Annotated in this window: 90 protein-coding genes, 1 tRNA gene and 1 pseudogene (1 of these 92 only partly in view); 48 read left to right on the plus strand and 44 right to left on the minus strand. The window is 64.0% G+C overall.

Features of this window, described 5'->3' with window-relative positions; translation table 11 throughout:
• The first annotated feature begins 115 nt into the window (after positions 1-115).
• On the plus strand, positions 116-679 hold the full coding sequence (locus ACZ0AJ_RS20130) for a hypothetical protein (RefSeq protein ID WP_343828442.1): 564 nt from the start codon (positions 116-118) through the stop codon (positions 677-679).
• A 192-nt stretch (positions 680-871) separates the two neighbouring features.
• Here ACZ0AJ_RS20130 and minE read toward each other — a convergent pair whose 3' ends face one another.
• The 3 genes from minE to minC are packed head-to-tail and all read right to left on the minus strand — an operon-like array spanning position 872 to position 2,796.
• The gene (gene minE / locus ACZ0AJ_RS20135) at positions 872-1,123 is read right to left on the minus strand and encodes a cell division topological specificity factor MinE (RefSeq protein WP_183554769.1); all 252 of its coding nucleotides are present in this window, start codon (positions 1,121-1,123) and stop codon (positions 872-874) included.
• A 1-nt stretch (position 1,124) separates the two neighbouring features.
• Complete coding sequence (gene minD / locus ACZ0AJ_RS20140) at positions 1,125-1,940, minus strand: septum site-determining protein MinD (RefSeq protein ID WP_183554767.1); 816 nt, start codon at positions 1,938-1,940, stop codon at positions 1,125-1,127.
• Between the two features lie 37 nt (positions 1,941-1,977).
• Positions 1,978-2,796, minus strand: coding sequence for a septum site-determining protein MinC (gene minC / locus ACZ0AJ_RS20145; protein ID WP_499456184.1), 819 nt, complete (start codon positions 2,794-2,796; stop codon positions 1,978-1,980).
• 364 nt (positions 2,797-3,160) lie between these two features.
• Here minC and ACZ0AJ_RS20150 point away from each other — a divergent pair.
• The 7 genes and pseudogenes from ACZ0AJ_RS20150 to ACZ0AJ_RS20180 all read left to right on the plus strand — a co-directional run bounded on the left by ACZ0AJ_RS20150 (position 3,161) and on the right by ACZ0AJ_RS20180 (position 10,347).
• Positions 3,161-4,338, plus strand: a pseudogene (locus ACZ0AJ_RS20150) (acetyl-CoA C-acetyltransferase).
• A gap of 103 nt (positions 4,339-4,441) precedes the next feature.
• Positions 4,442-5,182, plus strand: coding sequence for an acetoacetyl-CoA reductase (gene phbB, locus ACZ0AJ_RS20155; RefSeq protein WP_183554761.1), 741 nt, complete (start codon positions 4,442-4,444; stop codon positions 5,180-5,182).
• 58 nt (positions 5,183-5,240) lie between these two features.
• Positions 5,241-6,203, plus strand: a complete 963-nt coding sequence (locus ACZ0AJ_RS20160; protein WP_499456186.1) for a hypothetical protein — start codon at positions 5,241-5,243, stop codon at positions 6,201-6,203.
• Between the two features lie 77 nt (positions 6,204-6,280).
• Complete coding sequence (pip, locus tag ACZ0AJ_RS20165; protein WP_499456188.1) at positions 6,281-7,237, plus strand: prolyl aminopeptidase; 957 nt, start codon at positions 6,281-6,283, stop codon at positions 7,235-7,237.
• 53 nt (positions 7,238-7,290) lie between these two features.
• Positions 7,291-7,752, plus strand: a complete 462-nt coding sequence (locus ACZ0AJ_RS20170; RefSeq protein ID WP_183554758.1) for a DUF2721 domain-containing protein — start codon at positions 7,291-7,293, stop codon at positions 7,750-7,752.
• Positions 7,753-7,777: 25 nt separating this feature from the next.
• Positions 7,778-8,233: a hypothetical protein gene (locus ACZ0AJ_RS20175; RefSeq protein WP_183554756.1), complete on the plus strand. Its 456-nt coding sequence runs from the start codon at positions 7,778-7,780 to the stop codon at positions 8,231-8,233.
• A gap of 56 nt (positions 8,234-8,289) precedes the next feature.
• Positions 8,290-10,347: a 2,4-dienoyl-CoA reductase FMN-binding domain-containing protein gene (locus ACZ0AJ_RS20180; RefSeq protein WP_499456190.1), complete on the plus strand. Its 2,058-nt coding sequence runs from the start codon at positions 8,290-8,292 to the stop codon at positions 10,345-10,347.
• Positions 10,348-10,511: 164 nt separating this feature from the next.
• Here ACZ0AJ_RS20180 and ACZ0AJ_RS20185 read toward each other — a convergent pair whose 3' ends face one another.
• Both ACZ0AJ_RS20185 and ACZ0AJ_RS20190 read right to left on the minus strand, forming a co-directional pair.
• Complete coding sequence (locus ACZ0AJ_RS20185) at positions 10,512-11,633, minus strand: beta-ketoacyl-ACP synthase III (RefSeq protein ID WP_499456192.1); 1,122 nt, start codon at positions 11,631-11,633, stop codon at positions 10,512-10,514.
• Between the two features lie 136 nt (positions 11,634-11,769).
• On the minus strand, positions 11,770-13,194 hold the full coding sequence (locus ACZ0AJ_RS20190; RefSeq protein ID WP_499456194.1) for a S41 family peptidase: 1,425 nt from the start codon (positions 13,192-13,194) through the stop codon (positions 11,770-11,772).
• 525 nt (positions 13,195-13,719) lie between these two features.
• On the opposite strand from ACZ0AJ_RS20190, the gene ACZ0AJ_RS20195 reads away from it, so the two are divergent.
• Together ACZ0AJ_RS20195 and ACZ0AJ_RS20200 are read left to right on the plus strand one after the other, a co-directional pair.
• Positions 13,720-15,804 carry a M13 family metallopeptidase gene (locus tag ACZ0AJ_RS20195; protein WP_499456196.1) on the plus strand — a complete coding sequence of 695 codons (2,085 nt, stop codon included), beginning with the start codon at positions 13,720-13,722 and terminating at the stop codon, positions 15,802-15,804.
• 76 nt (positions 15,805-15,880) lie between these two features.
• Positions 15,881-17,941, plus strand: a complete 2,061-nt coding sequence (locus ACZ0AJ_RS20200) for a M13 family metallopeptidase (RefSeq protein WP_499456198.1) — start codon at positions 15,881-15,883, stop codon at positions 17,939-17,941.
• Between the two features lie 75 nt (positions 17,942-18,016).
• On the opposite strand, the gene ACZ0AJ_RS20205 is transcribed toward ACZ0AJ_RS20200, so the two are convergent.
• The gene (locus ACZ0AJ_RS20205) at positions 18,017-19,624 is read right to left on the minus strand and encodes a right-handed parallel beta-helix repeat-containing protein (protein WP_499456199.1); all 1,608 of its coding nucleotides are present in this window, start codon (positions 19,622-19,624) and stop codon (positions 18,017-18,019) included.
• Between the two features lie 282 nt (positions 19,625-19,906).
• The gene (locus tag ACZ0AJ_RS20210; RefSeq protein WP_499456200.1) at positions 19,907-20,845 is read right to left on the minus strand and encodes a c-type cytochrome; all 939 of its coding nucleotides are present in this window, start codon (positions 20,843-20,845) and stop codon (positions 19,907-19,909) included.
• Between the two features lie 177 nt (positions 20,846-21,022).
• Between ACZ0AJ_RS20210 and ACZ0AJ_RS20215 the strand changes: the two genes are divergently transcribed.
• The 5 genes from ACZ0AJ_RS20215 to ACZ0AJ_RS20235 all read left to right on the plus strand — a co-directional run bounded on the left by ACZ0AJ_RS20215 (position 21,023) and on the right by ACZ0AJ_RS20235 (position 28,160).
• A tRNA-Arg gene (locus tag ACZ0AJ_RS20215) sits at positions 21,023-21,098 on the plus strand.
• Between the two features lie 695 nt (positions 21,099-21,793).
• Entirely contained in the window at positions 21,794-23,197 is a 1,404-nt protein-coding gene (locus ACZ0AJ_RS20220) for a TIGR03013 family XrtA/PEP-CTERM system glycosyltransferase (RefSeq protein ID WP_499456202.1), read from the plus strand.
• Between the two features lie 97 nt (positions 23,198-23,294).
• Entirely contained in the window at positions 23,295-25,367 is a 2,073-nt protein-coding gene (gene prsK / locus ACZ0AJ_RS20225) for an XrtA/PEP-CTERM system histidine kinase PrsK (RefSeq protein ID WP_499456204.1), read from the plus strand.
• A 13-nt stretch (positions 25,368-25,380) separates the two neighbouring features.
• The gene (prsR, locus tag ACZ0AJ_RS20230; protein ID WP_499456206.1) at positions 25,381-26,745 is read left to right on the plus strand and encodes a PEP-CTERM-box response regulator transcription factor; all 1,365 of its coding nucleotides are present in this window, start codon (positions 25,381-25,383) and stop codon (positions 26,743-26,745) included.
• On the plus strand, positions 26,742-28,160 hold the full coding sequence (locus tag ACZ0AJ_RS20235) for a right-handed parallel beta-helix repeat-containing protein (protein ID WP_499456207.1): 1,419 nt from the start codon (positions 26,742-26,744) through the stop codon (positions 28,158-28,160). The genes prsR and ACZ0AJ_RS20235 overlap by 4 nt, the downstream gene beginning before the upstream one ends.
• Positions 28,161-28,167: 7 nt before the next feature.
• Here ACZ0AJ_RS20235 and ACZ0AJ_RS20240 read toward each other — a convergent pair whose 3' ends face one another.
• The 6 genes from ACZ0AJ_RS20240 to ACZ0AJ_RS20265 all read right to left on the minus strand — a co-directional run bounded on the left by ACZ0AJ_RS20240 (position 28,168) and on the right by ACZ0AJ_RS20265 (position 35,144).
• Positions 28,168-29,007: a hydrolase 1, exosortase A system-associated gene (locus ACZ0AJ_RS20240; RefSeq protein ID WP_499456209.1), complete on the minus strand. Its 840-nt coding sequence runs from the start codon at positions 29,005-29,007 to the stop codon at positions 28,168-28,170.
• Positions 28,997-29,860: a hydrolase 2, exosortase A system-associated gene (locus ACZ0AJ_RS20245; protein ID WP_499456211.1), complete on the minus strand. Its 864-nt coding sequence runs from the start codon at positions 29,858-29,860 to the stop codon at positions 28,997-28,999. Before ACZ0AJ_RS20245 ends, ACZ0AJ_RS20240 begins: the two co-directional genes overlap by 11 nt.
• Positions 29,857-30,105 (minus strand): acyl carrier protein, encoded by a 249-nt coding sequence (locus ACZ0AJ_RS20250; protein ID WP_258837406.1) that lies wholly within the window; start codon positions 30,103-30,105, stop codon positions 29,857-29,859. Before ACZ0AJ_RS20250 ends, ACZ0AJ_RS20245 begins: the two co-directional genes overlap by 4 nt.
• Before the next feature lie 35 nt (positions 30,106-30,140).
• Entirely contained in the window at positions 30,141-31,598 is a 1,458-nt protein-coding gene (locus tag ACZ0AJ_RS20255) for an oligosaccharide flippase family protein (protein WP_499456213.1), read from the minus strand.
• Between the two features lie 27 nt (positions 31,599-31,625).
• A complete protein-coding gene (locus ACZ0AJ_RS20260) occupies positions 31,626-32,540 on the minus strand; it encodes a glycosyltransferase family protein (RefSeq protein WP_499456215.1) in 915 nt (304 codons plus the stop codon).
• Positions 32,541-32,807: 267 nt separating this feature from the next.
• Positions 32,808-35,144, minus strand: a complete 2,337-nt coding sequence (locus ACZ0AJ_RS20265) for a hypothetical protein (protein ID WP_499456216.1) — start codon at positions 35,142-35,144, stop codon at positions 32,808-32,810.
• Between the two features lie 705 nt (positions 35,145-35,849).
• Here ACZ0AJ_RS20265 and ACZ0AJ_RS20270 point away from each other — a divergent pair.
• The 4 genes from ACZ0AJ_RS20270 (at position 35,850) to ACZ0AJ_RS20285 (ending at position 41,332) form a co-directional block, all read left to right on the plus strand.
• The gene (locus ACZ0AJ_RS20270) at positions 35,850-36,896 is read left to right on the plus strand and encodes a glycosyltransferase family 2 protein (protein ID WP_499456217.1); all 1,047 of its coding nucleotides are present in this window, start codon (positions 35,850-35,852) and stop codon (positions 36,894-36,896) included.
• A complete protein-coding gene (locus tag ACZ0AJ_RS20275; protein ID WP_499456218.1) occupies positions 36,893-38,629 on the plus strand; it encodes an arsenate reductase/protein-tyrosine-phosphatase family protein in 1,737 nt (578 codons plus the stop codon). The genes ACZ0AJ_RS20270 and ACZ0AJ_RS20275 overlap by 4 nt, the downstream gene beginning before the upstream one ends.
• Complete coding sequence (locus ACZ0AJ_RS20280) at positions 38,623-39,627, plus strand: polysaccharide deacetylase family protein (protein ID WP_499456220.1); 1,005 nt, start codon at positions 38,623-38,625, stop codon at positions 39,625-39,627. The genes ACZ0AJ_RS20275 and ACZ0AJ_RS20280 overlap by 7 nt, the downstream gene beginning before the upstream one ends.
• A 727-nt stretch (positions 39,628-40,354) precedes the next feature.
• Positions 40,355-41,332: an acyltransferase family protein gene (locus ACZ0AJ_RS20285; RefSeq protein ID WP_499456821.1), complete on the plus strand. Its 978-nt coding sequence runs from the start codon at positions 40,355-40,357 to the stop codon at positions 41,330-41,332.
• Between the two features lie 15 nt (positions 41,333-41,347).
• Here the strand turns inward: ACZ0AJ_RS20285 and ACZ0AJ_RS20290 are convergent, their stop codons facing one another.
• On the minus strand, positions 41,348-42,382 hold the full coding sequence (locus ACZ0AJ_RS20290) for a GNAT family N-acetyltransferase (protein ID WP_499456222.1): 1,035 nt from the start codon (positions 42,380-42,382) through the stop codon (positions 41,348-41,350).
• Positions 42,379-43,632, minus strand: a complete 1,254-nt coding sequence (locus tag ACZ0AJ_RS20295; RefSeq protein WP_499456223.1) for an aminotransferase class I/II-fold pyridoxal phosphate-dependent enzyme — start codon at positions 43,630-43,632, stop codon at positions 42,379-42,381. Before ACZ0AJ_RS20295 ends, ACZ0AJ_RS20290 begins: the two co-directional genes overlap by 4 nt.
• Before the next feature lie 136 nt (positions 43,633-43,768).
• On the opposite strand from ACZ0AJ_RS20295, the gene ACZ0AJ_RS20300 reads away from it, so the two are divergent.
• Together ACZ0AJ_RS20300 and ACZ0AJ_RS20305 are read left to right on the plus strand one after the other, a co-directional pair.
• Positions 43,769-45,340 (plus strand): acyl-CoA ligase (AMP-forming), exosortase A system-associated, encoded by a 1,572-nt coding sequence (locus ACZ0AJ_RS20300; protein ID WP_499456224.1) that lies wholly within the window; start codon positions 43,769-43,771, stop codon positions 45,338-45,340.
• A gap of 36 nt (positions 45,341-45,376) precedes the next feature.
• The gene (locus ACZ0AJ_RS20305) at positions 45,377-46,624 is read left to right on the plus strand and encodes a pyridoxal-dependent decarboxylase, exosortase A system-associated (protein ID WP_499456225.1); all 1,248 of its coding nucleotides are present in this window, start codon (positions 45,377-45,379) and stop codon (positions 46,622-46,624) included.
• Between the two features lie 25 nt (positions 46,625-46,649).
• On the opposite strand, the gene ACZ0AJ_RS20310 is transcribed toward ACZ0AJ_RS20305, so the two are convergent.
• The 3 genes from ACZ0AJ_RS20310 to ACZ0AJ_RS20320 are packed head-to-tail and all read right to left on the minus strand — an operon-like array spanning position 46,650 to position 50,324.
• Positions 46,650-47,993 carry a putative O-glycosylation ligase, exosortase A system-associated gene (locus ACZ0AJ_RS20310; RefSeq protein ID WP_499456226.1) on the minus strand — a complete coding sequence of 448 codons (1,344 nt, stop codon included), beginning with the start codon at positions 47,991-47,993 and terminating at the stop codon, positions 46,650-46,652.
• On the minus strand, positions 47,986-49,143 hold the full coding sequence (locus ACZ0AJ_RS20315) for a glycosyltransferase family 4 protein (protein WP_499456228.1): 1,158 nt from the start codon (positions 49,141-49,143) through the stop codon (positions 47,986-47,988). Before ACZ0AJ_RS20315 ends, ACZ0AJ_RS20310 begins: the two co-directional genes overlap by 8 nt.
• Positions 49,140-50,324, minus strand: a complete 1,185-nt coding sequence (locus ACZ0AJ_RS20320) for a glycosyltransferase family 4 protein (protein ID WP_499456230.1) — start codon at positions 50,322-50,324, stop codon at positions 49,140-49,142. The genes ACZ0AJ_RS20315 and ACZ0AJ_RS20320 overlap by 4 nt, the downstream gene beginning before the upstream one ends.
• Positions 50,325-50,604: 280 nt before the next feature.
• Between ACZ0AJ_RS20320 and ACZ0AJ_RS20325 the strand changes: the two genes are divergently transcribed.
• Both ACZ0AJ_RS20325 and ACZ0AJ_RS20330 read left to right on the plus strand, forming a co-directional pair.
• Positions 50,605-51,969 carry a UDP-glucose dehydrogenase family protein gene (locus tag ACZ0AJ_RS20325; RefSeq protein ID WP_258836993.1) on the plus strand — a complete coding sequence of 455 codons (1,365 nt, stop codon included), beginning with the start codon at positions 50,605-50,607 and terminating at the stop codon, positions 51,967-51,969.
• Positions 51,969-52,958, plus strand: coding sequence for an NAD-dependent epimerase/dehydratase family protein (locus ACZ0AJ_RS20330; protein WP_258836994.1), 990 nt, complete (start codon positions 51,969-51,971; stop codon positions 52,956-52,958). Before ACZ0AJ_RS20325 ends, ACZ0AJ_RS20330 begins: the two co-directional genes overlap by 1 nt.
• 30 nt (positions 52,959-52,988) lie before the next feature.
• Here the strand turns inward: ACZ0AJ_RS20330 and ACZ0AJ_RS20335 are convergent, their stop codons facing one another.
• Positions 52,989-54,116: a glycosyltransferase WbsX family protein gene (locus tag ACZ0AJ_RS20335; protein ID WP_499456231.1), complete on the minus strand. Its 1,128-nt coding sequence runs from the start codon at positions 54,114-54,116 to the stop codon at positions 52,989-52,991.
• A gap of 39 nt (positions 54,117-54,155) precedes the next feature.
• Positions 54,156-55,199 carry a glycosyltransferase family 2 protein gene (locus ACZ0AJ_RS20340; RefSeq protein ID WP_499456233.1) on the minus strand — a complete coding sequence of 348 codons (1,044 nt, stop codon included), beginning with the start codon at positions 55,197-55,199 and terminating at the stop codon, positions 54,156-54,158.
• A 201-nt stretch (positions 55,200-55,400) separates the two neighbouring features.
• Here ACZ0AJ_RS20340 and ACZ0AJ_RS20345 point away from each other — a divergent pair, with 201 nt between their 5' ends.
• Entirely contained in the window at positions 55,401-56,282 is an 882-nt protein-coding gene (locus tag ACZ0AJ_RS20345; protein ID WP_499456234.1) for a glycosyltransferase family 32 protein, read from the plus strand.
• 41 nt (positions 56,283-56,323) lie between these two features.
• Here ACZ0AJ_RS20345 and ACZ0AJ_RS20350 read toward each other — a convergent pair whose 3' ends face one another.
• From ACZ0AJ_RS20350 to ACZ0AJ_RS20395, 10 genes are read right to left on the minus strand one after another with little or no spacing between them, the layout of a single operon-like run.
• Positions 56,324-58,219: an XrtA/PEP-CTERM system amidotransferase gene (locus tag ACZ0AJ_RS20350; protein ID WP_499456236.1), complete on the minus strand. Its 1,896-nt coding sequence runs from the start codon at positions 58,217-58,219 to the stop codon at positions 56,324-56,326.
• A 20-nt stretch (positions 58,220-58,239) separates the two neighbouring features.
• Complete coding sequence (locus ACZ0AJ_RS20355; RefSeq protein WP_499456237.1) at positions 58,240-59,424, minus strand: TIGR03088 family PEP-CTERM/XrtA system glycosyltransferase; 1,185 nt, start codon at positions 59,422-59,424, stop codon at positions 58,240-58,242.
• 17 nt (positions 59,425-59,441) lie between these two features.
• Positions 59,442-61,016 (minus strand): exosortase A, encoded by a 1,575-nt coding sequence (xrtA, locus tag ACZ0AJ_RS20360; RefSeq protein ID WP_499456238.1) that lies wholly within the window; start codon positions 61,014-61,016, stop codon positions 59,442-59,444.
• The gene (locus ACZ0AJ_RS20365) at positions 61,007-62,209 is read right to left on the minus strand and encodes a TIGR03087 family PEP-CTERM/XrtA system glycosyltransferase (RefSeq protein ID WP_499456239.1); all 1,203 of its coding nucleotides are present in this window, start codon (positions 62,207-62,209) and stop codon (positions 61,007-61,009) included. Before ACZ0AJ_RS20365 ends, xrtA begins: the two co-directional genes overlap by 10 nt.
• 4 nt (positions 62,210-62,213) lie before the next feature.
• Entirely contained in the window at positions 62,214-63,314 is a 1,101-nt protein-coding gene (locus ACZ0AJ_RS20370) for a FemAB family XrtA/PEP-CTERM system-associated protein (RefSeq protein WP_499456240.1), read from the minus strand.
• Positions 63,311-64,195 carry an XrtA system polysaccharide deacetylase gene (locus ACZ0AJ_RS20375; protein WP_499456241.1) on the minus strand — a complete coding sequence of 295 codons (885 nt, stop codon included), beginning with the start codon at positions 64,193-64,195 and terminating at the stop codon, positions 63,311-63,313. Before ACZ0AJ_RS20375 ends, ACZ0AJ_RS20370 begins: the two co-directional genes overlap by 4 nt.
• Before the next feature lie 6 nt (positions 64,196-64,201).
• Positions 64,202-65,245: an XrtA/PEP-CTERM system-associated ATPase gene (locus ACZ0AJ_RS20380; RefSeq protein ID WP_499456242.1), complete on the minus strand. Its 1,044-nt coding sequence runs from the start codon at positions 65,243-65,245 to the stop codon at positions 64,202-64,204.
• Between the two features lie 17 nt (positions 65,246-65,262).
• Positions 65,263-66,873 carry a TIGR03016 family PEP-CTERM system-associated outer membrane protein gene (locus ACZ0AJ_RS20385; RefSeq protein WP_499456243.1) on the minus strand — a complete coding sequence of 537 codons (1,611 nt, stop codon included), beginning with the start codon at positions 66,871-66,873 and terminating at the stop codon, positions 65,263-65,265.
• A complete protein-coding gene (locus ACZ0AJ_RS20390) occupies positions 66,866-67,834 on the minus strand; it encodes an XrtA-associated tyrosine autokinase (RefSeq protein ID WP_499456245.1) in 969 nt (322 codons plus the stop codon). Before ACZ0AJ_RS20390 ends, ACZ0AJ_RS20385 begins: the two co-directional genes overlap by 8 nt.
• Before the next feature lie 26 nt (positions 67,835-67,860).
• Entirely contained in the window at positions 67,861-69,396 is a 1,536-nt protein-coding gene (locus ACZ0AJ_RS20395; protein ID WP_499456246.1) for an XrtA system polysaccharide chain length determinant, read from the minus strand.
• Between the two features lie 432 nt (positions 69,397-69,828).
• Between ACZ0AJ_RS20395 and ACZ0AJ_RS20400 the strand changes: the two genes are divergently transcribed.
• The 9 genes from ACZ0AJ_RS20400 to pepA all read left to right on the plus strand — a co-directional run bounded on the left by ACZ0AJ_RS20400 (position 69,829) and on the right by pepA (position 77,082).
• A complete protein-coding gene (locus tag ACZ0AJ_RS20400; RefSeq protein ID WP_499456247.1) occupies positions 69,829-70,584 on the plus strand; it encodes a S1 family peptidase in 756 nt (251 codons plus the stop codon).
• A gap of 193 nt (positions 70,585-70,777) precedes the next feature.
• A complete protein-coding gene (locus ACZ0AJ_RS20405; RefSeq protein WP_499456248.1) occupies positions 70,778-71,398 on the plus strand; it encodes an XrtA/PEP-CTERM system exopolysaccharide export protein in 621 nt (206 codons plus the stop codon).
• Between the two features lie 173 nt (positions 71,399-71,571).
• Positions 71,572-72,165, plus strand: coding sequence for a hypothetical protein (locus ACZ0AJ_RS20410; protein ID WP_499456249.1), 594 nt, complete (start codon positions 71,572-71,574; stop codon positions 72,163-72,165).
• A complete protein-coding gene (locus tag ACZ0AJ_RS20415; protein ID WP_499456250.1) occupies positions 72,143-72,448 on the plus strand; it encodes an HPr-rel-A system PqqD family peptide chaperone in 306 nt (101 codons plus the stop codon). The genes ACZ0AJ_RS20410 and ACZ0AJ_RS20415 overlap by 23 nt, the downstream gene beginning before the upstream one ends.
• Positions 72,436-73,353, plus strand: coding sequence for an HprK-related kinase A (locus tag ACZ0AJ_RS20420; protein WP_499456251.1), 918 nt, complete (start codon positions 72,436-72,438; stop codon positions 73,351-73,353). Before ACZ0AJ_RS20415 ends, ACZ0AJ_RS20420 begins: the two co-directional genes overlap by 13 nt.
• Complete coding sequence (locus ACZ0AJ_RS20425) at positions 73,350-74,450, plus strand: nucleotidyltransferase domain-containing protein (protein WP_499456252.1); 1,101 nt, start codon at positions 73,350-73,352, stop codon at positions 74,448-74,450. The genes ACZ0AJ_RS20420 and ACZ0AJ_RS20425 overlap by 4 nt, the downstream gene beginning before the upstream one ends.
• A 152-nt stretch (positions 74,451-74,602) precedes the next feature.
• Complete coding sequence (locus ACZ0AJ_RS20430; RefSeq protein WP_499456253.1) at positions 74,603-75,334, plus strand: GNAT family N-acetyltransferase; 732 nt, start codon at positions 74,603-74,605, stop codon at positions 75,332-75,334.
• Between the two features lie 113 nt (positions 75,335-75,447).
• A complete protein-coding gene (locus tag ACZ0AJ_RS20435; protein ID WP_499456254.1) occupies positions 75,448-76,113 on the plus strand; it encodes a class I SAM-dependent methyltransferase in 666 nt (221 codons plus the stop codon).
• A 183-nt stretch (positions 76,114-76,296) separates the two neighbouring features.
• Positions 76,297-77,082, plus strand: coding sequence for a flocculation-associated PEP-CTERM protein PepA (pepA, locus tag ACZ0AJ_RS20440; protein ID WP_499456256.1), 786 nt, complete (start codon positions 76,297-76,299; stop codon positions 77,080-77,082).
• A 127-nt stretch (positions 77,083-77,209) separates the two neighbouring features.
• Here pepA and ACZ0AJ_RS20445 read toward each other — a convergent pair whose 3' ends face one another.
• From ACZ0AJ_RS20445 to icmF, 5 genes are all read right to left on the minus strand, one after another.
• Positions 77,210-78,088 (minus strand): ThiF family adenylyltransferase, encoded by an 879-nt coding sequence (locus ACZ0AJ_RS20445; protein ID WP_499456257.1) that lies wholly within the window; start codon positions 78,086-78,088, stop codon positions 77,210-77,212.
• A 78-nt stretch (positions 78,089-78,166) separates the two neighbouring features.
• The gene (locus ACZ0AJ_RS20450; RefSeq protein ID WP_258837016.1) at positions 78,167-78,838 is read right to left on the minus strand and encodes a GNAT family N-acetyltransferase; all 672 of its coding nucleotides are present in this window, start codon (positions 78,836-78,838) and stop codon (positions 78,167-78,169) included.
• A 147-nt stretch (positions 78,839-78,985) separates the two neighbouring features.
• Complete coding sequence (gene prsT / locus ACZ0AJ_RS20455; RefSeq protein WP_499456258.1) at positions 78,986-81,760, minus strand: XrtA/PEP-CTERM system TPR-repeat protein PrsT; 2,775 nt, start codon at positions 81,758-81,760, stop codon at positions 78,986-78,988.
• A gap of 190 nt (positions 81,761-81,950) precedes the next feature.
• Complete coding sequence (locus ACZ0AJ_RS20460) at positions 81,951-82,271, minus strand: hypothetical protein (protein ID WP_499456259.1); 321 nt, start codon at positions 82,269-82,271, stop codon at positions 81,951-81,953.
• Between the two features lie 60 nt (positions 82,272-82,331).
• Entirely contained in the window at positions 82,332-85,637 is a 3,306-nt protein-coding gene (icmF, locus tag ACZ0AJ_RS20465; protein ID WP_499456261.1) for a fused isobutyryl-CoA mutase/GTPase IcmF, read from the minus strand.
• Between the two features lie 200 nt (positions 85,638-85,837).
• On the opposite strand from icmF, the gene ACZ0AJ_RS20470 reads away from it, so the two are divergent.
• On the plus strand, positions 85,838-87,055 hold the full coding sequence (locus ACZ0AJ_RS20470) for a cyclic di-GMP phosphodiesterase (RefSeq protein ID WP_499456263.1): 1,218 nt from the start codon (positions 85,838-85,840) through the stop codon (positions 87,053-87,055).
• A 13-nt stretch (positions 87,056-87,068) separates the two neighbouring features.
• On the opposite strand, the gene ACZ0AJ_RS20475 is transcribed toward ACZ0AJ_RS20470, so the two are convergent.
• Positions 87,069-88,103: a GGDEF domain-containing protein gene (locus ACZ0AJ_RS20475; RefSeq protein WP_499456265.1), complete on the minus strand. Its 1,035-nt coding sequence runs from the start codon at positions 88,101-88,103 to the stop codon at positions 87,069-87,071.
• 360 nt (positions 88,104-88,463) lie between these two features.
• On the opposite strand from ACZ0AJ_RS20475, the gene ACZ0AJ_RS20480 reads away from it, so the two are divergent.
• From ACZ0AJ_RS20480 to ACZ0AJ_RS20530, 11 genes are all read left to right on the plus strand, one after another.
• Positions 88,464-88,658, plus strand: coding sequence for a Flp family type IVb pilin (locus tag ACZ0AJ_RS20480; protein WP_499456267.1), 195 nt, complete (start codon positions 88,464-88,466; stop codon positions 88,656-88,658).
• A 58-nt stretch (positions 88,659-88,716) separates the two neighbouring features.
• Positions 88,717-89,262, plus strand: coding sequence for an A24 family peptidase (locus ACZ0AJ_RS20485; protein WP_499456268.1), 546 nt, complete (start codon positions 88,717-88,719; stop codon positions 89,260-89,262).
• A 100-nt stretch (positions 89,263-89,362) separates the two neighbouring features.
• Positions 89,363-90,727, plus strand: coding sequence for a DUF8689 domain-containing protein (locus ACZ0AJ_RS20490; RefSeq protein WP_499456270.1), 1,365 nt, complete (start codon positions 89,363-89,365; stop codon positions 90,725-90,727).
• Complete coding sequence (gene cpaB / locus ACZ0AJ_RS20495) at positions 90,724-91,575, plus strand: Flp pilus assembly protein CpaB (protein ID WP_499456272.1); 852 nt, start codon at positions 90,724-90,726, stop codon at positions 91,573-91,575. Before ACZ0AJ_RS20490 ends, cpaB begins: the two co-directional genes overlap by 4 nt.
• A gap of 20 nt (positions 91,576-91,595) precedes the next feature.
• The gene (locus tag ACZ0AJ_RS20500) at positions 91,596-93,131 is read left to right on the plus strand and encodes a type II and III secretion system protein family protein (RefSeq protein WP_499456274.1); all 1,536 of its coding nucleotides are present in this window, start codon (positions 91,596-91,598) and stop codon (positions 93,129-93,131) included.
• Between the two features lie 9 nt (positions 93,132-93,140).
• The gene (locus tag ACZ0AJ_RS20505; protein ID WP_499456276.1) at positions 93,141-93,413 is read left to right on the plus strand and encodes a hypothetical protein; all 273 of its coding nucleotides are present in this window, start codon (positions 93,141-93,143) and stop codon (positions 93,411-93,413) included.
• Positions 93,414-93,443: 30 nt separating this feature from the next.
• Positions 93,444-94,619: a CpaE/TadZ family protein gene (locus tag ACZ0AJ_RS20510; RefSeq protein ID WP_499456278.1), complete on the plus strand. Its 1,176-nt coding sequence runs from the start codon at positions 93,444-93,446 to the stop codon at positions 94,617-94,619.
• 38 nt (positions 94,620-94,657) lie between these two features.
• Positions 94,658-96,004 carry a TadA family conjugal transfer-associated ATPase gene (locus tag ACZ0AJ_RS20515; protein ID WP_499456280.1) on the plus strand — a complete coding sequence of 449 codons (1,347 nt, stop codon included), beginning with the start codon at positions 94,658-94,660 and terminating at the stop codon, positions 96,002-96,004.
• 10 nt (positions 96,005-96,014) lie between these two features.
• A complete protein-coding gene (locus ACZ0AJ_RS20520; protein WP_499456282.1) occupies positions 96,015-96,995 on the plus strand; it encodes a type II secretion system F family protein in 981 nt (326 codons plus the stop codon).
• A gap of 7 nt (positions 96,996-97,002) precedes the next feature.
• Positions 97,003-97,947: a type II secretion system F family protein gene (locus ACZ0AJ_RS20525; RefSeq protein WP_499456284.1), complete on the plus strand. Its 945-nt coding sequence runs from the start codon at positions 97,003-97,005 to the stop codon at positions 97,945-97,947.
• Between the two features lie 16 nt (positions 97,948-97,963).
• The gene (locus ACZ0AJ_RS20530; protein ID WP_499456286.1) at positions 97,964-98,863 is read left to right on the plus strand and encodes a LytR C-terminal domain-containing protein; all 900 of its coding nucleotides are present in this window, start codon (positions 97,964-97,966) and stop codon (positions 98,861-98,863) included.
• A 5-nt stretch (positions 98,864-98,868) separates the two neighbouring features.
• Here the strand turns inward: ACZ0AJ_RS20530 and ACZ0AJ_RS20535 are convergent, their stop codons facing one another.
• A complete protein-coding gene (locus ACZ0AJ_RS20535) occupies positions 98,869-100,452 on the minus strand; it encodes a family 16 glycosylhydrolase (RefSeq protein WP_499456288.1) in 1,584 nt (527 codons plus the stop codon).
• 503 nt (positions 100,453-100,955) lie between these two features.
• On the opposite strand from ACZ0AJ_RS20535, the gene ACZ0AJ_RS20540 reads away from it, so the two are divergent.
• From ACZ0AJ_RS20540 to ACZ0AJ_RS20550, 3 genes are all read left to right on the plus strand, one after another.
• Positions 100,956-103,988 carry a TonB-dependent receptor gene (locus ACZ0AJ_RS20540; protein WP_499456289.1) on the plus strand — a complete coding sequence of 1,011 codons (3,033 nt, stop codon included), beginning with the start codon at positions 100,956-100,958 and terminating at the stop codon, positions 103,986-103,988.
• Between the two features lie 229 nt (positions 103,989-104,217).
• Entirely contained in the window at positions 104,218-104,838 is a 621-nt protein-coding gene (locus ACZ0AJ_RS20545) for a SapC family protein (protein WP_499456290.1), read from the plus strand.
• Positions 104,822-105,835, plus strand: coding sequence for a cupin-like domain-containing protein (locus ACZ0AJ_RS20550; RefSeq protein WP_499456292.1), 1,014 nt, complete (start codon positions 104,822-104,824; stop codon positions 105,833-105,835). The genes ACZ0AJ_RS20545 and ACZ0AJ_RS20550 overlap by 17 nt, the downstream gene beginning before the upstream one ends.
• A 268-nt stretch (positions 105,836-106,103) precedes the next feature.
• Here ACZ0AJ_RS20550 and ACZ0AJ_RS20555 read toward each other — a convergent pair whose 3' ends face one another.
• From ACZ0AJ_RS20555 to ACZ0AJ_RS20585, 7 genes are all read right to left on the minus strand, one after another.
• Complete coding sequence (locus ACZ0AJ_RS20555; RefSeq protein WP_499456294.1) at positions 106,104-107,411, minus strand: sugar MFS transporter; 1,308 nt, start codon at positions 107,409-107,411, stop codon at positions 106,104-106,106.
• A gap of 10 nt (positions 107,412-107,421) precedes the next feature.
• Positions 107,422-108,405 (minus strand): glucokinase, encoded by a 984-nt coding sequence (locus ACZ0AJ_RS20560; RefSeq protein WP_499456296.1) that lies wholly within the window; start codon positions 108,403-108,405, stop codon positions 107,422-107,424.
• A complete protein-coding gene (locus ACZ0AJ_RS20565; RefSeq protein WP_499456298.1) occupies positions 108,402-110,921 on the minus strand; it encodes a glycoside hydrolase family 3 protein in 2,520 nt (839 codons plus the stop codon). Before ACZ0AJ_RS20565 ends, ACZ0AJ_RS20560 begins: the two co-directional genes overlap by 4 nt.
• 31 nt (positions 110,922-110,952) lie before the next feature.
• Complete coding sequence (locus ACZ0AJ_RS20570; protein ID WP_499456300.1) at positions 110,953-112,317, minus strand: GH1 family beta-glucosidase; 1,365 nt, start codon at positions 112,315-112,317, stop codon at positions 110,953-110,955.
• A gap of 132 nt (positions 112,318-112,449) precedes the next feature.
• Entirely contained in the window at positions 112,450-113,508 is a 1,059-nt protein-coding gene (locus ACZ0AJ_RS20575; protein WP_499456302.1) for a LacI family DNA-binding transcriptional regulator, read from the minus strand.
• Between the two features lie 60 nt (positions 113,509-113,568).
• Positions 113,569-114,630: an ABC transporter ATP-binding protein gene (locus tag ACZ0AJ_RS20580; RefSeq protein WP_499456303.1), complete on the minus strand. Its 1,062-nt coding sequence runs from the start codon at positions 114,628-114,630 to the stop codon at positions 113,569-113,571.
• Positions 114,631-114,635: 5 nt separating this feature from the next.
• Positions 114,636-115,343: the 3' portion of a carbohydrate ABC transporter permease gene (locus ACZ0AJ_RS20585; RefSeq protein WP_183554619.1), read on the minus strand. Its footprint extends 123 nt past the window's final position; only the last 708 of its 831 coding nucleotides appear in the window; its start codon lies beyond the right edge, outside the window — the gene reads right to left on this strand; the stop codon is at positions 114,636-114,638.

Below are 115,343 nucleotides of genomic sequence, written 5' to 3' on the forward strand. Positions count from 1 at the left end.
TGCAACTGTTGTGTTAAAGGGACCACGTACAGCGTCATGTCATGGGGGTACACTGGATTTCAGATGAAATTTGAATAACGAAAAGGGTGAGATTATGTTGTTTCGACGCAAAGATGTGACTGTTCCTGAAGACCGCGTGCCCGTCAGTGGCCCGGAAGTCGAGGCCACGCGCCTGCGTTGTCTGGCGTTGGTCAAGAAGCGCGCCGCGATGTCGGCAGCGGTGGCGGCCGTGCCAATTCCCGGCCTGGATCTTTTGGCCGATATTACCGGTTTTGCGTCCCTGGTCGATGAAGTCAACGCCGAGTTTGGCCTGACGCAGAAGCAGATCGAGCGCCTGAATCCGCGTCTGCGCATCATTGCCTATAAAGCTGCGGCGTCGGTCGGTGGCATGTTGGTCGGCAAGCTGGTCACGCGTGGCGTGGTGCTGCGCCTGTTCCAGCGCGTGGCAGGCCGGATGGCCGTCAAGTCGAGCGCGAAGATGGTGCCGATCGCCGGCCAGATCGCGTCGGCCGCCATCGGCTACACGCTGTTCAAGCGCATGGGTACCCAGCACGTGGAAGCGTGCGTGGCCGTGGCGCGCGAGCTCGAAAACGCCGGGATCGACCACAACGTGGCCGAGGACGACGATGCCGTGGGCGCGACCAGCGGCACGGCGAAGGCGCCATTGTTAGTGATGTGATGCGTTGCGAAATAGCCGTCCGTTGTAGGGTGGGCGGCTATGCCGCCCACGCGTTCAACTTGATGTGATTGTGTGGTGCATCAGGGTTCGTTGAACGCGTGGACGGGGAACCCGTCCACCCTACGCACGAAAAACAACCGCCCAAAACAAAGCCCGCTCAGAGCGGGCTTTGTCGGTCACGGGTGCGCACGTTCAATTATCCGGCAGCACCACGTTCACATCCAGCACTTCCAGGTTGCCCTGGCGGTCGAGCGACACCTTGATGTCGTCCGGATTGACCTTGACGTATTTCGAGATCACCGCGATCAGCTCCTGGTGCAGGGCCGGCAGGAAGTCCGGACCGGCACGGTTGGTGCGTTCGCGCGCGATGATGATCTGCAGGCGTTCCTTGGCAGCTGTCGCGCTCTTCTTTTTTTCGGGGAAGAGAAAGGATAGCAGTGCCATCTCACTTGGCTCCGAAGATACGCTGGAACAACCCTGGCTTTTCGTAGCTGGTAAAGCGCAGCGGGCGTTCTTCGCCCAGGAAGCGCGCGACCACGTCTTCATAGGCTTCGGCCACGTCGGTTCCCTTGAAGTGAATCGCCGGGTTACCCTGGTTCGATGCGTGCAGCACCGATTCGGATTCAGGGATGATGCCGATCAGCGGGATGCGCAGGATTTCCTGGACGTCCTGGTACGACAGCATTTCGTCGGCGTCGACGCGCTTTGGCGAATAGCGGGTGATGAGCAGGTGTTCCTTGACTGGCTCCGAGCCGCTCTGGGCGCGGCGCGATTTGGCCTGCAGGATGCCCAGGATGCGGTCCGAGTCGCGCACCGACGAGACTTCGGGATTCGTCACGACAATGGCTTCGTCGGCAAAGGTCAGCGCCATCAGCGCGCCGTGCTCGATGCCGGCCGGCGAATCGCAGATGATGAATTCGAATTCCATCTTGACGAGGTCGTTGATCACGCGCTCGACGCCTTCTTCGGACAGGGCGTCCTTGTCGCGCGTCTGCGAGGCCGGCAGGATGAACAGGTTGTCGCAGTGCTTGTCCTTGATCAGCGCCTGGTTCAGGGTCGCTTCGCCATTGACGACGTTGATCAGGTCATACACCACACGGCGCTCGCAACCCATGATCAGGTCGAGGTTGCGCAGGCCGACGTCGAAGTCGATGACGGCGGTCTTGTGGCCACGCATGGCCAGCCCGGAAGCGAAGCTGGCGCTCGAGGTCGTCTTGCCAACACCGCCCTTGCCGGACGTCACAACAATAATTCGTGCCACAAATAAGTCCTTTACAGTATCTGTTCAATTCGAACGGTCAGGCGCGCGATGGCGCCGCGAGCGACTGGATGTCGATCCGGTCGCCGACGAGCCGGATCTGCGTCGGCTGACGCGCCAGGTCGGTCGGGAAGCCTTCGTCGAACGTGCGGTAGACGCCGGCGATCGAGACCAGTTCGGGCTGCATCGACAGCGCGAAGATCCGCGCGTCGGCATTGCCCGAGGCGCCGGCCAGCGCGCGGCCATTGAGCGGCGCGTACACATGGATGCTGCCATCGGCGATCAGTTCGGCGCCATTGTTGACCACGGCGGTCACGATCAGGTCGGTGCCGCGTGCATAGATGCGCTGGCCGGCACGTACCGGCGTGTCGATCACCAGCGGCGCCAGGGCGGGCGCGCCCGGCTGACTGGCAGCCGGGGCCGTGGTCGGTTCTGGCGCGGGCGCAGGCGCGGCTGGCGCCGGGGCTGGCTCGGGTGCGGGCGCGGCTGCTGCGTGCACGACGAGCGGGGGCGGCGTGGCGTGGCCGCCGGCGTGTACGCCGCCCGAGCCATCGTCCAGCGCCAGGCCCTGGGCCCGGATCGCGTCGATCATCAACGGGCTGGCGCCGCGTACGGCCACAGCGTTGAGGCGGTATTTCTTGAGCAGCGCCACGATGGCGGCCCAGTCGATCGTCCAGGCGCTCGAGGTGAAGGCGCTCACGTCGATCACCGCAAACTCATCCTCGAAAAAGTCCGACACGCCGCCCGTCATCGAGGCCAGTGCGGAATCGATCGCCTCGAGGTCTGCCGAGTGCAGGATCGTCGAAATGGCGACGACCGTGGAAATCTTGATCTCGATGGGAAGCGTGGTCTTGGGCATAAAACAGAGTGGTTGGCATTGCGCTTGTGCATTCTACTGTGAAAATTGTAGAAAAGGACAGAAGCGCACGCATCATTCCTAATGGCAATTGAACATGCATCGAGTTGGAAATTAAGTTCTGTTCTACATCAAACCCTGGCGCTTGCGACCTTGTTTTCGATGAATAAACTGCTAAGATTGCCAGTGCTTAAAGATCAGCATGGGTTCCTCAACCCCCGATCACCGCTGCTATTTTTTATGGCAGTCCAGGCGATCGGGGCTTCACCATTCCCATGCGCATGGGCACCGCACCCGACAAAGCTGCGCCCCGTCCCAGGGAAGTCCTGAATAATGCCGGCCCCAGGCCGGTTGAACGGAGAATGAAATGGAAGACGTCGTCATCGTGGCCGCTGGCCGCACCGCAGTTGGTAAATTCGGCGGCACGCTCGCCAAGATCCCGCCGCCGAACTCGGCGCACAAGTCATCAAGCACCTGCTGGACAAGACCGGCATCGATCCTGCCGCTGTCAGCGAAGTCATCATGGGGCAGGTGCTCACCGCCGGTGTCGGCCAGAACCCGGCGCGCCAGGCCCTGATCAAGGCCGGCCTGCCCGAAATGGTCCCCGGCTACACCATCAACAAGGTCTGCGGCAGCGGCCTCAAGGCCACCCACCTGGCCGCGCAGGCGATCCGCTGCGGCGACGCCGACATCGTCATCGCCGGCGGGCAAGAAAACATGAGCGCCTCGCCGCACGTGCTGTCCGGTTCGCGCGACGGCTTCCGTATGGGCGACGCCAAGCTGGTCGACACCATGATCAACGATGGCCTGTGGGATTCGTTCAACGGGTATCACATGGGCGTGACGGCGGAAAACGTCGCCCGCAAGTACGAGATTTCGCGCGCCGAGCAGGATGAATTTGCGCTGCAGTCGCAGCTCAAGGCCGAGGCCGCCCAGAAAGAAGGCCGCTTCAAGGACGAAATCATTCCGATCGAGATCGTTTCCAAAAAAGGCACCACCGTCTTCGATACCGACGAGTATCCAAAGCAGGGCAGCACGATCGAGGCGCTGGCCAGCCTGCGGCCCGCCTTCAATAAAGAAGGCAGCGTCACCGCCGGCAATGCGTCGGGCCTGAACGACGGCGCCGCCGCCGTGATCATGATGAGCGCATCGAAAGCACGCGAGCTGGGCCTGACCCCGCTGGCGCGCATCAAGGCCTACTCGTCGTCCGGGCTGGACCCGGCGATCATGGGCATGGGCCCGGTGTCGGCCTCGAAGCTGTGCCTCAAAAAAGCCGGCTGGACCCACGAAGACCTCGACCTCATGGAAATCAACGAAGCCTTCGCCGCCCAGGCCGTTGCCGTGAACAAGGAAATGGGCTGGGACACGTCCAAGATCAACGTCAACGGCGGCGCCATCGCGCTGGGCCACCCGATCGGCGCCTCCGGTGCGCGCGTCCTGGTCACGTTGCTGCACGAAATGATCCGCCGTGACGCCAAGAAGGGTCTTGCCAGCCTCTGCATCGGCGGCGGCATGGGCGTGGCACTGGCAATCGAACGCGACTGACGCTTTCAGTATCCAACACGGTGATGTGCGGGGGCGGCCAGGACGGGCGCCGGCGCCGTCGCCGGTTTCGACGTAGCAACCAACAATAAAACTGGAGAAGACAATGGCTAGAGTAGCGTTAGTAACCGGCGGCATGGGCGGCCTGGGCGAAGCGGTGTGCATCAAGCTGGCCGCGCTGGGGTACCAGGTCGTCACCACTTTTTCGCCGGGTAACACGAAGGTCGAGGGCTGGCTCGGCGCCATGCGCGATCAGGGCTTCGATTTCAAGGCCTATGCCTGCGACGTGGCCGATTACGATTCGGCCCAGGAATGCGTGCGCCAGGTGATCGCCGACGTCGGCCCGGTCGATGTGCTGGTCAATAACGCCGGCATCACGCGCGACATGACGTTCAAGAAAATGGACAAGGTCAACTGGGATGCCGTGATCAGGACCAACCTCGACTCCGTCTTCAATATGACCAAACCGGTCTGCGATGGCATGGTCGAGCGCGGCTGGGGCCGGATCATCAATATCTCGTCGGTCAACGGCCAGAAGGGCGCGTTCGGCCAGACCAACTACTCGGCGGCCAAGGCCGGCATGCATGGTTTCACCAAGGCGCTGGCGCTCGAAGTCGCGCGCAAGGGCGTGACCGTCAACACCATTTCGCCAGGCTATATCGGCACCAAGATGGTGATGGACATTCCGAGCGAAGTGCTGGAAACCAAGATCATTCCGCAAATCCCGATGGGCCGCCTGGGCAAGCCTGAAGAAGTCGCCGGCCTGGTCGCGTACCTGTCGTCGGATGAAGCGGCGTTCGTCACGGGTGCGAATATCGCGATCAATGGCGGCCAGCACATGTCTTGATCGTGCCAGATAGCATCGCAAAGCCGTGGCGACACGGCTTTTTTCTTTTGGGGACGACGTGAAGCACGCATTGCCATTGCCGCGCGTGATTGCGCACTGCGACTGGAGTATCCACCCCGGCAAGCGCTGGATGGCGGTGGCGCTGCGCGATGGCACTGGCGCTGGCGCTGGCACCGGCTGGCAGATCGGCCTGCCCGAGCCGGTCGGCGTGACCGCCACGTTCCTCGATCGGCTGGCGGCGCGTTCAAAGGCGTCCGGCCCGGTGCTGGTGGGCGTCGACTTTCCCATTGGCGTGCCGGCGGCGTATGGCGCGGCAACGGGGCTGGCGAATTTTGCCGAGCTGCTGGCCAGCGTTGGCAGCGGTGCCTGGTCGCGCTGGTTCGAGGTTTGCGATGACCGCGCCGACATCGGCATCCACCGGCCGTTCTATCCGGCCCGGCCCGGTGGCCGCCGGCGCGAGCACTTGCTGACGGGCCTGGGCCACGCCGATGCCGCCGACCTGCTGCGCGCGTGCGAGCGCAAGACCGACCAGCGTCCCGCCGCGTGCAGCCTGTTCTGGACACTGGGCGGCAACCAGGTCGGCAAGGCGGCGCTGGCCGGCTGGCGCGAAGTGCTGCAGCCACAGGGCGCGCGCATCGCACTGTGGCCGTTCGACGGCGCGCTGCAGGATTTGCTCGGTGGCGAGCGCACAATCGTGGCCGAGACCTACCCGGGCGACACCTACCACCGGCTGGGCATTGGCCGCCGGCCAGTGTGGAGCAAGCGCAGCCAGGCCGGACGCGCATCCGTTGCGCCCCCATTGCTCGACTGGCTGGCGCAGCGGGGGCATGCGCAGGCGCCGGGCCTCGCGGCCGCGATCCGCGACGGCTTTGGCGCGCACGCCAGCGGCGAAGACCAGTTCGATGCGCTGATCGGCCTGTGCGGCATGCTCGACGTGGTCGAGGGCCACCGCGCCGAAGGCACGCCGCTTGACGCGCAGATGCGGCGCTGGGAAGGCTGGGTGCTCGGCCAGGCGGCGTGACCGTGCCGTCTCCTTCTGCATCTCCATGTCCGTACGTTACAATCGATTTTCCCATTCACTGACCGTCAAAGCCCCCAATGCCAGCTACGCCGCCGTCGCTGTTCCCGCCGCTCCAGCCGCTTCGTAGCGGCATGCTGGTGGTCGACGAACTGCACACGATCTACTGGGAAGAAGTCGGTAACCCGGATGGCATTCCGGTGCTGTTCCTGCACGGCGGCCCGGGCGCCGGGCTGTCGCCGCAGCACCGCCGCTTTTTCGATCCCGCCGCGTACCGCGTGATCCTGTTCGACCAGCGCGGTGCCGGCAAATCCACGCCACTGGGCGAGTGGCGCAACAACACGACGCAACTGCTGATCGACGACATCGAGCGCCTGCGCGCGCTGTTCGGCATCAAGCAATGGCTCGTGTTCGGCGGCTCGTGGGGCTCGACGCTGGCGCTGGCCTACGGGCAGGCGCATCCCGAGCGCTGCCTGGGCTTCGTGCTGCGCGGGATCTTCCTGTGCACGCGCGCCGAAGTGGACTGGTTCATCAACGACATGCGCTGGTTCTATCCCGAGCTGTACGACGAATTCGTCGCGCCGATCCCTTTGGCAGAACGCGATGATTTGCTGGGCGCCTACGCGCGCCGCCTGCTGTGCCACGACCCCGATGTGTTCTGGCCGGCCGCGCGCGCCTGGAGCCGCTTCGAAGGCCGCCGCGTCTTTCTGCTGCCGCAGCCCGAAGAAGCCGCCAGCGATACGCTCGACCTGGGCGTGGGCCGCCTCGAGGCGCACTACATGGTCAACGGCGCGTTCCTGGACGAAGACCAGCTGGTGCGCGATGTCGGGCGCATTGCGCATCTGCCGGCCGTGATCGTACAGGGCCGCTACGACGTGATCTGCCCGCCGCTGTCGGCCTGGCGCCTGCACCAGGCCTGGCCCGGTTCGACGCTGCAGATGATTCCCGACGCCGGCCATGGCGCGCTCGAAACCGGCATCGCGCGCGCACTGGTCACGGCTACCGAACAGTTCAAGCGCCACCGGCGCTTCGAATGAGCGGCGGCTGTTAAACTACGCCAGACACACAACATCAAGACCAACGCGTTCTCATGAATATCCAGATCAGCGATATCGGCCACGTCATCCAGCTGGCCATCGCACCCGTTTTTTTACTCACCGGCGTGGCCACCAAACTGACCGTGCTGACCAACCGGCTGGCCCGCATCATCGACCGCACGCGCGTGCTCGAAGACCGGCTCAAGGTCAGCCCCAACACCGAGTTTTCCAGCGAGCTCGAACTGCTGTACCAGCGCTCGCACCTGATCAACTTCGCGATTGCTTCCAGCACCGCCTGCGGCCTGCTGGTGTGCGTCGTCATCGCGATGCTGTTTGCGGGCGACACCACCGGCATCCCGCTCGACCAGTACATCGCCGCGAGCTTCGTGCTGGCGATGCTGGCCCTGATCAGCAGCTTCGTGTATTTTTTGCGCGAGATTTTCATCTCGTCGCGTTTCATGCGCATGCAGCACCAGCAAATCATGATGCAGCAACCGCCGGCACCGTTGCCATAACGCGGGTGCGGCCAGAAAGAATCCCATGCACGACTACCAACGCCCACCGACCCTGCACCGCTACGCACTGCGCACCGAACTTGAAAATTCGCTGCGCCTTGGCCAGTTCCGCCTCGAGCCCAGCGGCGGCTTCCTGAACCTGTCGTTTTCGACCGCCTGGGACAAGGCCCTGTTCGACATCATCACGCCAAGCGACGCCTGCCTCGTGATCCACAATAGCGAAGAATTCGGCGAGCGCCTGCACCGCGCCGTGCAGCGCATGCTGCCCAACTGGGCCGGCATCGACGGCGCCATCGAATACGGCAGCCGTTCGCCGCTGGGCGCCGCGTTCACCAAGAGCGCGGGCCAGGCGCGCGAGAAAGAATGGCAGTTCGCATGGCGCTCGATGTCGCCGGGCGCGAGCCTGAACCCGATCGTCGTCAAGATTGGCAGCATCGAGAGTTTCGCCGAGCTGCGCGACCGCGACAGCCACCTCGCGTAACACCCGTCAGCCGTGTTTAGACGCACGGCTCGACAAAATCGCGGTGTAATGCCGCGATGACTATCTCTTCTGCCTACGCGCACCTGCTCGCGCCGCTCGACCTGGGTTTCACCACGCTGAAGAACCGCGTGATCATGGGCTCGATGCACACCGGGCTCGAAGACCGCTTCTACAACTACGGCAAGCTCGCCGCGTTCTACCGCGAACGCGCGCGCGGCGGCGTCGGCCTGATCGTTACCGGCGGCATTTCGCCCAATCGCCAGGGCTGGCTGCTGCCATTTGGCGGCACGCTCAATTTTCTTGGCGACGTGCCGAACCACCGGCGCGTCACGCGCGCCGTGCACGAAGAGGGCGGCAAGATCGTGCTGCAGATCCTGCACGCGGGGCGCTACGGCTACCAGCCGTTCGTCGTGTCGGCGTCGAACCTGAAGTCGCCGATCTCGCGCTTCAAGCCCAAGGCGCTTTCTGAAGCGGGCATCGAGTCGACGATTGCCGCCTACGTGCGGTGCGCGCGGCTGGCGCAAAAGGCCGGCTACGACGGCGTGGAAATCATGGGCAGCGAAGGCTACCTGCTCAACCAGTTCCTGTGCGCGCGCGCCAACCGCCGCACGGACGGGTGGGGCGGGCCGATCGAACACCGCATGCGCCTGGCCGTCGAGATCGTGCACCGCATCCGCGCCGCGGTCGGGCCGGACTTCATCCTGATGTACCGCCACTCGGTGCTCGACCTGGTCGACGGCGGCAACACGTGGGACGAGGTGGTGCTAGTGGCGAAAGCCCTGGAGGCTGCCGGCGTGACGATCCTGAATACCGGCTATGGCTGGCACGAGGCGCGCATTCCGACGATTGTCACGTCGGTACCGCGCGCCGCGTTCGCGCAGGTGGCGGGCCGCTTGCGCGCCGCGGTGGGCATTCCGGTAGTGGCCTCGAACCGCATCAATATGCCGCACGAGGCCGAGGCCCTGCTGGCGCGCGGCGACGCCGACCTGGTGTCGATGGCGCGGCCGTTTCTGGCCGATCCTGAATTCGTGAACAAGGCGGCGGGCGGCCGCGCGGACGAGATCAACACCTGCATCGCCTGCAACCAGGCCTGCCTGGACCACACTTTCTCGAACAAGCGCGCCACATGCCTCGTCAATCCGCGCGCCTGCTACGAGACCGAACTGGTGATCCGTCCGACCGCGCAGCCGCGCCGGATCGCGGTGGTGGGCGCCGGCCCGGCCGGGTTGTCGGCCGCGACGGTGGCGGCCGAACGGGGACACCGCGTGACGCTGTTCGATGGGCTGGACCGCATCGGCGGCCAGTTCAATGTCGCGATGCGCGTGCCGGGCAAGGAAGAATTCGCCGAAACGATCCGTTATTTCGGACGCCGTCTCGCTTTGCTCGGCGTCGATGTGCGCCTGAATACGGTCGTTACGCGCGAAGCCTTGCTGGCCGAAGGCTTCGACGACGTCATCGTCGCCACCGGCATCCGCACCCGCAAGCCGGCCATTCCCGGCATCGACCATCCGATGGTGCTCAGTTACCTGGACGTGCTGCGCGATGGCCGCCCGGTTGGCGCACGTGTGGCGATCATCGGCGCCGGTGGCATCGGGTTCGATATGGGCGAATTCCTCGTGCACGACCCGCAGGTGGCGCTGCCCATGACGCCGGCGCACTGGATGGGCGAGTGGGGCGTCGATCCAATGGTGGCCACGGCCGGTGGTTTGACGGCGCCCCTGGCGCCGCATCCGCCGCGTCAGGTCTGGCTGTTGCAGCGCAAGAGCACGCGCCCCGGTGCGGGGCTGGGCAAGACGTCGGGCTGGGTGCACCGCGCAACGCTCGTGCGCAATGGCGTGACGATGCTGGCGGGTGTGCAGTACGACCGCATCGATGACGCGGGCCTGCACATCACCGTCGGTGGGCGGGCGCGCGTGCTGGCGGTGGATAACGTGGTGGTCTGCGCGGGGCAGGAGAGCCTGGCCGAGCTGATGCCGGCCGAGGCAACTGGCAGCAGCAGTAGCAGCAGCAGCAGCGGGCCGGGTTTCCACAAGATCGGCGGCGCCGCGCTGGCGGCGGAGCTCGACGCCAAGCGCGCGATCCGCGAAGGGTTCGAGCTGGCCGCGCGGCTTTGATGGTTCGTGGTGGTGGGCGGCTGACTTGGGTTCCCGCCGACGCGGGAACGACGTGCAACTAGTGGCGGCTAAATCGATACATTTGTCTCTGCACCAGCCTGAAACAACGTCATTCCCGCGCAGGCGGGAACCCAAGTGCTTGCCAGGCACACCACCACGGCTGATTACAGCTTGCGCACGACCACGCAGCCGATCGAGTAGCCGGCGCCGAACGAGCAGATCACGCCATTGGTGCCCGCCGCCAGATCGTCCTGGTACTTGTGGAATGCAATGATCGAACCGGCCGACGACGTGTTGGCGTAGCTGTCCAGGATCACCGGCGCTTCGCCTGGTTCGGCGTCGCGGCCCAGCAGCATGCGCACGATCAGCAGGTTCATGTTCAGGTTCGCCTGGTGCAGCCAGTAGCGCGCGACGTCGTCGGTGCCCAGGCCGGCGGCAGCCAAGGTGTCCTTGATCGTCTCGGCCGCCATCGGGCAGACTTCCTTGAACACCTTGCGGCCCTGCTGGCGGAACAGTTTGTCCGGCAGGCCAACGCCGGCTTCGTCGAAGCGGTTCATGAAGCCGAAGTTGTTGCGGATATTGTTCGAGAAGCTGGTCTTGAGGCGGCTGTCGAGGATTTCCCACTGGTGCGCGCCGGTGGCCGTGGCTTGCGCCTCGATGATGATCGCGGTGCAGGCGTCGCCAAAAATGAAGTGGCTGTCGCGGTCGCGGAAATTCAGGTGGCCGCTGGTAATTTCGGGGTTCAGCACCAGCACTGCGCGGGCGCGCCCGCCGCGCACTGCATCCACGGCGGTGGCGATGCCGAACGTGGCCGACGAACAGGCCACGTTCATGTCGAAGCCGAAGCCGTCGATGCCGAGCGCTTCCTGCACTTCGACGGCCATTGCCGGGTAGGCGCGCTGCATATTGCTGCAGGCGACCAGCACCATGTCGATGTCGTGTGCCTGTTTGCCGGCGCGCTCCAGCGCCTCGCGCGCAGCAGCCACGCACATCTCGGCCTGCAGCGAAATCTGGTCGTCCGGGCGGTCGGCGATACGCGCCGTCATGTGGGCCGGGTCGAGGATGCCACTCTTTTCCATCACGTAACGCGACTGGATGCCGGACGCTTTTTCGATGAAACCGCTGCTCGACGGCTCGAGCGCCGTCACCTCGCCGGCGGCGATGGCAGTCGCGTGTTCGGCGTTGTGCAGGTCGACGTAGGCGTTGAAGGCGGTCACCAGCTCGTCGTTCGAGATGGAATGCGGCGGCGTAAACAGGCCGGTGCCGCTGATGACGACAGGTATCATGTTCGGGAAACTTTCAAGGAAAATAAGGCCGCTTGGCCGCAAGATGCGCCGATTCTACACGCTCGGCGCGAGCGTGGGAATCGGGTAGAAAGCTGGGTAGAAAGCCGGGCGGGAGCCAGGCTGCAGCGCCATACCTTCAGCGCCCCTGGCGCGCCAGCGTCGTGCCGCTGGCGCGGCCAGACAGCACCACCGGCTGGCCCTTCAGGTGGCGCAGTGCCTGGGCCAGCTGGAAGTCGTCGGCGCTGCCGTAATCGAGCGGTTTGCGCTGGCGCGCTGCGTTCAGGAGCCGCATCTGCTCTTCGATATCATCCTCGCGCGTGACGACTTCGGCCCCGCCGCCATTGGTCAGGTGGTGCTGCAGGTCGGCTTCGCGCATGCGCAGGGCGTTCAGGCCATCGCCGTCGGGATATTCATCGACCGGGACATCGGGAGGGATACCGCGCGCCTGGATCGAGCGCCCGGCCGGCGTGTAGTAGCGCGCCGTGGTCAGCTTGACGGCAGCGTTGCCCCCGATCGGGCGGATCGTCTGCACCGAGCCCTTGCCGAAGGTCTGGCTGCCGAGGATGGCGGCGCGCTTGTAGTCCTGCAGTGCGCCGGCGACGATTTCGGAGGCCGACGCTGAACCGGTATTGACCAGCACGACCATTGGCAGCTTCTTGAATGCTGGCGGCAGGCTTGCCAGCGGATCGGCGCCGCTGCGCAGCATGTAGAACTCGGGCCGGCCGTAGAAGCGCTGGCGCGAGTCGGCCAGCTGGCCATTGGTCGAGACGATTTCGGCGTTGTTCGGCAAGAACGCAGCGGCCACGCCGATCGCGCCCTGCAGCAGGCCACCGGGATCGTTGCGCAGGTCGAGCACCAGGCCTTTCAGGTCGGGGTCTTCGCGGTACAGTGCTTGCAGCTTGGCGGCCATGTCGTCCACGGTCGGCTCCTGGAACTGCGCCACGCGCAGCCAGGCGTAACCCGGTTCGACCATTTTTGCCTTGACGCTTTTCTGGACGATCTCGCGCCGCTCGACGGTGATGGTGAGCGGCGCCGGCGCCGACTTGCGCACGACCGTCAGCGTCACGCGCGTGCCCGGTTCGCCGCGCATGCGCTTGATGGCGTCGTCGATCGGCGTGCCCTGGACCGGGTGGCCGTCGATGCGCGTGATCAGGTCGCCTTCCTTGATGCCGGCGTGGTAGGCCGGCGAATCTTCCATCGGGCTGATGATTTCGATATAGCCGTCTTCGCTGACGCTGATCTCGATGCCCAGGCCGACGAAGCGGCCTTCGGTGCCTTCGCGCAGTTCGCGAAATGCGCGCGCGTCGAGGTAGGCCGAGTGCGGATCGAGCGAGGCCACCATGCCGGTGATCGCCTGCGACAGCAGGGCCTTGTCTTCGACCGGCTCGACGTAACTGGTCTTGATGATGCCGACGACGTCGGCCAGTTCGCGCAACTCGGCCACCGGCATGCTCGATTCGAGCGACGGTTTGAAGGAGAGGGCGGAAAACTGCATCGTCAGGCCAACGCCGGCAACGATACCCAGGCCGATCAGGCAGCCATTCTTGAAGGTGGAACCCATGTGATCCATTGTGGCAGCGCGCGCCGGTCGTGGAACCCGCGGCGCTGTGATAGCCCTGAGGTTGCGCAAGCGGAGTATAAACCGGTTCGGGCGCTGTTGTTGGTGGCCCCCATGGTCCTGGCCGTGTCCCGGGATTTGGTTGAAATCACAATATCGATTCAATTGGCCCAAATAGCGATTTGTTACATGCCGTTAGCGAGGGTAAGCAAATGTAAGAGTGGCGCCCGGTGCAACAGTGCCCCCCTATAGTCGTGACTAGTTTTTCTCTCTCTCCACTCTTGAAGTGGTCTTGTCCCGCGGCTTTACTGCCGCGGGATTTTTTTTGGGCGTGTCACCTTGTTGTCACCTTCCAACACATGCATACGCGATATTCACCCGCCTGCGTGTATCGAAAAGTAAAAAAATCACCACGGCCAGCGCCGTTGCAAGTCCACCCGCTAGAATGTTCTTTTGCCGGCACGCAGCAGGCGCGACCGGTCAGACGTTGTTTATCCCTGCGAACACTTAGCAACCAAGGACTTATCCGTGAAGCGACTTCTCCTGAGTACCCTGACCCTGTCCCTGGCGGCAGCCTTCGCCGCACCGGCCATGGCCGCCGACGCCGCGCCTGCGGCCGCTGCAGCGCCGGCCACCGCCACCGCACCGGCCGGCGTCATCTCCGGTATCGACACCCAGTACATCGACAACAGCGTGCGTCCGCAGGACGATTTCTTCACGCACCTGAACGGCAAGTGGCTGAAAGAGACCGAGATCCCGGGTGACCGCTCGAGCTGGGGCACCTTCATGAAGCTGCGCGAAGACACCACACCGCAACTGCTGGCGATCATCGAGACTGCGCAGAAGGACACGGGCGCCAAGGCAGGCACCGAAGCGAAGAAGATCGGCGACCTGTACGCCAGCTTCATGGATGACGCGCGCCGCGAAGCGCTCGGCTACAAGCCGCTGACGGGCGAGCTGTCGCGCATCCGCGCACTCAAGGACAAGAAGGGCATTCCGGCGCTGGCCGCTCACCTGGGCAAGATCGGCGTGGCCAGCCCGTACGGCATCTACGTCGGCCAGGACATGCGCGAGTCGACCCGCCACGCGACCTACCTCAGCCAGAGCGGCCTGGGCATGCCCGACCGCGACTACTACCTGAAGGCAGACGACGCCAAGCTGGCCGAGATCCGCGCCAAGTATCAGGTGCATGTCGAGAAGATGCTGACGCTGGCCGGCGAGAAGAACGCTGCCGCGCAGGCCAAGGCAATCGTCGACTTCGAAACCGATCTGGCCAAGGTCCAGTGGACCAAGGTCGAGAACCGTGACCCGGTCAAGCGCTACAACAAGATGACGGTCGCCGAGCTCGCCAAGCTGGCGCCGGGCTATGACTGGAAAGGCGCGCTGGCCGCCGCCGGTGTGGGCAACAAGATCGACACCATCATCGTCAACCAGCCAAGCTATTTCACGGGCTTCGATGCGCTGCTGGCCAAGACCGACCTGGCCACGCTCAAGTCGTACTTCGAATGGCAGCTGCTGCGCGAATACGCGCCGTATCTGTCGAAGGCGTTCGTCGACGAGAACTTCGCGTTCTACGGCACCGCGCTGACCGGCGTGGCCGAGCAGCGGCCGAGCTGGAAGCGCGGCGTCTCGACCGTCGAAGGCACGCTGGGCGAGGCACTGGGCAAGCTGTACGTGGCCGAGCATTTCCCGGCCGAGCGCAAGGCGCGCATGGAACAGCTGGTGAAGAACCTGATCATCGCCTACGGCCAGTCGATCGACAACCTGGAGTGGATGAGCCCTGCGACCAAGAAGGAAGCGCGCGCCAAGCTGGCCAAGTTCACGCCGAAGATCGGCTATCCGGACAAGTGGCGCGATTACTCGCGCCTGACGATCAAGCGCGATGACCTGGTGGGCAATGCGATGCGTGCATCGACCTTCGCCTACAACTACAACATCGAAAAACTTGGCAAGCCGATCGACCATACCGAGTGGGGCATGACGCCGCAGACGGTCAACGCCTACTACCGCAGCACGATGAACGAAATCGTGTTCCCGGCCGCGATCCTGCAGCCGCCGTTCTTCGACATGCGCGCCGACGACGCGGTCAACTACGGCGCCATCGGCGCCGTGATCGGCCACGAAATCGGCCACGGTTTCGACGACAAGGGCAGCCAGTCCGATGGCGACGGCAATCTGCGCGACTGGTGGACGGCCGAAGACCGCGCCGCCTTCAAGGCCCGCACCGACAAGCTGGTCAAGCAGTTCAACGGCTACGCGCCGCTGCCGGGCTACAACGTGAACGGCGAACTGACGCTGGGCGAGAACATTGGCGACAACGCCGGTCTGTCGATCGGCTACAAGGCCTATAAACTCTCGCTGGCCGGCAAGCCGGCGCCGGTGATCGATGGCTTGACGGGCGACCAGCGCTTCTTCATGGGCTTTGGCCAGGTGTGGCGCTCGAAGATGCGTGAAGCCCAGCAGATCAACCAGGTGAAAACCGATCCGCACTCGCCGGGCCAGTTCCGCGCCAACGGCACCGTGTCGAACATGCCCGAGTTCTACGAGGCGTTCAACGTGAAACCGGGCGACAAGATGTACCTGCCGCCTGAAGACCGCGTCATCATCTGGTAAGGTTCCATGACAAGGGGCCGGCGTCACGAGCGCCGGCCTTTTGCATTGCACTCACAAACTAACAAAGAGAGATAACATGCAACGAAAACTGATCAGTGCAGCAGCGCTGGTGTTGACCACGTCGTTCATCGCGCCAATGGCGCTGGCCCAGGCCACCGCCGCCACGGCGCCGGCCGGTGCATCGTCCGGCATTGCGACGCAATACATCGAGCCGTCCGTGCGCGCGCAGGACGATTTCTTCGAACACCTCAACGGCAAGTGGCTCAAGAGCGTCGAGATCCCGGCCGACAAGTCGACCTGGGGCGCGTTCCACCAGCTGCGCGACGACACGCTGCCGCAACTGCGCGCGATCATCGAGCGCACGGCCGCCGACAAGAACGCCGCCGCCGGCAGCGAAGCGCGCAAGATCGGCGATTTCTACGCCAGCTACATGGACGAAGCGCGCCTCGAGCAACTGGGCGCCACGCCACTCAAGGGCGAGATGAGCAAGATCGCCGCGCTCAAGAGCAAGGCCGAACTGCCGGCGCTGTTTGCCAACCTGAACCGTGCCGGCGTGACCGTGCCGTTCACGTTCTTCATCCACCAGGATGCCAAGGATTCGACCAAGTATGTCGCCGACCTGTACCAGTCAGGCCTGGGCATGCCCGACCGCGACTATTACCTGAAGCAGGACGACGCCAAGCTGGCGGACGTGCGCGCCAAGTACCAGGTGCACATCGAGAAGATGCTGGCGCTGGCTGGCAGCAAGACCGCCGCCGCTGACGCGAAAGCCATCCTCGACCTGGAAACCCGCCTGGCCAAGGTGCAGTGGACCAAGGTCGAGAACCGCGATCCGATCAAGACCTATAACAAGGTCGAGTTCAGCAAGCTGGCCGCGATGGCACCGGGCTACGACTGGAACACGTGGCTGAAAGCCTCGGGCCTGCAGGGCAAGGCAACGTATCTGATCGTCAGCCAGCCGACCTACCTGAAAGGTTTTACCGACGTCCTGAACAGCGTGCCGCTCGCGACCTGGAAAGCGTATCTGCAATTCCAGACCGTCAACAGCTATGCGAACTACCTGTCGAAAGCCTTCGTCGACCAGCGCTTCTCGTTCAACGGCACCACGCTGGCCGGCATTCCTGAACTCGAACCACGCTGGAAACGCGGCGTCTCGACGCTCGAGGGCAGCCTGGGCGATGCGGTGGGCAAGCTGTACGTGAAAGACCATTTCCCGGCCGAGCGCAAGGCGCGCATGGAAGTGCTGGTCAACAACCTGCTGGCGGCCTACAAGGACTCGATCGACACGCTCGACTGGATGAGCCCGGCGACCAAGAAGGAAGCGCAAACCAAGCTGGCCAAGTTCACGCCGAAGATCGGCTACCCGAACAAGTGGAAGGAATACACGGCGCTGACCGTCAAGCGCGATGACCTGGTGGGCAACGTGATGCGTTCGCGCGACGTCGAATACAACCGCGAACTGAACAAACTGGGTAAACCAATCGACCGCGACGAGTGGGGCATGACGCCGCAGACCGTCAACGCCTACTACAACCCGGAACTGAACGAAATCGTGTTCCCGGCCGCGATCCTGCAGCCGCCGTTCTTCGATGCGAAGGCCGACGACGCAGTCAACTACGGCGGCATCGGCGCCGTGATCGGCCACGAAATCAGCCACGGCTTCGACGACCAGGGTTCGCAGTACGACGGCGACGGCAATATGCGCAACTGGTGGACCGAAGAAGACGGCAAGCGTTTCGGCGAAAAGACCAAGGCCCTGATCGCCCAATACGCCGCGTTTAGCCCCCTCAAAGGCTACAACGTGAATGGCGAACTGACGCTCGGCGAAAACATCGGCGACAACTCGGGTCTGGCGATTGCCTACAAGGCCTACAAGATATCGCTCAAGGGCAAAACAGCGCCCGTGATCGATGGCCTGACTGGCGACCAGCGCTTCTATATGGGTTGGGGCCAGGTGTGGCGCACGAAGATGCGCGAACCGGCGCAGATCGCGCAGATCAAGACCGACCCGCACTCGCCGGCGCAATACCGCGCCAATGGCACGCTGAAGAACCAGCCTGGCTTCTACGAGGCGTTCAAGGTCAAGGCCGGCGACAAGATGTACCTGGCACCAAAAGATCGCGTGATCATCTGGTAAGCCTGCAGCGCAAAACACTGCGCGCATAAAACAAGGGCCGCTTTCGCGGCCCTTGTTGTTTCCGTTACCTTGCGATCAGCGCGCCTGGCTCGAATAGCTGCACGACTTGACCGTGCCTTCGATCGGATCGCCGAACACCGCATTGGTGCAGGCGGTGCGGGTCGTGAACGCCTTGGTGGCATAGGCGCCCGGCACGCCGTAGCGCACGTCGCGGGTGCCGGTGAACGAGCAGGTGCCGTTTTCGGCGGCGCATGCGGTCCAGGTCACGGGTGTGGTCGGCGCCGGGGTGGGCGTGCTCGACGTGGTCGCGGAATAGCTGCAGGTCTTGACCGTCCCTTCGATCGGATCACCGAACACGGCGTTCGAGCACTGGGCGCTATTGGTAAACACTTTGACGACCCAGGAATTGCCCGCGCCGTAGCGCACTTCACGCGTGCCGCTGAAACTGCAGGTGGCGTTTTCTGCGGCGCAGGTGGTCCAGGCAGATGGTGCTGGCGTGCTGCCCGAGCCCAACGCCGCGTAGGCGCCGATATCGCGCGCGCTCGCCGCGGTGCGGGTCTCGCCCGACGCCGTATGCTTGTACTGGGCCACTGGCGTCAACGACACGCCGGCTGCTGACACGCCCGGCACCGAACCGGCGTTAATCACCAGCACGTTGGCGATCGGGTGCAGATCGAACAGCAGGCGGTTGATGAAACCAGGCACGAGCGAGCGGAAGTTGGTCCGGTCGATGGCATTGGACTGGTTGGTCGCCGCGCCGAAGCCGCCGAAGATATTGTTTTGCAGCAGAACTGGCGTCGTCACACTACCGCCGACCAGTACGAAGGTGCCGCGCACGCTGTCGTCGTTCAGGAACGTATTGTTCACCACATACAAATCCTGCTTGGGATTGCTTGCGCCTTCATTGCCATAGGCCAGCAAACCAGGGTTGTTGTGGCCGGCCGGCTGGTGGATCACATTGCCGATGACATACGACGTACCGGCATTTGGCAGGTCGATCTCGTAGCTCGGTTTGCCGGTGCTGCTCGAGAAGCGGTTGTAGTTGATCGTGTTGACGCTGGCGCGCGACTTGAGGTTGTGGCCGCCATTGGCATCGTGCGAATAGTTGTAGCGGAACGTCAGGCTGCCGACATGGCCGATATAGACATTGTGGGTGTAACCGTCGCCCCGGCCGTTGGAACCAAACTCGGTGTTTTCGATCACGATACTGCTGTTGTCATTGGCGCCGGTGAGGATGCCGTTCTCGTTATCGTGCAAGTACGACGAGCGCAGCGTGAAGTTGGTGCCTTCGATACGCAGTGCGGCGCCGTTGCGGTCCGGTACTGCCGCGCCGGCCATCTCGACGTTCTCGACCGTGACGTTGTTGCCCTGAATAACCCAGGTGCCTTTGCCTTGCGCGTTCTTTCCTGCTGCATCGATCTTGGGCCGGCCATTCACGCCGCGGATGGTCAGATTGCTGGCGCCGATGGCGCACACGTCACCGCTGTAGGTTTTGCCGCCGTCGATCTGGATGAGATCGCCGGACTGTGCCCGGGCAAAGGCGGCGCAGGGCGCAGCGTAGGTTTTTCCTGGTCCCACTGACAGAGTGGCGGCAGAAGCACCGCCGGCTGCGGCGAGTGCTACGAGGAAAATGGCTGACAAGCGGCACGACGCGGGCAAGGCAGATTTTGAACGGAGGGACATGTGTACTGATCCTGTAAAGATTCCGGATGGAATTTATTTCGACTGGAGGCTGTGCAGGATAAGGTATTTATTTGTCGCGATTTGTAAGCAATTGTTACTTTACTTTTAAATCAATATGACATATATGATAAATATGAGGGTTTAAAAGAAATACAACTAATTGTTCAATTAATACACGATCGGTTGCTTCTGGCAGGATTTCATGCTGGGCTGGAAGTAAAACTGTCAGATAAACAAAAAGCGCCGCATGCGGCGCTTTTTGTTTGCGGATCTTGAGGACGGTTATTTGACCGCAGCCACCATGTAGTCCACGGCAGCCTTGATGTCGGCGTCGGGAAGCGCCGAGCCACCTTTTGGCGGCATGACACCAGCTTTGCCCTGGAATCCCTTGATGGCATGCTCATACAAGACCGAGGAGCCTTGACCGAGACGCGCACTCCACGCCGCCTTGTCCCCCAACTTGGGCGCGCCTGCGATACCAGCGCCATGGCAGGCGAAACATGCGGTGTCGTACGCCTTTTTGCCGGTGTCGGCGCTGGCCACGGCCGGACTAGCAACTGGCGCCGCTGCTGCTGCAGGCGCCGCTGCCGCCACGGCGGCGGGCGCTGCAGCGGCCGGTGCACCCGCCGTTGCCATGGCAGCGTCACCGCCAACCGGCGCGGCGGCGGCGGCGGGTGCCGCAGCAGGTGCAGCAGCAGATGCAGCAGCGGGTGCGGGCGCAACCGGTTCCTTGAAGCTAGCGCCACTCTTGTTGGTCATGAAGACGACGGCGCGCGCCACTTCGAGATCATCCAGATCAGGATTGCCGCCTTTGGCCGGCATGGCGCGGATCCCGTTGATCGCGTGGGTGACCAAGGTATCGTAACCCTGCGCCAGGCGGGCAGCCCAGGCAGCTTTGTCGCCCATCTTGGGGGAGCCGGCCATGCCACTGTCGTGGCAGGCCGCGCAGGTAGCGGTGTACACGGCGCCACCTGCCAGCAGGACACGCGGCGTATTGGCGTCGCGCAGTGTGAAACCTGCATCGGAAACGGGGCGGATACGCGCGGCAATGGCCTCGGCGCTCTGGGCATTGCTGCCTGCGCCAGTGGTCGACGCATTGGTGACGAAGGTGACCAGCAAGATGATGCCAAGGACAACGACTAGAAAAAATCCCGCGACAGCAATCACGAGCTGTTTGGGCGTACGAATGAGGGATTCGTGGTCGTGCTGTGCGTCGCTCATGATTTCCTTAATTCAATTAAAAAAACCGGCCACTGAGGCGCTGCGATCTAGTGGCTTTTTTGCAAGTGCCGTCGAGCATCTTATTATAGTGTAAACCTGTATTGATGCCAGGGTTTTTCGGGCGCTGCCCATGGACGTACTCGACGAAAGACTGTATCCTTCGCTACGCTTGCCAGTGCGGCTGTAGCTCAGTGGATAGAGTATTGGCCTCCGAAGCCAAGGGTCGCTGGTTCGATTCCAGCCAGCCGCACCAATTTGGCATCATGCCATCCCGTTTTCCCGCATCTGGCGTTGCCGTACAACGCTTGCCCCGGTAGTCGTACTTCTTCTTGTCACTCCCATATCAGTTCAGGTTCTGCTGTGTCTTATTGACCACTTCCTGGCTGCAAGTTTCTGCTGTTCATCAATTATTCTGAAATCTATAGCGCACGATTACAACCTTTGCGTGGCTTTATGCATTGTCAGTGCTAAAATCCCTCGACTTTATTGCATGGTGGAACTAATGTTGTCTTTTGATGCAACTGTACTGACGAACCTACAGGGTTCAAACAGGCACATGTTGCAACAAGCTGACGGGGCAGCAGCCTGTCGTTGAGTGGCTAGGTGTTTCCATGCTATATTGAATGTTAAAAATATGTCAAAACAATAACTTAAAAATGATGTTGATCTTGCAAGAAACTTGTTGCGATGTCAGATCATGGAATAATTTCACAGATTGACCTCGTCTCCATGACGCTGCCAGGTCACCGCCTCTATGTCGGTGTCCTGAAAAGCGCATGCGCGTATTTCAACGTGTAACGTTACGTGTGGTTGCCGTTGGTTTGGTTGACAATTAATCGAAGAAGTTAGTAGCTGCCAACACAGGCAACGGTGGTGTAGCGGGTGTACGACGCGTGCATTCGGCATCTCGGCATGCAGTAAGCGTAATCATCAATTCTGGGGAATAACATGTTTCGGATCTCTAACCACTACGTGTCGAAGATCGTTTTCGTCCTGCTGTTCGTGGAAATATTGATCCTGTTGGGCGCCGCCTATGCAGGCGCAGCCATGCGTTTTCTCGACATCGGCGCACCGCTCACATCTGACCAGTTCGATCACTTCCTGGCGTCGGCCGTCGCGTTTGCCGTGGCGGTCAGCTTCAGCATGAGCGCCATGGGCATGTACCAGCTCGATTTCGATGAGGGCTTGCGCCACCCGTTCTTCATGAAGCTGATGCCGGCGTTCCTGATGGGTTTCCTGATCCTGACGCTGGTGTTCTATGTGGCGCCGGACCTGTACTTCGGTCGTGGCATCCTGCTGCTGGGCTTTGGCCTTGCCGCGGCGGGTATTTTTACTGCGCGCATCATCTTCTTCAAGACGTCGGAACTGCGCCTGATGCAGTCGCGCATCCTGTTCCTGGGCAACGGCGCGCTGGCCAAGGAGTGCAGCGATCTGGCCGTCAACAAGAACAGCTACCACCGCTACAAGGTCGTCGGCTTCATTCCAGTGGGCAGCGACGAGATGTGCGTGCCTGCTGCCAACGTGCTCAAGGTGAACGAGGGCGACTCGCTCGTCAAGATGGCGACCCAGTATGGCGCGCAGGAAATCGTGGTATCGGTGCAGAACCGGCGCGGCAGCTTCCCGATCAAGGAACTGCTCGATTGCAAGCTGCAAGGCGTGAAAGTGACCGATGCCGCCACGTTCTTCGAGCGCGAAACCTGCCAGATCCGGGTCGATTCGCTGCAGCCGAGCTGGTTGGTCTTTGGCGGTGGCTTCGACCAGAGTTTCATCCGTATCTTCATGAAGCGCGGCTTTGACCTGATCTGCAGCACGCTGATCATGGCCGTCACGTTCCCGATCATGCTTGGCGCGGCGCTGGCGGTCTGGCTGGAAGACCGCAACCCGGTGTTCTATTCGCAGGAGCGGGTCGGCAAGGATGGCAAGATTTTCCGTGTTCACAAGTTCCGCAGCATGCGCGCCGATGCCGAAAAAGGCGGCACGCCACAGTGGGCGGCCCAGAACGATCCGCGCGTGACGCGTGTCGGCAACTTCATGCGCAAGACCCGCATCGACGAGCTGCCGCAAATCCTGAACGTGTTCAAGGGCGACATGTCGTTCGTGGGCCCACGGCCAGAGCGCGCCTACTTCGTCCAGCAGCTGATCGAAGTGGTTCCATATTACAATGTCCGTCATAGCATCAAGCCAGGCATTACCGGTTGGGCCCAAGTGCGTTATGGCTATGGCTCATCGGCTGAGGACGCGTTGCAGAAATTGCAGTACGATCTGTACTACGTCAAGAACAACAGCCTGTTCCTGGATGTGCTCATCCTGATCAATACGCTCAAGGTCGTACTGTTCCGTAGCGGGCGTTGATCATCCCGGATCGGCTTGCGGTGCGCGCATCGCAGGCCGATGGCTTTAACGTTTCTATCCCGAATTTTTCAATGGTCGTTTTCATGGATGGCATACGTTGACCACCATTGCCGTCTATAGCTATAGCGTCGCCGCCATCGGTTTCTTGTTGCTGATCGGCCTGCTGTTTACCATCTGGCGCGGCCGCACACAGGTTGCCGCGATTGCCATCGCGTGCGGGTTCACCGCGCTCTGGTCCGCCTCCCTGGCCGGGCAGGCTGCCACTGGCCACGAACTCTGGTCGGTCTGGACCGATACCCTCGAAATCCTGCGCAGCGCCGCCTGGTGCATCGTGCTGCTGCTGTTGCTGGGCAACTCGCGCGATCCGGCCAGCCGCTGGCCGTTCAGCCTGCGCACGCCCATCTTCATCGGCGCCGTTTGCTATGGACTCCTGCTGCTGGTGACGGTCTTCGTACGTACCGACCTGATGCTCAATCTGGACGGCGGCCTGCTGCCCAACGTCACGGCGCGTGTGTGCCAGGCGGTGCTGGGCATGCTGCTGGTCGAGCAGGTCTACCGCAACAAGACGATCCAGGAGCGCTGGGCCATCAAGTTCGCCTGCCTGGGCATCGGCGCGATGTTCGCCTACGACTTCTATATGTACAGCCAGGCGATGCTGTTCCACGACATGCACCCGGACACCTGGGCCGCGCGCGGCATCGTCAATGCACTGGCCATGCCGCTGATCGGCACCGCCGTCAAGCGCAGCACGTCGCGCTCGAACGCACTGGTGCTGTCGCGCCGCGTGATGTTCCATTCGACTGCACTGTTCGGTTCGGCGATCTATCTGCTGGCGATGGGGTTCGCCGGCTACTACCTGCGCTACTTCGGTGGCAGCTGGGGCGGCGTGATGCAGGTCGCGTTTCTCTGCGGCGCCTTGCTGCTGCTGACGGGAACCCTGTTTTCGGGCACCTTCCGCGCCTGGCTCAAGGTCTTCATCAGCAAGCATTTCTATAGCTACGGCTACGACTACCGCGAGGAATGGATGCGCTTCACGCGCACCCTGTCGTCCGATAGCACGCATATCGGCGAGCGGGCGATCGAGGCGGTCGGCGCGCTGGTGGAAAGCCCGGGCGGCGTGTTGTGGCAGCGCCGCGACGGCGATGGCGGTCACTATCAGCCGGTGGCGGGGTGGCAAGCCACCAGCACCGCGACCGAGCCGGCCGATTCGAACTTCTGTCACTTCCTGGAATCCACCCAGTGGGTGATCGACCTGCGCGAATACGCGGCGCTGCCCGAAAAATACGGCGACCTGGTCTTGCCGGAATGGCTCATCGCGTTTCCGCGCGGCTGGCTGGTGGTGCCCCTGATCCTGCACGGCAAGCTGTTCGGCTTCGTCGTGCTGCAGGATGCGCGCAGCGCCGTGTCCCTGAACTGGGAAGTGTTCGACCTGCTCGAAATCGCCGGCAGCCAGGCTGCCAGTTACCTGGCGCAGCAGGATGCCGCCAACGAGCTGATGGTGGCGCGCCAGTTCGAGTCGTTCAACCGCATGTCGACCTTTGTCGTGCACGACCTGAAAAACCTGGTGGCCCAGTTGTCGCTGATGAACGCCAACGCCGAAAAGCACCGCGACAATCCCGAGTTCCAGCGCGATATGCTCGATACCGTGACACACTCGGTCGACAAGATGAAAATGATGCTGCAAAAGCTCAGCCGCAACGATGCGCCGGAGCGGCCGTTGCCGCTGCGCGTCGAGAACGTCGTGCGCCAGGCGATTGCGCTCAAGAGTGCGTTCGAGCCGCATCCGGTGCTGGACGTGGTCGATGCGGGCCTCCTGGTGCTGGCCGATGGCGAGCGCCTCGAGCGCGTGCTGGGCCACCTGATCCAGAACGCGATCGAAGCCACGCCGCGCAGCGGCCGTGTCAGCGTCTCGGTTGCCCGCGCGGGCGGGGAGGTCGCCGTGACCGTGGCCGATACCGGCGCCGGCATGAGCGAAGAATTCATCCGCGAGCGGCTGTTCAAGCCATTCGAGTCGACCAAGCCGGCCGGCATGGGCATCGGCGTGTTCGAAAGCCGGGAATACATCCACGAATTGGGCGGGGCGCTGGCATTGACCAGCGTGCCCGCGCAGGGAAGCACATTTACCGTCACGCTGCCGCTGTACCGCGAGGCCAACGAGCGCGCTGCGTGATGAAAGGACAACCGTGAGCCAAAACAAACCGAAACTGCTGATCATCGAAGACGACCCGGGCCTGCAAAAGCAGCTGCGCTGGAGTTTCGATGCCTATGACGTGGTGGTCGCCGATGACCGCGAAAGTGCGCTGGCGCAGATCCGCCGCCATGAGCCGGCCGTGGTCACGATGGACCTGGGCCTGCCGCCCGACCCGGACGGTTCGACCGAAGGCCTGGCCACGCTGCAGCAGATCCTGGCGCTGGCGCCGGAAACGCGCGTGATCGTCCTGACCGGTAACCAGGACCGCGCCAATGCCGTCAAGGCGATTGCCATGGGCGCCTACGATTTCCACCAGAAGCCGCCCGAGCCCGAAGTGCTCAACCTGGTCATCCAGCGCGCATTCTTTTTGCACAATCTGCAGGAAGAAAACCGCCGCATGCAGAACGGCCAGGCCGATTCGCCGATGGCCGGCGTGATCAGCCGCGACCCCGGCATGCTCAAGCTGTGCCGCAGTATCGAGAAGGTCGCCCCGACCTCGGCCTCGGTCATGCTGCTGGGCGAATCGGGCACCGGCAAGGAAGTGCTGGCGCGCGCGGTGCACGCGATCTCGCCGCGCGCCAAGGAGCGCTTCGTGGCGATCAACTGCGCCGCGATTCCCGAAAACCTGCTCGAGAGCGAATTGTTCGGCTACGAAAAAGGCGCCTTCACTGGCGCGGCCAAGCAGACCAAGGGCAAGGTCGAACTGGCCCACGGCGGCACCTTCTTCCTCGATGAAGTGGGCGACCTGCCGATGGCGCTGCAGGCCAAGCTGCTGCGCTTCTTGCAGGAGCGCGTGATCGAACGCATCGGCGGGCATGAAGAAATCGCCGTCGACGTGCGCATCGTCTGCGCCACGCACCAGAAGCTCAAGGAACTGTGCAGCACCGGGCGCTTCCGCGAAGACTTGTATTACCGCCTGTCCGAGATCGTCGTGACGATTCCGCCGCTGCGCAACCGCCAGGGCGATGCGGCCCTGCTGGCGCACCACTTCAAGAACAAGTTCTGCGCCCAGGAGTCGCGCCCGACGCTGCACTTCTCGCCGGACGCAATCGCGGCGATCGAAGGCTATGCGTGGCCGGGCAATGTGCGCGAGATGGAAAACTGCGTCAAGCGCGCCGTGATCATGGCCGATGGCCCAACCATCGTGGCCGACGACCTGGGCCTGCCCGAGGGCGACACGCCGATTGAGGAACCGCTGAACCTGCGCCAAGTGCGCGATGAGGCGGAGCAGGGCGCCATCGTGAAGGCGCTGGCGCGCGCGGACGGCAATATCGTCAAGGCGTCGGAAATGCTGGGCATCAGCCGCCCGACGATGTATGACCTGATGAACCGCCACGGCATCAAGAGCAGCACATGATGCGCAAGGTGGTCGTTGGCGCCCTCGCGCTGCTGGCGGTGGGCGCCATCGGTGCGGCGTACGTGGTCGAACAGGTGGGCGTCACGCCGCGCGCGCTGGCGCCGTATATCGAAAAACGCACCAGCGGCCACAATCCTTTCATCGTCAAGACGGGCCAGGCCAGCGCGGGGCTGCTGCTGCAGCTCGATCGGGGTGAGCCGGCGCTGCCGGCCGCGCTTGCGGTGACGCTGGGCGCGCAACCGGGCGCGGTCGGCGTCGATGCCCGTGGTGGCATCGCGGTCGCCACGCCGGACGCGCTGCGCGCGGCGCTGGCGCAGGCCAACCCGGGCGACACGATCACGCTGCTGCCGGGCGTGTACCGGTTTGGCGGGGCGCCGCTCGACGTCAATCGCCCTGGCCGCGCCGGGCTCCCGATCGTCGTGCGGGCGGCGCAGCCGGGCAGCGCGCAGCTCGAGTTCGACCTGGTCGAAGGTTTTCGCGTCAAGGCGCCGTACTGGCGCTTCGAAAACCTGGCCATCCGCGGCGTGTGCGCCGAAGACCGCTACTGCGAGCATGCATTCCACGTGGTGGGCGCGGCCAGCCATTTCGTCGCGCGCAACAACACGCTCACGGACTTCAATGCCCATATCAAGATCAACGGTGAGCAGGGGCGCTTCCCGGACCACGGCCTGATCGAGCAGAACACGCTGACGGCGACGCGCGTGCGCCAGACCTCCAACCCCGTCACGCCAATCGACCTCGTCGCCGCCAATGGCTGGACCATGCGCGCCAACCTGATCAGCGATTTTCTCAAGGGCGAGGGCGATATGGTCAGCTATGGCGCGTTCGCCAAGGGCGGTGGCAGCGGCAACGTCTTCGAACGCAACCTGGTGTGGTGCGAGCGCACACTACGCGGCCCAGGCCAGCGGGTGGGCCTGTCGCTGGGCGGCGGCGGCACCGGCGCGGCCGTGTGCCGCGACGGGCGCTGCATCACCGAGCAGGAACAGGGCATCGTGCGCGCCAATCTCGTGATGGGCTGTTCGGACGTGGGCATTTATCTCAACAGCGCAGCGCGCAGCAGCGTCGTGGACAATACCTTGCTCGATACGGGCGGGATCGACGTGCGCTATGCAACCAGCAGCGCGCGCCTGGACGGCAATCTGGTCGATGGCCCGATCCGCAGCCGCGACAGCGGCTTGCTGCACCTGGAAGACAACCGCAGCACGGCGCTGTGGCAGATGTTTGCCGGCTACCATCCGGTGCGCAGCCTGTTCGCGGCGCCGGGCAGCGGCGATCTGGCGTGGCGCAGCGGGGCGCCTGAACGCGCATCAAGCGCGCTGGGGGGCATCGATCTGTGTGGTGCGAAGCGTGGCCGCAGCGCCGTCTATGGCGCGTTCGACGATTTCAGCGGCTGCCTGGCGCGCCAGGGCCGCTGAGCCGGGCTTACCAGCTGCCCAGCCAGGTGCCGGTCCAGTGCGCGACCTGATCGCGCCAGACGCGGCGTGAGAACGTGTGGTCGGCCCGGTCGATCCGGTACTGGGTGACGCGCGAGGATTGCAGCAGCTGGCGCCATTTTGGCGTGGCCTCGGCCAGGTCGCAGAATTCGCGGCCGGTCAGGTCGGCGCCGCTGATGATCACCAGCACCCGGCCAGTAAAGGCGTGCAGGCCGGCGTGCATCCGGTCGGGCAGGGCCAGTGTGGTGCGCGGCGCCGTGCCCGGGCCGAATGCGGTGCGCACCAGCTGGAACATCGAGGCCAGCGAGCGCTGGTAATTGAAGCTGCCGCGCAGCACCCGGGCCCAGAAGGCGCGGTCGACCAGGCGGTCACGGTAATAGTGGCGCAGCGTCGTGCGCGCGATGCTGTCGGGCGTGCGGATCCATGGATTGAGCAGCACCACGCCGCTCACGCGCGCGTCCAGCGGCGCGTACATCATGGCGGCCGAGGCGCCATCGCACAGGCCCCACAACACGACCTCGCGCACGCCGGGCACGGCCACCATCAAGGCATCGATCGCTGCCTTGATATCGTCTTCCACGTCCCCGAACGCGCGTTCCACACCTTCGCTGTCGCCCATGCCGCGGTAATCGAAGCGCATGGCGGCGATGCCGTTCATGGCCAGGCTGCGCGCGAGCAGCGTGAACTGGCGGTGGCTGCCGGCGCGGTATTGCGGCCCGCCCACCACCACCAGCACGGCGCGCGTGCCCGGGGTTGCTGGCAGGTGCATCACGCCATACAGGCTGTCGCCCTGGCAGTCGAAGGTCACGACCCGTTCTTCAATGTCCATGACCGTGTTCCTGCAACGCCGTCGAGGTGGCGGCCAGCCAGGCTGGCGAGATCGTGATTTCGGGGGTGGTCCAGAAGGGCGGGCAGTGCACCTGGTGCAGCGTCAGGTCGATCCGGCGCGCCAGCCAGGCGGCACTGGCGCGCGCCGTGCCGGGCGACACGCCGGGCGAGGCGCCCTGACCGGTCATGCCCAGCGCCTCGAACCAGTGCACCGGGCAATCCGGCGTGAAGTCTTCGAGCGCTGGCAGCGCGTCGATGGCGGCGGCCAGTTCGGGCGCCAGATCATAGCCGCTGATTTCGAGCGTCTCGCCTGCCTGCAGCGACGCGCGCAGGGCCGCCGTGCCGGTGTGCCCGGACGCGCCTTCGGCCAGCAGCGCGCCAACGGTGCGCAGGCGTAAAAACTGGGTCAGGTAGGCCGCGCCGCTCAGCACCGGCTGCCACAAAATCAGTGCCTTGACCGGATGCTGCGCGGTGCGCGCATAGTCCAGCGCGAGCAGGGCGCCCAGGCGCAGGCCCCACAGCAGCAGCGGCTGGCCAAGGCGCGCCTCGAGCCACTGCGCGCCGGCAGCCAGGTCATCTTTCCAGATGGCCCAGCGGGCCTCGCCGAAGTCGCCGCTGCTGTCGCCGCAGCCGTACAGGTCGAGTTGCAGCACGCCGTAGCCGAGAGCCGCCATCTCGCGCGCCTGCAGCGCCGCGATCCGGCGTGAACGGTTCATTTCTTCGGCAAACGGTGGCACGTACAGCACCGCACCACGGCAGGGGCCGTGCGGCGGATGAAACAGGCAAAAGCGCTGGCCTGCACCGATCTTTAAAAAGAACGGCTCGGCAGGAGGCGTAACCTGACTGGCTGTCATTCGGCCTGCTTCTGCGCGACAAACGCAGCGAGCGTGCCGAGGGTGGCGAAGGTGCTGGCGCTGATGTCGTCGTCGTCGATGGCGATGCCGAAACGTTCTTCGAGGGCGCCGATCAGGCTGACCACGGCCATCGAATCGAGCTCCGGCAGGCTGCCCAGCAGGGGCGAATCTTCGCTCAGGTGCTGGCCGGACTCACCCAGGGCCAGCACATCAATCAGGATGGTCTTTACTTCTTCGAAGTACATAATCGTCATTCTCGTCTGGAGGAACCTTGATCGAATTATACAGTCGGTAGCAGCCGACCCAGTCTCATCTTGACCGTGGCGGCCATGCGATGCACTTCGTCTAGCAGTTCATGGCGGGTAATGCGCAACATCAGGTACCAGAACAGGGCCAGTGGCGTGAGCATCACCAGGAGGCGCACCAGCGCCGGCCAGTCGGGGATGACCAGATTGAGCAGCGCGCCGGCCGCTGCCGTGCCGGCCGCCACCCAGGCGCTTGGCACCATCGCGCGCAATAGCGGGATCAGGCCCCAGTGGAAGTAGCGCTGCTGCTGCATGATGACGATCGGCGTGGCGGCGAGCGACGCCCAGCACAGCGCCCAGGCAAAGCCGGTCAGGCCGCCGTCGAACAGGGCCACGCCAAAACCGATGCGGGTGGCCAGCGTGACCAGGACCGGGATCGCACTCAGGTACGGGCGGCCGATGGCGACAATGGCCGGGTGGATGTAATTGAAGGTCATGCCGACGGCGGCGGCAATCGTCAGTGGCAGGATCGCTGGCACGCTGGCCAGCCAGGTCGCGCCGTACAGCGCCAGCACGATTTCATGGCCCAGCAGGGCTGTGAGCGCAAGCGCCGGCCAGCCGACGCCGGTCAGCAGCGCCGTCGCCCGGCTCATGGTCGGGATCAGGGATTCGCCACGGTGGTAGGTCTGGGCCAGGTACGACACGGCGCCGTAATTGACAGTCGAGCCGGCGACATAGGTAAAAATGGTCACCGTCGAATTTGCGCGGCTGAGCAGGCCCACTAGACGCGCCGAGCCCAGCTTGCCCAGCAGGATATCGGGAATGGCATTGTTGATCGCCACGGTGCAGCTGGTCAGGAGCGAACCCAGGCCGAAGTGGGCCACGCCGCGCCAGTGCCGGAACGACGGGGTCCATGGCATGTTTTTCGGCCGCAGCGGGATGTACGCGATGGCGCAGGCCAGGATATTGATCAGGTTCGCCCAGGCCAGGCTCATGCTGCCAAAGCCCAGCTTGGCCAGCACCAGGCAGCTGATGCAGAAACTGGACGTGCCCACGGCCATCACGATGGCCTGCTTTTCGGCGGCAAATTCGCGGGTCAGCAACGCATTGGTGACCGTGCCGAATGGAATGAACAGGAAGCCGATGGCCAGCACCTGCATGACCGGCACGATCTCGGGCTCGTTGAACCAGCGCCCGATCCAGCCGCTGGCCAGGAACATGGTGGTGGCGATCAGCCACGAGGTCGTAAACACGACGCCGGTGGCCGAGCGAATCTTGTCTGGTGTAAGTTCCGACTCACGCTGCAAGTAGGTCGATACCCCGAAGTCCCGGAACACGTGGGCCAGGTTCACGAACACCACCGTCATCGAGTAGACGCCGATTTCGCTGGGGCTGAGCATGCGCGCCAGCAGCACGCTGACAATGAATTGCAGAAGCGCTGCGCCGGACGAGGAGAAGAAGTTGATGACCAGCGAACGGCGCAGATTTACCATACAGCGTGTTACCAGGTGACGATCGGACTATGCGGCGACGCCGCGGATCAGGCCAATGGCTTGACGGGACGTCACTTCATACTTGTTATTGAGGAAACGCATCGAACCGATGAAGTGGAAGAATGCCGTGTCGGCGGTCGCCATGTCGGGGGTGGCGTATTTCGGGAACGGCAATGCCCGCGTGCCCGGCATGTTCGATGCGACGTAGTTGGACGTGATCTGTTCGGTGCCCCACTCGGTCCAGCGTTCGCCAAACTTGGCGCCCAGCCGGCGCGAAAAGTCGAGCATCGTCTCGCGCATCGTGTCCGAGCGCGGAAAACCGGAGAACCCGGAGCAGCCGCGGATATAGCGGGCGTTGTCCGGCAGGCCGACCGAGACCATTTCGGTTTCCACGATCCCCTGGATGTGGGCGCCAGGCTTGATCCACGGCAAAGCGTTTTCGCGCGTTGCCTGCAGCGAGCGCACTGGCGTGTCCGGCATTTCACCCAGCACGAAACCAGAGCCGGCGCGGATGGCGTCGAGCACTTCGGGAATGGGCTGCACCGTCAAGGTGTCGGCATCAAGCTGGATCACGTAGTTGTCGCGCACGTATTCCGAGATCGCGAACAGGCGCTCCCAGGTGCCGCCACGCGGGATGTCCGGATGCGTGAATTCATCGGCGCGGCGCAGCTCGATATGCGGCACGTGCTGCTTGAGCACAGCGCGATCGGCCTCGGTGATCGATGGATCGCAGACCACCACGATGCGCTGCGGATTGAGGAAGTGAATGAACGATTTGACGGCAACCAGGTAGACGTGGACGTCGCGCGCTTGCACCATCGACAGCAGCATGAAGGGCAGATCACCCCGGGGAGCAGGCTTGGTTTCCATGATCGTCAGGGCCACCTTCTGGTGCCGGCCCTTGAAATAATCGCGCTTGACTCGCTGGATGACTCTGTTCATCAACGACATGTACACAAACTCCTGATTGACAATAGCTTCAGGCTGAACGCCTGTTTCTTGAGTGTTGGCAGAAACACACCAACCAGTGTATTTCTTGCTAATACGCATGACATTATATGCTGCAACGACCATCACACGCGGTACCCGGTCCAGATTGTTGTGATCGAAAGGTAACGGCAACCAGGCGATCGTTTGCGCTGTCCGGATGCGCACTGGCCGGGCGTTCGGTATATCCGAAGGCCCGGCCAGAAGACTGCTACGAGATGCTTAGCGCGGAACGATGGCCCACTGCGGTGCATCCGGATAGTACGGCGGTGCACTACGGCCAGCCAGCAGCGCCCATGCTTCGGTGGCATTCGGGATGCCTGCGGCCACGGCAACTGCCAGGGCCGGCTGCATGTTCGACGGATAGCCGATCGACGAGTCGGAGTAGCCGGTCATGCGACCCTTCTGCCACTGGAAACCATGGGCCAGCGTCAGGTAGTCAACTTGTGCCTGGCTGTTGCACGCCTGGTCGATGTATTTCAGGCCCTTCGGATGGGTGAACTTGCGGCCATCGTCGTTGTAGTAGTCATTGCCGTCATAGTTAGCCTTGTACAATTTGTCGAAGCTGTCGTAGATCGGGGCGCCCGGCGCATCGCGGAACTTCAGGCCGTAGGCAGCGCCCTGGATCCAGCAATAGCCTGGTGCAGTCATGCGGCCAACCGAGTATTTCGCTTTCCACTGCAGGATCGGCGTCGCCTTGGCAAAGCCCAGTTCGGACAGGTAACCGAAGCTCCAGGTCAGGAAGTCGTCCTGCCATGGCGCCGAGGCGTCGACCTGGAAGGCATTCTCACCCGAGCCGTCGTACACGCCCAGCTTGTTCGGGTTCCCCACGACATAGGTCGCATGGTAGAAGTCCAGGTTGTTCTCGAGCTGCTTGGTGAAGTACGCCTTCAGAGGATGGTCGTCCGGCGTGATGTAAGCACTGTGACCGAGCGTGCGCAGCGACCAGGCCTGACCGCGCAGTTGTTGCCAGCGTACGAGACCCTTGCCGTCGCCGTGATTGCCTGGCGATGTGCCGAGCGGGTTGGACGATGCCCAGAACTGGAGTTCTTCCAGATAGTAATACTCACCCGTGACGAGGTAAGGCAGGTAGGCCAGCGATGGCTGGTGCGCCGTGTCGGCCTCGAATGGCGTATCGCCCAGTGCGCCATTGTTGTTGACGTAACGCGGCACCGGCAAAGGACCGGATTCACGCAGATTCCAGTGCGTCGTGATGTTCTTGTTGGCCTCGTTATCGGTACGCACCGGGTAGCCGGTCTTTTCGTCACGGTAGTGAATCGACCAGCTGCCCGAACCATCGGCCGCGGCCATCATCGCATTGCGTGCCCGCTTGTCCATCGACAGCAGGTACATCGCCGACCAGGTCGGCAGCGGGCCGATGTCGCCCCGGCCACCGGCAGTCGGCATGTAGGCCACGATCGGTCCGATCGTCATTGGACCGGTGTTGTCGGCCGTGATGCGCCCGGCAATGTTGTTCAGTTCATTGTTGGTCGGCACCACCCGGCTGTCGTAGTTCGAGACGGCCTTGGTGGCCATCATGTACGCGCCATTGAGTTTCACGTCCATGACCGGCACGCGCGCCGCGTCCCACCAGCCGGCCTGGTGCCAGCGTGCATGGTGATAATGGGTCAGTGCCGACTTGGCGTACACCGAGCGGCCGCCAACTTCGACATCGACGTCATAGGTCAATTTACCGCCAGGAACGAACGTCTTGGTGTTTTCGACCACGACGTCGACCCGTGCCTGTTTGGCCAGGCCCGAATACCAGCGCACGTCGAACCGCGCCGTCAACAGCGATTGCGTCACGCCGGCCGCGTTTTTCAGCGGCGCGTTCAGATGCCATTCGTTGACGACATTGCCGGACAGCCAGTTGCGTGGTGCGGTGTCCGCGACCAGTGCATCGGCCAGCGAGGCCGTGTATTTCTCGCCATTGAGGGTGATGGTCACCTTGCTGGTCAGGCCCGACTTGGCCAGGCTCTGCACGCTCTCGCTGCTCTTGAGCGACGTGGACGACTTGACCAGTTGCAGGGTCTGCGTCTGGCCGGCAGCCAGCTCCGGCAAGACGCCGGACACGACGACGTGGCGTACCGAACCGTCTGCGTGGGTGGCCTTGATATCCGTTTGCAGGCGCAGCAGGGTGCCGTCTGGCAACTTGGCTGCCAGGCCTTCTTTCACATTCATCTGGCCTTGCATGATGACCTGGCCGAAGGTGAATGGCACTTGCTTCTGCGCCGCGCCAGTGCTCTGGATGCTGAAATCGGTAATCAGCGCGCCGGCAACGATTGGCGTCAAGCCGGACGTCTGGTCGCTTGGCGTGGTTGGCGAGACTGGCGAGCCGGTCGCTGGGGTGGCAGGCTTCGGCGTGAATGCCGTCACCGTCTTGGCCAGGGATGCGGAGTCGCTGCCGATGTCGGCGTCACCGCCGCCGCCGCAGGCGGTCAGCATGACGGTGCACATGGCGGTAAGGAGTCGGGTGCTGGTGCTACGCACGAGCACTTGAGCAGGGTGCAGCGCGAAATTCGTTTCGGCGCTCGCAGCAAATGGAGTCAGAGTGTTCATATAAGAATTCGTGTAGTTGGGCAATTGATTCGCCAAGGAAAGAATTTCTTCTAAGAACTGAACTTTACCCTGATCCATCATTTGTGTCTTCTGATTCTCCCCAACTACGATTTGTTTCCACATGAAAACAACAGTTAATGCAGATAACGCTAAAATTAAATAGCGATGTGTCAAGCGCTTATTCGTTTTAATTGATGAACAGCCATACGAATTAAAAGATGTGCAAGGATTCATCGCTCATGTCCGTTTCAGTCGGGTTTGGTGGCTGGCTCATCCGGCGGCACTGGGAGAACCGGGCTTTGTCAGGTGATCAAACATGCATGCACCGGGGCGTTCCGGCCACATGCGATTGAATAAAATATTTCTAAATGGAAATTATTGATGAACAATTCACGTGCTCGTTTATTCGATATAAAACGATTCCGTTAATGCATTAATGAATTGCACGAATTGCACCGACAGTTAATTAATAGAAACAATGATTTATTGATTGATATTATCCGGCCGTGAATGCAGGGCAGTTTTTTTATGCATCATCGCCCGATATCCGGTCTGACGGTGGGGTGATTTGGCGGGTGCAAACGCGCACTTCAGTGCCGGCTTGCACCGTGCGAATCGTGTGTGTCAGGTTCCGTGTGTGTTAGGATGGCAAGATTCTTTCCGCGGCGCTGACCAGCCGCACTCTAACGCACCGAAGGCGAAGAATTGTCATCCCGCGATACTGCCCGTCCCACTGAAAGCAGCCTTCTGGCGCGCCGCGATGCCCGTTCCGGGTGCCGCGTTTCGGTCATCGTCCCAACGCGCAACCGGCATGCCCTGCTCGAACGGATGCTCATGCGCATGCGCGGCCAGACGTTCGGCGAGTTCGAGGTGATCGTGGTCGACGACGGTTCCGACGCTGCGAGCCGCCAGGCATGTGCCGACAGCCTCGCACGCCTGGATAGCCGCTTCCGGGTCATCGAACTGGGCACCGCTGGCGGGCCCGGCTACGGTCCGTCGATTGCGCGCAATACCGGTATCGATGCGGCGACGGGCGACATCATTACCTTCTGCGACGACGACGACCTGTGGACGGGCGACACCCACCTGGCCGCGATGGTCGACGTGTTCGACAGCCAGCCAGAAGTCGACCTGTACATCGCCAACCAGACCGCCGTCTCGCACCTTGGCACCACCGAGCGCGCCGATTGGCTGCCGGCTCTGGTCGGGATGGTCGCCGGTCGCCCGCGCACCCATGCGCACGGCTACCGGATCGCGCTCGATGAACTGGTGCGTGCCGGTGGCTTTGCCCAACTGAATATCCTGGCGCTGCGCCGTACGACCGCGCAGGCGATCGGCGGCTTCTGGACCCGCACGTCATATGAAGAAGACCGCGATTTCTTCTGGCGCGCAGCCGATGCGGCGCGCGCCGTGTTCTTCAATCCCGACGTGATCGCGCAGCATAACGTGCCCGATCCGGCGCGCCAGAACAACCTCTCGCGCCGCTTTTCCGAGGCTGAACGCTGGCTGCTCTCGGCGCTCGTGTCGCAGCACATCGCGATGAAGGTCGACAGCACGCTCATCCGCGCGCTGTGCCTGTCGTACGAGGGCGATATCCTGCGCCGGCTGTCACGCTACTGGTCGGGCGAAGGCAAGCATGCGCTGGGCTGGCAATATGCCCGCCGTGCGCTGGCCGCGCGCATGTCCCTCAAATGGGCGTTGTATACAGCAGCACTCGGCTGCCGTCAGTTGTTGCGCAAGGGCCAGGCATGAGCACCAAGAACAAGGTCCTCGTCATCGGCGACGACACACGCAGCTTCCTGTCGACCGTGCGTTCGCTCGGGCGCCAAGGACTCGAAGTGCACGTGGCGCCGTTCGACTTCCGGGCCCCGGCGCTGGCGTCACGCTACATCCACGCGACCCATTTCCTGCCGTACTACCTCGATGGTGGCCAGGCCTGGCTGGACGCCGTGCTGGCGCTGCTGCGCGAGCACGGCTTTTCACTGGTCGTGCCGTGCGATGAGCGCGGGCTGTTGCCGCTCTGCCTGCACCGCGACGCGCTGGGCGCCTTCTGCCCACTGGCGATTCCATCGGCCGAGGCACTCGACATCTACTTCGACAAGGTGCGCACGCGCGACCTGGCCCAGTCGGTGGACGTGCCGGTCGCGCCGGGCCGCCTGCTCGCCGCCAACGACACGGCCGACGGCATTGCCGCCGAATTCGGCTTGCCGGTCGTGATCAAGGAACCGATGTCGTACGCGATGCCGGAGCTGTATGTGCGCACCAGCACCCGCATCATCGGTGAGCGCGCCGAACTGGCCGCATGGCTGGCGCGCCACGACCACGGGGCCGGACCGATCCTGCTGGAACAGATGTTCCCCGGCTTTGGCCTGGGCGTGTCCGTGCTGTGCCACGACGGCGCCGTATTGCAGGCGTTCGAGCACCACCGGGCGCATGAAATGAACGGCAGCAGCTATTACCGCAAGAGCGCGCCACTCGACCCGCAACGTCTTGCGGCAGTCGAGCGCATGGTGCGCGCCAGCCGCTACACGGGCCTGGCGATGTTCGAATTCAAGGTCGATCCCGCGACCAACGGCTGGATCCTGATCGAGGTCAATGCGCGCCCCTGGGGCTCGCTGCCGCTGCCGGTGTCGATCGGCGTCGATTTCCCGTACCGCCTGTACCGCCTGCTGGCGCTGGGCGAGCCGACCACGCCGGTGGACTACCCGGCGGGGCGCTATTGCCGCAACCTGATCCTCGACATGTGGCAGGCGAGGGCGGGCGCCGCCCGCCTGGCACGCCGCCCGGTCCGCCTGGCGCTGCATTGCCTGGCCTGGGGCTGGAGCTTCCACCGCGTGCTGATCGGCAGGGAACACCAGGACACCCTGGTGCTCGACGATGCGGGTCCGGGCTGGCAAGAGCTGCGCGAACTCGTCAGCGGTCGCTTCAAGCGGCGCGCCACGGCGCAGTCGGGCCAATCCCTGTCGGCGCGCATGGCGAGCCTGTTTGCCGCCAACCCGAACCGGCCCCTGAACGTGCTGTATGTCTGCCAGGGCAACATCAATCGCAGCAGCTATGCCCACCTCAAGTCAGGCCAGCTGTTTGGCGCCAGCGCGCAGTTCGATTCGGCAGGCATGCTGCCCCGTAACCGGCGTGGCTCGCCCGCCGTGGCCATCGCGGCCGCGGCGCAGCGGGGCGTTGACATGTCGACGCACCGTTCGCGCCACGCCAGCCGCGCCATGCTCGAAGAAGCCGATCTGGTGATCGTCTTCGACCACATCAATCTCGAGAGCATCGCGGCCCGTTATCCCGACCTGGCGCACCGTGTATTTCTTCTTGGTGAAGCCTGCACCGCCGCCGGCAGTGACTGCCAGATCCTCGATCCCGAAGGCAAGGACGCCCGCACGTTCAATGCAACCTACGGCCGCATCGACGAGTGCCTCGTGGCGCTCGCCCAAGCGGCGCCGGCGTCGGCCAACCCAGTACGAGACACCCGTCAATGCTAAGAAAAACCAGCCATCTGCCGGCGCGCCTGGGCGCCGGCGCCCGTCCTGTCCTGGTCGTCGTGATCGACACCGAGGAAGAATTCGACTGGACCAAACCGTTCGACCGCGCCAGCGTCGGCACGAGTTCGATCGCCGGCCAGCCCCTGATGCACGAACGGGTCTACGACCGCCTGGGCATCGTGCCGACCTATGTGATCGACTGGCCGGTGGCCACCACGCCGGCCTCGGTGGCCGTACTGCGCGGCATGATGGAGGCGGGGCGCTGTGAAATCGGCACCCACCTGCATCCCTGGGTCTCGCCACCGCACGACGAAGAAGTCTCGACCTTCCATTCGTATGCCGGCAACCTGCCGCGTCAGCTCGAGTACGACAAGCTGCGCCAGCTGACCGACGCCATTACACGCTCGTTCGGCCGCGCGCCGACGACGTTCAAGGCCGGGCGCTACGGCCTGGGCGCACACACGGCCGAATCGATTGCCGATCTGGGCTACCAGATCGACGCCAGCGTGGTGCCTTACACGGCCTTTACCGACGATGGCGGCCCGGATTTTCGCGCCTACGATGAACACCCGTACACGTTCGAAGCGGGCGGCCGCAGGCTGCTCGAGCTGCCCAACACGGCCGGTTATACGGGCTGGCTGCGCGCGCAGGGCCCGGCGCTGTACGAGCTGGCGCAGCAAGGCTGGGCGCGCAAGCTGCGCATGGGCGGCATCCTGTCGCGCAGCGGCGCGCTCGAGCGCATCCGCCTGAGCCCCGAAGCGGCCAACGGCGCCGAACTGCGGCGCCTGAGCAGCGCGCTGCGCGGCGCCGGCTGCGAAGTGTTTTCGCTGACGTATCACAGCCCGTCGATGGTGCCCGGCCATACGCCGTATGTGCGCACCGACGCCGACCTGCAGCGCTTCATTGCGACCGTGCACGACTACTGCACGTGGTTCCGCGACGAGCTTGGCGGCGAATTCATGAGCATCACAGGACTGGCTGCGCGCCTGCAGTCCTGACCGTTACCCACCACAAGGGCAACGCCAGCCTGCGCTGGCGCTGCCTTGCAACTGCGGCAACGCGCCGCGGGTGCAGCATTTACACCACACTTTCATCTTGTCACGACCGTGACGCCCGCGGCGGCAATTCGATCCTGCTTCGCGTTTATGCAATGGTTTGCCAGCATTAACAAGCAATATCAATTTAACATTTCAATGATCCGGCGCCCGGTTTGATCGTGGTGCTGCACCATTTTTCCCAATCCGCCGATAGACAACGTCTCTTGTATCGCAAGGAACATTGTATCTTTTTGTCAGAGCTTTTATAGCGCCCGACACTGCGCGTGTAAATATTCAGTAGACGCAAAGCGTGGTTGTGACCGTGCAATCATGCAGGTTGAATTGAGTGACATATTTTTTTTGAAAAAGCAACCGGTAATGGTTATTGCCGAAATTGCTTTAATCGCAATATAATAACTAATTAGTTACTGGTGCTTTATTCCTGGTTGTTGCTATTGTCTTGTTTCGGTTGGCCAATGCGGTGTTCGACCGGGGGTGGGCGTTGCAGATTCTCCCCGGCTGTCAGTTCCTTCACATTCTCCCTGCAGAACAATGAAAAACACCCATCGTCTTCCCTATATCGATGCATGGCGCTTCTTTGCGATTTTCCTGGTTATTCTTTCTCACGTTATCGAATATAGCCATCCGATTTATCACCAGGTGCTGCCAGGGCTGATCTGGCGTATTCATCCGATGGGCACGCTGGGTGTGCAGTATCTTCTTTTGCATCAGCGGCTATGTCATTTGCAGGGGCATGGTGAAAGAAGTCAGCGTTCACGGTGCGGTCAGCATGCGCTATTTTTATCTGCGCCGCGTGCTGCGTATCGTCCCGCCGCTGATGCTGTATCTGCTGTTTCTTGCTGTGCTGGCCCAGACTGGCAGCATCGAGATGAGCGTGCCCCAATTTGCCCAGTCTGCGGCATTTCTTTGCAATATCAATTTGCTGGGAAATTGTGGCTGGTATGCAGGCCACACATGGAGCCTGGCTTTCGAAGAACAGTTTTATCTGGTGTTCCCGATGCTCTTCGTTGGTTTGGGAATGGCCCGGAAACGACGCACGATCCTGCCTGTCATCGGTGCGCTGCTTGCCATCGTTTTATCCGCGCAAGTGGCAGCGCAGCCCGAGCTGGCATTATATGTCTCGATTTTTTCTTTCATGCTGTGGGGCTGCGTCTATGCGCTGTATGAAAACAGCCTGGGGCCGTTACTGAAGAAATTACCCTTTGCATTCTGGTGCGCCGGGATCGCGCTGCTGGTCGGTGTATACCTTGTTGCGCTGCCGGCCTGGTTGATGAATGTCGTTTATCCGCTTGTGGCACCCGTCATTATTTGCGGGGTCGTGTTTGGCACGCCGTTGGCACGGCCATCCATTCGCGCGCTATTCGGCAATGCGTTACTCGCCTATCTGGGACAGATTTCGTACACCATTTATCTGTGGCAGCAAGTGGCGACGGCAAACCATGGATTCGAATCGCCACTGGTGGTATTCGGTTTGCTCGGGATTGTCATTCTGCTGGCTCACTTTTCTTACCAGTACCTCGAACTGCCGCTGATCCGGATGGGCCGGCGTCAGTCCGTCGACCAGGATGTTACCAGCCCGGCCACGGTACCCGTCGTGCCTGTCGCGCTTGTCGTCACCCCGGTGGTGCCGGTCAGCCCCGACTGAGCCGGCAGCACGCCCTCAAGCGGCGCTTTGCTGCGCCGGCTTGCGCATGGCGTGCAGGCGCGCGAGACCGGGCCACCGGTAGCCGTTCAGGTGGTACATCGTGCGCACTTCGTCAGTCCAGCGCAGATGCCATTCCATGACGCGACCATAGAACTCGATCCGCCCGAAGCGGTTGTCGTCGAACAGCTGGCGGCACGCTTCTTCGCGCATCAGCAGCGCTGGCGACAACTGGCCCGCCAGCTGCTCGTCGTAGGCCGTCTTGAGCACGACGATGCAGTCGCCGCCTTCCACGCACAGGTCCATCGCCGCCAGCTGGTCGCCCAGCCAGTACCGGTAGACGCTGGCGGCGCCGCGCGCGGCAAAGGCTTCGAGCATGGTGCGGTAAAACTGGCCCTGCGCATTGGCGACGTCGACGGCTGTGCCACCGGCCGCTTTCCAGCCGCTGCCCTCGAGCCGCCCATAGTCGGCCACGGCTAGCGCCATCTGTTCGGGCGCGCGGCAGATCTCCAGGCGCGGCGTAATGCCGTCCTGGCGCAGCCGGTTGCGCTGCTTTTTGAGATTGCTGCGCAGGTTCTTGCCGCGCGCCTCCCAGAACGCATCGAAGCCGCCGGCGCCGCGCAGCGTGATGCGGGCGGTGCGGATATAGTCGGCCGTGCGCACGCAGGCGCCATCCGCCGGGCGCGCCATGAGCATTGGATCGCACTGGGTCAGGCCGACGAGCAGCGCCGGTCCCGGCAGGCGTGCCAGCAATGGCCGCAGCAGCGCAGCGGGCGCCCCGTCATCGCGCTGCAGCCACAGGCCCACCGGCGCCTGGGATGGCTGGAAGGTGTGCCAGACGCCGACGCCGCCCGGGCTCAGGATCGTCATCGCGTCCGTGACGCCGGCCGTGTCATGCCATGCCAGCAGTTCGCGGCCGTCGGCGAAGCTGACCAGCAGGGCGGCGACGAAATCGGCGGCCAGCAATGGCGAGGCCGCGCCGGCCGCGTGCAGCGTGTCCCAGCGCGCCATCTGCGCGCCGAACTGGCTGGCCGGCACCACGGTCCAGCTCATGCCGCGACCTTCGCGCTTGCCTGCAGCGCCTGACGCACGGTGGCGATCATCCAGGCCAGTTCGGTGCTGCGCAGGGCCTGGTGGCAGGGCAGGGCGATCATGCGCTGCCCGAGCTCGACGCTGGTGGCGCAGACGGTGGCGTCGACGCCCGGCCACAGCGTGGCGCCAAAGCGCACCATCGGCACGCCAGCCTGCGCCAGCCGTTCGGCCACCGCGTCGGCCTCGTCGACCAGCAGCGGAAACACCCATGGACAGGCGCCGTCCGGCAAAGCCGCAAACAGCGGCCGGCAGCCTGGCGCATCCTGCAGCGCCTCGTGCAAGGCCAGGTAGTGTTGGCGGCGCCGCGCCACGATCCGTGCATGCGAGGCCAGCCGCAGTGTCAGCCGCGAAAACCACGACGAGCGTTTGTCGACCCAGCGTGGATCGAAGCTGAAACTGCTGTCCGACGACGACGGCGCCAGACTGGACGTGGGGGCTGCACCAGCCGCGCCGGCCGGCGCGCGCGCGGCCTTCATGGCGTTCCAGAGCAGCGTCCTGGCGCGCAGCGGCAGAGCCAGGAGCATGCGCAGCGCCGGCAGGCGGCCGTAGGAAAAGCTGGTTTCCAGGGCGGTCAGCGCAGCCTTGGCCTCGAAGCCGAGGCCGGCCGACTGCAGGTGCGTGTCCAGCGCGTGCCGCCGCGATACCAGGCAACCGCCTTCGTGGATCGGAAAGAACTTCATGCTGCTGCCGATGGCGTAGTCGCCGCTGCTGCCGACCGCGACACCGTCACGCTCGCCGAAGAAGCAGTGGGCGCAGTCTTCGAGCAGGCCGATGCCGCGCGCGTCGCACAGTGCGCGTAGCAGCGCCAGATCCTGGGGGATGCCGAAAAAATGCGTGACCATGATGGCCTTGATTGCCTTGGTGCCAGCGTGTTCGGCCAGCCTGGCCTGGATGTCGGCCAGGTCGGCGCAGGTGTCCGGCAGTACCCGGTAGAACACGACGTCGGCGCCGCACCAGTGCACCGGCGGAATCATCGACGGGCTGTGATAGGCCGGCACCAGCACCAGGTCGCCAGCGCCAACGCCCAGGGCGCGCAGCGCCAGGCCGATGGCAATGCGTCCACTGGTGACGAGCCGCGTCTCGGCCTTGTCCAGCAGCGACGGCAGCGCGCGGCCGGCATCCGCTCCGTCACGAAATGCAGCGAGCGACAGCACGGGAACGGACGGGATCAGGCGGCGAACGGGAACGCTGGTGTGTATACTCGGCATCATCGAAATATACCATGGCGCCCCATGCGCCAAAGGGGCAGCGTTTCTCCAACGCATGGGCGTGAACTGGTAAGATGACGGGTGCCGCCAGCGGCGCCATGTCTCATCCATTCCCCAGCGGGCAAGGGCCCGGAGCGCGATGAATCACCTGATCCACGACAGCATCTTTGACAGCGCAGCACGCACCCCCGACGCCGAGGCCCTGGTCTACGGCGCGCAGCGTTGTACCTACCGCACACTGGCCGGCCAGGTAACGGCGATGGCCGCCCTGTTGCTGGCGCGCGGCCTGCAGCCGGGCGAGCGCGTGGCCGTGTACATGGAAAAGCGGATCGAGAACGTGGCCGCGATGTTCGGCGCGTCCGCTGCCGGCTGCGTGTTCGTGCCCGTCAATCCGCTGCTCAAGCCCGACCAGGTGGCCTACATCCTGGCCGATTGCAGCGTGCGCCTGCTGGTGACCACGCCCGAGCGCCTGGCGCAGCTGGCGCCCGTGCTGGCCGCATGCCCCGCCTTGCAGACGGTGCTGGTGACCGAAGGTGCGCTGGCCAGCACGCCCGCTGGCACGCCCGGCCCGCAGGTGCTGGCATGGAACGCCTTGCAGACGCCGCCAGCCGGGCATCTGCCGCATCGCCGCATCGACACCGACATGGCCGCGATCCTGTACACCTCGGGCAGCACCGGTGCGCCCAAAGGCGTGGTGCTGTCGCACCGGAATATGGTCGCCGGCGCCGCCAGCGTCGCCGACTACCTCGGCATGACGGCGGCGGATCGCCTGCTGGCAGTGCTACCGCTCAGTTTTGACTATGGCCTGAGCCAGCTCACCACCGCCTTCCTGCGCGGCGCGTCGGTGGTGCTCATGAATTACCTGTTCCCCAAGGATATCGTCGCTGCCGTGCGCGAGCACCGCATCACCGGCCTGGCCGCCGTGCCGCCGCTGTGGATCGCGCTGGCGCGTCTGGCTTGGCCGGCCGATACCTCGCTGCGCTTCATCACCAATTCCGGTGGCGCGATGCCGGTCGTGACGGTCGAGGCCTTGCAGCAGGCGCTGCCGCACACGGCGATCTTCCTGATGTACGGCCTGACCGAAGCGTTCCGCTCGACCTATCTGCCACCGGCCGAGGTAGCGCGCCGGCCCGGCTCGATCGGGCGCGCGATCCCGAATGCCGAAGTGCTCGTGGTGCGACCCGACGGCACGCTGTGCGACGCCGATGAACCGGGCGAGCTGGTGCACCGTGGCGCGCTGGTGGCGCTCGGCTACTGGAACGATGCGGCGCGCACGGCCCTGCGTTTTCGCCCGGCGCCCGGCCAGGATCCGGCGCTGCCGCTGCCTGAAATGGCGGTCTGGTCGGGCGACACCGTGCGCCGTGACGCCGACGGCTTCCTGTATTTCGTGGGCCGCAGCGACGAGATGATCAAGGTCTCCGGTTACCGCATCAGCCCGACCGAGGTCGAGAGCGTGCTGCACGCCAGTGGCCTGGTCAGCGAAGTCGCGGTGTTCGGCGTCGACGACGCCACGCTGGGCCAGGCCATTGTCGCCGTGGCCGTGGCCGATCCCGGCCTGGTCGACCGCGCCGCCTTGCTGGCCGAATGCAAGCGCCGCCTGCCGGCGTACATGGTGCCGGCGCAGATCGTGCTGCGCACCGAAGCATTGCCGCGCAACCCGAACGGCAAGATCGACCGCAACCTGCTTCGCCATACCCTCCAGGCCGGCTAGCGCCGGCGCCAATTTCTTTGTATTGACCGCTAGCCCATGACCGGCACCAAGCCCCAGCACGCTCCCCAGATCTACTTCCCGGTCGTCGACGATGTCCTGCACGTCAGCGGCATTCCGCTGCCGCGCCTGGCGCAGCGCGTCGGCCGCACGCCGTTCTATGCGATCGACCGCGCCCTGTGCAGCGCGCGCGTGGCCAGCCTGCGCGCGATCCTGCCGCCGCAGGTCGCGCTGCACTATTCGATCAAGGCCAATCCGATGCCGGCGCTGGTGCAGCATATGGCAGGCCTGGTCGACGGGCTGGACGTTGCCTCGGGCAGCGAACTGGCCATCGCACTCAACACCGGGATCGACCCGGCCCGCATCAGCTTTGCCGGCCCGGCCAAGCTCGAGGGGGAGCTGACCCAGGCGATTGCCGCCGGCGCCTGCCTGAACATCGAGTCGCAGCATGAGCTCGACAACGCGGCGCGCATCGGCGACCTGCTGGGCATCGCGCCGCGGGTGGCGCTGCGCATCAATCCCGAATTCGAACTCAAATCGTCCGGCATGCGCATGGGCGGGGGCGCCAAGCCGTTCGGCATCGACGCCGAGCAGGCGCCGGACGTATTGCGCCAGGCGGCGGCGCTGGGGGTCGATTTCGAAGGTTTCCACATTTACAGCGGTTCGCAGAGCCTGCGCCTGGACGCCATCATCGAGTCCCAGTCGCGCAGCATCGAACTGGCGATCCAACTGGCTGGCGAGAGCCCGCTGGCGGTGCGCCAGCTGAATATCGGCGGCGGCCTGGGCATCCCGTACTTCCCGGGCGAACAGCGCCTGGATCCGGCGCCGATGGGTGCGCATCTGGCAGCGTGGCTGCCGCGCCTGGCCGAGGCATTGCCGCAGGCGCGCCTGGCGCTGGAAATGGGCCGCTATCTGGTCGGCGAAGCGGGCGTGTACGTGGCGCGCGTGATCGACCGCAAGGTCTCGCGCGGCCAGGTATTTCTGGTGCTGGATGGTGGCATGCACCATCACCTGGCGGCATCAGGCAACCTGGGCCAGGTGATCCGCAAGAATTATCCGGTCGCGATCGGCAACCGCATGAATGCGCAGAACGATGCGCCGGACAGCGGCCCGGCATCGGCCACTGGCCCGCTGTGCACGCCGCTCGACATCCTGGCCGAGCGCATGGAACTGGCCCACGCCCGCGTGGGCGACCTGGTGGTGGTGTTCCAGTCGGGTGCGTACGGCGCCAGCGCCAGCCCGGCCGGTTTTCTCGGCCATCCGGCGGCGCTGGAGGTACTGGTCTGAGGCTGGCCTAAGGCTGACCTGCGGCTCAGGCGCCGCTGCGCGGGCGCGCCACGGCGGCCCGCGCTGTTTTTTTCGCCGTGCGGCGCGCCAGGTAGCGTTCGATGAACGCAAGGCGCATCGGCGGCACGTCGTCTTTCTGCGGCGCCCGGATCAATACCTTGTCGAGGCACGCCAGGATCGTGATGATGTAGTAGATCAGGTCGTAATACGCCATCGTCAGGAATGCACCCGCAGCGAGATAGCCGATGATGCTGACCTGGCACATCCGGGCCAGCATCAGCGCCCAGGCGAGATCTTCCTTGCCACGGCAATGGCGGATCACCCGCCCGCCGCAGCGCCACGCCACCACGAACATGGTCAGGAAAATCGCCAGTCCCATGTAGCCCTGTTCGCCCAGCACCTGGAAATAGATGCTGTGGGCATCGTAATAGCGCTCGGGATTCGGGGCGTACAGCAGGAACATCTGTGGCGAGAACACGCCCGGTCCGCCGCCCAGCGCGAAGTGGTTGGCGATATTGGCTGCGAAATACCAGGAATTGATGCGGCCGGTCGCCGACGCATCTTCGTCATAGGTCTGGATGGTGTTCATGCGGCCGGTCCACTCGGGCGGCATCAGGGCGAACACGATCGGCACGATCAGCACGAAGGCCAGTCCCGTCTTGAACTTGTGGGTCGATTTGAGCCACAGGAAGAAGCCCATGGCGAACGTTCCCAGCAGCGCGCCGCGCGAATACGAACCGATCGCCGCCAGCATGGTCAGCGCCACCATGCTCAGCGCCGCACGCTTGACCCACTTGTTCTGCGTGCGGGTCGTCATGTAGACGAGCAGCGGCGTGATCGTCACCATCGACAGCGCCAGCGTATTATTGTCGCTGATGAAGCTGTTCATCGGGCCGCGCAAGCCTTCGCCGCCGCCGCTGAAGATCACGAAGATGCCGCTCTTGAAACCCCAGAAGCCCAGCGACAGCGCGATCACCAGCGCCAGCACCTTGACGTCGCGTGCCGTGCGCACGGTCATGACGGTCACGAAGACCATCAGCATGGTCTTGGCGTAGCGGTCCCAGTAGTTCCACGCCTGGAACGGCAGTTGCGCGAAGATGGTCGTGATGGTGTACCAGGTGAAAAACAGCAGCATGACCACCACCGGCGCCGACATCGGGATCTTCTTCTGCTCGCGCGAAATCAGGATCGCGGCCAGCGTCGCCAGGCACAGGTACATCGCAAACGGGAAATTCTGCGCCGAGCCAAAGGTCAGGCGGTGCGGGTTCATCAGGCTGACCACGGCGTATGCCATGGCGCCCACGACGGGCCGCTTGAAGATGAATGGCATGATCCCCACGAAGGCGAGGAACAGGATAAGGTCACGCACGCTGGATCAACCTTTCGAACAGGGTGACGGCGCGGCGCGCATTGGCGCGCCACGTCAGCTGCTGCTCGTCGATGGCATCGCGCGCGCCTTGCGCCACGCGGGCGCGCAGCAGAGGGTCGTCGCACAGGCGCTTGACCGCGCCTGCCAGGCCGCCGGGCGCATCCGGGTCGAACAGCACGGCGTTGTGGTCGGCGCGCAGGATCTCGCGGATATTCGGCTGGTCCGGGCCGACAATTGCCTTGCCCAGCGCCAGATATTCGAACAGCTTCAAGGGTGAAGCATACTTCACCACGGCCGGTTGCAGTGCAATGTCAAACGCCGCCACGTAACGCGCCACGTCGTCGCGGCCGATGATGCCGGTGAACTGCACGCGGTGTCCGATGCCCAGGTCGCGCGCCTGCTGTTCGAGCGTGGCACGCACGGGGCCGTCGCCGACGACCAGCAGGTGCCGCCGTGCATCCGGCGGATCCTGCGCGATCAGTTCGATCACCTTGTCCAGGCCGTGCCAGTCGCGCACGAAACCGGTAAAGCCCAGCACCAGCACATCCTGCAGGCCCAGCGCGCGCTTGGCCTGTTCCACGTCCGGCGCGCCGGCAAAGCGTTCGGGGTCGATGCCGTTCGGGATCACGTCGATGCGTTCCGGCGGCACGCCGTAGGCCTGCACGATCTCGCCCAGCACGTGCGTGACCGGCAGCACCATGTCGGCGTTGCGCCACGCATACGCCTGCGACCAGCGGCCCAGCTTCGTCAGCGCCAGGCCGTCGTAACGGGTGCGCTCTTCCAGGATGGGGGCGTTCACTTCGAGCAGCATCGGCAGCTTGTACTTGCGCGCCAGCCAGATGCCTGCCGGCAGGAACAGGTTGTAGCGTTCATACAGCACGTCCGGGCGGTGCTGCTTGACGGCCTTGGCCAGGCGCCGGTACGCGACCAGGGAATACGACAGCTCCATCAATTCATAGAACGTCTTCGGCACATGGCGCTTGAGCCAGGCGACCGGGCCGGCATCCGAGCCGAACGATTCGGTTTCGGCGCTCGGTGGCGCCACGATCACGACCTCATGGCCTTCGGCGCGCAGCGCGCGGATCATTTCTTCGATGTGGACGTACTGGCCGTCCTTGGAACGGGTACGGTGGTGATAAAGGATTTTCACGCGGCTTTTCTCGCCAAGATGGAGTGGAACAGGTCGATCTGGCCCTGGGTGGTCGGTTGCCAGCCGAAATCTTCGGCATAGCGGCGGGTGGCGCTGTGCGCCGGGTAGTTGGCGCGCAACTGGCTCAGCGCCGCGACCAGGCCTTCGGGCGTGCGCTGCGGCATTAGGACGCCGGCAGCCGGCGCCGCCACCACTTCGGGCGTGCCCCACACATTGCTGGCCACCACCGGGGTGCCGCACGCCATGCTTTCGAGCAGCACATTGGCCCAGCCTTCGCGGCTCGACGCCAGCACCAGGGTGTCGGCGGCGTTGTAATACGTTTTCAGTTCGGTCTGCGGCACGCTGCCCAGGAGTTTGACACGGTCCTGCACGTTCAATTCACGCGCCAGACGCTCCAGATTGTTTTTTTCCGGGCCGATGCCGGCGATCAGGAGGTCGACGTCCGGCAACTGGGGCAGGGCGCGGATGATCAGGTCGTGCGCCTTGCGCGGATCGAGCAGGCCGACCGACAGCAGCGTGAAGCGTCCCGGCGCCAGCCCGACGGCGGCGCGCGCAGCAGCGCGGTCGATGGGCGCAAAGCGCTCCAGATCGACGCCGTTGCGCAGCGGGGTGATATTGTCGGGCGCAACGCCCAGGCCCACCATCTCGTCCTTGAGCGCCTTGCACACGGTGATGATGCCGTCGGCGTCGCGCGCCGCGTCCAGGATCAGCTGGCGCGGCCGTGCGAACTGGGGAATCAGGTTGATGTCGGTGCCGCGCGCCGTGATCACCACCGGCTTGTTGAAGTGCTTGCCGAGCATGACGGCCGCCACCCCGTCAGGGTAGAAATAGTGGGCGTCGATGGCATCGAAATCGTAGCCGCTGTCGAGGATGCGGCCGATCTCCTTTTTGGCCGCATGCGCCAGCGTGTAGGGCGTGACGTTCATGCCCACGCGCGGCAGCACCAGGTAGCGCGGGTGCGTGACGTCGATGCCGTTGCGTGTTTCGCGCCGCGGCACCTTGGCCAGGGTGCCATAATGGCCGAAACGCTCTCCTTTGAGCGGGAACCATGGCACTGGCGCCACGACACGTGACTCGACCTGCCCGCTGGCAATCAGGTAGCGCAATCGGGTTTCCACGAAGATGCCGTGGTTCGGTTGCTGTGAATTGGGATACAGGGTGCTAAAGGTGAGTAACTTCATCGTGTCGTGCCGGGTGCTGATCGGTGCACCGCCGGATGCGTGGATCCGGGAGTGGAAGTGTTGAACTGCAATGTCGTGATTATGCGAAAAATTTTGCCTGAGGGCAGCACAATTGGCGAGCAAACGCATAAATTTTTGACAACCATGATACTATAATTCAAGTTTTGTACGCATTTGTTACGTGTGGCAATTATTTTTCAATCTGTGGAAAAATAGCCTGGTTCGCCGTGCTGCTCTGCCCGGTTCTATTTTTCAGTTACCTAGTTCCCCAATATAAATCATGAAGATCACCATCATTGGCACCGGCTACGTCGGGCTCGTTTCAGGCGCTTGCTTCGCCGATGTCGGCAACACTGTACTGTGTCTCGACGTCAACGAAGAAAAAATTGCAATGCTCAAGAACGGCGTCATTCCGATTCACGAGCCTGGCCTCGACAACATGGTCGAGCGCAACGCCAAGGCAGGTCGCCTGCTGTTTTCGACCAGCTACGACGAAGCTGTCGCGCACGCGGACTGCGTGTTCCTGGCAGTGGGCACGCCGCCTGACGAAGATGGCAGCGCCGACCTGACCCACATCCTGGCCGCCGCCCGTTCGATCGGTCAGCGCATCGACAAGCCAGTGGTCGTGGTCGACAAGTCGACCGTGCCGGTCGGTACCGCCGATAAAGTGCGCGCCGCCATCCAGGGCGAGCTCGACAAGCGCGGCAGCACGCTGTCGTTCTCGGTGGTGAGCAACCCTGAATTCCTGAAAGAAGGCGCGGCCATCGACGACTTCATGCGGCCTGACCGCATCGTCGTCGGCAGCGACGACACCGTCGCAACCAAGCTGATGCGCCAGCTGTACGCACCATTCAGCCGCAACCACGAAAAGCTGGTCGAGATGGACGTGCGCAGCGCCGAGCTGACCAAGTACGCCGCCAACGCCATGCTGGCCACCCGCATCAGCTTCATGAACGAGCTGGCCAACCTGGCCGAAGTGCTGGGCGCCGACATCGAGGCCGTGCGCCACGGCATGGGCCTGGACCCGCGCATCGGTTCGCAGTTCCTGTACGCCGGCATGGGCTACGGCGGTTCGTGCTTCCCGAAAGACGTGAAAGCGCTGGTCAAGACCGGTGGCGATCATGGCCAGGTGCTGCACATCCTGGAAGCGACCGAACTGGTCAACGACAACCAGAAAAACGTGCTGTTCAAGAAGCTCACGCGCTTCTACGGCGGCGTCGAAGGCCTCAAGGGCAAGACGGTCGCCGTGTGGGGCCTGTCGTTCAAGCCGAACACCGATGACATGCGCGAAGCGCCAAGCCTGGTGCTGCTCAAAGAACTGTTCGACGCCGGCTGCCACGTGCGCGCCTACGATCCGGTCGCCAGCAGCGAAGCGCTGCGCGTCCTGGAACGCGAACACGGCGCCGCGCGCGTCGAGTCGATGCTGACGATCGTCAGCTCGGCCGCCGCAGCAACCGAAGGCGCCGATGCGCTGGTCCTGGTCACCGAATGGAAAGAATTCCGTGCACCGGACTTCGCTGGCCTGGCCACCATCCTGCGCGACAAGGCGATCTTCGATGGCCGTAACATCTACGATCCGGCCGTCGTTGCTGCTGCCGGCCTGGCCTACGAAGGGATTGGCCGCGTCAGCCGGACGGCCGCCTGATGCCAGCCCAGCGGATCCTCGTGACGGGCGCTGCCGGCTTTGTCGGCAGCTTCGTGGCCGCGCGCCTGGCGGCCATGGGCCATCAGGTCGTCGGCTGCGATAACTTCAACGATTATTACGATCCGCGCCTCAAGCATGACCGGGTGCGCGCGCTGCTCGCACCTGCCGGCGTCGTCTGCCACACGGTCGAACTGAGCGATGCAGCGCAGGTCGCCGCCCTGTTCGAGCGCGAGCGGCCGCAGCTGGTGGTGCACCTGGCGGCGCAAGCCGGCGTGCGCTACTCGATCGACAATCCGTCCGTGTATATCCAGTCGAACCTGGTGGGCTTCGGGAATATCCTCGAAGCCTGTCGCCAGGGGGCGATCGAGCACTTGTTGTACGCCAGCAGCAGCAGCGTGTACGGCAACAATGCCAAGGTCCCGTTCAGCGAAGATGACCAGGTCGATGCGCCCGTGTCGCTGTACGCCGCCACCAAGAAGTCCAATGAACTGATGGCGCACTCGTACAGCCACCTGTTCAAGTTGCCGGCCACCGGTTTGCGCTTCTTCACGGTGTACGGTCCGTGGGGCCGGCCCGACATGGCGTATTTCAGCTTTGCCGAGAAGATGATGCGCGGCGCCACGATTCCCGTGTTCGCTGAAGGCTTGCTCACGCGCGACTTCACCTATATCGATGACATCGTCGAAGGTGTGGTGCGTCTGCTGTTCAAGCCGACGCCGGCCACGGCGACCAGCGCGCCGCATACGGTGTTCAACATCGGCAACCACAATCCGGTGCAGGTGCTCGAGTTCATCCGCACGCTCGAGTCCGTGATGGGCGTCGAAGCGCGCAAGGAATTCTTGCCGATGCAGCCGGGCGACGTGCCGGCCACGCATGCGTCGATCGCCAAGCTCAAGGCCTGGGTCGACTTTGCGCCTACCACGCCGCTGGCGACGGGCCTGGCCAACTTCTGGACCTGGTACCGCGACTGGGCGCCGACGCGCGCCTGATGGCGCCGCGCCGGGCTTGATGTGTGCGCCCTATGCCTGGGTGACAGGATCGCTGATCGTTGTCTGTCCCAGGCGCTCTTTCTCCCGCTTCAGTTCGATTGCAATCGCTTCCAGGTACTGGTGACCGTCGCGCAGATCCGGCTCCAGGTGATTGCCTTCTGCCCACTCATTCCATGACTTCAGGAACACCAGGCGGGCATCGGCGCCCTGGGCGCGGTCACGCGTCAGGTCGAACGCTTTCTTGAGCGCCTTGCCGTACAGCTGCGGCGTAGCGCCCGTCAATACCAGGCCGCGCACGCCGCTGCGTGGCGTGTTATCCCAGCTATTGATGACCGACGGATAGCGTGTCGCCGGCAGCGCATCGGGCAGGAAGTACTTGATCGACTTTTCGTAATCGTGAATGGTGGGCACACCCAGCCGGCGATACGCCGCATGCTTGAAGAGCGTGACAGGATTTTTCCAGCTGCCCCATGCACGCAATGGCGCATTCGCGTTGTAGATCGACGCATCGAACCCGAAATCTTCGGGATTCGGTTGATCCGCACTGCAGACACCCACAAAGTAAATCCCTGGCAGCCCGGCTTTGGCGGCCATTTCACGCCAGCGCGCAATCGTCGCTTTCGTGTCGGTGATCTTGAATGGACGGTACACGACAAAGATGGGCTTGCCATCGACCTTCATGTAGCGCCGGTCGTTGAATGCCGGCAGCAGGGAATCGAAATGGCGCTGGTCGTCTTCGGCGCCTGGATACGTTTGTTCGATCAGTACGCGGTTCTCGGCGCCGTGCCAGACGCCGCTCCAGGTTTCGTTGGCCCAGCACAGGCAGAACGGGAAATCCGGTTCTCCCGACGCCAGCACTTCGGCGAATGGCCGTTCGAGCACGCGTTTGCCGTTGCCGAACCAGTAGTGGTAATAGCAGAAGCCCTCGATGCCGTATTGCCGCGCAAGGTCCGCCTGCGCCTGGCGGGTTTCCGCCACGCGCAAATCGTAGAAACCCAGGTCGGCCGGCACGTGGGGCTGGTAATGCCCCGGAAACCGGCGCCGTGCCTTGGCAGTATTGGTCCATTCGGTGAAACCCTTGCCCCAGAATTTGTCATTGTCCGGAACCGGATAGTACTGGGGCAGATAAAAGGTGATGAGCCGTGGCATTGCAGTCATGGGGCGTCCAGATAAGAATTAAAAATAGTCGAGATCGGGTTATTCAATCGCGTCTTTATATTGGCGCTGGGGCGGCAATGGCGAGAAATTTGTGACGACCATATAGGCCCTGATCAAGATGCTTTTGATGCGAAACTTCATTGAATCGGTATGTTTTCCCAATAGCGGGAAAATACAGGCAGCCAGGGCCAGTTTTTTCCGGCCAAACGCTTCTTCGAACGCCCACAGGCGGTGGTGGTCGATCATCGACTTGAATATGGCGCGATCGGCTTGCGGTCGGCCGTGATGCAAGTTGGCGTGCTCGAGCACGGCGATTTCACCCAAGCGCTGGCGCAGTTTGCTTTTCGATTCATTACCGGGATGACGCCGGATCAGGGTAATCGGCGCCATGCACAACGCGACGTTACCTGCGTTGACAACACGCAGTGAGAATTCCCAATCTTCGGACGGTACGCCATCGAATGCCGGATCGAACCCGCCAATACGCGTGTAGAACGACTTTTTCAACGTCACGCCGCTCACCAGGAGCAGCTGGAACTGGCTGGTCTTGGCGTATAAATCCGGTATGTCGGCAGTGAAATTGGTTTCGCTGCGGCTGCCGTCAAAAAAACCTGCCGGCGCCCGTGAAAACGTGTCTTTCTGTAGATCGTCCCCGGTAAATACCTGATGGTTGGTATACACGGTATCGTACCCTGGGTTAGCCTCGAGCCAGGCGTGCACCGTGGCGACGTGGTCGGGCGTGAGCAGGTCATCGGAATCGCACAGGGTGACATAGGGCGTGCTGGCGCGCTCGACGCCCATATTGCGTGCGCGCTGCACGCCGATCTTGGGCGCGGCAATGACCGTGATGCGATCTTCGAATTGCTTCAAGACCTCGAGCGTATGATCGGTCGATGCATCGTCGACGACAATGATCTGTGCAAATGGGCGAGTCTGGTTCAACGCGCTCTCGATCGTGGCGCCAATCAGATCTGCCCGATTGTAACTGGGAATAACTAAACAAATTTCCATGAATGCCAGACAGTTTAAATAGCGGTTGAGATAATCTGGAATCCCGTCAGCATCCAGAATCTGCAGTTTCATTTGACAGCCATACTACCAAAATCTTGCCGGCGCTCGCTCGCGCGCTGCACCTCAGTTGAATCAATCCGCCTATTCCAGCGATTCGCCCGCGCGCAAAATTCGATTGCAGTAGCAGGCGGTTGATGCTAGGGTAGGCATGATTCCCATGCCTTGCATCCCCTGTTTGCAACAACGTATTGCTTGAATTTCAGAATAACGATTATGTCCATTAAAACGCTCCTGTTTCCATCCTTGAATCTCGCGCCACAGAAACGCGTATTTCCCGAGGTGCCGGCACAGGCAACGATTCCCCGCATTATTCACCAGACTTTTTACAATCCGGAATTGCCTGAGGCGTTACAAAAAAACGTCGATCAACTCAAGCAACTCAATCCCGGCTGGGAATACCGTTTTTACGACGATGCCGCAATCATCAAATTCATTTCAGCAAACTATCCACCCGAAGTACTGGCCTATTTCGAACGGATCGATTCCCGCTACGGTGCTGCACGTGCCGACTTGTTCCGTTATCTGCTGCTGTACAAGGTCGGCGGCGTGTATCTCGACATAAAAAGTACCGCAACCAGGCCACTCGATGCCGTGCTGCTGCCACAAGACCAGTTCTTGCTGTCCGAGTGGAACAACGACAACGACGGCTACGATGTCTGGGGCAAGCATTACGAATTGCGTGGATTCGGTGGCCGCGAATTTCAGCAGTGGTACATCGCTGCTTCGCCCGGCCATCCTTTCCTGCGTTCAGTCATCGACAACGTCCTGGCCAATATCGATACCTATATTCCCGGTTTACACGGAACGGGCAAGCCGGGCGTACTGCGTGTGACCGGGCCCATTGCGTACTCGCTGGCGATCCACCGGATGCTGGCGCAGCATCCTCACCGGCTGGTCGACAGCCAACGCGACCTGGGCCTGGAGTACACCGTCCTGAAACAGGATTCACACAAGACCGCGTTCAAATCCCACTATTCACTGCAAACGCATTCACTGATCAAGCTGGGTTTTCTCAAGCAACAACTCAACCATTTCTACCGGTTCGCACAATGGGTGCATGACCTGCGTGCCCGGCGCCAAGGCAATAAGGGCTGAACGCCAGCACCATCATCGGGCGCAACCGTCGGGCGCAACCGTTACCGGTTGCAGCTCACCCGCAAGAACGTCTCGAACATCAATACCGACCATAACGGCGCGCTGTAATCCTTGCTGCCGGCGATATGCTGGTCCACCATCTCGCGCAAGAATTTTTCGTTGAACATGCCGGTGTCGAGCAGCAGCGGCGACAGCGCAGCGGCGCGCAGCTTGTCGCGCAGCGGGCCACGCAGCCAGGCGGCCAGCGGAATCGAAAAGCCCTTCTTGGCGCGATACAGCACGTCGTGCGACAGGTACGGTTCGAGCGCCTTCTTGAAGATGTACTTGCCTTCGCCGCCACCGAGCTTGATGTCGGGCGACAGGCTGGACGCCCATTCCACGAACGTATGGTCCAGCAGCGGCACGCGTACCTCGAGCGAGTGCGCCATCGCGGCGCGGTCGACCTTGGTCAGGATGTCGCCCGGCAGCCATGTCTTGAAGTCGAGGTACTGGATCAGCGACAGCGGGTCGTCCGTCGGCGAGTTGGCTGCGTGGCCGAGGAAGACTTCGATCGCGCTGTAGCCCTGCAGCTCGCGCTTGAACGACTCCGAGAACAACTGCGCCCGCACGCGGTCGGGCATGATCGACACGCCGTGGAAGTACCCCTCGACCGTGTCGCGCGCCAGCGCCTCGAACGTGGTCTTGGCGCGGAACATGCGCGGCGCCCAGTCGGCCTTCGGATACAGTTTGCCGAGCGTGCCGAACACCGGTTTGCGCAGGCTGGCCGGCACCTTGTCGCGCACGCGCTGCTCGGCCATCGCATAGCGGTAGCGGCGGTAGCCAGCGAAGCTTTCGTCGCCCCCATCGCCCGACAGCGACACGGTCACGTGCTTGCGCGCCAGCTGGCACACGCGGTAGGTCGGAATCGCCGAGCTGTCGGCGAACGGCTCGTCGTACAGGTGACCCAGCGTGTCGATCAGGCCGTAGTCGTCCTTGTCGACGATCTGCGCGTGGTGGGTCGTGCCGTAGCGCGTGGCCACCTCGCTGGCGAACTTCGACTCGTCGTACTCAGGGTCGTCAAAGCCGATCGACAGCGTGGTCACTGGATCGGGATTATTCTGCGCCATCATTGCCACGACCGCGCTCGAATCGACGCCGCCCGACAGGAACGCGCCCAGCGGCACGTCGGCCACGGTCTGACTCTGTACGCATTCGCGCACGCGCTCGATCAGCTCCTGCTCGATCTCCCCCATCGGCCGCTGCGGGGCGCGCTTGAACGGCACGTCCCAGTACTGCTCGGGGGTGACCTCGCGCGCACCGGCCTGGATCACGATGCGGTGGCCTGGCGCGAGCTTGTACGCGTTATGGAAAATGGTGTGCGGCTCGGGCACGTAGCCGAACGCGAAGTAATCCTCGACCGCGCGCGGATTGAGTTTGCGCGACAGTTCGGGGTGGGTCATGATCGATTTCAGCTCGGAGCCGAACACGAACAGGCCATTCGGGAGCAGCGAGTAGAACATCGGCTTGACGCCGACATGGTCGCGCGCCAGGAACATCGTCTGCTTCTTGCGGTCCCAGATCGCGAACGCGAACATGCCGCGCAGGCGGTGCACGCAGTCCGGGCCCCAGGCCTGGTAGGCGTGCAGCAGCGATTCCGAATCCGACTTGGTGCGAAACACGAAGCCCAGTGCCTCCAGTTCGACGCGCAGCTCACGGTAGTTGTAGATCTCGCCGTTGAACACCATCACCACGTCGCGCTCGGCATTGACGATCGGCTGCTGGCCGCTGGCCAGGTCGATCACCGACAGGCGGCGGTGGCCCATGCCCATGCTCGGTTCCAGATACAGCTCGCCCTCGTCGGGGCCGCGGTGGTGCTGGCTTTCGTTCATGCGGCCCAGGGCCGCGCGGTCGATTTCCCGGTTGCCGAAGGTATCAAAAATGCCGACTATTCCGCACATGCTGTCTGGTTCCGCTGAAGTTAAGAGTTGACGATGGGACGCAGCCGCGCCGGCGCCTTGCGCGCACACAGGCCGTCGTACAGCGCGGTGTAGGCGCCGAGCATGGCGGCCATGCTGTACTTGTCTTCGATGCGCGCGCGCGCAGCCGCGCCGTGGCGTGCCCGCAGGGCCGGGTCCTGGACGTAGCGCGCGAGCGCGTCGGCCAGTGCATCGACCTCCACCGGGACCAAGATACCATGCACGTCATCGACGACGACTTCGGGAATCCCGCCCACGCGCGAACACACCGACGGCAGACCGCAGGCCATCGCTTCAAGCAGCGACACGGGCGTGCCTTCGGCCAGCGAGGGCAGGGCGAAGATGGTAAAGCCATGCAGCAGGTCGGCCACGTCGGCGCGCGCACCGGGCAGCCACACGACATCCTGCAGGCCGGCTTCTGCGATCTGCGCCTGGATCTTGCCGAACAACGGGCCATCGCCGACGATCGACAGGCGCAGCCGGTCGCGCAGCGCCGGCAGGCGCTCGCGCAGCAGCGCAAACGCGGCCACCAGGCTGGCGTGGTTCTTGACGTCCTGCACGCGCGCGACTGCCCCGATGACGATGTCGTTGGCGCCCCACGGCACGGCCGTCATCGCTTGCGCGCGCGGAGCGTAGCGGTCGGTATCGACGCCATTCTTGATCAGGTGGTTCTTGGCCGCCGGGATGCGTACAACCTCCGCAAACCAGCGCTGCAGATCGTCCGACACTGGCACATAGCGGTCGATGAACGGCGCGAGATGGCGGCGCAGGAAGTTGTGCTTGGAGTTCAGGCCATGCGGATCGGACGCATCGCGGCCATGCTCGGCGTGGATGCGCACCGGCACGCCGGCGGTGGCCGCCGTGAAGCAGTACTCCATCGCCGACAGGTTGTAGGTGTGCAGGATCGTGGGCCGCAGGCGCCGCATCAGCTTCCAGAAATCGACGTGCACGCGTAGCCCGTTCCCGGGCGGTTTGTTCAGCGCATACAACGCGACGCCCGGTTGCGTGATCTTGTCCGCGAACGCGCTGTAGCGGGTCAGGCAGACCACCGCATGCCGGTATTTTTCGGCCGGCATGCGGTTGATGCAGTCGACCAGCAGCGTTTCCAGCCCGCCGACATCGAGCGAATACACCAGGTGAATAACGAGGGGCCGCGGGGCGTTCAACACCGCCAGATCGCTGTGCATGGTCCGTGCGTTCCCGTTCAATGCGTGCGCGCGTGCTCGATGGCACGCTCGATCGCCTGGCCCTGCACGGTCATGAAGGTGCGCAGTGCAGCGCGCGCGGCGTCGGGGTCGTCGCCCACCGGCGCCGACAGCAGCACGACGGCGCCATCGTCGCCGCGGAAGCGCAGCTTGGCCTGGGCCTGCAGCAGCTTGCCGACGTAGTTGTTCGAGGTCAGGTGGCCGTCGATCGACATCCATTGCCACACCAGGAACTGGCCGCCCGGGCCCGTCATCCGCGTTTCGCGCAGCGTGACCGGCTTGCCGTCGATCGTTTCGCTGCGCGTCGAGCCACCCAGCGCATGCCAGGCGTCGTCGGAAGCGGCCAGCATATTGATGGAGCTGATCAGGGCCTTGCCGTTGCGCTGGTTGCGGTAGTACATGATGTCGAGCGAGACCGGCGCCGCAGCGTCGGGGTTGCGGAAGGTCGCGCGGTACGTGGCGTCCGGCGCGACCCAGCGCGGCGTCCAGCCAGTAAATGGCGCCACCTGCGGCCAGCCGACCGCCACGTTTGCCAGCTGCACGGGCTGGGGATTGAGATTGGCTGCATCGTTGTAGCGGGCAAAGCCCGGCCACAGCGCGGCCAGCGCCACGACGGCGGCGCACATGGCCGCCATGCGGGCCGTGCTGACCGGCGGCAGGCCATCGCGGCGGGTACGCGCCGCCACCGGCAATTCGGCCGCCGGCAGCGGATCATCGTCGCGCCAGAAGCTGCCGATCCAGAACATCAGCAGCATCACCAGGCCAAAGAACACCCAGCCATAGATCAGGTGATCGACGCCAGTGGCCAGTTCCATGCCCGACAGGTGGCCGATCATCACGATCATGTAGGCCCGCAGGCCGTTGGCGATGATCGGCACAACGATCGACACCGCGATGAACAGCAAACGTTTTTTGGTCGACTGGTAGGTCAGGTAGGCGTACAGGCAGCCCAGCGTGACCGACGAAATCAGGTAGCGCACACCGCTGCAGGCTTCCACCACCGACCACGAGCCGGTCGGCAGGTCGAAGCGGGTGCCGTTGCGCAGCACAGGGATGCCGGTGGCCTGTACGGCCCACACGGTAAAGTCGGCGGTCAGGTTGATCAGCGGCGCGACGAAGACTTCGCCAAACGGCACCGCCAGCAGCAGAAACAGGAGCGGAAACGCGAGCGCGCCGGCCAGGCGCGGGCCGAGCATGGCCAGCGCCACGATCGGGAACATGGCGACAAACGCGTACTGCATCACGACCTGCACTTCGCCCATGCGCGCCAGCAGCCAGCCGGCCCCCAGCACCGCCAGCAGGAGCAGCGCCGGTGCCCACGGGCGCGCCGGTATCGCATCGAACACATCGCGCCGGCGCCAGATCAGCCACAGGCTGATCGGCAGGATGGCGTAGCCGTGGGCGAAAGTCTCGGAGCTGTTCCAGATCGCGACCAGCGATTCGGCGGTGCCCAGGTACAGGAAGAACGGCGCGAGCAGCGCCAGCGCGATCAGCATGGCGCTCGAGCGTGCCAATGGGGTCGGAGCGGCGTCCAGATTGGCGCCGGCAATGCCGGATGGGGGTGTCACGTGCATTCCAGTCGCTCCTCGATGCAGGCCAGGTTGCTTGGCCAACTATAGTGATGTTCGACGCGCGCGCGTGCGGCGCGGCCCATGCTTGCGTTCTGTTCGTGCTGGCGCGCCAGCAGCGCGCTCACGGTGGCGATCCAGGCCGGCGCGCCATCGGCCACCGCCAGCTCGCTGCCCGGTGCTGCATCGATGCCTTCGAGCGCCTGCGGCGAGACCACCGTCGGCGTGGCCATGGCCATCGCTTCGAGTACCTTGTTCTGGATGCCGCGCGCGATGCGCAGCGGCGCCACCGCCACGCAGCCGTGGCGAATATACGGACGTACGTCGGGCACGGTGCCCGTTACGGTCACGCCCGGCAAGGCACCAAGCGCCTGCACCTGGGCATTCGGGCGCGAGCCGACGATGTAGAAGGCCAGCGCCGGATCCTGCGCGCGCAGGGCCGGGAAGACCTCGTCACAGAACCACTGCACGGCGTCGACGTTCGGCCAGTAATCCATCGCGCCAGTGAAGACCAGGGCGCGTTCGCCCGCGGCGTACGGGCTGGCAAACGCGTGCTCGGGCGAGAAGTACTCGGTATCGACGCCGTTGCTGAAGTGGCCGATGCGCGCGACGCTTTCCGGCGCCAGCTTGCGGAACAGGTCCGCTTCGGGCGCGGAGACGAATAGCGACGCGTCGTACTGGCTGGCGACCTGGCGCTCGTAGCGCAGCAACTGGCGCGCTTCGTGCCGGTACAGCCAGCTCATGGGTGGCGATTTTTTCTCGGCGTACTGGCGCCATTTATCGGAATCGACGTCGCAGAAGTCGATCACGCGGCGCGCATCGCCCAGCTTGTCGGCGTATTGCGCCATCGGCGACGAGAACACCATTACGCGCTTGATCTTGTGCGTGGCGACGGCCTGATCGACCCAGCGCGCCATGCCGGCATCCTGGTAGTAGTCGAGCGACAGCGAGCGGTTCTTGACGAGCGCGCCCAGGCTGCGCACGCGGGCGCGCAGCGGATTGAGGGGCGCGAAATGGCTGCTGGCGCACAGCGCCTCCACCGCCGGCACGTGCTGCCAGTCGTCGGCATCGTCGACGAACGTGGCCAGGTGCACGCGGTAGTCGCGCGCCAGGTGCTTGAGCAGGTGGTAGGAGCGGATTTTGTCGCCCTTGTTGGGCGGGTACGGGATGCGGTGAATCAGCAGCAGCAAGTCTTGCACGTTGTCAGCCCAGGTTGCGCACGATGTAAGGGCCCATGAAGTTCGCCACCGGCAGCGGCAGCTTTTTCCACACCTTGATGAACAACTGGTACTTCGGGTTCAGCGGATTGTTGTCCGGCAGCGCATCGGTGGCGTACAACTTGTACTCGTACGGCAGCGGCGTGGCAACAAAACCCCAGTTCTTCTTGAAGTCGTAGGCGCCGGTGCCCAGCTTGCTGCGGCCGAAGTCGAACAGGCGGCAACCGCGCGCCGCGGCAGCTTGCATCAGGTTCCAGTACATGAAGTCATTGCCCGCCACTTCGCGCGCCAGGTCCATGCCGCCACCGTAGTAGGGCACGACTTCATCGCGCCAGTAGAACGACAGCACCGAGCCGACCAGGCGGTCGTCGCTGGTGTAGATCGTGCGCACTTCGCATTCGGCGCCGAAAGTCTTCTGCAGCAGCGCGAAGTACTTCTTCGGAAACACGGGGGTACCCAGGCGCAGCACGCTGTGGGCATACGCCGTGAACATGTTGTCGACGTTGTCCTCGACCACGCCTTTCAGGCCCAGCTTGATCCCCTTGCGCACCATCGCGCGCTGCTTGCGCGGGATGGCGTTGAGATTCTCGTCATCGACGGCGCTGATCTCCTTGCGGAACGTGACGTACAGCTCTTTGGTCAGCCAGCTCGGGTCATGCGGGTGCGCGCGCTCCATGGCGCGGTATTCGAGGTGGCCCACGCCGAGCTGGCGCGCCAGCGCATCGGCTGCGCCATCGAGCAGCACGCGCGCGCCGTCGTCGATGGCCGCCACGCCGCCGTACACGCAAAACGGCATCGCGCCCAGCGAGTGGCCAAACAGGCGGCTCTTGATCTCTGCCAGCGGCAGCACGCCCTGGATCTGGCCGTCCTGCTCGACGAAGTAGAACCAGGTCTTGATGCCGAACGATTGCTCGATCACGGACTGCCAGCCGGACAGGTGGAAGAACGTGGCTTGCGGGCAGGCCCGGACGAACGCGTCCCAGCGCGCCGCGGTCTGCGGCGTCATCAAATGCAGCGTCTGCGGACCGGCGGCAGCGGCGACGGGCGCCGCGCGCCTGGCTTGCGCCGCTTCGATGATCGAATTCATGGCTTGTCCAGGAAGATGCGGTCCATGCGGTCCCACTTGAAATCACGCGCCAGCTGTTCGAGACGGCGCTCCATGCGGTCGATATTGACGTAGTGACGGAACTTCGCCTTGGCGCCCAGGCCATCGGGCCGTGGCTGGTCGGTGTCGATTTCCCACGGGTGGAAGTAGAACAGGGCCGACTCGCCGTCTTCGCGGTTGACCTTTTCCATCATCCAGCGCGACAGCGCGTACGGCAGCAGGCGGAAGTAACCACCGCCACCGGCCGGCAGGTGACGACCGGCCATCTTCACCGTGGTGATCGGCACTTCGAGGATGCCGTCCGGACCGTTCGGGTAGAACGCGAAACGCGGCGCGTCGGGCATGCCGTAGTGGTCGTGCGCGATCGGGTAGATGCTCGAGCTGTACTTGTAGCCTGCTTCTTGCAGCGCGTCGAGCGCCCACAGATTGCCGTGGCCAATCGAAAAACTCGGCGCGCGGTAGCCGACGACGGCCTGGCCGCCGATGTCTTCCAGCAGCGCCTTGGCCGAGCGGATATCGTTGTCGAATTCGGCGCGGCTCTGGTCCGAGGCGCGCAGGTGGCCGTAGCCGTGGCTGGCCAGCTCGTGGCCGGCTTCGACGATGCGGCGCACCATGGCGGGATAGCGCTCGGCGATCCAGCCCAGCGTGAAGAAGGTCGCGCGCACGCCCTCGCGCTCGTACAGCGCGAGGATGCGTTCCATATTGGCTTCGACGCGGCATTCGCGCGTTGGCCAGCTGTCGCGGTCGATGTAGGGGGCAAAGGCCGACACCTGGAAGTAGTCTTCCACGTCGCAGGTCATCGCATTGCGGATTTTTTCACCCGGCGCTGGACGCGGTCGGGCTGCGGGAGCGGTCATTTTCATGGCGGGTTATTCCTGGTGGTCCGGGTGGTGGGGCGCGGCGCCGGCGGCATTGGGTGGCGTGGCGGCGATCTTTTTCAGGATCGACAGCACCGACACGATCGATTTCTCCAGGCGCATCATGCGCTCGTCGAGCTGCTCGACGCTGGTGCGGCGCTCGCCCGGGTGCAGCTCGTTCGCGTGGCTGCCGCCGCCCGTCTGGTCGGCATGCGCATCGGCCAGGTCGTCGGTGTCGGGCGCGTCGAATTCTTCCGAGATGTCGCGCACGACGTCGTTGATGTGCGCTTCGGTGAACGCCTGCAGTTCTTCGAGGTAGCCCATCAGGAGCACGCGGTCCATCAGCGTGTTGGTCTTGCGCGGGATGCCGCCGCTGTAGGCGTAGATCGCACTGTAGGCGCCGTCGTCGAACGATGGCGTACCCTGCCAGCCGACGGTGCTCAGGCGGTGCTCGACATACGCGCGCGTCTCGGCCGCATCCATCGGACCCAGGTGGTAGCTGGCGATCACGCGCTGGCGCAGCTGCTGCATGCCGGGGCTGTGCAGGGTGGCGCGAAACTCGGGCTGGCCAAGCAGGAACGTCTGCAGCAGCGAACGTTCATCGGTCTGGAAGTTCGACAGCATGCGCAGTTCTTCGACCGTGCGGGCGTTGAGGTTCTGGGCTTCGTCGATGACGAGCAGGGCGCGCTTGCCCTGGCGGTCGACGGTGCGCAGGAACTGCTCGAGGCGGTTGAGCAGCTCGGCCTTGCTCTGGCCTTCGTACGGCAGACCGAAGCTCGAGACCACCATGCGCAGCGTGTCTTCAGGATCGAGGCTGGTATTGACGATGTGCGCGGCCACGATCTGGTCGAGCGGCAGTTTGCCCAGCATATTGCGCACGAGCGTGGTCTTGCCGGCGCCGACTTCGCCCGTGATGACGATGAAGCCTTCACCCTGCGACAGGCCGTACTCGAGATACGCCATGGCGCGCTTGTGGCCCTTCGAGCCATAGAAGAAATGCGGGTCGGGGCGCAGCTGGAATGGCTTGGCCGACAGGCCGTAATAGGTTTCGTACATCGTGATTGTCGTAGCTTTTAGAACTGCATGGACAGGCTCGCCACCATGGCGTGCTCGGTATAGGTGCCGCTGGTGGAGCCGGCCTCGGTGGTGAAGCGGCCAACGTTGCCGGTGCGGCGGCGCAGGTCGGCCGTGGCAAGCAGATCGCCAAAACGGCGCGACACGCCCACGCGCAGCGTGCGTTGCAGGTCTTCGAAGCCGCCCGAACGGGAGTCGCTCTTGTTGAGGTCGTAGCCGGCCGTCAGGTTCGAACGGGATGTGAGCCGGTATGTATAACTCGCGTCGAGGCCATGCTGGCGCACGTTATCGTTCAGATTGCTTTGCCCGACGCCCAGCAGCTGACTGTCGCTTTGCTGATCGGACAGCGCATTGCGGTTGCTGGCATACACCGAGAACACCGCGCTGCTGATGCCTTTGGTGTAGGCCATCGAGGCGCGCAGCGATTTCTGGCGGACGAAGCGATTGCTCAGGAAGTTGACGCTGTCGGTCAGTGACGACGGCAGGCCGTTGGCCTGGATATAGGCTGCCACGATGCGCTGGCGCTCGGCCGGATCGGGGTAGGCCGTGGCAAACATGCTGTTGAGCAGACTGGCCGTATCGAGGGTCGACGGCATCAGGAATTGCTCGCGCGACGTCGTCACGACATCGTCGTAGCTGATGTTCCAGCTCGTGTGACGGGAGCGATGCAGCGCCGACAGCGTGCCGGTGGTGCCATAGAAGTGACGGCCGAGCGTGGCCTGCACATTCGTGCGCAGCGAAGGCGACCAGGCAAAGCCGAGCGACCAGTTGGCCCCCTGGTCGCCACCGCCCATGCCTTCGTACTGGTAGCGGTCGTAGCCGACATTGGCCAGCAGCGACCAGCGCGAGTTCAGCATGTAGCGCAGGTTGGCGGCCAGGTTCTCGTTGGTCGAGTCGCCATACTGGGCGCCGCCCAGTTCCTGCTTGACGTAGGTCAGGCCCCAGCCGACGGTGCGGAACGCTGCGCCGCTGGTGAGGTTCGCCTGGATGGTATCGCCACCGGTGTTGTTGTAGCCAAACGCGTCGCCGCCATCGACCGAGTCGCGCGTGTAGCGCAGCACGCCCGAGGCGAAGCTGCCGAAGCGGTGCGTCAGGTAGGGGCTGATGCTCCAGGTGTCGATGTCGGTGCGGTTGCGGTTCGAGTACAGGTCGTTGCCCGCGCGCGGACCGAATGCCGACAGGCTCTGCTGGCCGCGCGACGCGGTGGCCTCGACGAAGAACAGGTCCGACAGCAGCTCGCCTTTCAGGTTGCCGCTGTAGGAGCGCTGGGTGCTCGACGTGCTGTCGGCTGCGCCGATCACGCCGGGATCGGCCAGATTGCGCTTGTCGCTGTCGTTCAGGTAGGCGAACCCGTGCAGTTGCGCGGTCGCGTCGACGGTCAGGCGCCGGCTGCGGTTGGCCACCGTGATGCCCGGCGACACCTGCGTGATCAGGTCGCTGTGCGCGAACTGGTCTTCGGTAAGGTTGACGTTGTCGGTCCAGATTTCGCTGACGAGCAGAATCGGCGTGACGCGCCATTCGGCGTGCGCCGGGCACGCGGCCAGCAGCATCGCTGCGGCCGCCAGTGGCGCCAGGCGCGGCGCGCAACGGCTTCTGCGCCCTTTAGCCATAGTGGTAATCATACGTTTCTTCAATGCCCGGAATATCCCTGGTCTTGTTGTAGAGGAGATTGACGTTGGCCATGCCTTCGAGCTGCTGCAGCGCTTCCTTGACCGCGTGCTGGGTCGTGGTTTGCGCTTCCACCACGACGATGATCTGGCCCATGTGGCTGGCCAGCACCCGCGATTCGCTGGTGAGCATCAATGGCGGCGAATCGAAGATGATGACACGGTCGGGATAGCGGTGCGCGAGTTCGTGCACCATCGCCGTCATGGTCGAGCTGGCCAGCAGCTCGGTGGCACGCGGCGTGCTGGTACCCGCCGGCAGGATCGACAGTGTATCCACATTCGTGCGCAGCATGACGTCCGCCAGGTCGAGCTTGTCGTCGAGCAGGATGTCCATCAGGCCGCGCTGGGCCGGCAGGCCGAGCGTGCGCAGCACCGAAGGGCGCGCCACGTCGGCGTCGACCAGCAGCACCGTGTGATCGAGTTCCATCGCGATGCTCATCGCCAGGTTGATCGCGCTGTAGGTCTTGCCTTCACCCGGCAGCGAGCTGGTGACCATGATCAGGTTGCCCGGATTGTCTTTCGGGCCGCGCTCGGTAAAGGCGCGCTTGAGCAGCGGGCGCTTGATGATCCGGAATTCTTCCAGCAGGTTCGTGCGGCCGCCGGCCGCGGTGACCATGCCCAGCTCGCGCATGCGCGCCAGGTCCAGTTCGATGCGGCGCGTGCTGTGGCGGCCACCGGCCGCGTTCGTGGTCTCGGCCGAGCTCTCGGTCCTGGTCGCGGCGACTGCCGGCGTGACCGCTGGCGCTGCCGGTGCAGCTGCGTGCTCCGCCGGGCGCGTCGGGACGTAGCCGGCATCAGGTGTGATGGGCTCTTCCGTATCCGCCACGATCACGGCGGCGGGGGTGGCAGCAGCGTTCTGACGCTGCTGGTCGATGCGGCTGGCCGCTTTTTCGATAATGCTCACATTTGCTCCTTGGTGGCCAACCGGCCTTACATCGTCGGGCGGATCATGATGGCGGCGACGCCGGCGCCGTACAGGGCGAACAGCAGCAGTACCGACGCGGCGAGGGCAAACAGGCGGCGCTTGCGCAGCACCGTCTGTTCGGCAGTCCAGTTCATGCTGACCGAGCCCAGGATCGGCAGACCCGTAACTTCACGCAGGGTGGCCTGGCTGAGGAAGGTCGGACGCAGTTGGCTCAGCAGGAACGCACCGGCCAGGCCAGCGGCCAGGGCCGCGACGAAGACCAGCGAGAACAGCTGCATGCGGTTCGGGCCGCTCGGCGTGGCCGGCGCGGTCGGTGGATCGATGACGCGGAAGGTCAGCATGTCGGTGGCCGAGGACAGGTCACCCGACAGCTTGGCCGACTCGCGGCTCGCCACCAGCTTCTGGTAGTTTTCGCGATTGACTTCGTAGTCGCGGTTCAGGCGTGCCAGCTGGGCTTCGATCTCGGGCACTTGCTCGCCCTGGCCACGCAGACGACCGACGCGGCCGCTGTATTCGGCCACCCGCGCCTGCAGCGACGCGACGCGCGCTTCGGCATCCGACAGTTGCACGGTCAGCTGCTGCAGCATCGGGCTGTAGCTGGCGCCCGGGTCCATGCTCGGCTTGGTGTTCTTGGCGGCTTCGGCGCGGCGCTCGCGCAGCTGCTCGAGCAGGCGGCGGTTGGCGACGATGTCCGGGTGCTGCTCGGTGTACTGGGTGCGCAGCGTGTCGAGCGTCTTGTTGACATTGGCGATGCGTTCATCCAGCTCGGGATCGACGAAGATCGGCGTCGGGCGCGAGCCACTGCCAGCGCTGCTGCCGCCGGAAATCTGACGGCGGATTGCATTGCGCGCCTGCTCGGCTTCGGCCAGCTCCAGACGGGCCTGGCTCAGGCCTTCGCTGGTGGCGACCATGCGCGTGCCGTAGTCGGCGCCTTCGCTTGGCAGCATGCCGATGTGGCGGATCTTGAATTCCTTCAGGCTGTTCTCGGCAGCGGCCAGGCGCTCTTCGTAGCTGCGGATCTGGTCGTCGATGAACTGCACCGCTTTTTCGGAATCCTGCTTCTTGTTGCCGAAGCTGCCTTCGACGAAGATGGTCAGGAAGGCCTGGACGACGTCCTTGCCTTCGCGGGCGCTGGTGCCGGTGTAGCTGATGGTATAGATGTCATCGCGCTCGGTACCGCCGATCTTGATGTTGGCCATCATGTCGTCGACCAGCTTGTTCATTTGCTTGGCATCGGTCGCCTTGACGTCGAGATCGACCTCGCGCACGACGCGCTCGACGTTCGGACGGCTGATCAGGGTACGGCGCATGAACAGGACCTGCTGCTCCAGGTTGGGCAGCATGGTCATGCCCGACAGCAGTGGCTTGAGGATGCTCTGGGTATCGACGTACACGCGCGCCGACGCTTCGTACTGATTGGGCAGCTTGTAGACGACCAGCCAGCCGGCCAGCGCCACCACCCAGGCAATGATGACCGCATGCCAGCGGTACTTGCCAATGGCTTTGAGGAGGTTAAGAATCTGGGAAGTAATTTCAGCCATCGTATCAGTCTCGCCGGTCAGGTCCCGGTCTGCAAAAAACCAGGCTCACAAATAAACAAAGTGCATGATCGCTTGTCCCCTGAGCAATTGCAATTGCAGGTTAGAAAATCCAGCGATTCTGGGTAAACGATACCGTCTGTTTGCAACACAAGGGCAAACAGCCAAAGAAAAATCTTAAGTGAATTTCATTACAGGATGCTTAATTGTTGCATTATCGCAAACATTTAGCGAATCCGCTTGTTGTATTTTTTGGAATCATTGCGCCACGGCAGAGAGCGTAGCAGGCCTCAAAAAAATGTTGCTGAAATTCAAAGGTCCTTATTGTAATGGCTAAAAACCGAAAGGGCCCGTACGATTGCTTCTATTGTGCAACTACAACCCAATGAGATCGTTTTGATGATGCGTAGAGAGTTTGGAAAGAAGTTCGCTGCCATGACGCTGGCAGCGACGGCAGCGCTGGCAGGGGCGGGCATGGCCATGGCGCCGGTGAAGGCGGCCTCGTTGCCGCAGACGGTGGCGGCGGTCAAGCCGTCGATCGTCGGCATTGGCACCCAGATGCAGACGCGCAGCCCGGCAATTGTGTTCAGCGGCACCGGCTTTGTCGTCGGCGACGGCCTGAGCGTGATCACGAATGCCCACGTGGTGCCCAACGAGCTCGACGGCGCCAAGCTGGAAAAGCTGGGGATCGTCGTGCCGGACGGCGCCGGCGTGCGTTTCCGGGCGGCCCAACTGGTCGGGCTCGACCGCCAGCATGATCTGGCCCACCTGCGCATCGAGGGGACGCCGCTGCCGGCGTTGCGTCTTGGCAACGCGAGTATGGCCGCCGAGGGACAGGCGCTGGCGTTCACCGGGTTCCCGCTCGGGATGGTGCTGGGCCTGTATCCGGCCACGCACCGCGCACTGCTGGCGGCGATCACGCCGGTCATGCAGCCGTCACCCAATGCACGCAAGCTCGATGCGCGCGCCGTCGTGCAGCTGCAACGCTCGCCGTTCAGCATTTATCAGCTCGACGGCACCGCGTATCCGGGCAACAGTGGCAGCCCGCTGTACGATCCCGAGACCGGGCAGGTATTGGGGGTGATCAATATGGTGTTCGTGAAGGGGTTGAAAGAGACCGCCATCACGGCGCCAAGTGGCATCACGTATGCCATTCCGGTACGCCATGTCCAGGAATTGCTGGAGCGCTAGGCTGTTTCCGTCATGCGCCTGACATGCTGTCGTGTTGAACTTGCAACAAGAAAGTATTTCAATTGTGCATGGCTTGTTCCCGCCGCGGTCTGCGCTACAATAGCGCAGGCCATGATGGCGAAATAACAATTATTGATTCGTACGGTAAACCATGCAGGCAGGTGGGTTACGGTGCGTGCAAGGGATGAACGCGATGATGACGAAACTGACGAAACACCTGGTCGCCGCTGGCGCCGCTGCCTGCATGCTGATTCTGGCTGGCTGCGCGACGCCGCTGCCGCCAAGCACCGCCGCCATGGCGCCGATCAATCCCGATTACCTGGTCGGCCCTGGCGACAGCGTCAACATCATCGTCTGGCGCAATCCCGAGGTCTCGATGACCGTGCCGGTGCGTCCGGACGGCAAGATCACGACACCGCTGGTTGAAGATCTGCCAGCAGCCGGCAAGACCTCGACGCAGCTGGCGCGCGATATCGAGGGCGCGCTGGCCAAGTTCATCCAGCAGCCGGTCGTAACCGTGATCGTGACCAATTTCATTGGCAACTTTACCGACCAGATCCGCGTGATTGGCCAGGCTGCCCGTCCGCAGGCGCTGCCATATCGCCGCGAGATGTCGGTGATGGATGTCATCATTGCCGTTGGTGGCGTGACCGAATTTGCATCGGGTAACAAGGCCAGCATCATTCGCACGGTCGACGGCAAGCAAGAGAAAGTGCCGGTCCGCCTCGATGACCTGATCAAGGATGGCGATATCTCCGCCAACGTCATGATGCGTCCGGGCGACATCCTGGTTATCCCAGAGAGTTTCTTCTAACAAGCCTGTCGATTATTCTTACACTGCTGCGGCTTGGGCCGCGCAATGCAGTGTAAAATCGTGCTTGACAAGCGTCTAAGTAGTTGTTTTAAGTAAGAATATTCCTACAGGAATTTTTAAGGGCATGAAACTTGCTCTATTACCTGTGTCGCAATTGAATTCGAGGACTAGCCGTGGCTAACGATCAGCAACAAAGCGGTAACGAGCCGCAACACCTTCCCATCCCTCCGGCGATGCCCCAGCATGGCGCCACGCGCCGGCGGCTGGCCAAAGCCGGCCTGGGCGCGGCGGGTGTGCTGATGACGCTCGAAAGCCATGCAACGTTGCAGAAAACCGGTTTCGTGTGCGAGTCGGCATCGGCCTTCCATTCGGCTGGCCTGAACAGCAACGTCGCCACCGAGCAGCGCTGTAATCCGCTGTCGCCGTCGAACTGGTGCCATGTCCAGCGCAGCTGGCCATGCAACAAGGCCAAGCGGTTTGCCGATGTCTTCAGCTGCCGCGAACAGCGCTTCGAGAAGACGTACTTCGCGAGCACAATGGCGCAGGTCATGACCTCCACCTTCGACTCGCAGTATGCCTACATCGGCAAGCACCTGTGCACGGCATACCTGAACGTCATCTCGGGTCGCATCAGCTTCCTCGACGTGCCGACGCTGCAGCGCATGTGGAACGAACTCAAGACCACGGGTTTTTACAAGGTCAACGCCAACGTGTCCTGGAATATCCAGCAGGTAAGGAAATATCTTGTCGCTGTCCACGGCGAGTGAGCAATCCGGGGCCTGGCGTCGTCCGGGCCCTGCAGTTCTGCATTATCGCCAGTGGCAAGACGAGGTCGTCTTGTTCAACGAAGTATCCGGGGCGACCCACCTGCTGACCCCCGAGGCGCTCGTCGTGCTGCAACACATGGGCGCCGCGCCCACGCCCGAAGCAGCCCTTGCCGCAGTACTGCGCGAACATTTCGAGGTCGACGACGCCACGCTTACGCACGATGTGGCCGAGCTGCTCGAACAACTCTCCTGCCTGAATCTGATCGAACCATGCCTCTTGTAGCCGATCTGGGCCGTGCCGAACTGGCGCGGCGCCTGGGCGGCCCTGGTCTGTTGCTGCGCACCGGACCGTTTGTCAGCCGAATCCAATCGAATATTTCCCTCGTCGCCGATGGCATCGGGTTGATGTATCGCGACAACGTCATCGAGGAACCAGGTGGCTTCGCCGATTTCCAGGTGCGCCTGCGCCAGAGCGCCGGCCTGCGCCGCTGGTGGCATCCGCAGGTCCGCTTTGACCATGACGGCCGTGAGCCGTTCGCGCCGCTGCCGCTGGCACAGGCCTGGCCGATGTTCGAATGGGTCATGAACTGGTGCGTCTCGAACCGCGCGCACCGTTACCTGATCGTGCACGCTGCCGTTATCGAGCGCAATGGCTGCGCGATCATCCTGCCGGCGCCGCCCGGCTCGGGCAAGAGCACGCTGTGCGCCGCCCTGGTGTGCCGCGGCTGGCGCCTGCTGTCGGATGAATTGACGCTGATCCGGCGCAGCGATGGCATGCTCGCGCCGCTGGCGCGCCCGGTCAGCCTCAAGAATGCCTCGATCGACGTGATCCGCGCGTTTGCGCCCGACGCCTTACTCGGCCCGTCGGTACCCGGCACCAACAAGGGCACGATCGCGCACATGAAGGCGCCGGCCGGGAGCGTGGCGCAGGTGGGCGACGTTGCGCGCGCACGCCACATCGTGTTTCCCCGCTACGAGGCGGGCGCCGCGACCACACTGACACCGCTGTCCAAGGGGCAGTTGTTCACCCGGGTGGCAGAGAATGCCTTCAATTATTTCGTTCTCGGTCCTGCCGGGTTCGATTGCCTGGCCGATCTGGTCGACGGCGCTGACGGCCACGAATTCTGCTACAGCCAGCTGGACGAAGCGATTGCGCTGTTCGACCGCCTGGCGGGAGCGCCAGCATGACGCGGCGCCCGCCATCGCTGCTGGTCGAGGTGCTGTCGGCGCCAGGCCGGGTCCGGCTGCTTGACCTGCCGGGCTGGGAGCGCTTGCTGCGCCAGGCCAACAGCGCCAATGTCGGCGCAATCCTGGTGTTTTTGCTCGAAGAGCACGGCTTGCTTGACGACGTGCCGCCCCAGCCGCGCGAGCACCTGGAAGCGGCGCGCATCGTCGCGCTGCGCCATCGGCGCCTGACCGGCTACGAGGTCGAACGCATCCACAGCGATCTGGCCCACCTGGGCCAGCCCCTGATCCTGCTCAAAGGCGCTGCATATGCGATGGCCGGCTTGCCGTCCGGCCGTGGCCGCCTGTTCTCGGACATCGATATCCTCGTGCCCAAGGACAATCTGGACAACGTGGAAAGTGCGCTGATGGAGCATGGCTGGGCCAGCACCCACCACGACGCCTACGATCAGCGCTACTACCGCACCTGGATGCATGAGCTTCCGCCGATGGTGCACCTGCGCCGCGGCAATGCCATCGATGTCCACCATGCGATCTTGCCCGAAACGGCGCCGGTGCGGCCCGACCCGGCGCTGCTGCGCGCGGCGGCGCGGCCGATCCCCGGCGACCTCGGGGCGCTGGGTGTGTGTACGTTGTCACCGCACGACATGTTCTTGCACAGCGCCGTGCACCTGTTCTTTGGTGGTGAATTCGACCAGGGATTGCGCGATTTGTTCGACATGCATCGCCTGGCAACACACTTTGGCGCCGAGCCGGGTTTCTGGGATGGGCTGGTGGCGCGCGCCGTTGCGCTCGAACTCACCCGTCCCATGTTCTACGCACTGCGCTATGCCACCCGCACGTTTGGCACGCCGGTGCCTGCATCGGTCATGGCTGCGTCACAGGCATTTGCGCCATCCCAAGTCGTACTGGCACTGATGGATGCGCTATTTACGCGCGCCCTGGCGCCGCCGCATCCGGAGTGCGCCGCACGCTTTGACGGTGCCGCCCATTTCGCCTTGTATGTGCGCGGAAACTGGCTGCGAATGCCCTTGGTGTTGCTCACGCGCCACTTGTTTCACAAGGCTTTCGTATCGCCACGTACCGCAGAGGCCGCTTGACCTGCTACTCTTTGCTGTGAGGGAATTTGCATAGTAATTCCACTAATTCACATTCAATTTGTCAATAAAATTGGCATTAGGACAATTGTCGATGCTATGATGACTACACTGTCGTCGCTGCACGACGCGTCGATACCGCCAGGAGAACGTACATGATCGAGACATTAGCGCCAGCCATCCCATGCACCGGGCTTGGCAGCGATGACTCAGCCCCGGAGAACGATCCGAGCATCATTGACGTTACCATCAACGAACGCGTCTTTGGCATTCGCGCTGCGGACATCGACACCCAGCGCAATTCCGCCAGCATGCTCATCAGTAAGATGTATGCGTGGCGCGGCTACAGCGGCAACCACCAGATCGGCAACGACCCCAACCGGATCACCTTGACCGCATCGGATCGTGGCCAGGTCTTCGGCACGCTGAGCCTGGGTCTGGATTCCGATATCGGCCTGCTGGCCGACCAGGTATTTGCTGACTATATCGATACCCAGCGCATGACCGGCAAGGTCTGCGAAATCATCAAGCTGGCCGTCGATCCGGCCATCAAGTCGAAGGCCGTACTGGCGTCGCTGTTCCACGTGGCCCTGATCTATGCGCGCGACCTGAATCATTGCAGCCACATCTTTATTGAAGTCAATCCGCGTCACCGCCGTTTTTACGAAGCCATGCTGGGTTTCCAGACCGTCTGCGAATCACGGCCCAATCCGCGCGTGCAGGCACCAGCGGTGCTGCTCAGCGCCGCCACGGCATACGGTACCGAGCAGGTTGCCAAATGGGGCGGCATGCAGGACAAGGCGGTCGGCGAACGTTCACTGTTTCCCTGGTTCTTTTCGCAGCGCGAAGAGGCCGGCATCATCAACCGCCTGCGCGCGCTGGGCTAAGCATTGCTCCCGGGGCAAAGACGCCCCATAATTTCCTCTCTGCATTTGTGCTTGCCTGCCTCGCAGGAACGTCCTATATTCAGCGCTTCTTGTATATCCAGTGAGGATGCGCCATGACGACAGGTAAGACCAGGGACGAAATCGCCGAAGCCTATTCCTCTGAACCGTGGTGGTACGACCTGCGCGGCTTTTTCATTCTGACCTTCGCCTATAACAGCACGATCGGCACGCAAATGCGCTTCTTCGGGCCGAACTTCGGTCCCGATCACCTGGAAGTGGCCTGCGGCACCGGAACGCTGCTCGAGATGGTGCTGAACTGGCGCCGTCGCCGCAAGCTCCCGCAAGTGAAGGTGACCGGCATCGACTACGCGCCGTCGATGCTCGCCGGCGCCAAGCGCCGCTTTGCCAACAATCCGCAAGTCCAGGTCCAGCACGCCGACGCGGCCCAGCTGCCGTTTGCCGACAACCGCTTCGACACAGCCAATATCGCCAACTCGATCCATTGCTTCCCGACGATCGACGGCGCGCTGCGTGACATCCTGCGTGTGCTGAAGCCGGGCGGGACGATGGCGGCAAATGTGTTGCTGTATCCCACCGGATTCGCGCCGCTGCGTTGGGCTGCGCAGAAGATCAATGACTGGGGCATCCGCAAAGGAATTCTGTACAGCCCGTTTCATATCGAAGAATTGCGCGCCAAGATGTTGGCAGCAGGCTATGAGGTCCAATCGGAGTTTACTTCCGGAAACACATGGAATGTGGTGATCCGCAAACCTGTGTAGGCGTAGTCCGACAGCGTATTTATTACGCGGTAAATATGCTGTCGGTATTTTTTACAGTGATGTTTGATCTTGGTCAGTAAAAATAGCTAACTGTTTGATTTAAAACAAATCTCTTGAGCTGGCACGGTGGTTGCTTATATACCCTCGTGAGCAGTACCCCAGACAACCCAGGAGATTTACGAAATGAACGCTTTTAAGAAAACCATCCTCGCCGCATCGATCGCAGCTGCAACCGTCTTCAGCGGTACTGCCGCAGCAGCACCGTTCAACTCGTTCACCGTTGACCCAATCAACGGCAACCAGGCAAACTTCGTTGCTGACAAGATCACCGGTAACTACACCGAAACCGCGACCTTCAACCCAGATGGTACGTTCAACGTCGCCCTGGTGTGGACTGCTGGCCAGTTCGTCGGCAACGGCGGCAACACTGCATACTCGGCTTTCCAGACCGGCCTGGGTTCGAACTACGGCCTGTTCGCCAACTACTCGGCAAGCGGTACCTACTCGGTCAGCGGTTCGACCACCACGTTCAACTTCCAGCCAGGCACCGGTAGCCTGAACCTGTTCCTCGACACCGATCTGGGCTCGGAAGCCGGCAACGTCCTGCTGGGTTCGGGCAATCCACTGGCTGGCCAGGGCACGCTGAACCCAATGCTGAGCACCTGCTCGAGCCCAAGCAATCCAAACGGCAACGGCATCAACTGCGGCAGCTTCGGTGCATCGAGCTCGTTCGCACTGACCGCAGCTGGCAGCGATTTCTTCATCCTGCCTAACCCGTTCTACTCGATGTCGTTCCAGTCGGGCCAGCTGAATAACTTCACCCCATCGGGCACCCAGACCATCAACGGTTCGCTGGACGTCGTGTTCGAAAACGCAGCTGAAGTGCCAGAGCCAGCATCGGTTGGCCTGCTGGGCCTGGGCATGCTGGGTCTGTACGCAGCACGTCGCCGCAACAAGAAAGCTGCCTAAGAATCACGGGCCTGCTGCGCAGGCCCTGTTCTCAAGCAAGAAAAAAACCACTACCGGTAACGGCAGTGGTTTTTTTTCGTTGTCCGATTCGGCGGCATGATGCGCCGATGAATCAACGCCCAGTCGTTCAGCGGCCGGCAGCCGCCATGCGCGCAAATTGACGCCGGCCAATGGCAATTGCCAGACGCTGGATTGGATGCCGGTTGCCGCCCGGCCGCCACGTGCGCTTGAGCTTGTTGCGGTAGGCGTCGAACTGCATGCCCCAGGGCGCCGCCAGCACATCGCCGCGGCCCAGCAGGATCTTGAGCGACTCGGTGGCAATGATGCCGGCGCACAGCTGGCAAGCCATGAAGGTCGACGGGCCGCGCCGCTCGGCAAAGTTCACCGCCCCTGGCACCATCAGGTAGTTGCGGTGCAGGCCAGCCGGCGCCAGGCCGACCACAAAGCGGATCGCTTTTTCCTGCTCCGGCAAATCGCCCCAGCCAAAATACTCTTCGAACGTCATCTTGCCCGGCATGAAGTTGAGCAGGGCGGCGCCCATGCCCAGTGGCGCAGCCGTGGTGGCCGGGATGCCGAGCCGTGCGCAGGCAGCAAAGGTCTGCTGACGCGCATCGAAGGCGAAGAAGTCGAGCGCGTCGACGTACAGATCGACCCCGGCCAGGAATTCGTCGAGATTGTCGGCATGGACGCCTTCGGGAAATATCTTGGTATCGATGTCGGGGTTGATGTCGCGCGCCATGCGCGCCAGCACGTCAGCCTTGGGCTGCCCGACGGTCGACATCATCGCGCCCACCTGACGGTTAAAGTTGGGAATGTCGAAGGTGTCGAAGTCGGCAATATGAAACTGCGTCACGCCCAGGCGTGCCAGCGTCAGCAGGTGCACGCCGCCGACGCCGCCGCCGCCTGCGATGGCAATGCGCTTGCCGCGTAACTGCTGCTGTTCGGCAGGCGTGACCCAGCCAATATTGCGTGAAAACGCCTGTTCGTACTGAAACGGATTGCTCATCGGGGACATTGCGAAAAGGTAGGGACGAGATGGTCGGCGCCGCAGGAAGTGCAGGGCGCGTACCGGCGGCGCGGGTGCTTATGCCGGATGTGACTCATCCATGCGCAGCAGGCGGTTGATGATACCGCGTTCCTCGCGGGGCGAAAAGAAGTATGGGTAGAACGAGCGCTCTTCGGTTTCGCCATCGGCGGCGAAGGTACCGCCAAAAATGCTGATCTGCTCGGTCACGTATTTCAGATTGACGCGCAGCAGGTAGGCCGGCGCATCGACCCGCGTGTTGATCTTGAGCTCGCCCTCTTTGCGAAACCCCAGCATGCGCTCGTAGAAGCGGCGATGGCGCGGGTTGACCTCGATGATGATGTCGGTGCAGCCATGCATGTCGCGGGCGTAGATGACGGCCAGATGAAACACGTTGGCCAGCGCGGTTTTCGAGCGTACCGACGGGTCGAAGGCAAATTTGGTGAACTCGCACAGCCGCGCGCCGTTGGCGCGGTGGGCATCGAGTTCGGCGCCAAAGACTTCATCGGCCATCAGCCCGACCTCGGAATCGATGCCGATACTGAGCGTACCGACCACGTCGCCCTTGTCGGTGGCGGTGAGTGTGATGCGATTGGGGTCATTGCTCGGCTGGTGATCGCCGGAGTAGCCGCGCCAGGCGTACATCCTGTTGATCAGCATGCTGGCCGAGTTGCGGCCGTCCGACGTATCGGTAAGCCGGATTCCGTATGAATCGTCGTTCACGATAAACATCCTTATTTATGTAATGACATCTTATCTCGACATCAATAAATTGAGCGTTCGATAGGATGAATAAATATCATCGCCAGGATGCTGTATGCAACGGTAAAACAAGGCCGCCACGCGCCATGCGATAGCGTGCGGCGGCAACGTGCCACATTACAGCGTCTTGAGCAGCGCGCGTGCCTCATCGGCTTGTGCGAACGGCGTGTTCGCTGCCAGCAGCTTGTCGAGCTCGCGCTTGGCGCCGGCCTTGTCGCCACTCTTGTTCAGCGCCTGCGCCAGGTGATAACGGATCTCCATGGCATTCGGCGCCTGGGTGCTGGCTTTTTGCAGTAGTGGCAGGCCACGTGCGACATTGCCCTGTTCCACCAGCATCCAGCCCAGCGTATCCATCACGCCCGGATTGTCGCTGGCGACCTTGAATGCCTGCTCGGCAGTTGCCAGTGCCCGTGGGTCCTTCACCTGCTGGTAGGCCCAGGCCAGGTTGTTCAGCACCAGCGGGTTGTCCGGCGCCGTCTTTTGCACGGATTCCAGACGGGTGATGGCCGCCTTGTAATCCTTGCCCGCCATATTGATCTCGGAGACCATCAGCGCCATGCGCGCATCGGACGGGTTCTGGGCCAGCCACTTCTCGGCGCGCGCCAGCGCTTCCTTGCTCTTGCCGCCCGCCTGCATCGCCTGCACGACCTTGGCGTTCAGCTCCGACGACGGCGCCAGCGCTGCGGCTTTTTCATACGCCTGCAAGGCTGGTGCGCTCTTTTGCTGGCTCATCAGGATGTCGCCCTCGAGCACGTAGCCAATCGGCGCTTTCGGTGCGGCTTCCTGTGCCTGGCGAGCGGCTGCCAGTGCATCGTCCGGACGCTTGGCGCGCATTGCTGCGTCCACCTGCATCAGGCGCGCGGGCATGAAATCAGGCTGCAAGTCGACTGCGCGCTTGATGTGGCCGGCTGCGGCACTGTCGTTCTTGAGCATGCGCTGCACCTCGGCCAGGCGAATCTGCGCCGGCGCCGATTTCGGCAGCACATTGGCCAGCTTGCTGTAGGTGTCGAGCGCGCCGTTCAGATCCTTGGTGGCGACCTGCGACTGGCCCAGCAGTTCGAGCACGCCGGCATCGGTCGGATTCGTGGTCTGCAATTTGCGCGCCAGCGTCAGCGCCTTTGGCGCCTGGTCGGTGCGCAGGTAGTGCGCGCCCAGCTTCAGGGCCGGGGCCGTTGCCTGTGGATTGGCCGTGCTGGCTTTTTCGAACCAGGTGGTCGCTTCGGCCGTGTTCTTCTGCAGCAGCGCCAGCTCACCCAATGCCGCCATCGCGTCGGCATTGTTCTTGTCTTTCTCGAGGAAGGCCGTGAAGCGCGCCTTGGCAGCGTCCGGCTTTTTCTCCTGCATGTCCAGGCGCGCCAGATTGGTCACGGCCGGCAGGAACGTCGGCTGCAACTGCACGGCTTTCTCGAACGCCGCGCGTGCTGGCGCATTCTTGCCCTGGACCATATACACGGCGCCCTTGAGCTGCTGCACCTGCGCACTGTCCGGCTGCTGCTTTTCGAGCGACGCCACGGCGGCCTCGGCGCGGTCGTAGCGCTTCATGCCCATCTCGGTCTGCACCAGTGCCATCGTGGCCTGGAGCGATTTCGGATCGAGCGTCGCGGCCGCTTCAAGTTCGCTCAGGCCACGGGCTTGGTCGCCCTGTGCCAGGCGCGACAGGCCAAGCGAGGTACGCACGGCGGCAGCTTGCGGCGCCAGCGTGGCAGCCTGCTGGAGGTAGCTGCTGGCCTTGTCGAAGTCACGCACCTGCATGTACGACTCGCCTGCCAGGGCCAGCAGTTGCGCATCCTGCGGCGCGTCCTTCAGGGCTGGCGCCAGGGTTGCGGCGGCATCGGCTGGCTGCGAATTGCGCAGTTGCGCCTGGGCCAGCAGCTTGCGTGCATAGACATTGTTCGGATTGCTTTGCAGGTATTTGCGCAGATGCTGCTCGGCCTGCTGGGTGCCGCCCAGGTTCAGCTCGGATGCGCCGGCCAGCAGAATGCTTGGCTGGTGATCGGGCGCGATCTTGAGGATTTTGGCCAGCGCGTCTTTCGCTGCCGAGTATTTACCTTGCGAGAACTCGAACAGGGCGCGGGTGTACACCACCAGCAGGCTGCCCGGCGAATTCTTTTCTGCTGCCTCGACTTCGACCTTGGCCGCATCGAACTTGCCGCGCGCGATCTCGACGTACGCCTTTTCAATATGGGCGCCGCGGTGATCCGGTTTCAGCTTGAGCGCCTGGTCATACGACGCCAGGGCTTCGTCCGGCTTGTTCGTCATGCGCAGCATCGAGCCGCGCATCATGTAGGCTTCGGGATTTTTCGGATCCTTGGCCACAGCATCCTCGACATAACGCTGTGCTGTTTCGCGGTCGCCTTTGGCGGCGGCCATGCGCGCCATGCCCATCAGGGCCTCGCCCGAATTGGCATCGGCTGCCAGCGCGGCGGCGTAGGCCTGCTGCGCTTCTTCCGGCTTGCCGCTGCCGAGCAGCGCGTCAGCGCGCAGGCTCAGCAGTGGGGCCGAACCGGCCGCCGCTTCGGGCGTGATCTCGGTCAGCACTTCCTTGAACTTGCCTTGCTGCGTCAGCGCCTGGCCAAGCAGCGGCAGCACGCGCGCCGCCGGGATGTTCAGCGAACGGGCGCGGCCGAATTCTTTTTCAGCCGACACGGCGTCGCCAGTCGACAATTGCAGGGTACCCAGCGCCATGCGCGCTTCGCCATTTTCCGGGCTGTTTGCCACGGCATTCTTCAACTGGATCAGCGCCGCCTTGATATCGCCCTTTTTTTGATAGTCAGTGGCTTCAGCCAGCAGGGTCTCGGTCGACTGGGTGCGGTTGCAACCGGACAGACCGGCAGCAAGGATGGCGCCGGACAGCAGGGCGGTAAGAGTAAGCTTGGTAGCGTGGCGCGACATGTGGGATTCCTCAGGCAGTGGAGTTCGTTGTTTCGCCAGATAGCGAAATTCCTCAACAACAAATAATACCTGAAGGAACAGCGTCGCCAACGTGCAAACGGATGCAATTGTTGCAAATTCCAGCCACAGGTAACAGCAAAAAAGTGAGAGCAATTGTTACCAAGACTGGAAGCGGCAGGCGCAGCCCTTGTCACTCGTCGTCGCTGCCGGGACCGCCCCGCAGACGTTGCAGCAAGGCATCGACATGTTCGCCTACGGGCAAGCCATGGCGCCGTAATAACTGTACGTGGAGCACGAGGTTTTCCAGCACCAGCTTGGCCGAGACGGCAAGCAGCGTCATCAGTCGATCTTCCTGGCTGAAGTTTTCCATCGCCGCCGCCATCTCGCACAGGTGACTGGCGACGAGGTCGCGCAGTTCGTCTTCGGGAAAGGGGAGGTCGGCGAAGTCGATCGGGTCTTCCTGTTCGACTTCGCGCATCAGGGCGGCGAGTTGTGCGGGGCGGATTGGCATGAATGACTCCGTGGTGTTCACGAAGTCATTCTAGGCCGTTTGCCGACGCCGTTATTACAATTACATATTGCGCCGATACTGGCCGCCCACTTCAAACAGCGCCGTCGTGATCTGCCCCAGCGAGCACACGCGTACGGCATCCATCAGGTGCGCAAACACGTTCTGGTTGTCGATTGCGGCCTGGCGCAGCGCGGCCAGGGCGGCGGGCGCGGCGTCCGCGTGGCGCGTGTGGAAGGCGTCCAGACGCTGCAGCTGCGATTGCTTTTCGTCGTCGGTCGAGCGCGCCAGTTCGATGGTGGCCGGTGCGCCCGAGCCTTTCGGGTTGCGGAAGGTATTGACGCCGATGATCGGCAGCGTGCCGTCGTGCTTCTGGTGCTCGTACAGCATCGACTCTTCCTGGATCTTGCCGCGCTGGTAGCCGGTTTCCATCGCGCCCAGCACGCCGCCACGTTCGGCGATGCGCTCGAATTCCTGCAGCACCTGCTCTTCGACCAGGTCGGTCAGTTCATCCATGATGAACGCGCCCTGGTTCGGGTTCTCGTTCTTGGCCAGGCCCCATTCGCGGTTGATGATCAGCTGGATGGCCAGCGCACGGCGTACCGATTCATCGGTCGGCGTGGTGATCGCTTCGTCGTAGGCATTGGTGTGCAGCGAATTGCAGTTGTCGTAGATCGCGATCAGCGCCTGCAGCGTGGTGCGGATGTCGTTGAAGTCGATCTCTTGCGCGTGCAGCGAACGGCCTGACGTCTGGATGTGGTACTTGAGCTTTTGCGAGCGGTCGTTGGCGCCGTAGCGCTCGCGCATGGCCACGGCCCACAGGCGGCGTGCGACGCGCCCGAGCACCGTGTATTCCGGGTCCATGCCGTTCGAGAAGAAGAACGACAGGTTCGGCGCGAAGTCGTCGATGTGCATCCCGCGCGCCAGGTAGGCTTCGACGAACGTGAAGCCGTTCGACAGCGTGAACGCCAGTTGCGAGATCGGATTGGCGCCCGCTTCGGCAATGTGATAACCCGAGATCGACACCGAGTAGAAGTTGCGCACGCCGTGGCGCACGAAATACTCCTGGATGTCGCCCATGACCTTCAGCGAAAACTCGGTCGAGAAGATGCAGGTGTTCTGGCCCTGGTCTTCCTTCAGGATGTCGGCCTGCACGGTGCCGCGCACGCTGGTGAGCACCCAGGCACGGATTTTTTCGCTTTCGTCCGGCGTGGGCTGGCGGCCGTTATCGTGCGCGAACTTGTCGATCTGCTGGTCGATCGCCGTATTCATGAACATCGCCAGGATGGTCGGCGCCGGGCCGTTGATCGTCATCGATACCGACGTCGACGGGCTGCACAGGTCGAAGCCGTCGTACAGCACCTTCATGTCGTCCAGCGTGGCAATCGACACGCCCGAGTTGCCGACCTTGCCGTAGATATCGGGCCGCAGCGCCGGGTCGGCGCCGTACAGCGTGACCGAATCGAACGCCGTCGACAGGCGCTTGGCATCCATCCCCGTCGAGACGAGCTTGAAGCGTTTGTTGGTGCGGAACGCGTCACCTTCGCCCGCGAACATGCGGGTCGGATCTTCGCCTTCGCGCTTGAACGGGAACACACCGGCCGTGTAAGGAAACGCGCCCGGCACGTTTTCGAGCATCAGAAAGCGCAGGATTTCGCCGTGGTCTTCAAAGCGTGGCAGCGCGACCTTGCGGATCGGGTTGCCCGACAAGGTTTTTGTGACCAGACGTGTGCGGATTTCCTTGTCGCGCACGTGCGTGACGTAGTCGTCGCCGGCATACGCGGCCTGCAGCGCGGGCCAGGCTGCCACGAGAGTTTTGGCTTCGCCATCCATCGCGTTGTCGCGTTCGGCCATCAGGCCGTCGAGCGCGTCGCCCGTGGCGGCGTTCTGGCCAGCCGCCAGCAGCATGCGCTTCGATTCGCCCAGTTGCTGGCGCTCGCGTGCGAGTTTCACCTGGCGCGCCACGTGGCGGTGGTAGCTACGCACGGTGTCGGCGATCTCGGCCAGGTAGCGGCTGCGCGCCGGCGGCACGATCACGTTCTTGCCGCTCGAGTAGCGCAGCGCCGGCGCGGGCAGGCTGCTCGCATCGATCGGCAGGCCGAGCGCCGCGAGCCGGGGCAGCAGGCCGTGGTACAGCGCCGTCACGCCATCGTCGTTGAAGCGCGACGCCTGGGTGCCGAACACCGGCATCTGGTCCGGGCTCTGGCTCCACAATTCGCGGTTGCGCTGGTACTGCTTGGCCACGTCGCGCAGCGCATCGAGCGCGCCCTTGCGGTCGAACTTGTTGATGGCGATGAAGTCGGCGAAATCGAGCATGTCGATTTTTTCGAGCTGCGAAGCAGCGCCGAACTCCGGCGTCATCACGTACATCGACGTGTCGACGTGCGGCACGATGGCGGCGTCGCCCTGGCCGATGCCCGACGTCTCGACGATCACGAGGTCGAACCCGGTCACCTTGCAGGCGGCGATCACGTCGGGCAGCGCCTGCGAGATTTCCGAGCCAGCGTCGCGCGTGGCCAGCGAGCGCATGAAGACGCGCGTCTGCCCGTTCCACGGACTGATCGCATTCATGCGGATGCGGTCGCCCAGCAGCGCGCCGCCGGACTTGCGGCGTGACGGGTCGATCGAGATCACGGCGATGTTCAGGCGGTCGCCCTGGTCGAGGCGGATACGGCGGATCAGTTCATCGGTCAGCGACGATTTACCGGCGCCGCCGGTGCCGGTGATGCCCAGCGTCGGCACGCGCAGCGTCGCGGCGTGTTCGAGGATCTGTGCGCGCAGCGCGGCGTCGACCTTGTCGTTTTCCAGCGCCGTGATCAGCTGCGCCAGCGGGCGATGGCGCGCGGCCAGCTCGCCCTGCTGCAGCGCCGCCAGTGTGGTCGGGGCATACGGCGACAGGTCGACGTCGCAGGCTTGCAGCATCGCGTGGATCATGCCGACCAGGCCCATGCGCTGGCCGTCTTCGGGACTGAAAATGCGGGTAACGCCGTACGCGTGCAATTCGTCGATCTCGTGCGCGACGATCACGCCGCCGCCACCGCCGAACACCTTGATGTGCGCGCCGCCGCGCTCGCGCAGCAGGTCGATCATGTACTTGAAGTATTCGACGTGGCCGCCCTGGTAGCTCGAGATGGCGATGCCCTGCGCGTCCTCGGCCAGTGCCGCCGTGACGACATCATCGACCGAGCGGTTGTGGCCCAGGTGGATCACCTCGGCGCCGTTCGATTGCAGGATGCGCCGCATGATGTTGATCGAGGCGTCGTGACCGTCGAACAGCGAAGCGGCGGTAACGAAGCGCACCTTGTTGGCCAGTTGCGGGGTAGCAGGGGCGGGGGCGGCCAGCGTGGCGGCGGCGGTTGTATCGTTCATGGATAGCAGTCCTTGTAGGCGGGCGGACGAGGGGTACTGGTACGGTAGCTGACGTTAACGTTAACGTCAAGTAGTGAACAAATGAACCGGTTTCATGAAGTTTACTAGAGATAACATTAAGTGATTTATTGCAATCATTTGGTATACTTCCTGCATAGCGCGTGGGCACACCCGCGCCGGTGACCAGAGGGGTACGTCAGATGTTGAAAAAAGTGGATGCGTCACAGCTCAGGGTTGGCATGTTCATCCACGATCTCGATTGTGGCTGGATGGAGCATCCATTTGTGCGCAGTCAGTTCCTGCTGTCTTGCGAGAGCGAAATCCAGAAAATCCGCGATGCGCGCATCCACGGCGTCGTGATCGATTGCAGCCGCGGCATGGATGTGGACGCGCCCACGCTGGCCCAGGCGCAGGCAGCCACCGAAGCCGAAGTGACGGTGCTGGCCACCACCGCGACCAGTCGGGTACGATTCTCCGTTGGCGAGGAACTGCAACGCGCGGCGACGGTGCGGCGTGAAGCGGTGGGCGTGGTGCGCACGGTGATGCAGGACGCGCGGCTGGGCAAGGCCGTCCACCTCGACGAGGTCGGGCCGGTCGTGCAGAACATCACCGAATCGATCCTGCGCAACGCGGGTGCCTTGCTCGGCCTGTTGCAGATCAAGAACAAGGACGATTACACATTCCTGCATTCGGTGAGCGTGTGCACGCTGCTGGTGGCATTCTGCCGCTCACGCAATCTGGATGACGAGCGCATCTACCAGGCCGGCATCGGCGGGCTGCTGCACGACACCGGCAAGGCGCTGGTGCCGGATGCGATTCTCAACAAGGTGGGGCGCCTGACCGACGCCGAGTTTGCCATCGTCAAGCGCCACCCGCGCGATGGCCACGACATCCTGCTGCGCACGCCCGGCATCGGCGCCATACCGCTCGACATCACGCTGCACCACCACGAGCGGCGCGATGGCAGCGGTTATCCGGACCACCAGGCCGGGGACGCGATCAGCGAACTGGCGCAGATGGCGGCCATTGTCGACGTGTACGACGCGATTACGTCGGAGCGCTGCTATCACAAGGGGGTGGCGCCGGCCGAAGCGCTGCGCAAGCTGTATGAGTGGAGCAAATTCCACTTCGATCCTGCCCTGGTTCAGGAATTCATGCGCTGCGTCGGGATCTACCCGGTCGGCACGCTGGTGCTGCTGGAATCGGGCCGCCTGGGCGTGGTGGTCGAGCCGCACGAAACGAGCCTGCTCACGCCGAAGGTCAACGTGTTCTTCCATACCCGGGAGCAGCGTTACATCAAACCCGAAACCGTCGATCTGTCACGGCCGCTGGGCTTTGGTGGCGGTGACCGCATCCTGCGTCACGAGTCGGCCGAGAAGTGGCAGGTCGAACCGCTGCGCTTCATGCAGGTCGCCTGAGCGAGCAACGCGTTCAGAAGAATTCGGCGGTGTCGTTGGTCGTGACGGTCTGCAGCAGGCCGCCATCGACCAGCGCTTCGTAATGGCAGACGCGGTTGCGGCCGTTGGCCTTGGCGAAATACAGCGCCTGGTCGGCGTGGCCGAGCGTGACGACCGGCGAATCGGCCGCGCTGACGCTTGTAAAGCCGATGCTGACAGTAACTTGCCCCACTTGCGGGAAATGGTGGCTTTCGACATCGAGACGAAAGCGCTCGATGATGCGGCGCGCGTTCTCAAGCGTCGTCGAACGCAGCAGCACCACGAACTCTTCGCCGCCAAAGCGGAACACCCGGTCCTGCGTACGGAAGGACGACTGCAGCAGGTTGGCGATCAGGATCAGGACCTCGTCGCCATACAGGTGGCCGAAGCGGTCGTTGACCGTCTTGAAGTGGTCGACGTCGACCACGGCCAGCCACTGCGCCTGCGCCCCGTGCTGCCCGCGCCGCTCGGCCAGGCCGGGCATGACGGGATCGGCGTCCGTTGCCAGCAGCATGCGCGCCAGCTGGTCGTCGAAGGTCTTGCGGTTGAGCAGGCCCGTGAGCGAATCGCGTTCGCTGTAATCGAGCAGATTCTGGAAATTGCGGTACACGCTGACGATGCCGCTGACCATGTACAGCGCTTCCGGCGTGAACGGGGTGTCGTGGGCGATCTCGAGGCAAGTATCAGCCCGCTCGCCAAACCAGATCGGCAGCCACAGGCGGCGCAAGCCATCCTGGCCCATGCCTTGGGCGCGCGTGGCGTGCTGGCGCAGGCACGCCTCGAGTTCGGGATAGGTGGCGATCGGCTCGCCCGGCCCGCTGTCCTGGGGTTCTTCCGGGCAGGCGACGCCGCCGGCCTGGATGCAGGCGCGCGAGCGCACGAACAGCTGGTCGGCAACGCTGGAAATGCCCAGGACCCGGGTCTGGTTCGCGCCCGATAGTTCCTGGACCGCCGAGATCACCGAGATGTCCAGCATCGCATGATCGCGGTGGCCAGTCATGTCCACCATGTGTCGCAGCAGGGAATCCATGTCGTCGTTGTCAGGCCAGCCAAAGCACGAAAAAAAAGACCCTGCAGATGGCGTGGGATGACGCACAAGAGGGCCGGAAGTGCCGCATTTTTCAGCGGCCAAGCAAAACAGCATAATGCTTTTTTGTACTAGCGGCAACTATTCTTGGCGATTTTTCTCCTGCGTCACCGGGTCGCGACACAGGGGCCCGTGAACCTTGTTTTTCCTCAGGTAAAAATATTTCCACTTGGAAAAACTGCGCCTCATCAAATTGCCGCTCGGCACTAATGCCTATAGTCAACTTACTGGCACACGTTACATAGCAGGGGCGACCGGGCCCGGTCGCAGCCAGTATTTTTCAACCACTAAAGGAGTTTTGTCATGAGCACGATTACCTCCGCCATCAAAGCCTTCATCGCAGACGAAAACGGTGTGACTGCCATCGAGTATGGCCTGATCGCTGCACTCATCGGCGTCGCAATGGCCACCGTGGCTGGCGAGGTCGGTACTGGCATCAAGGAAACGTTCGAGTACATCCGGGATCAGCTGAACGCCGCTAACCCGACTGCACCGTAATCCGTGTGCCCCCCGGGTCGCAGTCCGGCCCCGGGGGGCATTTTTTCTGGAGCCGATCATGGATATCGCACACTACCTCGACACGCTGCTGCTGCTGCTGGTGACGGCCGCCGCGATTAAGGACCTGGAAAGTCGGCGCATTCCCAATTTTCTGTTGCTCGCTGGTGTACTCGGCGCGCTGCTGCTGCACCTGCTGTCGCCCCGGCCAGTGACGGCGCTGCTGTCCGCATTGGGCGGCTGCGCGACCGGCCTGGCGTTGCTGCTGCCGTTCTATCTGCTGCGCGGCATGGCCGCCGGCGACGTCAAGATGATGGCCGCCGTCGGCGTCTTTACCGGCGCGGGCGACGCGCTGCGCATCGCCATCCTGGCCTGGTGCGCAGGCGGCGTGATGGTGCTGGTGGTTCTGATTGTCAAAGGGCGGCTGCGCCTGGCCCTGGCCAATCTGTGGGCCATGTTGCTGCCCATTCTGCTGCGCCTGCAACGCTTGCCGAGCCCGGAGAACAACGGCCGGCCCAGCGCTGGCGCGATTCCGTATGGCGTGGCCATTGCTGCCGGGACGATCGTGCATCTGGTCGGTCGTTACGGCGCCACGCCCCTCGCCTGATCGCTGCGGCTGCTCTTGTCAGGCATCAAGTGCCGCAAATAGATGCTCGTTAGAATCAATTGAGGTTTTCCCAGAACCAACTTCAGCAGCAGGAGACGTCATGATCGGAGTGTTATCGGCCGCCGCGCCGACCGGACCGGATGCATCGTTGTCCCTGTCGGCGCCGGGTTTTGATGCGGATGGCAATCTCGCCGCCGTGCTGCCGCGCCAGCCGCGCACGGTGCGCGACACGGGGCTCGACGCCCGCCTGGTGACGGCGCTCGTGGTCAAGACCCTGCATGCCGACGGCAAGACGCCGCTGTCTCAATTGACTGGACGCCTGCGGCTGTCGGTCAGCGTGCTGCGCGAAGTGCTGCAGGCCCTGGTGGGCACCCAGCAGGCCGAAGTCGCGTATTCCGGCGACAGCGATCTCGATGTGCACTACCAGTTGACCACTCTGGGCCAGCGCGCGGCGGGCGAATACCTGGCCGAATCGCGCTATGTCGGCCCGGCGCCGGTAACGCTGGGCGCGTGGCGCGCCGTGGTCACGCGCCAGTCGCAGCGCCAGCCCGATGCTGCGCGCGTCACGCGCACCGAGCTCGATGCGGTGCTCGACGGCGACGGCCTGGCGCCGGCCATTCGCGAGCAGATCGGCGCTGCCCTGTATTCGGGCCGCCCGCTGCTGCTGTACGGGCCGTCCGGCAGCGGCAAGACGTCACTGGCGCGCAAGCTGGCGCGCCTGCGCCAGGATCCGATCGCGGTGCCGTATGCGGTGCTGGTCAACCACGAAATCATCCAGCTGCACGACCTGACGCTGCATCCCCTCCCACTGCACGTGCGCGCCCTCGAAGAACGCCGCAGCGGCGATGCACGCTGGGCCCTGAGCCAGCGTCCGCTGGTACACGTGGGGCCGGAGCTGGCGCGCGACATGCTCGAGCTGCGCACTGATCTGGGCAGCGGGGTGCTGCACGCGCCGCCCCACATCCTGGCCAACAACGGTTTGCTGGTGGTGGACGATGTGGGCCGCCAGCGCGTGCCGCCGGGCGAACTGCTGCACCGCTGGCTTGGCGCGCTCGAAGCAGGCCTGGACCATGTCACGGTGCCGGGCGGCGCCACGCACGTCCTGCCGTTCGATGTGAGCCTGGTGCTGGTCACCAGCCTGGCGCCGGAGTCGGTGCTCGACGAGGCCTGCCTGCGCCGTATCGGCTACCGGATTCCGGTGGGGCCGCTGTCGGAGCAGAGTTATCGCGCGCTGCTGCGGCGCCAGGCGCGGCAGCGCCGGATCGACCTGGATGACAGCGCGATCGCGTTCCTGATCGAGCACCTGCACCGCCGCACCGGGCGCGCGCTGCTGGCCGCCTATCCGCACGAGCTGCTGGGCCGGATCGCCGACTTCGCGGGCTTCTCCGGCCAGGCCCCGTGCTGCGATGTCGATGGCCTGACGCGCGCGTGGTACAGCCTGTTCGGCGAAGGGGACGCACCATGAAAAACCAACGGGCCGTGATCATGATGGCGCTGGCCGTGGTGCTTGGCCTGCTGGCCGTGGCGCTGGCCGCGCGCTGGCTGCTCAATGCGCCAGTGCCCGCTGCCGGCAGGATCGTTGTCGCAAAAAACGACATCGACATCGGCCAGCGCCTGACCCCCGCGCTGTTCATCGTGGTGGACTGGCCCACTGCCAGCGTGCCCAAGGGCGCGTTCACCGAACCCCAGCCGCTGAACGGCCGGGTCCTGCGCAGCAGCCTGCTCGCGGGCGAACCGGTCAGCGAAGCCAAGCTGGCCCCGGCCGGTACGCTGGGCGGCCTGTCGGCCCTGATCACCGAAGGCAAGCGCGCAATCACCGTGCGCGTCAACGACGTGATCGGCGTGGCCGGCTTCGCCTTACCGGGCAACTATGTCGACATCATCGTCAGCACCGAGACGGTGCCCGATCCGAACGCCCCGCAGGCGCGTGCGCACAGCATCTCGAAGATCGTCCTGGAGCGCATCCTGGTGCTGGCGGTGGCCCAGGAAGTCGGCCGTGACGAGACCAAGCCCAAGGTCGTCAATGCCGTCACGCTCGAAGTCACGCCCGAACAGGCCGAAAAGCTGGACCTGGCGCGCAGCGTCGGCACGCTGTCGCTGGCGCTGCGCAACCAGATCGATCCTGCCGCCACTGCCACCACCGGCGCGACCAAGGAGAACCTGCTGCCGGCGCCGCCCGCAGCCCCGGTTGTGCTGCGCGCTGTGGCACCACCGCGGGTGCAGCTGGTGCGGGCGCCGGCGCCACCGCGGGCGCCGCACCGCGAATGCATCAGCGTCATCAACGGCCTGCACGCATCGCAGGAATGCTTCTGATGTCTTCGACTGGACCGATCATGCAACGACATTCCACGATCGCACTGCGCGCCTGCCTGGCGACTGTTTTGGCAGGCCTGAGCGCGCTGGCCCTGGCTGCCCCGGCAGGCAAAAAAACGGTACCGCCTGACGTGGCAGCGCAGCCCGGGCTGCGCCTGAACGGCGGGTGCCAGGGCGAGGCCGCGCGTCCGGCCACCATGGCGCTCCAGATGGGCAAGTCGACCATGCTGCGCCTGCCCGAAGCAGTCACCCAGCGCAGCGTCGGCAACCCGGCCGTCGTGCAGGCGATGCTGGTCGCGCCGGACACGCTGTATATCGCCGCCGTCGATGTCGGCACCACCAATATGATCGTGCAGGGCCGCAGCGGCGCGTGCAGCGTGATCGACATCACGGTCGCGATGGACCCGGCCAGTCTGCAAGCGATGCTGGGCCTCGCCATGCCGCACGAGAAGGATATCCGGGTGATGGCCGCGAATGACACGCTGGTGCTGACCGGCACCGTCAGCGACGCTGCCGCCGTCAACCACGCCGTGGAACTGGCCGGCGCCTATGTGCGCCGCCCGCTGCGCCAGTTGCCGGCGGCCGACAAGGACAACGCGACCGACGGCGTGATCCAGATCGGCAATGGCAGCGGCGGCGGCGCGGCTGCCGGGGCAGGTGGCGCCAGCGCCCGCGTGATCAACCTGCTGGCGGTCAGCGCGCCCCAGCAGGTGCAGCTCGAGGTCAAGGTGGCCGAAGTCGCGCGCACGCTGCTCGAGCGACTGGAAACCGGGGTGCGCCTGAGCTTCGGGTCGGGCAGCTGGACCACCACGCTGGCCACCGATTTTCTCAGCGGGCTGGCGCGCGGCGGCCTGGCCGGCCTGAAGACCAACGGCAACCGCTTCGGCATCGACACCGACAAGCTCGATGGCCTGGTGCGCATCCTGGCCGAACCGAACGTGCTGGCCATCAGCGGCCAGGAAGGTGCGTTCCTGGCCGGCGGCAAGTTCTTCATCCCGGTGGCGCAGGACAATAACAAGGTGACGCTGGAAGAGAAGGAATTCGGCGTCGGCCTGCGCTTTACCCCGACGGTGCTGGGCGGAGGCCTCATCAACCTGAAGGTCGCGCCCGAAGTGTCGGAGCTGTCGCGCGAAGGGATCGGCATCAGCGCCGCCGGCATTGCGGGCACCGCGATCATGCCGCTGTTGACCACGCGCCGCGCCAGCACCACGGTGCAGCTGCACGACGGCCAGAGCTTCGCCATCGGTGGCCTGGTGCGCAACAATCTGGTCGCCAACCTGAAAGGCCTGCCGGGACTGAGCGACGTGCCGATACTGGGCGCGCTGTTTCGCAGCACCGACTTCCAGCAGGAGCGCACCGAACTGGTCTTCGTCATCACGGCGCGTCTGGTCAAGCCGCTGCCGGCCGGCAGTCTGAGCTTGCCGACCGACCGGTTCGATGCGCCGTCGCGCGCCGGCGTGCTGCTTGGCGGTCGCCTCGAAGGCACGCCCGCCGTTGGCACGGCGCCTGTCCCACCCGCACCGGCGCCGGCCGCCGGCGGCCCCGAACCGGAATAGGAGAGCAGCATGGCATCCACATTCATACGCCGGGCGGCGCTGGCGCTGCTGGCCTGCGGCGCGCAGGGCTGCATCTCGAGCACGCCGCACTGGGACAGCCAGTTCGGCGCGGCGACCCGCGCCAACCTGGCCGCGCAGACGATCGACCCGGCTGCGGGCGCCAGCCGCAACCCCGCCGCAGGGCTCGATGGCCGGGCCGCGCGCGCGGCCATCGACAACTACGAGCGCTCGTTCGCCCAACCGGACACCGGCCAGCCGGCGCCCATGATCCGTGCGCAGTAAGCGCGCGGCCCTACCTTTATCGAGGACTTCATGAGAGCGCTCCTGATCAGCCGGGACAGCCACCTGTACGCGGAACTGGCCGCCCAGGGCGCCGCGCGGGTGCCGCCCCTGCACCTGGGCGCGACCCGCGCCGGGCTGCGCGAGGCGCTCGACCGGCCCGATCCCGACGCGCCGCAACTCGTTATCGTCGATGCCAGCAACCTCGAACCGTCCGAGGCCAATCTGCTCGAGCGCCTGGGCCGGCAGTATCCGACGGCGCAACTGATGCTGCTGACTACCCAGCACCAGCCCGACCTGTTGATTACCGCGATGCGCGCCGGCGTGCGCGAGCTGCTGCAACTCCCTTTGGTGCACCGCGCCTTTCATGAGGCGATGGACCGGATTGCGAGCGCCGCCGGCATCTCGACCATGCGCGACGGGAAGGTGCTGGCCTTCATCGCCTGCAAGGGCGGCAGCGGCGCCACCTTCATCTCGACCAATTTCGGCTACGCGCTTGCCTCGCTGGCGGGCAAGAAGGTGCTGCTGATCGACCTGCACGGCCAGTTCGGCGACGCCGCCCTGTACGTGTCGGACCAGAAGCCGGCCATGACGATGTCGGACGTGTGCGCCCAGATCGCCCGCATCGACGGGCCGTTTCTCGAATCGTGCCTGGTGCACGTGACGCCGGGCTTCGGTGTGCTGGCGGCGGCCGACGATCCGTCCCACGAGCGGCAGGCCAAGCCCGAACACATCGACACCATCCTGCGCGTCGCGCGCCAGCACTACGACTACGTGCTGCTCGACGTCGGGCGCCAGATCGATGCGGTGTCGCTGCGCGCGCTGGACGTGACCGACACCATTTACCCGTTGCTGCAACTGGCGCTGCCCGATATCCGCGATGCGCGCCGCCTGCTCGACATCTTCCGCTCGCTCGGCTATGTGCTCGACAACATCCGCCTGATCGTCAACCGCTATGAAAAGGGCGGCAAGCTGCGCCTGCAGGACCTGCATGCGGCGCTGGGCTGCGAAGTGGTGCACACCTTCCCCAACGACTACATCGCGGTCACCGATTCGGTGAACCAGGGCGTGCCGGTACTGCAGTTGTCGCGATCGAGCGCCGCCGCGCGCAGCCTGGCCGACCTGGTCGAACTGGTGACCGCGCAGCGCGTCCACGAAAGCCGCGGCCTGCTGGGGCGCCTGTTCGGGCGCCAGGATCACGTCGACTGACTCGTTCCTCACGTTTGAACCACGCACCGGAGACATCGATGTCCCTTCGCGAACGCCTTGCGCTGCCCGACCCGGAACGCCCGAGCGGCGCCGAATCGCACGACGCCCCCAACCAGGCCTACCAGAAGCTCAAGAAGCTGATGCACCAGATGATCCTCGACCGGATCGATCTGGAGCGGCTGAAGCGCCTGACCGCCGAACAGTTCAAGCACGAGCTGGCGCTGCTGGTCCAGCGCATCATCGAAGACGAACGCATCGTGCTGAACCAGCACGAGCGCCACCACCTGGTGCTCGACATCCAGCACGAGATGCTGGGCTTCGGCCCGCTCGAGCCGCTGCTGGCCGATCCGACGATTTCGGACATCCTGGTCAATACCGCCAGCAAGGTCTGGGTCGAGCGCCACGGCAAGCTCGAACTGACCGATGTCACCTTCCACGACAATGCCCACCTGATGAAGATCATCGAAAAGATCGTCTCGCGCGTGGGGCGCCGGGTCGATGAATCGAGCCCGATGGTCGATGCACGCCTGCCGGACGGCTCGCGCGTGAACGCCATCATCCCGCCGCTGGCCGTCGACGGACCGATCCTGTCGATCCGCCGCTTCGGCGGCAGCCCGCTGACGGTGCACAACCTGCTCGAGTACAAAAGCATGGCGCCGCCGATGATCCGGGTGATCGAAAGCCTGGGCACGGCCAAGGTCAATATCCTGATCTCGGGTGGCACCGGCAGCGGCAAGACCACCTTGCTCAACCTGATCTCGGGGTTCATCCCGGCCAGCGAACGGATCGTGACGATCGAGGATGCGGCCGAGCTGCAACTGCGCCAGCCGCACGTCGTGCGCCTGGAAACGCGCCCGCCGAATATCGAGGACAAGGGCGAAGTCACGCAGCGCGCGCTGGTGCGCAACGCGCTGCGCATGCGGCCCGACCGCATCATTCTGGGCGAGGTACGCGGCGCCGAGGCGCTCGACATGCTGCAGGCGATGAACACGGGCCACGAAGGCTCGCTCGCCACGATCCACTCGAACACGCCGCGCGACGCGCTCTCGCGCCTGGAAAACATGGTCAGCATGGCCGCCGTGAACCTGACACCGCGCGCGATCCGCCAGCAGATCGTCTCGGCGGTGACGGTGGTGCTGCAGGTCTCGCGCCTGACCGACGGCACGCGCAAGCTGGTGAGCATGCAGGAGATCACCGGGATGGAGGGCGAGATCATTTCGATGCAGGAGATCTTCCTGTTCGAACAGCGCGGCGTCGACCCGCAGGGCAGGGTGCTCGGCCACTTCAGCGCCACCGGTGTGCGGCCGCGTTTTGCCGACCGCCTCAAGCTATTCGGGGTCCCGGTGCCGGACGACACGTTCGATCCCGACCGCGTGTTCGATTGAAGGAGCGGTCATGGACATCCTGTTCTACGGTTTCGTCGTGGTGCTGTTCGCCGCCGTCATCCTGGCGGTCGAAGGCTTCTACCTGTGGTGGATGAGTACCCGCGGCGCTGCGGCGCGCCGCATTGCACGCCGCCTGCAGGTCATGTCCGGCGGCGCGCAGACGCGCTCGGGCGAACGCATCTCGATTCTCAAGCAGCGCCCCTACAGCCACCGGCCTGCATTCGACCGGCTGCTGCACCGGGCAGCCCTGGCCCAGCGCATCGATGCGCTGCTGGTGCAGGCCGGCGCGCCCTGGACCGTCAGCCACTTCATTGGCGCCACCTTCGGCTGCGTGATCACGGTCCTGGTGGCGGGCAGCGTCTGGGCGTTGCCGCTGCAGGCGCGCCTGCTGCTGTGCGTGGCCAGTCCTGGCCTGCCGTGGTGGCTGCTGCAGCGGATGCGCAGGCGGCGCCTGATCCGCATCGAGCACCAGCTGCCGGAGGCGGCGGACTTCATCGCACGCGCGCTGCGCGCCGGGCACTCGTTCATCAATGTGCTGCAGATCGTCGGCAATGAAATGCCCGAGCCGCTGGCCGGTGAATTTCGCATTGCGCGCGAAGAGATCAATTATGGCGTACCGATGAACGAAGCGCTGCATGGGCTGGCCGCGCGCATTCCGCTGACCGACCTGCGCTACCTGGTGATCGCGGTGCTGATCCAGCGCGATTCGGGCGGCAACCTGGCCGAAATCCTCGGCAATATCAGCGGCATCATCCGCGCCCGCCTGAAACTCGTGGCGCAGGTGCGGGTGCTGTCGGCCGAAGGCCGCATGTCGGCCTGGATTCTGGGCTTGCTGCCATTTGGCGTGATGGGCGTGATGACGGTCAGCAGCCCGCATTACGTCAGCATGCTGTGGACCGACCCGAGCGGCCAGCGGCTGCTGTGGTACGGGTTGGGCATGATCATCTTTGGCGTGCTGTGGCTGCGCCGGACCATCCGCATCCGCATATGAGGCCGCGATGAATACCATGCAACTGTGGTTCTTGCTGATCGTCTTCATGGTCGTGTGCGTGCTGTGCTGGGTCGCACTGGCCCTGTTCGCGCCAGTCGCGCTACGCGAGCGTCTGCGCCGTCTTCTTGGCCAGCGCGCGGTGGCGGGCATGGGTGACGCGCCGCGCCTGCGCTGGATCGAGCGTGTCGCCAGCGTGGCCCGCCCGCTCACCCGGCTGTCGATCCCCGACGAAGGCTGGGAAAAATCGACGCTGCGCACCCGCTTCATGAACGCCGGCTGGCGCAACCCGGCGGCGCCGACGCTGTACTTCGCCGCCAAGACCGCGTTGGCGCTGCTGGCACCCGCCGTACTGGCGCCCGTGATGCTGTTGCGCGGCGATGCGTCGGGCCGCATGGTGCTGATGATCCTGCTGTGCGGCGCGGCGCTCGGCTACTACCTGCCCAATGCCGTGCTGGCGCGCCGCGTCAAGCGGCGCCGGCGCGAGATCTTCGAGACCATTCCCGATGCCCTCGACCTGTTGACGGTGTGCGTCGAGGCGGGCCTGAGCCTGGAGCGCGCCCTGGTCAAGGTGGCCGCCGAAATCCATATCAAGAGCGTGGTGCTGGCGCAGGAGATGCAGATCGTGCTGATGGAAATGCGGGCCGGCTTCAGCAAGGAAAAGGCGCTGCGCAATTTCGCGCTGCGCTCCGGCGTCGAGGATGTCGATACCCTGGTGGCCATGCTGATCCAGTCCGAACGCTTCGGCACCAGCGTGGGCGACGCCTTGCGCGTGTATGCCGACAACCTGCGCCACAAGCGGCGCATGATCGCCGAAGAAACCGCTGCGCGCATTGGCCTCAAGCTGCTGTTCCCGCTGATCTTCTGTATTTTCCCGACGCTGATGATGGTCCTTCTGGGACCGGCGGCGATCCAGATTTCCCGTGCCATGAGCGCGCTGGCCAGCGCGCGCTGAACCCAAGGAGGCCGCCATGCGCCCGACCATCCACCGTAGCGCCCGATTCACGCGGCTGGCATTGCTGTGCGCCAGTCTTGCGGCGTGCGCGCCGCTTCAGGCGCCAGGATCGCACGCTACCTCACCCGACCTGAACGCAGCGCTACAAGCGGACGCCGGACCCGACGCAGTCCAGCGGTTCGTCAATCTTGGCAACGCGTCTCTGCGCAATGGCGATTACGACGCTGCCCGCGTAGCGCTGGAACGGGCCTGCCTGCTCGACCCGCTGGTCGCGCACTCGTGGGAGTTGCTGGGCGAAGCGCTGGCCGCGCTGGGACAGGATGCCCGCGCGCGGCAGATGCTGCGCCAGGCAGCGTCGCTGCGCCAGTACGACTTGCGCGCCGACTTCGCTGCGACCGGTGGCCAGACGGGCGTCGCCGCGCTCGGCCAGGCCATGGCGGCATTACAGCCCACCCCACAGCCCGGCTGGGCGCAAGCGCAGATCCACGTCGGCGTGGACGGCATGATGGAACTGCGCCGCATACCGGCCAGCGCGCCTGTTGTACAGCCTGCCTTGCCGTCTGCCCTGCAGCCGCTTTCACTGCCGCCAGCCGTGACGCGTCTCGAGATCAGCAATGGCAATGGCGTGACCGGGATGGCGCGCGCACTGGCACGCCAGATCGACGCACCGAGCCTGCGCGTCACGCGCCTGTCGAACCAGCCCGGCTTTGCGGTGCGCCACACGCGCATCGAATACGACGCAGCGCACGTCGATGCGGCCCGGCGCCTGGCGCAGCGCGTGGGCAGCGTGCACCTGCAGGAAGTCGACCACCGCGCACCCGCCAACCTGCGCCTGGTGCTGGGCCGCGACCTGGCGCAGCGCGGCGCCATGCTGCGCCTGGATGCGAAGAAGGCAGAGTCACTGGCACTGCGCTGAACCGGTCACGGCGCCAGCGGTGCATCCTTGCGATACACGCGCACATAGTCAACCAGCATCCGGCGCGGGAACGCGGTCGTGCTGTCCGGGTAACCGGGCCAGTATCCGCCGACAGCGAGGTTCAGCAGCACGAAGAACGGGTGCTCGAATACCCAGTCGCCCTTCACCAGGGCCGGCGTGGCGGTATGGTAGTGCACGCCGTCGCGGTACCAGCGGATTGCCTGCGGTTCCCACTCGACGGCGAATACATGGAAATCGTCGCCGTAGTCGGCGCCGTCCAGCGCGACCGGTTTGCTGAACGCGTGCTCGCCCGAATAGCCCGGCCCGTGCAGCGTGCCGTAGGCATTGCGCGGTTCCTTGCCGATGATTTCCATGATGTCGATCTCGCCGCTGCGCGGCCAGCCCACCTTGCCGATATCGGCGCCCAGCATCCAGAACGCCGGCCAGATGCCCTGGCCCTTCGGCACCTTGATGCGCGCTTCGAAGCGCCCGTATTGCGTCTCTTTCAGGCCGGCTGTCTTGAGCCGCGCCGACGTGTAATCCTTGCCTTCGTAGCGTTCCTTGCGCGCCTCGATGATCAGGTGGCCGTCCTCCACGCGCACGTTCTCGGGCCGCGCCGTGTAGAACTGCATCTCGTTGTTGCCCCAGCCATGGCCGCCCGTCTCCAGCGTCCAGATCGTGCGGTCGAGCGCTGCGCCGTTGAATTCATCGCTCCACGCGAGCGTCCAGCCGGGCAGGCGCGCCTGCGTCTGTGTAACTTGCTGCCTGACGTGCTGCATGATGTTGATGAACGTGTCGGTCCAGACCACGTCACGGTGCGCGGCGAGGTAACGCACCAGTTCTTCATGCGCCTGCGACGACACGCTCAGGTGGTCGCCCCCGATGCCGTGGAAGGTGAAGGCGACCATGGTGCCGCGTGCAACGGCCTGCTCCACCAGCGCGATCAGTTCCGCGCCGCTGGCACCCACCGGGCCGACCGAGGCAACCTGATACGGATCGACCGCCGCCATCGAAGCCGGCACGCCTGGCCCGTTGCCCGCCTTGATCGCAACGAACGCCGGGCGCAGTGCGGGCAGGTAGTCGCCGTCCAGCGCCTGCACGTCGCCGCAGGGCGCCGTGTAGGTGCGTTCGCGCCGGCCATCGATCGCTTCGAGCATCGTATTGGCCAGCAGGACCTGGTCGACCATCTGCGCGCGGCTGGTCGTCGCGAGGTCGCGATGTGCGGCGACCCAGCCGCGGTCCGGGCCCTTGCCCGAACACTGATGGAACAGGCTGTGGTTGCCCAGTTCATGACCGCGGGCGGCGGCCGCGCGCCACGCCGGCAGGCGAGCGGCCACCGGCGGGCTCGATAGCTGCAGATAGAAGGTGCCCTTGATGCCGTGGCGGTCCAGCGCCGGCAGCGCGTTGTCGAGTTGCGAGTCGAGCGCGTCGTCGTAAGCGAGGCTGACTGCGGCGCGCGCGCCACCGGGCCAGGAAAATGCGGGTGCCGGCGCAGCAGCATGTACGCTGGCGGCACAAGTGACACAGATAGCGGCGAGCAGGGCGCTGCGGGGGACGCTGCGCGTGAGACGAGCCAGAAAATGGTGCATGCATGCTCCAGTTTGGAAACGTTACCAAAACGTCAAGCCGACTATAGCGTGCCAAGGAGATCCCGTCAATGCGGGCGGCGCGTCCACCAACCACCCTGGTCGAGACGGGCGGCGGTGCGGCGCGCACCAAAGTGTTGCAAAACTACGTCACACCGGTTGACGAGGTAACGGAATATTCCGTTGACAATTTATTTTCATAACTCTAAGATTCAGATCACTGCATGGAAACGTTTCCATGCGACGGACAAATTCCCTTCGATCCCCGATTGGCGCAGCCCGCCAAGGAGCCGAGGACACATGACACAGTGCAGCGCGCACCCGGCGATTCACGTAGCGAGGCCATCGGCACCAGCCGATCGGTCTCGCTGCACCACATGGTGGCGCGCCGCCGGGCAAGGAGGCGCCCGGGTTTGAAAGGCAGTACCCGGGGGCAGCGGCGACGCATCCGGATGGCGGAGACACCGTGTCTGAGCACGGTCATATTTATAAAAACAGGAGAAGACATGTACTACCCAAAGGCTAAACAGACCTTGATCAGTCTGGCAGTTGCCAGCGCATGCGCGGCGTTCATGCCGGCGTTTGCCCAGGAAGCGGCCAGCATGCCGCCAGCCGAAACCGCCACCAGCGCCCCTGACCAGGCGGTCGATGCGGCCAGCAACCCGACCGCATCGATCACCGGCCCCGCGCAAAACGGCACGCAGACCGTCGTCGTGACCGGCCTGCGCGCCAGTCTCGAATCGTCGATGAACCTCAAGCGCAATGCGCAGGGCTTCGTGGACGGCATCGTCGCCGAAGACATCGGCAAATTCCCCGACACGAACCTGGCCGAATCGCTGCAGCGCATCTCGGGCGTGTCGATCGACCGCGAAATCGGCGAAGGCTCGAAGATCACCGTGCGCGGTGTGGGCCCCGACTTCAACCTGGTGCTGCTCAATGGCCGCCAGATGCCGGTATCGAATCTGGGCGACCGCAATGGCCGCGCCTTCGACTTCGCCAACATCGCCTCCGAAGCAATCTCGCAGCTGCAGGTCTACAAATCGAGCCGCGCCGAGACCCCGACCGGCGGCGTCGGCGCGACCATCAACGTGATCACGGCGCGCCCGCTGTCGCGCCCCGGCATGCAGGCCAGCATCGGCATCAAGGGCGTGCACGACACGTCGGCTACCAACCTGCCGGACGGTCTCCAGCACGGCAACAAGGTCACGCCGGAAGTCTCGGGCATCTACTCGAACACCTCGGCCGACGGCCGCTTCGGCATCGGCCTGTCGGCCAGCTACCAGGAACGTAACCTGGGCTACAACCGCGCGTCGGTGGCCAATGGCTGGAAGGGTCCGTTCCGCGGCGACCAGGCAACCTACGGCGCGATCCCGCTGCCAGGCCAGCCAGGCTCGGAGCTGATCACGAACCGCCCAGGTCCGACCGACCTGTACCAGACCCCGCAGAACCTGAACTACAACCTGAGCGGCGTGCAGCGCGAGCGCACCAATGGCCAGGTCGTGTTCCAGTTCGCACCGAACAAGTCGATCACCAGCACCCTCGACTACACCTATTCGGAAAACAAGATCCACACCCGCCGCAACGACATGTCGGCCTGGTTCAACTTCGGCCCGTCGTCGAGCAGCTGGACCGACGGTCCGATCGCCGGCCCACTGACCTACACCGAATTCATCCCGGCCGGGAACAGCGACATCGCGATGGGCGTGTCGGACTTCGCGACCCGCAGCGAAAACAAATCGCTGGGCTTCAACACCGTCTGGCGCGTCACGCCCGAGCTGCGTTTTGAACTCGATGCCCACAGCTCGTCGGCCGAATCGACCCCGGACAGCCCGTTTGGTTCGAGCAACGTGATCGGCACCGCGAGCTTCAGCCGCGGTAACACCACCGCTGACTTCTCGCAAGACTTCCCGGTGCTGAGCATCCAGGGCGCCGACTACGCGCGCGCCCCGCAGCAGGTGACCGGCTCGGTGTTCGAGAACGGCTACATGAAGACCGAAGTCGACCAGATCCAGACGCACGGCAGCTGGAAAGTGCTGGAAGCCTCGGAGGTCAAGTTCGGCCTGGGCGCGACCAAGGTCGATTACCGCTCGGCGTTCTCGGTGCAGCAGCGCGACACCTGGGGCGGCGCCACGCAGGCATCCGATTACCCGGCCAGCCTGTTTACCGTCGATAGCCTTGGCAAGTACTTCGACCAGGTCAACGGCAGCAACAATCCGGCCCTGTTCGACCGCTTCCACACCTTCAATTTCAACCAGATCCGCGACATCGTCGCGCAGGCCTCCGGCCTGCCGCAGCTGTACGTGCCGAAGACCACCTACGACACCGACCGCCGCACGGAAGAAAAATCGAAGAGCCTGTACCTGCAGTTCAACACCGAGTGGAACACGCGCTACCCGATCAATACCTCGCTCGGCGTGCGTTACGAGAAGACGGACGTCAGCTCCACCGCGCTGGTGCCGACCCCGATCGCAATCAGCTGGGTCTCGCAGAACGAGCTGCCAGTGGTGTTCGGGCAGTCCGGCTTCACGACCCTGAAAGGCGACTACAGCCACGTGCTGCCAAGCTTTGACGCCGACATCGCGCTGCGCGACGACATCAAGGGCCGCTTCAGCTACGGTCACACCATCGGCCGTCCACGCTACGACCAGATCGCCGGTGGCCAGGTGCTCGATACGCTGGCGCGCGTCGAAGGCGGCACCGGTTCGCAGGGCAATCCGGCGCTGGAGCCGGTCAAGTCGAAGAACTTCGACCTGGCGCTCGAGTGGTACTACGGCCGTCAGAGCTTCATCTCGGTCAACCACTTCCGCAAGCAGCTCGAGAACTACGCCGGCCAGTCGCAGATCATCGCCCAGCCGTTCGGCGTGCGCACGCCAGTGGGCGGCGCCTACTGGAATGCGGCGCTGGGCAGCTGCACGACAGCAGACACCACCTGCATCCGCAACTACATCTTCCGTAACTTCAACGGTCAGCCGGGTGTGGTCGCAGGACCGAACAATGCGTCGGGCGATGCCACCGGCACCATCACGGCCATCGGCACCGATCCGGTCGCGAACTTCCGCATCACGTCGTACTCGAACCAGAAGAAGGCGAACATCCGCGGCCTGGAATTCAACCTCCAGCACATGTTCGGCAACAGCGGCTTTGGCGTGCAGGCCAACTACACCTACGTCAATTCGGGCCTGAAGTACGACAACGGCAGCGTGGGCGAGCAGTTCGCACTGGTCGGTCTGGGCGACTCGGCCAATCTGGTGGGTATCTTCGAGAACGACAAGTGGAACGTGCGCGCGGCCTACAACTGGCGCGACGAGTTCCTGTCGTCGACCTTCGACGGCTCGGGCCCGAACCCGAACTACGTCGAAGCGTACGGCCAGCTCGATCTGAGCGTGGGCTACAACGTCAACAAGAACCTGTCCGTCTCGTTCGAGGGCATCAACCTGACCGACGAGATCCAGCGCACGCACGGCCGCACCAAGCAGCAGGTGCTGTTCGTGACGCAATCGGGTCCGCGTTACATGCTCGCGGCGCGCTACAAATTCTGATCGCGCAGCATCTGGCCGGCGCCGGTATTCGGGAGTAGACTTCCCGCACACCGGCCCTGCAACCGCAGCGGCGGGTCGGCATCAGCCGGCCCGCCGCTGTCGTTTCACCGAGTGCTTCCAATAACGACAACGAGACGTCCATGCCCAATATCGCCCTGCTGAACAATATCGAACACAAGGACCTGCGCATCATCGCCGGCCACCGCCCCGGCCTGGGCAGCGAAGTCGCGTGGGTGCCGACCTTCGCCGACGAATTCCGCTCCCTGCAGGGATCTACCCGATCATCTTCCGCCAGCTCGAAGACGGCGCGAACTTCGAAGCGATCGCGCTGCTGGGCTTTACCGAAGACGAGAACCTGTTCCTGCAAGACGGCCGCTGGGATGCGCCGCTCGTGCCGTGGATGCACGAGCGCCAGCCGTTCTACATCGGCCGCAACGGCGACGAGCTGATGATCCAGGTCGACCTCGACCACCCGCGCGTGAGCACGACCGATGGCGAGCCGGTGTTCAAGCCGCATGGCGGCAACACCGAATATCTTGAAAAAGTCAGCACCATGCTGTCGAACATCCACAACGGCGTGCAGGCCAATATCGGTTTTCTCGAGGCGCTCAAGCGCCATGATCTGCTCGATGCGTTCGTGCTCGACATGGAATTCGACAACGGCGCGCAGAACCGTCTGGGCGGCTTCTTCACGATCCACGAAGAACGCCTGGGCGCGCTCGAGGCAAGCGCCATCGCCGAACTGCACGCGGCCGGCTACCTGGCGCCGATCTACTTTGCACTGGCGTCGCTGTCGAACTTCCGCAATCTGATCGACCGCAAGAATCACCGCGATGCCGCCGGCCGCTAACGCCATCCGCGAGCTCGCCGGTGTGACGCCGGCCGATCTCGATGCAACGATCCTGGCCTCGACCGAGCCGCTGCTGCTGCGCGGCCTGGTGGCGCACTGGCCGGTAGTCGCTGCAGGGCGCCAGTCGCCGCAGGCAGCGCTGGATTACCTGCGCCGCTGGTGCGGCGACGCCACCGTCAATGCGATGCTCGGCCCGCCCGACATTGGCGGCCGCTTCTTCTACAACGCCGCGCTCGACGGCTTCAATTTCCAGTCGCTGCGCGTGCGGCTCGACGCCGTGCTCGATGAACTGGCAAAGCATTCGGCCACGCCAGCGCCGCCCGCCATCTACGTCGGCTCGACCACGATCGACGGCGCGCTGCCGGGCTTCAGGAGCGAGAACGATGTCGACCTTGGTCCGCGCGACCCGCTGGCATCCATCTGGATCGGCAACCGCACTCGCATCGCTGCCCACTACGACGTGCCGGACAATCTGGCCTGCATCGCGGCCGGGCGGCGCCGCTTCACGCTGTTCCCGCCGGGCCAGCAGCACAATCTGTACATCGGCCCGATCGACCTGACGCCTGCCGGCCAGCCCATCAGCCTGGTCGATTTCGCACAGCCCGATCTTGCGCGTTTTCCACGCTTTGCCGATGCGCTCGCGCAGGCGCAGAGCGCCGAACTGGGGCCGGGCGACGCGCTGTTCATCCCCAGCATGTGGTGGCACCATGTCGAGGCGCTGGACGATGTCAATGTGCTGGTCAATTACTGGTGGCGCCAGTCGCCGGACTGGATGGACACGCCCAACAACGCACTGATGCACGCGCTGATGACGGTACGCGACCTGCCACCGGCGCAGCGTGCGGCCTGGGCCGAGCTGTTCCTGCACTACGTGTTCGAGGCCGATGACGAGACGGCAGCCCATATCCCGCCAGGCGCGCGCGGCCTGCTTGGTCCGATGGACGACAACACATCGCGCATGGTGCGCGCGCAGCTGCTCAAGCGCCTGAACCGCTAACACCTGCTGAAAAGCCGGGGTCAGGTCTGACATTTGGACACGATCTCGACAATGGGCTAGCAAAAGCCGGGGTCAGGTCTGACATTCGGACACGATCTGGACAGTGAGCTTCCCGGAATCAGCTGGAACCGGGCCATGCTGATACTGCGTAAGACGCCATTGGAAGTGGCCAAGGCTGAGGTCGTGTCCGAATGTCAGACCTGACCCCGGCTGTGCCCAAAAAAATGCCCGCATCATGTGCGGGCATTTTTCATCGTGACAGCGACGTTTATTCCGTCACCACTTTCTGCTTGTGCAGATCGGCGTACTTCACGCCGTAGTACAGGATGAACAGGTAGCAGGCTGCCGGCACCAGGAACGAGATCTGCAGGCCGATGGTGTCGGCCAGGATGCCCTGGATGAACGGGACGATCGCGCCGCCGACGATGGCCATGCACAGGATGCCCGAACCCTGGCCCGTGAACTTGCCCAGGCCATGCAGCGCCATGCTGAAGATGGTCGGGAACATGATCGAGTTGCACAGGCCGACGGCGATGATTGCCCACATCGCCAGGCTGCCATCGGTGAAGATCGCGGTGAGCACCAGCGCCATCGAACCGAGTGCGGTCACGGCCAGCGACTTGCCCGGGCTGACGTAACGCATCACCGCAAAGCCAATGAAGCGGCCCACCAGCGCGCCGCCCCAGTACAGGCTGACGTAGCGGGCCGCGTCGGCATGCGACAGCCCGGCAATGTGCGGCTCGCCGATGAAGTTGATCAGGAAGCTGCCGATACTGACTTCAGCGCCCACATACAGGAAGATGCCCAGCGCGCCGAGCACCAGGTGGCGGTAGGCCATCGCGCCGCCCTTGCCGTCGACGGCAGCGGTGGTGGTGTCCTGGAATTCGATCTTCGGCAGGCGCGCCAATGCGAACAGCACGGCCAGCAGCGCGAGCGCCGCGGCCAGGCCCAGGTACGGGCCCTGCACGGCAGCTGCTTCGGCCGCGCGGTGCGCGATCCGATCGGCTTCCGGCAGCAGCGCCAGCTGATCGGCCGACAGCGCCACCGTCGACAGGATCAAAAAGCCCCCCAGCGCCGGCGCCACCGTGGTGCCGAGCGAATTGAAGGCCTGCGTGAGCGTCAGGCGGCTGGCGGCGGTGCGCGCAGGGCCAAGCACGGTGACGTACGGGTTGGCCGCGACCTGCAGGATCGTGATCCCGCTGGCCAGCACGAACAGCGCAAACAGGAACAGGCCGTAGCCGCCGTTCGACGCCGGATAGAACAGTGCGCAGCCGGTGGCCGCGACCAGCAGGCCGGCAACCGCGCCATTCTGGTAACCGAGGCGGCGGATCAGCGCGCCGGCCGGCAGCGAGACGACGACATAGGCGCCGAAGAAGCACAGCTGCACCAGCATCGCCTGCATGTAGGTGAGGGTATAGATCGATTTCAGGTGCGGGATCAGGACGTCGTTGAGTGACGTGATCAGGCCCCACATGAAGAACAGGATGGTGACGATGAACAGCGCCCCGGTATGCGTATTGCGTTCGCCGTCCGTCGCTGCACTGGCCACGGTCGGGGTCTGGATGGGATTCTGCATGGTCTCTCCGTTATTGGTGCAGACTAAAAATTTGATCCGACAGCATAGCCGAAACACCGCGCAAGGCGGGATATTGTTCAGTAATCAAGTAGGTCGGTATGCGCGCCAGATAGTCGCCCAGGCGGCCCTTGTCTTCGAAGCGCGCGCGAAACGCCGATTGCTCGAACAGCACACCCAGGCGCGGCACGATGCCGCCGCCGATATACATGCCGCCGGTCGCCCCGAGCGTGAGCGCGACATTGCCGGCCACGCTGCCCAGGATCGCGCAGAATACCCGCACCGAGCCCTGGCACTCGAGACATGACCCATCGAGGGCCGCCGTGGTGATGTCGGCTGCCTTCATGCGCCGGCTGGTGCGCGCCCAGTGGATCAGCTCCAGTCCCATGCCCGACAGCAGGCGCTCGGCCGAGACGTGCCCGTACTCGCTCCACAGCGCTTCGAGGATCGCGACCTCGTCGCGGTTGACGGGCGCGAAGCTCACGTGTCCCCCTTCGCCCGACAGCGCAATCCAGCGTCCGCCGGCCGGGACCACGCCCGAGACACCCAGGCCCGTACCAGGGCCGATCAGGCCAATGGTCCGGTTGGGCAGCTCGATGCCGCCGCCGATGCGCTGGCGCCCGGCGGGCGGCAGGTGCGGCAGCGCCATCGCCAGCGCAGCGAAGTCGTTGACCATCAACAGCGTGGTCAAGCCCAGTTCCTGGCGCAGCGCTTCGATCGAAAAGGCCCAGTGATGGTTGGTCATCCGGATCTCGTCGCCCTCGACCGGATTGGCAATCGCCAGCGCCGCATGGCGCACGCTGTCCACTGCCATCCCGCGCGCGCGGGCGCCGTCGAGGTAGGCGCGGATCGCGTCGCCGAGCGTCAGGTAGCTGGCGCCGGTCAGCACCTCGACGTCATCGAAGCCGCCAGCCGGATCGGATTGCAGCGCGAAGCGCGCATTGGTGCCGCCGATGTCGGCCAGCAGCCGCAGGCCGTGCGTTACCTCTGCTGTCATTTCAGGTCCTCGCAGCGCACGGCATCGGCCTCTTTGGCGGCGCCACCGGCGATCTCGATGTTCGCGAAGGCTGCAGTGAACGGGCCGTCGCTGGTCACGCTGAACGGCGTATCGACCTTGGTCAGGTCCAGCCCTTTAGCCTGGAAGCAGGCGAGCGGGATCGAGACCGTGTGCTTGCCGCCGTCGGCCAGGCGCTTGAACAGGCCCGTGGCGTCCAGCGCCGTGCCGCTCGCACCCTGGCGCATCGCGAGCATCACCTTGCCGGTTGGCGCCTTGGCGACCATGGTGTCAAAGCGCAGCGCGCCATCCTTCGCCGCCGCTGCCGGTACTACCATGGCGCGCGCACCGCGTGCTTCGAGCGTGGCCGGGCCGGTCCAGGCGCCCATCTTGGCATCCTGCTGGGTATTGACCTGCGCGGTCGTCACGACGATGCCCGGCAGCGTGAAGCTCGAATTCAGGTCGGCGCCCAGCACCGTGGCTTGTCCGCCGCTGCGGATCGCCAGCGGGAAGCTGGTGCGGTCGGCCTGGCTGAACACAGGGAACGTATTGCCAGCGCTGCAGCCGCCTTGCGGAATCGTTTCATCGAGCTTGCCGAGTTTCGAGCGCGTGCCCGCCTTCAGGCCGTAGCCATAGGCGAACAGCGGCGCGTAATCCTTGTCGCCGACGTTGAGCTTGACCTGGCAGGCCGACTTCGGCCACGAGAACGGCAGCGTGCCGCGGAAGTCATAGCGCTTGCTGCCTGCGATGAGCAAGTCCGACACGCCCTTGCCTTCAGAGCCCGGCAGCCAGGCCGAGATGAAGGTGTCCGACAGATTCAGCAGATCATTGCCGTACACCGGCCGGCCCGTGACCATCACGGTAATCACGGGTTTGCCCTTGCCGGCCACCGCCTGCAGCACGGCCAGGTCTTCCGGATAGCGGCTGCTGTGGCGCAGCGTTCCGGATGGGTGGATGTCGCCATCGCCTTCCGCATACGGGCGCTCGCCAATCACGGCAATCACCGTGTCGAATTGCGTCACGTCGACGTCTTTCGCGTCGGCGCTGAAGCGCACGTTGTCACTGCCTGCAGCTTCGCGAATACCGGTCAGGATGGTGTCGGCGTTCTTGAAATCGGCATTCGTGGTGGCGGTGCCCTGCCACGTGATCGACCAGCCGCCGCTCTGGTTCGCCAGCTCGTCGGCGCTCTTGCCCACGACGAGGATTTTCTGGCCGCGCTTCAGGGGCAGGGCCGGGCCTTCGTTCTTGAGCAGCACGAGCGACTCACGTACGGCCTGGCGCGCCAGCGCGCGTGCCTGCATCGCATCGTCCTTGCCCGCATACGCGTTCTGGGCCGGGCTCTTGTCGAACAGGCCGGCGCGCAGCTTGACGCGGATGATGCGGGTCACGGCATCGTCGATGCGCGCCATCGGGATCTCGCCCGACTCGACCTGCTTGATCGTGTTGGCGATGAAGGCCTTCCAGTCGTCCGGCACCATGAACATGTCATTGCCGGCGTTGACCGCCTGGGCGCAGCTGTCGTTGCGGCAGCCTTTCACTTCGCCGATGCCGTTCCAGTCGGTGACGACAAAGCCGTCGAAGCCCATCTTGTTCTTGAGGATGTCGGTGAGCGCCACTTTGCTGCCATGCAGCTTGCCATGCTCGACGCCGGCCGCGGTGTCGGTCCAGCTGTTAAACGACGACATCACGGTTTGCGCGCCCGCGGTCAGCGCCGGGACGTAGCCGGCGCCATGGATGTTGATCAGGTCAACGGCGCTGGCCTCGGTCACGCCACGGTCCTTGCCGTTCTTCGTGCCACCGTCGCCGATGAAGTGCTTGGCGGTGGCAATGGTGTTGGCGTCGTCCTTGAACGCGCCCTGCATGCCTTTGACGTACTCGCCCGCGTAGCTGCGCACGACTTCGGGATGCTCGGCATAGCTTTCATAGGTGCGGCCCCAGCGATCGTCGCGCACGACGGCCAGCGTCGGGCCGAACACCCAGGCGATGCCGGTCGCGCGCACGGCTTTCGCGGTGGCCGCGCCGATCTCACGCATCAGCTTCGGGTTGCGCGCTGCGCCCAGCCCGATATTGTGCGGGAACAGCGTGGCGCCCGGCACGTTGTTGTGGCCATGGACCGCGTCGGTGCCCCACACGACCGGCACCTTGATTGCCATGTCGGTCTTCATCGACGCGTCGTGGTACGCCTGCGCCAGCGCCAGCCATTCCTTCGCGCTCGCTGCCTTGTTCCCGTTCGGCCAGCTGCCGCCGCCATTGAGCACCGACCCCAGATAGTATTTGGTCACGTCGGCCGGCGTGGCAGTCTTGATCTCGGGCTGCGTCATCTGGCCGATCTTCTGGGCCAGCGTCATCTTGCTGACGATCTCCTGGACGCGCTTCTCGAGCGCGGCATCCTTCTTGATCGTGCTGGTCACGCGCGGCCAGTCGGCCAGGTTGGTGTCGACCGGGGCGGCATGCGCGAAAGCAGGCAAGGCAAGGGCGATCGCAAGGGCGAGCAGGGAAGGGCGAAGCGTGGCTGTCATGGTTTGTCTCGTTCGTTGTCGTTATTGAAATTCATGCCTGGCGCAGGAACGCGCCGTACCATTTGCCGCTGCTCTTGAGGCGGCGTTGCTGCGTAGCGTAATCGATGTGCACGAGGCCAAAGCGCTTCAGATAGCCCTCGGCCCACTCGAAGTTATCGAGCAGGCTCCACGCAAAGTAACCCTTGACGGGTGCGCCGCCGTCGATCGCGGCCTTGAGCGAGGCCAGGTGGCGCATCAGGTAATGGCGGCGCTGCACATCATCGATCTCGCCGTCGGCGCCCACCACGTCGTCAAAGGCCGAACCGTTTTCAGTCACGTACATCGGGCCCGGGTGGTAGTCGTTCTCGATGCGCAGCAGGAGTTCGGCCAGGCCCTCGGGCACCACGGGCCAGCCCATCGCGGTGATCTCGCCTGCGGTGGGCGGCAGCACCTTGGTGTCCAGCGGCGCGTGGCCGGCGGCATGCGCGACGGTTTCGGGGAAGTAGTAATTCACGCCCAGAAAATCGGTCTTGACCGCGATGGCGTCCATGTCGCCCGGCGCGACGTCGGGCGCGGCAGCGCCGACCTGCGCGAGCGTGGCTTCAGGATAGCCACGGCCGAACAGCGGATCGAGGAACCAGCGATAGCGCAGGCCGTCGTGGCGTTCCTTTGCCGCGCTGTCCTCGGCGCTGTCGCTCGCCGCGCGCAGCGGGTGCAGGCTGACGGCCATGCCGACCTGTGCATCCGGCACGTTCGCGCGGATCAGCGGCACCGCCTTGCCGTGCGAGACGAGCACATTGTGCGCGACCTGCAGCGCTGCCTTCAGGTCGGTTTTGCCGGGCGCATGCCAGCCTTCGAAGTTGCCGATGATCGCCGTGCACCATGGCTCGTTGTGCGTGATCCAGTGCTTGACGCGGTCGCCCAGGGTGCGCGTCATGGCGTCGGTGTAGTCAAGGAAGGCGTCGATCGTGGCGCGGTCTTCCCAGCCGCCCGCATCCTGCAGCGTTTGTGGCAAGTCCCAGTGGTACAGCGTGGCCCACGGCTGCAGCCCGCGTTCGAGCATGCCGTCGACCAGGCGCGAATAGAAATCCAGGCCCTTCTGGTTCGGCGCGCCGCCGCCTTCGCTGAAAATGCGGGGCCAGGCGATCGAGAAGCGGTAGGCGTTCAGGCCCATGCCGCGCGCGATGTCGAAGTCTTCCGGCCAGCGGTGGTAATGGTCGCACGCGACCAGGCCGTTGGAGCCGTCGCGGATGGTGCCGGGCGTGGCGGCGAAGCGGTCCCAGATCGATTCCACGCGGCCGTCGTCGCGGCCGGCGCCTTCGATCTGGTAAGACGATGTGGCGCAGCCCCACAAAAAATCGCGGGCAAAATCGCTGCGCTGCGGCGCTTGTGGCTCGGGGCGGTTGGCAGTGGTCATGGGTTTCGCTCTATCTGGTCAATAAGGTCTGAATGAAAATTTTCGGGAAAACATCCAAGTCATTTGGAAAGCTTTCCAGTTCGTGTCCAAAAAAATGGCCGCGCGCGGCCGGTGCTGGCTGGGCCAGCGGTGTCATGTTTTCTTGCCCTCGTGTTTGGCTTTGGCTTTGGGTTTGGCCTTGCTGCCGGCGGCCCTGGCCAGCGATGCACGCATCGTCACGCTGACGGGGAACGTGCGCGCCACCGGGCGGCCCAGCTCATAGCAGCGATTGAGCAGGGCGTTGATGCCGGCCAGCGTCATCTCGCGCCACGGCATGTGCACCGACGTCAGGCGCGGCGCCGCGAATTCGGCGCTGGGCGTGTCGTCGTAGCCGATCACCGACAGGTCGCGCGGCACGCTGATGCCGGCTTCCTGGAAGTACGACAGCGCGCCGACCGCCATCTCGTCGTTGGCGCAGAACAGCGCCGTGCACGGGGTCTTCGATTCGACCAGCGCCTTGGCCGCCAGCCACCCGCCCTGCGGCGAGAAGTCGCTTTCGGCGATCCAGACCTCGTCGGTATCGAGGCCTTCGGCCAGCAGTTCGTGCATGAAGCCATCGACACGCGCCACGTTGTCGATCAGCGCATTCGGGCCGGCGATGACGGCGATGTCGCGGTGGCCATGGTCGAGCAGCGCGCGCGCCGCGAGGCGCCCGCCCAGCGCATGGTCAACCGTGAAGCACTGGCCGGGCAGGTCGGCGAAATCGTGGTTGAGCGAGACGATCGTGCGGCGCTTGGCGCCCAGCGCGGCGATGTCGTCATCGGTCAGTGCGCTGGTCATCATGATCAGGCCATCGCAGCCGCGCTCGATGAGAAACTCGATACCTTCGATGGCCTGGTTGCGCGCGTCGCCCAGGCCCACGCCAAATGCCACCACCATGTGCAGGCCGGCCGCACGCAGTTCGGTATCGATGATCTGCAGGATCGGCGTGTAGAAGGTGCCCGACAACACCGGGATATAGACGCCGACCATCCGGCTGGTACCCGACAGCAGGGCGCGCGCCGCATGCGACGGGCGAAACCCCAGTTCGTCGATCGCCTTGCGCACGCGCTCGAGCGTGGCGGGCGATACCGAGCCTTTGCCGCTGACCACGCGCGAGGCGGTGCCGAGACCGACGCCGGCCAGCCGCGCTACGTCCTTGATTGTCGCCACGTGCGATTCCTGTTCGATGAGTGGATCAAAATAGCCGCCAAGCATACTGTATTCATCTGACTATGGCATCCCTGATTGCACGCGATTGCCGGTGGACTGCTCGAACAATGACACCCTGTCCGTATCGATCGCGAAACGCACCGACTGGCCGGCTGCCAACGGCCGCGCATCGTGCACGATGGCGGATAAAGCCTGGCCGGCGCAGTCGAGCCACACCACCTGGTGATTGCCCATCGGCTCGACCAGCGTGACGCTGGCCTGCAGCGCGCCATGCTCGTCGATCCGGAGATGTTCGGGACGCGCGGCCAGCGTCACGGCGCCCGCCGCGACGGGGCGCGCCAGCTGCAGCGTGACGCCGCCGGCGCTGAAGGACCCGGCCACATCGATACTGCCGTCAACAAAATTCATCGACGGCGAACCGAGAAAGCCCGCCACGAAGCGGTTTGCCGGCGTCTCGTAGACCTCGGCCGGCGTACCGATCTGCTGGATGCGGCCACCCTGCATCACGACGATGCGCGTCGCCAGCGTCATCGCCTCGGCCTGGTCGTGCGTCACGTAGATCATCGTCGAACCCAGGCGCTGGTGCAGCAGCTTGAGTTCGCGCCGCAGTTCGGCGCGCAGCTTGGCGTCCAGGTTCGACAATGGCTCGTCGAACAGGTAGACGCCCGCTTCGCGCACCAGCGCGCGCCCGATCGCGACGCGCTGGCGCTGGCCACCGGAGAGCTGTGCCGGCTTGCGATCAAGCAGGGCGCCCAGCTGCAGCATCTCGGCCGTGTGGCGCACGCGGCGCGTCACTTCGGCCTTCGGCGTGCCGGCGATGCGCAGGCCGAACGACATGTTCTTCTCGACCGTCATCGTCGGATACAGCGCGTACGACTGGAACACCATGCCGATCCCGCGCTCGCTCGGATCGGCGTGGCTCATGTCGCGCCCGCCGATTTCGATGGCCCCGCCCGAGACATCGATCAGGCCCGCGATGCTGTGCAACAGCGTGGATTTGCCGCAGCCCGATGGGCCGAGCAGCACCAAGAATTCGCCCGGTGCGATTTCCAGATCGAGGTCGCGGATGATCTCGTTATTGCCGCGGGTGATGCACAGTTTGCGCAGATGGACATTCGACATGAGGGTCAGCCTTTCACGGCGCCGGCGGCGATACCGCGCACGAACCAGCGTCCGGAGATGAAGTAGATCACCAGCGGCACGGCGGCCGTCAGGATGGTGGCGGCCATGTTCACGTTGTACATGCGGGTGCCGGTGGTGGTGTTGATCACGTTATTGAGCTGCACCGTCATCGGCAGGTTCTCGCGGCCGGCGAACACCAGGCCCAGGATGTAATCGTTCCAGACGCCCGTGACCTGCATGATTGCAGCGACCACGATGATCGGCAGCGACATTGGCAGCATCACCTGCAAAAAGATGCGCCAGAAGCCGCCGCCATCGATGCGCGCGGCCTGGAACAACTCGTGCGGCACCGACGCATAGTAATTGCGGAACAGCAGCGTCATGAGCGGCATGCCGAAGATGACGTGCACGACGACGATCGCCGGCAGCGAGCCGAAGACGCCGGCATGCGCCATCATCCACACCAGCGGATAAATCATGACCTGCACCGGAATGAAGGCGCCGGCCAGCAGCACGCCAAACAGCAGGTTCGCGCCGCGCGGGCGCCAGAACGACAGTGCATAACCGTTGATCGCGCCAAGCAGGATCGGGATCACGGTGCTGGGGACGGCGATCGCCACCGAATTCCAGAAACCCTGGCTGACCGCGCCCCAGGCCGCGCGCCACGGGTCCAGCGTGGCCACGCCGGGCAGGGCGAACACATTGCCCATCCT

It is taken from the genome of Telluria sp. AC161 (assembly GCF_979258535.1).

What these genes read in the sequence shown, in the direction of transcription:
- minE (WP_183554769.1), bottom strand. Translation starts at nt 1,123, where the DNA reads ATGGCACTGCTATCCTTTCTCTTCCCCGAAAAAAAGAAGAGCGCGACA.
- minC (WP_499456184.1), bottom strand. Translation starts at nt 2,796, where the DNA reads ATGCCCAAGACCACGCTTCCCATCGAGATCAAGATTTCCACGGTCGTC.
- phbB (WP_183554761.1), top strand. Translation starts at nt 4,442, where the DNA reads ATGGCTAGAGTAGCGTTAGTAACCGGCGGCATGGGCGGCCTGGGCGAA.
- pip (WP_499456188.1), top strand. Translation starts at nt 6,281, where the DNA reads ATGCCAGCTACGCCGCCGTCGCTGTTCCCGCCGCTCCAGCCGCTTCGT.
- ACZ0AJ_RS20170 (WP_183554758.1), top strand. Translation starts at nt 7,291, where the DNA reads ATGAATATCCAGATCAGCGATATCGGCCACGTCATCCAGCTGGCCATC.
- ACZ0AJ_RS20175 (WP_183554756.1), top strand. Translation starts at nt 7,778, where the DNA reads ATGCACGACTACCAACGCCCACCGACCCTGCACCGCTACGCACTGCGC.
- ACZ0AJ_RS20180 (WP_499456190.1), top strand. Translation starts at nt 8,290, where the DNA reads ATGACTATCTCTTCTGCCTACGCGCACCTGCTCGCGCCGCTCGACCTG.
- ACZ0AJ_RS20185 (WP_499456192.1), bottom strand. Translation starts at nt 11,633, where the DNA reads ATGATACCTGTCGTCATCAGCGGCACCGGCCTGTTTACGCCGCCGCAT.
- ACZ0AJ_RS20190 (WP_499456194.1), bottom strand. Translation starts at nt 13,194, where the DNA reads ATGGGTTCCACCTTCAAGAATGGCTGCCTGATCGGCCTGGGTATCGTT.
- ACZ0AJ_RS20200 (WP_499456198.1), top strand. Translation starts at nt 15,881, where the DNA reads ATGCAACGAAAACTGATCAGTGCAGCAGCGCTGGTGTTGACCACGTCG.
- ACZ0AJ_RS20205 (WP_499456199.1), bottom strand. Translation starts at nt 19,624, where the DNA reads ATGTCCCTCCGTTCAAAATCTGCCTTGCCCGCGTCGTGCCGCTTGTCA.
- ACZ0AJ_RS20210 (WP_499456200.1), bottom strand. Translation starts at nt 20,845, where the DNA reads ATGAGCGACGCACAGCACGACCACGAATCCCTCATTCGTACGCCCAAA.
- ACZ0AJ_RS20220 (WP_499456202.1), top strand. Translation starts at nt 21,794, where the DNA reads ATGTTTCGGATCTCTAACCACTACGTGTCGAAGATCGTTTTCGTCCTG.
- ACZ0AJ_RS20235 (WP_499456207.1), top strand. Translation starts at nt 26,742, where the DNA reads ATGATGCGCAAGGTGGTCGTTGGCGCCCTCGCGCTGCTGGCGGTGGGC.
- ACZ0AJ_RS20240 (WP_499456209.1), bottom strand. Translation starts at nt 29,007, where the DNA reads ATGGACATTGAAGAACGGGTCGTGACCTTCGACTGCCAGGGCGACAGC.
- ACZ0AJ_RS20245 (WP_499456211.1), bottom strand. Translation starts at nt 29,860, where the DNA reads ATGACAGCCAGTCAGGTTACGCCTCCTGCCGAGCCGTTCTTTTTAAAG.
- ACZ0AJ_RS20250 (WP_258837406.1), bottom strand. Translation starts at nt 30,105, where the DNA reads ATGTACTTCGAAGAAGTAAAGACCATCCTGATTGATGTGCTGGCCCTG.
- ACZ0AJ_RS20255 (WP_499456213.1), bottom strand. Translation starts at nt 31,598, where the DNA reads ATGGTAAATCTGCGCCGTTCGCTGGTCATCAACTTCTTCTCCTCGTCC.
- ACZ0AJ_RS20260 (WP_499456215.1), bottom strand. Translation starts at nt 32,540, where the DNA reads ATGAACAGAGTCATCCAGCGAGTCAAGCGCGATTATTTCAAGGGCCGG.
- ACZ0AJ_RS20265 (WP_499456216.1), bottom strand. Translation starts at nt 35,144, where the DNA reads ATGAACACTCTGACTCCATTTGCTGCGAGCGCCGAAACGAATTTCGCG.
- ACZ0AJ_RS20275 (WP_499456218.1), top strand. Translation starts at nt 36,893, where the DNA reads ATGAGCACCAAGAACAAGGTCCTCGTCATCGGCGACGACACACGCAGC.
- ACZ0AJ_RS20280 (WP_499456220.1), top strand. Translation starts at nt 38,623, where the DNA reads ATGCTAAGAAAAACCAGCCATCTGCCGGCGCGCCTGGGCGCCGGCGCC.
- ACZ0AJ_RS20290 (WP_499456222.1), bottom strand. Translation starts at nt 42,382, where the DNA reads ATGAGCTGGACCGTGGTGCCGGCCAGCCAGTTCGGCGCGCAGATGGCG.
- ACZ0AJ_RS20295 (WP_499456223.1), bottom strand. Translation starts at nt 43,632, where the DNA reads ATGATGCCGAGTATACACACCAGCGTTCCCGTTCGCCGCCTGATCCCG.
- ACZ0AJ_RS20300 (WP_499456224.1), top strand. Translation starts at nt 43,769, where the DNA reads ATGAATCACCTGATCCACGACAGCATCTTTGACAGCGCAGCACGCACC.
- ACZ0AJ_RS20305 (WP_499456225.1), top strand. Translation starts at nt 45,377, where the DNA reads ATGACCGGCACCAAGCCCCAGCACGCTCCCCAGATCTACTTCCCGGTC.
- ACZ0AJ_RS20320 (WP_499456230.1), bottom strand. Translation starts at nt 50,324, where the DNA reads ATGAAGTTACTCACCTTTAGCACCCTGTATCCCAATTCACAGCAACCG.
- ACZ0AJ_RS20325 (WP_258836993.1), top strand. Translation starts at nt 50,605, where the DNA reads ATGAAGATCACCATCATTGGCACCGGCTACGTCGGGCTCGTTTCAGGC.
- ACZ0AJ_RS20330 (WP_258836994.1), top strand. Translation starts at nt 51,969, where the DNA reads ATGCCAGCCCAGCGGATCCTCGTGACGGGCGCTGCCGGCTTTGTCGGC.
- ACZ0AJ_RS20335 (WP_499456231.1), bottom strand. Translation starts at nt 54,116, where the DNA reads ATGACTGCAATGCCACGGCTCATCACCTTTTATCTGCCCCAGTACTAT.
- ACZ0AJ_RS20340 (WP_499456233.1), bottom strand. Translation starts at nt 55,199, where the DNA reads ATGAAACTGCAGATTCTGGATGCTGACGGGATTCCAGATTATCTCAAC.
- ACZ0AJ_RS20345 (WP_499456234.1), top strand. Translation starts at nt 55,401, where the DNA reads ATGTCCATTAAAACGCTCCTGTTTCCATCCTTGAATCTCGCGCCACAG.
- ACZ0AJ_RS20350 (WP_499456236.1), bottom strand. Translation starts at nt 58,219, where the DNA reads ATGTGCGGAATAGTCGGCATTTTTGATACCTTCGGCAACCGGGAAATC.
- ACZ0AJ_RS20355 (WP_499456237.1), bottom strand. Translation starts at nt 59,424, where the DNA reads ATGCACAGCGATCTGGCGGTGTTGAACGCCCCGCGGCCCCTCGTTATT.
- xrtA (WP_499456238.1), bottom strand. Translation starts at nt 61,016, where the DNA reads ATGCACGTGACACCCCCATCCGGCATTGCCGGCGCCAATCTGGACGCC.
- ACZ0AJ_RS20370 (WP_499456240.1), bottom strand. Translation starts at nt 63,314, where the DNA reads ATGAATTCGATCATCGAAGCGGCGCAAGCCAGGCGCGCGGCGCCCGTC.
- ACZ0AJ_RS20375 (WP_499456241.1), bottom strand. Translation starts at nt 64,195, where the DNA reads ATGAAAATGACCGCTCCCGCAGCCCGACCGCGTCCAGCGCCGGGTGAA.
- ACZ0AJ_RS20380 (WP_499456242.1), bottom strand. Translation starts at nt 65,245, where the DNA reads ATGTACGAAACCTATTACGGCCTGTCGGCCAAGCCATTCCAGCTGCGC.
- ACZ0AJ_RS20385 (WP_499456243.1), bottom strand. Translation starts at nt 66,873, where the DNA reads ATGGCTAAAGGGCGCAGAAGCCGTTGCGCGCCGCGCCTGGCGCCACTG.
- ACZ0AJ_RS20395 (WP_499456246.1), bottom strand. Translation starts at nt 69,396, where the DNA reads ATGGCTGAAATTACTTCCCAGATTCTTAACCTCCTCAAAGCCATTGGC.
- ACZ0AJ_RS20400 (WP_499456247.1), top strand. Translation starts at nt 69,829, where the DNA reads ATGACGCTGGCAGCGACGGCAGCGCTGGCAGGGGCGGGCATGGCCATG.
- ACZ0AJ_RS20405 (WP_499456248.1), top strand. Translation starts at nt 70,778, where the DNA reads ATGATGACGAAACTGACGAAACACCTGGTCGCCGCTGGCGCCGCTGCC.
- ACZ0AJ_RS20420 (WP_499456251.1), top strand. Translation starts at nt 72,436, where the DNA reads ATGCCTCTTGTAGCCGATCTGGGCCGTGCCGAACTGGCGCGGCGCCTG.
- ACZ0AJ_RS20425 (WP_499456252.1), top strand. Translation starts at nt 73,350, where the DNA reads ATGACGCGGCGCCCGCCATCGCTGCTGGTCGAGGTGCTGTCGGCGCCA.
- ACZ0AJ_RS20430 (WP_499456253.1), top strand. Translation starts at nt 74,603, where the DNA reads ATGATCGAGACATTAGCGCCAGCCATCCCATGCACCGGGCTTGGCAGC.
- ACZ0AJ_RS20435 (WP_499456254.1), top strand. Translation starts at nt 75,448, where the DNA reads ATGACGACAGGTAAGACCAGGGACGAAATCGCCGAAGCCTATTCCTCT.
- pepA (WP_499456256.1), top strand. Translation starts at nt 76,297, where the DNA reads ATGAACGCTTTTAAGAAAACCATCCTCGCCGCATCGATCGCAGCTGCA.
- ACZ0AJ_RS20445 (WP_499456257.1), bottom strand. Translation starts at nt 78,088, where the DNA reads ATGAGCAATCCGTTTCAGTACGAACAGGCGTTTTCACGCAATATTGGC.
- ACZ0AJ_RS20450 (WP_258837016.1), bottom strand. Translation starts at nt 78,838, where the DNA reads ATGTTTATCGTGAACGACGATTCATACGGAATCCGGCTTACCGATACG.
- prsT (WP_499456258.1), bottom strand. Translation starts at nt 81,760, where the DNA reads ATGTCGCGCCACGCTACCAAGCTTACTCTTACCGCCCTGCTGTCCGGC.
- ACZ0AJ_RS20460 (WP_499456259.1), bottom strand. Translation starts at nt 82,271, where the DNA reads ATGCCAATCCGCCCCGCACAACTCGCCGCCCTGATGCGCGAAGTCGAA.
- icmF (WP_499456261.1), bottom strand. Translation starts at nt 85,637, where the DNA reads ATGAACGATACAACCGCCGCCGCCACGCTGGCCGCCCCCGCCCCTGCT.
- ACZ0AJ_RS20470 (WP_499456263.1), top strand. Translation starts at nt 85,838, where the DNA reads ATGTTGAAAAAAGTGGATGCGTCACAGCTCAGGGTTGGCATGTTCATC.
- ACZ0AJ_RS20475 (WP_499456265.1), bottom strand. Translation starts at nt 88,103, where the DNA reads ATGGATTCCCTGCTGCGACACATGGTGGACATGACTGGCCACCGCGAT.
- ACZ0AJ_RS20480 (WP_499456267.1), top strand. Translation starts at nt 88,464, where the DNA reads ATGAGCACGATTACCTCCGCCATCAAAGCCTTCATCGCAGACGAAAAC.
- ACZ0AJ_RS20485 (WP_499456268.1), top strand. Translation starts at nt 88,717, where the DNA reads ATGGATATCGCACACTACCTCGACACGCTGCTGCTGCTGCTGGTGACG.
- ACZ0AJ_RS20490 (WP_499456270.1), top strand. Translation starts at nt 89,363, where the DNA reads ATGATCGGAGTGTTATCGGCCGCCGCGCCGACCGGACCGGATGCATCG.
- cpaB (WP_499456272.1), top strand. Translation starts at nt 90,724, where the DNA reads ATGAAAAACCAACGGGCCGTGATCATGATGGCGCTGGCCGTGGTGCTT.
- ACZ0AJ_RS20500 (WP_499456274.1), top strand. Translation starts at nt 91,596, where the DNA reads ATGCAACGACATTCCACGATCGCACTGCGCGCCTGCCTGGCGACTGTT.
- ACZ0AJ_RS20505 (WP_499456276.1), top strand. Translation starts at nt 93,141, where the DNA reads ATGGCATCCACATTCATACGCCGGGCGGCGCTGGCGCTGCTGGCCTGC.
- ACZ0AJ_RS20510 (WP_499456278.1), top strand. Translation starts at nt 93,444, where the DNA reads ATGAGAGCGCTCCTGATCAGCCGGGACAGCCACCTGTACGCGGAACTG.
- ACZ0AJ_RS20515 (WP_499456280.1), top strand. Translation starts at nt 94,658, where the DNA reads ATGTCCCTTCGCGAACGCCTTGCGCTGCCCGACCCGGAACGCCCGAGC.
- ACZ0AJ_RS20520 (WP_499456282.1), top strand. Translation starts at nt 96,015, where the DNA reads ATGGACATCCTGTTCTACGGTTTCGTCGTGGTGCTGTTCGCCGCCGTC.
- ACZ0AJ_RS20525 (WP_499456284.1), top strand. Translation starts at nt 97,003, where the DNA reads ATGAATACCATGCAACTGTGGTTCTTGCTGATCGTCTTCATGGTCGTG.
- ACZ0AJ_RS20530 (WP_499456286.1), top strand. Translation starts at nt 97,964, where the DNA reads ATGCGCCCGACCATCCACCGTAGCGCCCGATTCACGCGGCTGGCATTG.
- ACZ0AJ_RS20535 (WP_499456288.1), bottom strand. Translation starts at nt 100,452, where the DNA reads ATGCACCATTTTCTGGCTCGTCTCACGCGCAGCGTCCCCCGCAGCGCC.
- ACZ0AJ_RS20540 (WP_499456289.1), top strand. Translation starts at nt 100,956, where the DNA reads ATGTACTACCCAAAGGCTAAACAGACCTTGATCAGTCTGGCAGTTGCC.
- ACZ0AJ_RS20550 (WP_499456292.1), top strand. Translation starts at nt 104,822, where the DNA reads ATGCCGCCGGCCGCTAACGCCATCCGCGAGCTCGCCGGTGTGACGCCG.
- ACZ0AJ_RS20555 (WP_499456294.1), bottom strand. Translation starts at nt 107,411, where the DNA reads ATGCAGAATCCCATCCAGACCCCGACCGTGGCCAGTGCAGCGACGGAC.
- ACZ0AJ_RS20560 (WP_499456296.1), bottom strand. Translation starts at nt 108,405, where the DNA reads ATGACAGCAGAGGTAACGCACGGCCTGCGGCTGCTGGCCGACATCGGC.
- ACZ0AJ_RS20565 (WP_499456298.1), bottom strand. Translation starts at nt 110,921, where the DNA reads ATGACAGCCACGCTTCGCCCTTCCCTGCTCGCCCTTGCGATCGCCCTT.
- ACZ0AJ_RS20570 (WP_499456300.1), bottom strand. Translation starts at nt 112,317, where the DNA reads ATGACCACTGCCAACCGCCCCGAGCCACAAGCGCCGCAGCGCAGCGAT.
- ACZ0AJ_RS20580 (WP_499456303.1), bottom strand. Translation starts at nt 114,630, where the DNA reads ATGTCGAATGTCCATCTGCGCAAACTGTGCATCACCCGCGGCAATAAC.